Source organism: Rheinheimera salexigens, from assembly GCF_001752395.1.
Lineage (GTDB): Bacteria > Pseudomonadota > Gammaproteobacteria > Enterobacterales > Alteromonadaceae > Alishewanella > Alishewanella salexigens.
Genome location: NZ_MKEK01000001.1, coordinates 2,409,809 through 2,525,151, shown reverse-complemented (window position 1 = coordinate 2,525,151; position 115,343 = coordinate 2,409,809). Strand labels below are relative to the sequence as shown.

General features: G+C 42.5%; 93 protein-coding genes, 1 tRNA gene and 3 pseudogenes (2 of these 97 running past the window's edge). 52 read left to right on the top strand and 45 right to left on the bottom strand.

Annotated features, from left to right (window positions below; all coding sequences use genetic code 11):
- Window positions 1–1,275 carry the 5' portion of a heavy metal sensor histidine kinase gene (locus BI198_RS11435; protein ID WP_070049664.1) on the bottom strand. It extends 120 nt beyond the left edge of the window, so 1,275 of the gene's 1,395 nt are visible here — the first part of the coding sequence; its start codon is at window positions 1,273–1,275; its stop codon lies beyond the left edge, outside the window.
- On the bottom strand, window positions 1,265–1,954 hold the full coding sequence (locus tag BI198_RS11430) for a heavy metal response regulator transcription factor (RefSeq protein ID WP_070049663.1): 690 nt from the start codon (window positions 1,952–1,954) through the stop codon (window positions 1,265–1,267). Before BI198_RS11430 ends, BI198_RS11435 begins: the two co-directional genes overlap by 11 nt.
- Before the next feature lie 155 nt (window positions 1,955–2,109).
- Between BI198_RS11430 and BI198_RS11425 the strand changes: the two genes are divergently transcribed.
- The 5 genes from BI198_RS11425 to BI198_RS11400 all read left to right on the top strand — a co-directional run bounded on the left by BI198_RS11425 (window position 2,110) and on the right by BI198_RS11400 (window position 7,129).
- Window positions 2,110–3,894, top strand: a complete 1,785-nt coding sequence (locus BI198_RS11425; protein ID WP_070049662.1) for a copper resistance system multicopper oxidase — start codon at window positions 2,110–2,112, stop codon at window positions 3,892–3,894.
- Window positions 3,891–5,192, top strand: coding sequence for a copper resistance protein B (locus BI198_RS16430; protein WP_074467419.1), 1,302 nt, complete (start codon window positions 3,891–3,893; stop codon window positions 5,190–5,192). The genes BI198_RS11425 and BI198_RS16430 overlap by 4 nt, the downstream gene beginning before the upstream one ends.
- A gap of 17 nt (window positions 5,193–5,209) precedes the next feature.
- Window positions 5,210–5,638: a copper resistance CopC family protein gene (locus BI198_RS11410; RefSeq protein WP_070049660.1), complete on the top strand. Its 429-nt coding sequence runs from the start codon at window positions 5,210–5,212 to the stop codon at window positions 5,636–5,638.
- A gap of 38 nt (window positions 5,639–5,676) precedes the next feature.
- Window positions 5,677–6,555, top strand: coding sequence for a copper resistance D family protein (locus BI198_RS11405; RefSeq protein WP_158007092.1), 879 nt, complete (start codon window positions 5,677–5,679; stop codon window positions 6,553–6,555).
- Window positions 6,556–6,763: 208 nt separating this feature from the next.
- Window positions 6,764–7,129, top strand: coding sequence for a DUF411 domain-containing protein (locus tag BI198_RS11400; protein WP_235605319.1), 366 nt, complete (start codon window positions 6,764–6,766; stop codon window positions 7,127–7,129).
- A 101-nt stretch (window positions 7,130–7,230) separates the two neighbouring features.
- On the opposite strand, the gene BI198_RS11395 is transcribed toward BI198_RS11400, so the two are convergent.
- From BI198_RS11395 to BI198_RS11385, 4 genes are all read right to left on the bottom strand, one after another.
- The gene (locus BI198_RS11395) at window positions 7,231–14,862 is read right to left on the bottom strand and encodes an Ig-like domain-containing protein (RefSeq protein WP_083256605.1); all 7,632 of its coding nucleotides are present in this window, start codon (window positions 14,860–14,862) and stop codon (window positions 7,231–7,233) included.
- Window positions 14,863–14,879: 17 nt separating this feature from the next.
- Window positions 14,880–15,128 (bottom strand): hypothetical protein, encoded by a 249-nt coding sequence (locus tag BI198_RS15945; RefSeq protein WP_141728872.1) that lies wholly within the window; start codon window positions 15,126–15,128, stop codon window positions 14,880–14,882.
- A 594-nt stretch (window positions 15,129–15,722) separates the two neighbouring features.
- The gene (locus BI198_RS16255) at window positions 15,723–15,959 is read right to left on the bottom strand and encodes a type 1 glutamine amidotransferase family protein (protein WP_235605318.1); all 237 of its coding nucleotides are present in this window, start codon (window positions 15,957–15,959) and stop codon (window positions 15,723–15,725) included.
- Window positions 15,914–17,809, bottom strand: a complete 1,896-nt coding sequence (locus BI198_RS11385; protein WP_235605317.1) for a catalase — start codon at window positions 17,807–17,809, stop codon at window positions 15,914–15,916. The genes BI198_RS16255 and BI198_RS11385 overlap by 46 nt, the downstream gene beginning before the upstream one ends.
- A gap of 1,393 nt (window positions 17,810–19,202) precedes the next feature.
- On the opposite strand from BI198_RS11385, the gene BI198_RS11380 reads away from it, so the two are divergent.
- The 5 genes from BI198_RS11380 to BI198_RS11360 all read left to right on the top strand — a co-directional run bounded on the left by BI198_RS11380 (window position 19,203) and on the right by BI198_RS11360 (window position 32,968).
- Window positions 19,203–21,563 (top strand): type I restriction-modification system subunit M, encoded by a 2,361-nt coding sequence (locus tag BI198_RS11380; RefSeq protein ID WP_070049656.1) that lies wholly within the window; start codon window positions 19,203–19,205, stop codon window positions 21,561–21,563.
- A 177-nt stretch (window positions 21,564–21,740) separates the two neighbouring features.
- Window positions 21,741–23,072: a restriction endonuclease subunit S gene (locus BI198_RS11375; RefSeq protein WP_070049655.1), complete on the top strand. Its 1,332-nt coding sequence runs from the start codon at window positions 21,741–21,743 to the stop codon at window positions 23,070–23,072.
- A gap of 137 nt (window positions 23,073–23,209) precedes the next feature.
- Window positions 23,210–26,500: a type I restriction endonuclease subunit R gene (locus BI198_RS11370; protein ID WP_070049654.1), complete on the top strand. Its 3,291-nt coding sequence runs from the start codon at window positions 23,210–23,212 to the stop codon at window positions 26,498–26,500.
- Window positions 26,501–26,576: 76 nt separating this feature from the next.
- On the top strand, window positions 26,577–31,574 hold the full coding sequence (locus BI198_RS11365; RefSeq protein ID WP_070049653.1) for an AAA domain-containing protein: 4,998 nt from the start codon (window positions 26,577–26,579) through the stop codon (window positions 31,572–31,574).
- 5 nt (window positions 31,575–31,579) lie between these two features.
- Window positions 31,580–32,968 carry a hypothetical protein gene (locus BI198_RS11360; RefSeq protein WP_070049652.1) on the top strand — a complete coding sequence of 463 codons (1,389 nt, stop codon included), beginning with the start codon at window positions 31,580–31,582 and terminating at the stop codon, window positions 32,966–32,968.
- A 323-nt stretch (window positions 32,969–33,291) separates the two neighbouring features.
- Here BI198_RS11360 and tnpC (BI198_RS11355) read toward each other — a convergent pair whose 3' ends face one another.
- From tnpC (BI198_RS11355) to tnpA (BI198_RS11345), 3 genes are all read right to left on the bottom strand, one after another.
- Complete coding sequence (gene tnpC, locus BI198_RS11355; protein ID WP_070049651.1) at window positions 33,292–34,815, bottom strand: IS66 family transposase; 1,524 nt, start codon at window positions 34,813–34,815, stop codon at window positions 33,292–33,294.
- A gap of 92 nt (window positions 34,816–34,907) precedes the next feature.
- Window positions 34,908–35,297, bottom strand: a complete 390-nt coding sequence (gene tnpB / locus BI198_RS11350; RefSeq protein WP_083256604.1) for an IS66 family insertion sequence element accessory protein TnpB — start codon at window positions 35,295–35,297, stop codon at window positions 34,908–34,910.
- Window positions 35,267–35,557: an IS66 family insertion sequence element accessory protein TnpA gene (gene tnpA / locus BI198_RS11345; protein WP_235605230.1), complete on the bottom strand. Its 291-nt coding sequence runs from the start codon at window positions 35,555–35,557 to the stop codon at window positions 35,267–35,269. Before tnpA (BI198_RS11345) ends, tnpB (BI198_RS11350) begins: the two co-directional genes overlap by 31 nt.
- Window positions 35,558–36,045: 488 nt before the next feature.
- On the opposite strand from tnpA (BI198_RS11345), the gene BI198_RS11340 reads away from it, so the two are divergent.
- Genes BI198_RS11340 through BI198_RS11330 form a run of 3 tightly spaced genes read left to right on the top strand, consistent with a single transcriptional unit; the run spans window position 36,046 to window position 37,812 of the window.
- A complete protein-coding gene (locus BI198_RS11340; RefSeq protein WP_070049649.1) occupies window positions 36,046–37,194 on the top strand; it encodes a tyrosine-type recombinase/integrase in 1,149 nt (382 codons plus the stop codon).
- A 10-nt stretch (window positions 37,195–37,204) separates the two neighbouring features.
- Complete coding sequence (locus BI198_RS11335) at window positions 37,205–37,507, top strand: hypothetical protein (protein WP_070049648.1); 303 nt, start codon at window positions 37,205–37,207, stop codon at window positions 37,505–37,507.
- On the top strand, window positions 37,504–37,812 hold the full coding sequence (locus tag BI198_RS11330) for a hypothetical protein (RefSeq protein ID WP_070049647.1): 309 nt from the start codon (window positions 37,504–37,506) through the stop codon (window positions 37,810–37,812). Before BI198_RS11335 ends, BI198_RS11330 begins: the two co-directional genes overlap by 4 nt.
- Window positions 37,813–38,310: 498 nt before the next feature.
- Here BI198_RS11330 and BI198_RS11325 read toward each other — a convergent pair whose 3' ends face one another.
- The 6 genes from BI198_RS11325 to BI198_RS11300 all read right to left on the bottom strand — a co-directional run bounded on the left by BI198_RS11325 (window position 38,311) and on the right by BI198_RS11300 (window position 45,249).
- A complete protein-coding gene (locus BI198_RS11325; protein WP_070049646.1) occupies window positions 38,311–40,644 on the bottom strand; it encodes an AAA family ATPase in 2,334 nt (777 codons plus the stop codon).
- Window positions 40,619–41,284 (bottom strand): ABC-three component system middle component 1, encoded by a 666-nt coding sequence (locus BI198_RS11320; protein WP_070049645.1) that lies wholly within the window; start codon window positions 41,282–41,284, stop codon window positions 40,619–40,621. Before BI198_RS11320 ends, BI198_RS11325 begins: the two co-directional genes overlap by 26 nt.
- A complete protein-coding gene (locus tag BI198_RS11315; protein ID WP_070050835.1) occupies window positions 41,262–42,494 on the bottom strand; it encodes an ABC-three component system protein in 1,233 nt (410 codons plus the stop codon). Before BI198_RS11315 ends, BI198_RS11320 begins: the two co-directional genes overlap by 23 nt.
- Window positions 42,495–42,650: 156 nt before the next feature.
- Window positions 42,651–43,004, bottom strand: a complete 354-nt coding sequence (locus BI198_RS11310; RefSeq protein WP_070049644.1) for a hypothetical protein — start codon at window positions 43,002–43,004, stop codon at window positions 42,651–42,653.
- 320 nt (window positions 43,005–43,324) lie between these two features.
- Window positions 43,325–44,413, bottom strand: coding sequence for an IS91 family transposase (locus BI198_RS11305; protein WP_070049643.1), 1,089 nt, complete (start codon window positions 44,411–44,413; stop codon window positions 43,325–43,327).
- Entirely contained in the window at window positions 44,410–45,249 is an 840-nt protein-coding gene (locus tag BI198_RS11300) for a tyrosine-type recombinase/integrase (protein WP_070049642.1), read from the bottom strand. Before BI198_RS11300 ends, BI198_RS11305 begins: the two co-directional genes overlap by 4 nt.
- Before the next feature lie 684 nt (window positions 45,250–45,933).
- Between BI198_RS11300 and BI198_RS11295 the strand changes: the two genes are divergently transcribed.
- Genes BI198_RS11295 through BI198_RS11285 form a run of 3 tightly spaced genes read left to right on the top strand, consistent with a single transcriptional unit; the run spans window position 45,934 to window position 52,281 of the window.
- A complete protein-coding gene (locus BI198_RS11295) occupies window positions 45,934–46,497 on the top strand; it encodes a hypothetical protein (protein ID WP_070049641.1) in 564 nt (187 codons plus the stop codon).
- A gap of 4 nt (window positions 46,498–46,501) precedes the next feature.
- A complete protein-coding gene (locus tag BI198_RS11290) occupies window positions 46,502–49,012 on the top strand; it encodes a hypothetical protein (RefSeq protein WP_070049640.1) in 2,511 nt (836 codons plus the stop codon).
- The gene (locus BI198_RS11285; protein ID WP_070049639.1) at window positions 48,991–52,281 is read left to right on the top strand and encodes a site-specific integrase; all 3,291 of its coding nucleotides are present in this window, start codon (window positions 48,991–48,993) and stop codon (window positions 52,279–52,281) included. Before BI198_RS11290 ends, BI198_RS11285 begins: the two co-directional genes overlap by 22 nt.
- A gap of 369 nt (window positions 52,282–52,650) precedes the next feature.
- Here BI198_RS11285 and BI198_RS11280 read toward each other — a convergent pair whose 3' ends face one another.
- Complete coding sequence (locus BI198_RS11280) at window positions 52,651–53,835, bottom strand: MFS transporter (RefSeq protein WP_070049638.1); 1,185 nt, start codon at window positions 53,833–53,835, stop codon at window positions 52,651–52,653.
- A gap of 154 nt (window positions 53,836–53,989) precedes the next feature.
- Between BI198_RS11280 and BI198_RS11275 the strand changes: the two genes are divergently transcribed.
- The 5 genes from BI198_RS11275 (at window position 53,990) to BI198_RS11255 (ending at window position 58,401) form a co-directional block, all read left to right on the top strand.
- Window positions 53,990–54,874: a LysR family transcriptional regulator gene (locus BI198_RS11275; protein WP_070049637.1), complete on the top strand. Its 885-nt coding sequence runs from the start codon at window positions 53,990–53,992 to the stop codon at window positions 54,872–54,874.
- A gap of 395 nt (window positions 54,875–55,269) precedes the next feature.
- The gene (locus BI198_RS11270) at window positions 55,270–55,500 is read left to right on the top strand and encodes a hypothetical protein (RefSeq protein WP_070049636.1); all 231 of its coding nucleotides are present in this window, start codon (window positions 55,270–55,272) and stop codon (window positions 55,498–55,500) included.
- Between the two features lie 94 nt (window positions 55,501–55,594).
- Window positions 55,595–56,452 (top strand): DUF6236 family protein, encoded by an 858-nt coding sequence (locus tag BI198_RS11265; RefSeq protein ID WP_070049635.1) that lies wholly within the window; start codon window positions 55,595–55,597, stop codon window positions 56,450–56,452.
- Window positions 56,453–56,567: 115 nt separating this feature from the next.
- Window positions 56,568–57,305: a TIR domain-containing protein gene (locus BI198_RS15910; RefSeq protein WP_083256603.1), complete on the top strand. Its 738-nt coding sequence runs from the start codon at window positions 56,568–56,570 to the stop codon at window positions 57,303–57,305.
- Window positions 57,306–57,417: 112 nt separating this feature from the next.
- Window positions 57,418–58,401 carry a hypothetical protein gene (locus BI198_RS11255; RefSeq protein WP_070049634.1) on the top strand — a complete coding sequence of 328 codons (984 nt, stop codon included), beginning with the start codon at window positions 57,418–57,420 and terminating at the stop codon, window positions 58,399–58,401.
- A 436-nt stretch (window positions 58,402–58,837) separates the two neighbouring features.
- Here BI198_RS11255 and BI198_RS11250 read toward each other — a convergent pair whose 3' ends face one another.
- Window positions 58,838–59,881, bottom strand: coding sequence for an IS110 family RNA-guided transposase (locus tag BI198_RS11250; protein ID WP_070049607.1), 1,044 nt, complete (start codon window positions 59,879–59,881; stop codon window positions 58,838–58,840).
- A gap of 534 nt (window positions 59,882–60,415) precedes the next feature.
- Between BI198_RS11250 and tnpA (BI198_RS11245) the strand changes: the two genes are divergently transcribed.
- The 3 genes from tnpA (BI198_RS11245) to tnpC (BI198_RS11235) all read left to right on the top strand — a co-directional run bounded on the left by tnpA (BI198_RS11245) (window position 60,416) and on the right by tnpC (BI198_RS11235) (window position 62,688).
- On the top strand, window positions 60,416–60,715 hold the full coding sequence (gene tnpA / locus BI198_RS11245) for an IS66 family insertion sequence element accessory protein TnpA (RefSeq protein WP_070049633.1): 300 nt from the start codon (window positions 60,416–60,418) through the stop codon (window positions 60,713–60,715).
- Complete coding sequence (gene tnpB, locus BI198_RS11240) at window positions 60,712–61,071, top strand: IS66 family insertion sequence element accessory protein TnpB (RefSeq protein ID WP_070049632.1); 360 nt, start codon at window positions 60,712–60,714, stop codon at window positions 61,069–61,071. The genes tnpA (BI198_RS11245) and tnpB (BI198_RS11240) overlap by 4 nt, the downstream gene beginning before the upstream one ends.
- An 84-nt stretch (window positions 61,072–61,155) precedes the next feature.
- Window positions 61,156–62,688, top strand: coding sequence for an IS66 family transposase (tnpC, locus tag BI198_RS11235; RefSeq protein ID WP_070049631.1), 1,533 nt, complete (start codon window positions 61,156–61,158; stop codon window positions 62,686–62,688).
- Window positions 62,689–62,739: 51 nt separating this feature from the next.
- Here the strand turns inward: tnpC (BI198_RS11235) and BI198_RS11230 are convergent, their stop codons facing one another.
- Window positions 62,740–63,894, bottom strand: a complete 1,155-nt coding sequence (locus BI198_RS11230; RefSeq protein WP_070049630.1) for an IS110 family RNA-guided transposase — start codon at window positions 63,892–63,894, stop codon at window positions 62,740–62,742.
- 1,106 nt (window positions 63,895–65,000) lie between these two features.
- On the opposite strand from BI198_RS11230, the gene BI198_RS11220 reads away from it, so the two are divergent.
- The 8 genes from BI198_RS11220 to BI198_RS11195 are packed head-to-tail and all read left to right on the top strand — an operon-like array spanning window position 65,001 to window position 69,898.
- On the top strand, window positions 65,001–66,485 hold the full coding sequence (locus tag BI198_RS11220) for a SulP family inorganic anion transporter (RefSeq protein WP_070049628.1): 1,485 nt from the start codon (window positions 65,001–65,003) through the stop codon (window positions 66,483–66,485).
- A 10-nt stretch (window positions 66,486–66,495) separates the two neighbouring features.
- Window positions 66,496–67,350 (top strand): universal stress protein, encoded by an 855-nt coding sequence (locus tag BI198_RS11215; protein ID WP_070049627.1) that lies wholly within the window; start codon window positions 66,496–66,498, stop codon window positions 67,348–67,350.
- 13 nt (window positions 67,351–67,363) lie between these two features.
- Window positions 67,364–67,870, top strand: coding sequence for an MFS transporter (locus BI198_RS16115; RefSeq protein ID WP_201243483.1), 507 nt, complete (start codon window positions 67,364–67,366; stop codon window positions 67,868–67,870).
- 12 nt (window positions 67,871–67,882) lie between these two features.
- Window positions 67,883–68,281: a hypothetical protein gene (locus tag BI198_RS16110; protein ID WP_201243481.1), complete on the top strand. Its 399-nt coding sequence runs from the start codon at window positions 67,883–67,885 to the stop codon at window positions 68,279–68,281.
- On the top strand, window positions 68,274–68,582 hold the full coding sequence (locus BI198_RS16105; RefSeq protein ID WP_201243478.1) for a hypothetical protein: 309 nt from the start codon (window positions 68,274–68,276) through the stop codon (window positions 68,580–68,582). Before BI198_RS16110 ends, BI198_RS16105 begins: the two co-directional genes overlap by 8 nt.
- A 15-nt stretch (window positions 68,583–68,597) precedes the next feature.
- Window positions 68,598–69,128 (top strand): NUDIX hydrolase, encoded by a 531-nt coding sequence (locus tag BI198_RS11205; protein WP_070049626.1) that lies wholly within the window; start codon window positions 68,598–68,600, stop codon window positions 69,126–69,128.
- 16 nt (window positions 69,129–69,144) lie between these two features.
- Window positions 69,145–69,489: a TraR/DksA family transcriptional regulator gene (locus tag BI198_RS11200; RefSeq protein WP_070049625.1), complete on the top strand. Its 345-nt coding sequence runs from the start codon at window positions 69,145–69,147 to the stop codon at window positions 69,487–69,489.
- Window positions 69,490–69,523: 34 nt separating this feature from the next.
- Complete coding sequence (locus BI198_RS11195; RefSeq protein WP_070049624.1) at window positions 69,524–69,898, top strand: hypothetical protein; 375 nt, start codon at window positions 69,524–69,526, stop codon at window positions 69,896–69,898.
- 83 nt (window positions 69,899–69,981) lie between these two features.
- Here the strand turns inward: BI198_RS11195 and BI198_RS11190 are convergent, their stop codons facing one another.
- The 3 genes from BI198_RS11190 to BI198_RS16250 are packed head-to-tail and all read right to left on the bottom strand — an operon-like array spanning window position 69,982 to window position 72,559.
- Complete coding sequence (locus BI198_RS11190) at window positions 69,982–71,268, bottom strand: tyrosine-type recombinase/integrase (protein ID WP_070049623.1); 1,287 nt, start codon at window positions 71,266–71,268, stop codon at window positions 69,982–69,984.
- A gap of 13 nt (window positions 71,269–71,281) precedes the next feature.
- Window positions 71,282–72,280 (bottom strand): tyrosine-type recombinase/integrase, encoded by a 999-nt coding sequence (locus BI198_RS11185; RefSeq protein ID WP_235605316.1) that lies wholly within the window; start codon window positions 72,278–72,280, stop codon window positions 71,282–71,284.
- A gap of 15 nt (window positions 72,281–72,295) precedes the next feature.
- Window positions 72,296–72,559 (bottom strand): hypothetical protein, encoded by a 264-nt coding sequence (locus tag BI198_RS16250; protein WP_235605315.1) that lies wholly within the window; start codon window positions 72,557–72,559, stop codon window positions 72,296–72,298.
- Between the two features lie 87 nt (window positions 72,560–72,646).
- Here BI198_RS16250 and BI198_RS15995 point away from each other — a divergent pair.
- Window positions 72,647–72,723: transfer RNA gene (locus BI198_RS15995), tRNA-OTHER, on the top strand.
- Between the two features lie 19 nt (window positions 72,724–72,742).
- Here the strand turns inward: BI198_RS15995 and BI198_RS11180 are convergent.
- The 6 genes from BI198_RS11180 to merR form a co-directional block, all read right to left on the bottom strand.
- Window positions 72,743–73,066, bottom strand: a complete 324-nt coding sequence (locus tag BI198_RS11180) for a MerR family transcriptional regulator (protein WP_235605314.1) — start codon at window positions 73,064–73,066, stop codon at window positions 72,743–72,745.
- Window positions 73,067–73,179: 113 nt separating this feature from the next.
- A complete protein-coding gene (gene merA / locus BI198_RS11175) occupies window positions 73,180–74,619 on the bottom strand; it encodes a mercury(II) reductase (protein WP_070049622.1) in 1,440 nt (479 codons plus the stop codon).
- 20 nt (window positions 74,620–74,639) lie between these two features.
- A complete protein-coding gene (gene merC, locus BI198_RS11170; RefSeq protein WP_070049621.1) occupies window positions 74,640–75,059 on the bottom strand; it encodes an organomercurial transporter MerC in 420 nt (139 codons plus the stop codon).
- The gene (merP, locus tag BI198_RS11165) at window positions 75,059–75,343 is read right to left on the bottom strand and encodes a mercury resistance system periplasmic binding protein MerP (RefSeq protein ID WP_008110847.1); all 285 of its coding nucleotides are present in this window, start codon (window positions 75,341–75,343) and stop codon (window positions 75,059–75,061) included. Before merP ends, merC begins: the two co-directional genes overlap by 1 nt.
- Before the next feature lie 46 nt (window positions 75,344–75,389).
- Window positions 75,390–75,737: a mercuric transporter MerT family protein gene (locus BI198_RS11160; protein ID WP_016899520.1), complete on the bottom strand. Its 348-nt coding sequence runs from the start codon at window positions 75,735–75,737 to the stop codon at window positions 75,390–75,392.
- 190 nt (window positions 75,738–75,927) lie between these two features.
- Complete coding sequence (gene merR / locus BI198_RS11155) at window positions 75,928–76,320, bottom strand: Hg(II)-responsive transcriptional regulator (protein ID WP_286130766.1); 393 nt, start codon at window positions 76,318–76,320, stop codon at window positions 75,928–75,930.
- Between the two features lie 211 nt (window positions 76,321–76,531).
- On the opposite strand from merR, the gene BI198_RS11150 reads away from it, so the two are divergent.
- A complete protein-coding gene (locus BI198_RS11150; protein ID WP_010555471.1) occupies window positions 76,532–76,810 on the top strand; it encodes a helix-turn-helix domain-containing protein in 279 nt (92 codons plus the stop codon).
- A 32-nt stretch (window positions 76,811–76,842) separates the two neighbouring features.
- On the opposite strand, the pseudogene BI198_RS11145 reads toward BI198_RS11150, so the two are convergent.
- Window positions 76,843–77,253, bottom strand: a pseudogene (locus tag BI198_RS11145) (ISAs1 family transposase); the annotation flags it as partial.
- A gap of 169 nt (window positions 77,254–77,422) precedes the next feature.
- Here BI198_RS11145 and BI198_RS11140 point away from each other — a divergent pair.
- The 9 genes from BI198_RS11140 to BI198_RS11100 all read left to right on the top strand — a co-directional run bounded on the left by BI198_RS11140 (window position 77,423) and on the right by BI198_RS11100 (window position 87,881).
- Window positions 77,423–77,770, top strand: a complete 348-nt coding sequence (locus tag BI198_RS11140) for a hypothetical protein (protein WP_070049620.1) — start codon at window positions 77,423–77,425, stop codon at window positions 77,768–77,770.
- A gap of 104 nt (window positions 77,771–77,874) precedes the next feature.
- Entirely contained in the window at window positions 77,875–79,113 is a 1,239-nt protein-coding gene (locus BI198_RS11135; RefSeq protein WP_070049619.1) for a TolC family protein, read from the top strand.
- A gap of 62 nt (window positions 79,114–79,175) precedes the next feature.
- Window positions 79,176–80,522 carry an efflux RND transporter periplasmic adaptor subunit gene (locus tag BI198_RS11130; protein ID WP_024594653.1) on the top strand — a complete coding sequence of 449 codons (1,347 nt, stop codon included), beginning with the start codon at window positions 79,176–79,178 and terminating at the stop codon, window positions 80,520–80,522.
- Window positions 80,523–80,534: 12 nt separating this feature from the next.
- The gene (locus tag BI198_RS11125) at window positions 80,535–83,735 is read left to right on the top strand and encodes an efflux RND transporter permease subunit (RefSeq protein ID WP_070049618.1); all 3,201 of its coding nucleotides are present in this window, start codon (window positions 80,535–80,537) and stop codon (window positions 83,733–83,735) included.
- A gap of 199 nt (window positions 83,736–83,934) precedes the next feature.
- On the top strand, window positions 83,935–85,548 hold the full coding sequence (locus tag BI198_RS11120) for a phosphoethanolamine transferase (protein WP_016899515.1): 1,614 nt from the start codon (window positions 83,935–83,937) through the stop codon (window positions 85,546–85,548).
- The gene (locus BI198_RS11115; protein WP_002962881.1) at window positions 85,549–86,451 is read left to right on the top strand and encodes a cation diffusion facilitator family transporter; all 903 of its coding nucleotides are present in this window, start codon (window positions 85,549–85,551) and stop codon (window positions 86,449–86,451) included.
- Complete coding sequence (locus BI198_RS11110; protein ID WP_002962876.1) at window positions 86,438–87,169, top strand: phosphatase PAP2 family protein; 732 nt, start codon at window positions 86,438–86,440, stop codon at window positions 87,167–87,169. Before BI198_RS11115 ends, BI198_RS11110 begins: the two co-directional genes overlap by 14 nt.
- Window positions 87,159–87,536, top strand: a complete 378-nt coding sequence (locus BI198_RS11105; protein WP_008467350.1) for a diacylglycerol kinase — start codon at window positions 87,159–87,161, stop codon at window positions 87,534–87,536. The genes BI198_RS11110 and BI198_RS11105 overlap by 11 nt, the downstream gene beginning before the upstream one ends.
- A 42-nt stretch (window positions 87,537–87,578) precedes the next feature.
- Window positions 87,579–87,881 carry a hypothetical protein gene (locus tag BI198_RS11100; RefSeq protein ID WP_008467353.1) on the top strand — a complete coding sequence of 101 codons (303 nt, stop codon included), beginning with the start codon at window positions 87,579–87,581 and terminating at the stop codon, window positions 87,879–87,881.
- A gap of 261 nt (window positions 87,882–88,142) precedes the next feature.
- Here BI198_RS11100 and tnpC (BI198_RS11095) read toward each other — a convergent pair.
- Window positions 88,143–89,441: pseudogene (gene tnpC, locus BI198_RS11095) on the bottom strand (IS66 family transposase); the annotation flags it as partial.
- 390 nt (window positions 89,442–89,831) lie between these two features.
- Here tnpC (BI198_RS11095) and BI198_RS11085 point away from each other — a divergent pair.
- The 3 genes from BI198_RS11085 (at window position 89,832) to BI198_RS11075 (ending at window position 92,274) form a co-directional block, all read left to right on the top strand.
- Window positions 89,832–90,725, top strand: a complete 894-nt coding sequence (locus tag BI198_RS11085; protein ID WP_070049616.1) for a LysR family transcriptional regulator — start codon at window positions 89,832–89,834, stop codon at window positions 90,723–90,725.
- A gap of 111 nt (window positions 90,726–90,836) precedes the next feature.
- On the top strand, window positions 90,837–91,532 hold the full coding sequence (locus tag BI198_RS11080; protein ID WP_070049615.1) for a pirin family protein: 696 nt from the start codon (window positions 90,837–90,839) through the stop codon (window positions 91,530–91,532).
- A gap of 13 nt (window positions 91,533–91,545) precedes the next feature.
- Window positions 91,546–92,274 (top strand): sulfite exporter TauE/SafE family protein, encoded by a 729-nt coding sequence (locus tag BI198_RS11075; protein WP_070049614.1) that lies wholly within the window; start codon window positions 91,546–91,548, stop codon window positions 92,272–92,274.
- A 65-nt stretch (window positions 92,275–92,339) separates the two neighbouring features.
- Here BI198_RS11075 and cueR read toward each other — a convergent pair whose 3' ends face one another.
- From cueR to BI198_RS11040, 7 genes and pseudogenes are all read right to left on the bottom strand, one after another.
- Window positions 92,340–92,738, bottom strand: a complete 399-nt coding sequence (cueR, locus tag BI198_RS11070; protein WP_070049613.1) for a Cu(I)-responsive transcriptional regulator — start codon at window positions 92,736–92,738, stop codon at window positions 92,340–92,342.
- A 13-nt stretch (window positions 92,739–92,751) separates the two neighbouring features.
- A pseudogene (locus BI198_RS11065) lies at window positions 92,752–94,329 on the bottom strand (copper-translocating P-type ATPase); the annotation flags it as partial.
- Between the two features lie 67 nt (window positions 94,330–94,396).
- Window positions 94,397–95,170: an IS21-like element helper ATPase IstB gene (istB, locus tag BI198_RS11060; RefSeq protein ID WP_070049612.1), complete on the bottom strand. Its 774-nt coding sequence runs from the start codon at window positions 95,168–95,170 to the stop codon at window positions 94,397–94,399.
- The gene (gene istA / locus BI198_RS11055) at window positions 95,167–96,201 is read right to left on the bottom strand and encodes an IS21 family transposase (protein ID WP_070049611.1); all 1,035 of its coding nucleotides are present in this window, start codon (window positions 96,199–96,201) and stop codon (window positions 95,167–95,169) included. Before istA ends, istB begins: the two co-directional genes overlap by 4 nt.
- A 62-nt stretch (window positions 96,202–96,263) precedes the next feature.
- Window positions 96,264–96,884, bottom strand: coding sequence for a tyrosine-type recombinase/integrase (locus BI198_RS11050; RefSeq protein ID WP_235605313.1), 621 nt, complete (start codon window positions 96,882–96,884; stop codon window positions 96,264–96,266).
- A gap of 139 nt (window positions 96,885–97,023) precedes the next feature.
- Entirely contained in the window at window positions 97,024–98,343 is a 1,320-nt protein-coding gene (locus BI198_RS11045; RefSeq protein ID WP_070049610.1) for a hypothetical protein, read from the bottom strand.
- A 2-nt stretch (window positions 98,344–98,345) separates the two neighbouring features.
- Window positions 98,346–100,082 (bottom strand): DUF3987 domain-containing protein, encoded by a 1,737-nt coding sequence (locus tag BI198_RS11040; protein ID WP_070049609.1) that lies wholly within the window; start codon window positions 100,080–100,082, stop codon window positions 98,346–98,348.
- 543 nt (window positions 100,083–100,625) lie between these two features.
- Between BI198_RS11040 and BI198_RS11035 the strand changes: the two genes are divergently transcribed.
- Entirely contained in the window at window positions 100,626–101,384 is a 759-nt protein-coding gene (locus tag BI198_RS11035) for a hypothetical protein (RefSeq protein WP_070049608.1), read from the top strand.
- Window positions 101,385–101,519: 135 nt separating this feature from the next.
- Here the strand turns inward: BI198_RS11035 and BI198_RS11030 are convergent, their stop codons facing one another.
- Complete coding sequence (locus tag BI198_RS11030; RefSeq protein WP_201243630.1) at window positions 101,520–102,038, bottom strand: SOS response-associated peptidase family protein; 519 nt, start codon at window positions 102,036–102,038, stop codon at window positions 101,520–101,522.
- Between the two features lie 489 nt (window positions 102,039–102,527).
- Here BI198_RS11030 and BI198_RS11025 point away from each other — a divergent pair, with 489 nt between their 5' ends.
- Window positions 102,528–103,571 carry an IS110 family RNA-guided transposase gene (locus BI198_RS11025; RefSeq protein WP_070049607.1) on the top strand — a complete coding sequence of 348 codons (1,044 nt, stop codon included), beginning with the start codon at window positions 102,528–102,530 and terminating at the stop codon, window positions 103,569–103,571.
- Between the two features lie 485 nt (window positions 103,572–104,056).
- On the opposite strand, the gene BI198_RS16425 is transcribed toward BI198_RS11025, so the two are convergent.
- Both BI198_RS16425 and BI198_RS11015 read right to left on the bottom strand, forming a co-directional pair.
- Complete coding sequence (locus BI198_RS16425) at window positions 104,057–104,308, bottom strand: TFIIB-type zinc ribbon-containing protein (protein WP_070049606.1); 252 nt, start codon at window positions 104,306–104,308, stop codon at window positions 104,057–104,059.
- Between the two features lie 195 nt (window positions 104,309–104,503).
- A complete protein-coding gene (locus BI198_RS11015; RefSeq protein WP_070049605.1) occupies window positions 104,504–104,686 on the bottom strand; it encodes a hypothetical protein in 183 nt (60 codons plus the stop codon).
- Between the two features lie 325 nt (window positions 104,687–105,011).
- On the opposite strand from BI198_RS11015, the gene BI198_RS11010 reads away from it, so the two are divergent.
- A complete protein-coding gene (locus tag BI198_RS11010) occupies window positions 105,012–105,971 on the top strand; it encodes an integron integrase (RefSeq protein ID WP_070049604.1) in 960 nt (319 codons plus the stop codon).
- 109 nt (window positions 105,972–106,080) lie between these two features.
- Here BI198_RS11010 and umuC read toward each other — a convergent pair whose 3' ends face one another.
- From umuC to BI198_RS10995, 3 genes are all read right to left on the bottom strand, one after another.
- Window positions 106,081–107,358 carry a translesion error-prone DNA polymerase V subunit UmuC gene (gene umuC, locus BI198_RS11005; RefSeq protein WP_070049603.1) on the bottom strand — a complete coding sequence of 426 codons (1,278 nt, stop codon included), beginning with the start codon at window positions 107,356–107,358 and terminating at the stop codon, window positions 106,081–106,083.
- On the bottom strand, window positions 107,355–107,786 hold the full coding sequence (gene umuD, locus BI198_RS11000; RefSeq protein ID WP_070049602.1) for a translesion error-prone DNA polymerase V autoproteolytic subunit: 432 nt from the start codon (window positions 107,784–107,786) through the stop codon (window positions 107,355–107,357). The genes umuC and umuD overlap by 4 nt, the downstream gene beginning before the upstream one ends.
- Window positions 107,787–107,878: 92 nt before the next feature.
- Window positions 107,879–108,124: a hypothetical protein gene (locus BI198_RS10995; RefSeq protein WP_070049601.1), complete on the bottom strand. Its 246-nt coding sequence runs from the start codon at window positions 108,122–108,124 to the stop codon at window positions 107,879–107,881.
- A 117-nt stretch (window positions 108,125–108,241) separates the two neighbouring features.
- On the opposite strand from BI198_RS10995, the gene BI198_RS10990 reads away from it, so the two are divergent.
- The 3 genes from BI198_RS10990 to BI198_RS10980 all read left to right on the top strand — a co-directional run bounded on the left by BI198_RS10990 (window position 108,242) and on the right by BI198_RS10980 (window position 110,489).
- The gene (locus tag BI198_RS10990) at window positions 108,242–108,946 is read left to right on the top strand and encodes an AHH domain-containing protein (RefSeq protein WP_070049600.1); all 705 of its coding nucleotides are present in this window, start codon (window positions 108,242–108,244) and stop codon (window positions 108,944–108,946) included.
- 20 nt (window positions 108,947–108,966) lie between these two features.
- The gene (locus tag BI198_RS10985; protein WP_070049599.1) at window positions 108,967–109,539 is read left to right on the top strand and encodes an imm11 family protein; all 573 of its coding nucleotides are present in this window, start codon (window positions 108,967–108,969) and stop codon (window positions 109,537–109,539) included.
- 539 nt (window positions 109,540–110,078) lie between these two features.
- Window positions 110,079–110,489, top strand: coding sequence for a DUF3703 domain-containing protein (locus tag BI198_RS10980; RefSeq protein WP_008985542.1), 411 nt, complete (start codon window positions 110,079–110,081; stop codon window positions 110,487–110,489).
- Window positions 110,490–110,554: 65 nt separating this feature from the next.
- Here the strand turns inward: BI198_RS10980 and BI198_RS10975 are convergent, their stop codons facing one another.
- The 3 genes from BI198_RS10975 to BI198_RS10965 form a co-directional block, all read right to left on the bottom strand.
- Window positions 110,555–113,677 (bottom strand): efflux RND transporter permease subunit, encoded by a 3,123-nt coding sequence (locus BI198_RS10975; RefSeq protein WP_070049598.1) that lies wholly within the window; start codon window positions 113,675–113,677, stop codon window positions 110,555–110,557.
- 9 nt (window positions 113,678–113,686) lie between these two features.
- Window positions 113,687–114,724: an efflux RND transporter periplasmic adaptor subunit gene (locus BI198_RS10970; RefSeq protein ID WP_019677905.1), complete on the bottom strand. Its 1,038-nt coding sequence runs from the start codon at window positions 114,722–114,724 to the stop codon at window positions 113,687–113,689.
- 78 nt (window positions 114,725–114,802) lie between these two features.
- Window positions 114,803–115,343, bottom strand: the end of a protein-coding gene (locus BI198_RS10965; RefSeq protein ID WP_026349569.1) for a TolC family protein. The gene runs 704 nt beyond the window's last position; 541 of the gene's 1,245 nt are visible here — the last part of the coding sequence; the start codon falls outside the window, past its right edge — the gene reads right to left on this strand; its stop codon occupies window positions 114,803–114,805.

Below are 115,343 nucleotides of genomic sequence, written 5' to 3'. Positions count from 1 at the left end.
ACTATGGCGTTGTCTGGATTGATCGGCGCGATAAAAACGTTCAAACAAATAAGGTAAATGCTCGGCGGATATTGCTGGGCCAGGGTTTTCGACACTGATACAAAGCGTGTTAGCAACTTGCTGATAGCTGTTGACCGTAATGCTGTTGCCAGAAGCTGTGTGTCGTATCGCATTTGATAGCAAATTAGTTAAAGCATGCCTTAGTAAGGTGCGATCGGCATTGATGACGCTAGGCTGACCGGTAAACGCGAGTTTGACTCCGGCCTCGTCTGCTAACGCTTCAAAAAACTCGAATATGGCCGCGACTTCATCGGCAATATTTAAAGGCTGTTTATTTGGTGTGATTAAACCATTTTTACTTTTAGCCAACCACAGCATATCGCTAACCATCTTGCTAAGCCGCTCTTGCTCTTCCAAATTCGAAAATAACACGTTTTGGTATTCCTCAGCCGTTCGTTGCCGAGATAAACTGACTTGGGTTTGGGTAATAATATTGGTTAAAGGGGTGCGAATTTCGTGAGCAATGTCGGCACTAAAGTGCGATAACTTAATAAAGCCATCCTCTAAGCGGTTTAGCATGTGGTTGAATGACTGCACCATATGCGTTAACTCAGAAGGTACTTCGTTGGCGTTTAATCTAATGTCGAGTTTGCTGGTTTGAATGTCGCGCATATTGTCACTTAGTCCTCTAAGTGGCGCTAAACCTTGATGCACCGCAATCCAAGCTGCTAATAAAGTAAGGAGGCAGGAACCGAGTAGAATCACCCAAAGACTTTGACCGAGTTGCTGCAAAAAGTGGATGTGAAAATCCATATCAATTGCTGCAATTAACCGGTAGTTATCGTTTGCAGTGGCGATGTTCAGAGTAATCCCCCGATAGGCTTTATCTTGGTATTGCCAGTGTTGGATATTTTCAATTTTAAATGTATCTATGGATTCATCAATATCTGTAAGTTGGCTTAAATCAAAATTAGCATTGTTATAAATAATTTGCTGCTGAGAATTGTTTATTTGGTAATACACGCCATGATGTCCGGCAACAGCTTGCGATAATGATTGAGCTAAAGTTTTCGGAACTGTAGGTTCTTTAAGGAACACTTGCTGAACAGAGTGAACAATAACGCCAAGTTCATCGGCATCTTGCTCAATAAAATGGTGCTCTATAGAACTGATAAGCAGTTGCCTAACAACCAGTAAACAAACCGCAATAGTGACAACGACAGACAGTACCACTCTCAGGGTCAAGGACAGTGGCCGTTTAGTGTTATGCTTCATCCGCTTGCTCGTTTTCAAGTTTATAGCCCATGCCGCGCACGGTGTGGATTAATTTTGGCATAAAATCATCGTCTACTTTAGCCCGTAACCTTCTTATCGCGACATCAATAACATTGGTGTCACTATCAAAATTCATATCCCAAACCTGTGAGGCGATTAAAGATCGGGGTAAGACTTCACCGCTGCGGCGCATTAATAACTCTAATAAAGAAAACTCTTTATTACTCAAGGCAATTTTGACTCCGCTACGCATGACTCTTCTTTTGGGGACGTCTAATTGTAAATCGGCCACCTGAAGTAAATCTGGGGTGGTTATGGTTTGGCCGCGGCGTATTAGGCTGCGTACCCGCGCCAACACTTCTGAGAAAGCAAAGGGTTTAATTAAGTAATCATCCGCGCCTAATTCTAAGCCTTTAACTCTGTCATCAACGCTATCACGGGCGGATAAAAACAATACTGGCGTAAGGTTATTGCTTTCGCGAATAGATTGTACTATCCGCCAGCCATTAACATCAGGCAACATCACATCCAGCACAATCAGATCAAATACTTCGGTCATTGCAAGGTGATGGCCGTCTAAGCCGTTTCTGACTAGAGAAACTTGAAAACCCGCTTCAGTGAGGCCTTGTTTTAAATAATCACCCGTTTTGATTTCGTCTTCAACAATCAGTAATCGCATAACCTTTCCTGTAAATAGGGGGAACTGATAGCTTGCAATAAACAGGCTGTCAGCTAGATGACAACAAGATTACAACTTTGTCATGTCAGAGTCATGTTGCTGACAGTTATAAATAGCTAAGCTAGATGAAATAAATAAGTTCAGGGGTTATATAAATGAATGATAACAAGTTCAAGTTACCAGCTTCTATCTCACGGCGCCGATTTGTCCAAGGGCTTGCCATCGGAGGCGTAATAGCTAGTTTCCCGCATGTTGTTCATGCCGGTAGTTCTTTTAAAGATAATGCGGCGACAGGTTCAGCACCTGAATTAAGTGGCAAAGTTATCGAGTTAACCATTGCTGAATCTTTAGTCAACTTTACTGGTGTAGTGCGTACAGCAACTACCATAAATGGCTCTATTCCGGCACCAACGCTACGTTTACGCGAAGGCGATGAGGTGACGATTAAAGTGACCAATACCTTATCTGTGCCAAGCTCTATTCACTGGCATGGCATTATTTTACCTTATCAAATGGATGGGGTGCCAGGCTTAAGCTTTAAGGGCATTATGCCCGGTGAAACCTTTGTTTATAAGTTTACTTTGCAACAAAGCGGTACTTACTGGTATCACTCCCATAGTGGCTTTCAAGAAATGACCGGCATGTACGGTGCACTGATCATCGAGCCTAGAGAGCAAGATATCATCGTAGCGGATAGAGAGTATGTGGTACAGCTTTCAGACTGGACTGATGAAGATCCAATGCGGGTGTTTAGTAAGCTAAAAGTCCAAGGTGACATGTATAACTATAATCAGCCTACTGTTAAAGACTTTTTGAGTGATATGTCAGAGCAGGGCTTAGCGTCTGCATTATCTAAGCGAGAAATGTGGCAACAGATGAGAATGAGCCCTACCGATTTATCTGATTTATCGAGTGCGGCGCTTACCTATCTGTTTAATGGTAGTACGCCGTTGGCAAATTGGCGCGGCCTATTTAAAAAAGGCGAAAAAGTTCGTTTACGCTTTATTAATGGCGCCAGTAATACCTTCTTCGATGTCCGTATTCCAGAACTAAAAATGACCGTCGTGCAATCAGATGGTCAAAACGTGCATCCGGTAACCGTTGATGAATTCCGATTTGGCCCGGGTGAAACCTATGATGTTCTGGTCACACCGCAATCTGACGCTTATACCATTTTTGCTCAAAGCATAGAACGTAGCGGATATGCCCGTGGCACATTAGCCGTTGCCGATAATATTAATGCGCCGGTTCCTGCGCTAGATCCTGTGGAGTGGTTAGCCATGGCAGACATGATGGGCAGTATGTCTCATGGCGGTTCAATGGCAGAAGGAGCCATGGATCATAGTCAACACACGGCTAATAACGCAATGGACTTAAGCCAGCATGCTGGGCCTTCAACTGCCTTTGCAAAAGCAAGCACACAAGTAAGACATGCTAGTACTGAATACGGACCTTCAGTTGATATGCGCGTTGATACGCCAAGAACAAATTTAGACGACCCAGGTATAGGTTTGCGTAATAATGGCCGTAAAGTGCTGACTCTATCTGACCTTCGCTCGCTTGAAGGGGTAATGGAATATCGCCAACCTGAAGCTGAAATTGAATTGCATCTTACCGGCAATATGGAGCGGTATAGCTGGTCAATTGATGGTTTAGAGTTTGGTCAAAGTACGCCAGTGCATATGAACCTTAACCAACGCGTTAGAGTGATTTTGCAAAATGACACCATGATGACTCATCCTATGCATTTGCATGGAATGTGGAGTGATCTGGAAAATGAAAATGGTGAAGTCCAAGTCAGACGCCACACTATTCCAGTACAACCCGCTCAGCGAATTAGCTTTTTAACAACGCCGCATGATGTAGGTCGCTGGGCTTGGCATTGTCATCTGTTATTTCATATGGATGCAGGTATGTTTAGAGAAGTGGTGGTGTCATGAAAATAACAAAATTAGTAAGTACCACGCCGGTGATTGCGTTAACAGCTAGTTTATTGCTGGTAAGTGCTGGGGTGATGGCAGACAGCCAGATGGACCATAGCAAGATGAACCATGGCGATAAGGCAATGGACCACAGCCAGATGGATCATAGCAAGATGAACCATGGCGATAAGGTAATGGACCACAGCCAGATGGATCATAGCAAGATGAACCATGGCGATAAGGCGATGGACCACAGCGAAATGGATCATAGCAAGATGAACCATGGCGATAAGGCGATGGACCACAGCCAGATGGATCATAGCAAGATGAACCATGGTGATAAGGCGATGGACCACAGCCAGATGGATCATAGCAAGATGAACCATGGCGATAAGGCGATGGACCACAGTCAAATGGATCATAGCAAGATGAACCATGGCGATAAGGCGATGAGCCACAGCGAAATGGACCATAGCAAGATGAATCATGGCGATATGGCAATGGACCACAGTCAAATGGACCATGGCGATATGGCGATGGATCATAGCCAAATGGATCATGGCGATATGAAAATGCAGGGTGGCAAAGCGCCTGCAGATGCCCGAGATCCTCATGCTTATTCTGGCGGTTATACCTTAGCGGACGGGCCTTATGCCATAGGCGGCGGTCGCCAGTTAATATTGGCTGATGAGCACCGTTTTTACGCAATTAAAGCAGATAAGTTGGAGCACCAGTTTGCTACGGATAGCTTAGCATTTGAATTACAGGGTTGGTATGGCACCACCTTTGATCGATTAGCAATAAAGCTGGAAGGTGAAGTAAGCGATGGTAAGTTGGAAGAAAGCCAAACCGACTTGTTATGGAGCCGTGCGGTTTATACTTTTTGGGATGCCCAACTCGGAGCCCGATTTGATACCTATGCGGAAGGTGAAAGTCGGCAGTGGTTGGCATTGGGTATCCAAGGGTTAGCGCCTTATTGGTTTGAGGTAGATGTAACAGCCTATCTCGGTAACTCTGGCCGGACCGCTATAGCAGCAGAAGCCGAATATGAACTATTACTCACTCAACGTTTGATATTACAAAGCACAGTAGGATTAACAGCTTATGGTAAAGACGATGCCATTAATGGCATCGGTAAAGGTGTGTCGTCATTCAATGCAGGTATGCGTTTGCGCTATGAGTTCTCGCGTCAGTTTGCGCCTTATATCGGCGTTGAATGGATGGCTAAGTATGGTAATAGTGCTGACTTTGCCCGAGCGAATAATGAAGCGACTGATACTACGAGTGCGGTCGCGGGTGTGCGGTTCTGGTTTTAATAATTAAGGTGATAAAAATGAAAATATTAAAAACATTAAAAATAGTGAGTGCTATAGCTGTTTTATTAATGGCGACTACGGTGTCTGCACATGTTGATTTAACTGAGACAGTACCAGCAGATGAGGCGATGTTAATGCAAAGCCCTGCAACGTTAAAGCAGACATTCAGTGCCCCAGTACGGATGATGAAATTAAGCTTAATTGATGCAGAGAAAAAAGCGGTTAAATTTGGTTTTGCGGCTTCAGCTACAGCCGCCTCAGAATTTGAGTGGCCACTGCCAACCCTTAAAGAGGGCGAGTATCAGGTGAGTTGGATTGTTATGGGCCAAGATGGCCATAAAATGACCGGTGATTATGGTTTTATGCTCCATGGCGATATGAAGATGGAAGCAAAACAGCCTTCTAGTCAGTCACTTAATCACCAGTCGCATTCTCATCAGCATTAATAGTAGGTAACTTAGTGATGGTTGGCAATTGGGAGTTAATGCTATTACTAACAAAGTTTGCCACTTATGCTGCAGTCAGCAGTTGTGTCGGCAGCATATTAATGCAAACTTTACGATCAAAGCAGTTAAGGACTACTGATACTAAGCTGGAGGCTTTTGATGTTTGGCTTAGCCGTTGGTTTTTAAAATGGGCGGGCTTAGGCCTAGTAATATCACTGTTACAATTGCCAATTCAAGCCGGTGCTATGGCTGAAAATGGCATAGCAGGCATGTTTGACCCCTTAATGCTTAGTATCATGTGGCAATCAGCAGTGGGTAGCCAAGTCAGTTTCATTGTTGTCGGTTTTACGCTGTTGTTACTTAGTGAGTGGGGGATAAACAAGCTGGCAAGGTTTAAAACCATACTAAGAATAGTCACAGTGACTGGGTTTATTCTGCTAGCAATTAGCTTTACTTTTACAGGCCATACGGTAGAGCTAAATACGGTGTTTAAAGGCTTGTTAATGTTGCATATACTTGCCATGGCAGCTTGGGCTGGTTCTTTGTGGCCCTTACATCAAAGTTGTAAAGCCTTGCCAGCTGATAGTTTAGTGACATTAATGGAAAACTTTGGCAAGGTAGCGGTGTTTTTTGTATCCATATTAATCGCTTGTGGTGTGCTATTACTACTGCAACTTGTAGAGCCTATTAGCAATTTATTCACTACCGACTATGGTCAGTTATTGATGTTAAAACTGATATTTGTCAGTGGCATGTTGCTGTTAGCGGCTTGGCATAAACTTAAACTTGTTGCTGAGTTGGCGCAGCATAAAAATGCCCAACCGTTGCGGCTGTCAATTTTAATTGAAACGCTATTGGTGGTCTCAGTATTAGTGACGACTAGCGTGTTTACGACACTTGTTGGGCCACAAAGTTAATCTTAGCTTTATTTGTTATTAAGACTTATTTTTTAGGAGAACCCTGTGCCAAAAATTACAACTTTAACTGCCTTATTTGCAGCAGTGTTTTTGCTAACAGCATGCTCGGAACCCGCTGTAACTAATAATGATCCGAAAGTTACGGCAGAGCCTGTGGTGAGCCAACAACAGAGCGAGCCTTTATTAACTGTTTATAAAACAAGTAGCTGTGGCTGTTGTAAAAAAATGGATATCGCATATAGAGCAAAATGGCATAACAGCTATCGCAAAAGACTATGATGATTTAAGCTTTATTAAAAATCGTTATGGCATTCAGCCCAATCATATCTCATGCCATACAGCAGTATCTGAGAATGGCTATGTATTTGAGGGTCATATTCCAGCAAAATATATCCATATGTTTTTAGCAGAACCAGTGGCCAATGCTATTGGACTTACGGTACCAGCCATGCCATTAGGTTCACCAGGTATGGAAGTGGGCGACCGTTTTATGCCGTATGATATATTGGTATTACTTAAAGATGGTACTAGCAAGGTTTACGCTACAATTGATAGTTATAATATGCAGTTATAATATGTAGTCATAAGAAGCGCAGTAAGAAGATGTATCTGCATTAGTGGATGTATTGTTGAAGTAAAAAAACACAGGCGCCCAAGGGCGCCTGTGTGCTATCACTAGAAGCTGAAGCTCAGCCCAAGCATAAGATTATCTGCTTTATTTCCACTAAACGTGTAGCGGTTATAATTTAATTGCAGAGTTAATTGCTCTGTTAAGGTATACCCCGCAGCAGCTCCCCAATAACATTCAGTATCAGAGTCGCTAGTGTGGATAACCTTATCACCATACTGGCTGCTGCTGTTACTCCACCAGCTCAGCACACCCGCTTGCGCGGATGCAGTCCAACGGGTTGTTTGCCAAAAAGAGTAACTTAAGCCGCTGCGAATACCTTTTGCTAATAGCGGACCGGCTTTTGCAACTGTGTTATGCACTTGCTCAGGGGTAAGTGTATCGGCTTCAATACTAAGCGATGTTTCCCCTAAGTCGACATAATGGACTTGTAACGCTAAGCGCTCAGCAAGTGCATAGCTGCCACCGAGTGCGAAGCTAGTCGCCGTATCGTCATACTGGCGTAAGTGAGTTTGCGCCGGTAAACCCGCACTAATCTCGCTGGCCGACTGACGAGCTTTACTCTGGCCTATAAAGCCGTCTACCGTAAAGCCGCTAGTTTGAGCCGACACCATGCTACTGAGTACCAACAATGAACTGACTAAAACCGTGCGCAGTTTGCAACGGCGTACGACTAACAAACTTAATAACAACAGAGACCCTAGACCGGTAGTACCACCGGATGATTTATTAACGACAGTAATAACTTCATAAGCTGCAACAGTAATGGTGACTTCGCCATTAACGTTGCCCCCTACATTATCATTGACCGTAAAGCTAACCGTATCCATACCACTAAAACCAGGCTTAGGCGTATAACGCAAGGTTTGAGCCGCGGTAATGACAACGCTACCTTGTTGTGCTCGGGCGTTATTTAGCACTAAGGTATCGCCATCAGGATCTGAGGCATTTGCTAACACATCTATCTCGATAGTGGTTTTATCATTAGTGCTAGCTGTGCTATTAGTGACAATTGGTGCTCTATTGTAATACACAACAACTGTTACCGAGGCGCTGGCACTGCCACCTTTGCCATCAGCAAGACTGTAACTTAGCGTATCTGTACCGACAAAATCTAACGCAGGTGTGTATAACAAGGTCTGGCCGTCTTCACTGATGCTCACATTGCCAAAGGCGGCTGACGTTTGATTAATTATTAAGTCGTCCCCGTCGGCATCCGTATCGTTTTCTAATACATTAAGCGTATGGGTTTGATTCCATTGTACCGAGTACTCATCGTGAGTCGCCACTGGGAGCGAATTACCATTTAACACAACGGCTACACCGCCTGGATCAACAATAGTTCCGTTAGCCATACCATCAGCATCATTCGGGCCACCATCTTCTATTAGTAACTGCACACACCAATGACCTGCCGTTAAGCCTTCTTGCCAGATAGCGTCACCTGGAGGAGGGCAAAAACCGGGCTCACCCGCGGCAGTAAATAGTTGATTGTTATCGTTTAGGACAAAGTTACTCCACCCTTTTTCTGGGCTGAATTTACGATAAACCGCATTTTCTGGCACCGGTTGCAGCTGTGGTAATACCATACGATAATTCGCACCGGCTGTAGGTAAGTCACGTAAGATAAAGTCAAAGCTGCCGCCAATGTTAGTGGCCTGCATATCGGGCTCTATCCATTGCAGATCGACACGGCTTAATAAAAGGCCACCGGTATTACTCAGGGCTGCAGCTGCACCTTTACGTAAACAGGTACCTGGTTCACCTTCAGCGACAAATTGAGTAATGTTGATAAGCTGCTCGGCCATGACATGACACGCAAAACCAGGATCTAGATAATTAGGGATACCGTTGCCATTACTGTCAGCGAAACCTTCTATATTATCTGGGATCAAGTTGTTATTACTGTCGCTATCATCCAAAGTAGGCAATACATCTTGTACCAGTAGATAAATTTCGTCAGTCCGGGTTAATGGCTCTGCTGCATTATCTGTAGCCGTTAGGGTAATTTTATACACGCCACTCGCTAAACCGATAGGGTCAAACACAAATTGGCTGCTATCGCTTGAACTATTGGTTAAGGCCGTATCAGCCAACCATTGCAGACTAATGGTGTCTGCATGGTTAGGATCTTCAACCTGTGCCGACACCGTAACCGGACCAGAAGCTTTACCTAGCGTTAGCCGGTTTTCACCTTGCTGGCTAGCACTTAATCTCACCGTTGGGGCTAAGTTTGCTTCCGTTACCGTGATAATACTACTGGCATTGGCGCCAAGATTAAGCGTGTTATCAAGGGTGATCACAATATCTTTTTCTAACAGCGTAGATAAGTCGGCAAAGACATCAAAGCTGATAGTTGCACTAAGACCTGAATTGATAAGCACAGAGCCTGAGGCGAGATTATGCTCGGTCACGGCATTAGTCGTGCCTGTAACATGGTAAGTCACATCCACCGGGTAGCTAGGTGGTTGGCCATTTAACATGACACTTACCGTCACTTGGCTGTTATTACTAACCGTTTGCGGTTTACTAATAGCTACCTGAGGCTGTATCTGTAGCATTTGAGTCGTTGTGCTACTCACACCGTTAGCATCCGTAGCTTGCCAGTTTAATTGATGTTTGCCGGCAGGGAACATCGGTAAGCCATTAGTTAGAGTGACGGCTAAGCGATTGCCTTTAGTATCAATTGCAGTAGCCACCCCAACATTAACCTTGGTAAACATGCCGGTGGCATTAACCAATAGATCGTCAGGAACCGTAATGACGGGAGCATCAGGATTGGTGCCCTCAATCAGTAAGGTAACCTGTGCCATATCCGTTAATTCGCCATCAGTAATGGTATAGCTAAACGTTGCCGTCCCACTAAAGTTGTCAGGCGCGGTAAACTGCAACTTATTGGCTTGAATGCTAATGCTGCCAATTTGGTTTTTTGCTGCAGTAATACTTAGGCTATCTTGATCCAGATCGGTATCGTTTACGAGTACATCTAAGTTGTAGATATTGCTAGCAGAGAAAGGCAACGTGAAGCTGTCATCCACAGCCATAGGTGCCTCGTTGACGTTAATAACCGTAAGCGAAAAGGGTGCTAAGCTAGAGGATAGCTCACCATCCGAGACGGTAATAATAATCCCCGTTGTCACCCCAACGTCGGTTTTAGTCGGGGTGCCACTTAATACACCTGTTGCAGTATCAAAGGTTGTCCAGCTTGGCTGGTTGGTTATACTGAACGTTAAGGTGCTATCTGCATCAATATCACTGGCTACGGGTTCAAAACGGTAAGGATTGCCTTCATCAATCGATGTAAGTGGCGAGCCAGTAATAGTGGGTGCATCGTTTGTGTTAGTCACCGTTAAGTTAAAGGCGGCCAACGATGCGGTTAAACTACCATCAGATACGGTGATAACAATACCCGTTGTCACGCCAATATCGGCATTATTAGGGGTACCGGTTAATGCGCCGGTAGTACTAATAAAGTTTGCCCAGCTGGGTTTGTTGGTAATACTAAAATGTAAACTATCACTTGGGGAATCTAGGGCTGTAGGGGTAAAAGAATACAGAACACCTTGATTAACACTGGTATTAGGCGTACCGCTAATGGTTGGCGCGCCATTTGGTGTTACAGCGATAGACGTAGCAGAAGAAGCACTGGTACCAGCAGAGTTATTCGCAGTAACGCTAAAGGTATAGGCCGTACCATTCGTTAGGCCAGTTACCGTTAAGGGTGAAGCTGCGCCGCTGGTAGTCAAGCCGCCGGGGCTTGAAGTCACGGTATAGCTAGTAATGGCGGCGCCACCATTGCTGGCAGGGGCCGTGAAACTAACCGTAGCTTGGGCATCACCTGCGGTGGCAGTGCCGATTATTGGCGCACTAGAAACGACTGCATTAACCGAGAAACTTTGGCTTACCTGCGGTGCTGGCAAGTAAGCAATGTTACCCGCTTGATCAGCGTTAATGGTACAAGTGCCCGCGGTGATAAAGCTTAATGCGCCGCCACTTGTAATGGTACACACGCCGGTGGTGGATGAAGTAAACACTGGTGTTAACCCAGAATTTGCCGTCGCCGTTAACGTTGGCGAACTGCCAAAGCTTTGAGCGCCGGGGTTAGCAAAAGTAATGACTTGTGCTGCCTTAGGGATAACCGTATTTGATGCAGCAGAAGCAGAGCTGGTGCCGATAGAATTTGTTGCGGTAACAGTAAAACTGTAATTTGTGCCATTAGTTAAGCTTGTTACAGTAAGTGGTGAAGATGCTCCCGTCGCCGTGAGCCCTCCTGGGCTAGACGTGACAGTGTAACCAGTAATTGCAACGCCGCCGGTATTTGCAGGAGCAGTAAAACTGACACTAGCTTGAGTATCACCGGAAGTTGCACTGCCGATAACTGGTGCATCTGGTACTGTATAGTCATTAACTAAGACTAAACTGGTACTTCCTACACTGTTAAGCGTAGTCACTAAGTTATTGCCAGCAGCGTCTTTTATGCTACCGCCGTTAATAGACAACGTACTAGATAGCACAATACCGTTATTATCACTATCAACAGCGTTTACAGTATATCTAAAAAGTAGAGATGACGTACCCGAACCGGCCTGATAAACGGCATCGCGTGTGGTGGAGCCGATCACTAACGCTAATTGTGGCGATCCTCCGCTTGTGTTGACGTAAACAACTTCTGAAACGTTAACGGTAAAGTCAAGATTTTGTCCAGTAACGTAGGTTGCATTAGCTGGTACATTGACTGAAGATACTGTTGGTGCAACATTATCTACTGGCGCAACGAGCATAAACTCATTACCACCACTGTAACCACCACCATCAGTTGCAGCATAATAAGCTGTCAGTAATGTAGAGTTACCACTCGCCGCTACGGTTCCACCCTGAGACAAACCGGTAAAGCTTCCTGTTATACTATCTATGCCATCGTTTACTAGTAGGCGGTAGCTATCACCTAATCCCGGGGTATAACTGTGGCTGACATTTAAGCTAGCCGATGACACATCGATAGCGCCGTTCACTGTAACAGAGTCATAACCTGAACCTAGCACCGTCCCTGCTATTTGTGCCGTCAGGACACCGCCCGATGCTATGGTTAGATTGCCGTTAATTGTGACTATGCCAGATCCTGAGCCCCCTGGTGACAAAGTACCGCCACTTTGCACAGTCAAGGTATTCGTTGAGCTGGTCGCAAAGATACTTCCCGTACCTTCTAGCACTCCACCTGAGCCAATTGTAGCGCCGGTAGTACCGTTTAAAGCGCCGGTTATGTTCAAGCTACCGCCGCTGATACTGGTGATACCTGTGTAAGTGCTAGTGCCAGAAAGGGTTAACTTACTCGAACCAGACTTGGTTAAATTGCTGCCGCTACCGGTGATATTGCCAGAAAAACTGCTATCACTGGTTTGGTTAACAGTCAAATGAGCACTATTCATGGACAGCGTTCCTGCACCAGAAAGCGCCCCTATGGTTTCACTGGCATCAAGTCGCAAAGTCGCCCCCGACGCTATGCTTACCTCAGTCCCGTCTGCCATGGCAGCACCATTATCCAACACTAAGGTGCCTGCAGAGGCAAATGTGCTACCTGTGTAAGTGTTGATACTCGTTAACGTTACGCTCCCAGCGTCGGTTTTAGTTAGCGTACCTGTGCCACTGACGATGCCGCTTAAGATCAAATTACTGCCGCCGATGGCGCTAATATTCGTACCGGTAGATAACTCTATATTGCCGGACATTGTGCTGGTACCCAGGCTGTAAGCATCTGCTCCCAGAGCCCCGTACTCGGTACTGTCAATATTTCTACCGGTACCATTGAGAAACAGTGGTTCAGGGCTGACCACACCTGCGGTTACCCGTAGTGCCGAACCCGCGTTAACGGTAGTGCTGCCAGATGTTGCTCCTAAACCATTATTGTGGGCTAAAAGCAAACCCCCAGTGGTGATTAGGGTCTGACCTGAATAGCTATTATTGCCGCTAAGTTGCAGCACTGAGGCGCCAATTTTAGTCAGGCTACCGCTACCGGAAATCACTCCGGACATATTAATAATGTTACGACCACCCCCGCCCGTTGGATTGAATGACCCGCCTGCGGCGCCAAGAGTGATGGGATTATTAATGGTCTGAATAATAGGATTACCAGTAGAACCGCCAGCCACAAACATCGCCAAGGTGCCGCCATCTAAAATCAAGGCGCCGGTATTGGCACCATCTAGATTAGTGTCAGTGGCAATATCCAGTGTGCCACCCAACACAGAGGTGCTGCCGGTGCGGCTGCTGTTGGTTCCGGTCAAGAGCAAGCTGCCCGCACCAGACTTGCTCAAATTGCCGCCACCATTGATAGTACTGGAAATCTGCAATTGGTTAGCATGGGTTAAGGACAGCGTAAAACCTGAACCTAAAGTTAAGGTGTTGCCCGCAATAACAAAACTTGAACCCGCAGCACTGGCGTCAATTGCTAAATTTTCTGAGATAGTTAAATTTCCAGCCAGTACCATGCTACTGGTAAATGCATCAGACAAAATTAGCGTTTGGCTGCCACTGGTGTCTGCTAAGGCTATTGCTACCGCCTCGCTGAAACTCACTCCATTATTGATGTTAATCGTTGCGGTATCGGTAGTATTGGTGACATAGATACTGTCACTGGTGACTGTCACATCTACCGTAGTGCTGTCTGTGCCGTCACTTATGCTAAAACGCAACACAGCATCCGCTGCGGGGGTATTATTACTGTATTGAATCCGTTGCAACACATCCTGCACCAGTGATTTGGTGGCAGTGGTCTCGCTACTGTTAACATTGATGCTCAGTACGCCAGTAGTATTAGTAAAGGTCGCAAAAGTCTGGCCGCCACTCTGCAGATTGGAACCGCTGACGCTGAAAAGCGCGCCGCTGGTATTAAAACCGAACACATCTGTGGTAATCGCAGCGCCAACGCGTTGCAGGGTTAAAGAGGCGCCGGCATAGTTACCGCTACCACCGTTAAGCGCATCAAGCTCAACATCGCTCACGCCGAGACTGGTGCCAGCATCTAAGGACACATAATTACCCACGCCAGCCCAGGCGACACTGTCACCGTTTAGGTTTGTCAACACAGGGGCGTTGTTGGTAATAGCAGGGCTAAAGTCCAAATCATCTATGTCTATATCGAGATCTACACCACTAATCCGCACTTCATCAATATTTTCCCAGCCTGCATTCGCTGAAACATTAAAAGTACCAAAATAAATACCGGAAAGATTATAACTGGTGCTCACTTGCTCTACATTATCTTTATATCCTTTAATGGTAAGGTCAGTAGTGTTACCAATACCCGTAGAAACTGCAAAACTGTTCAGTTTGAATTCATCACCATCACTCGTTTTGAAACTGACTAAAGTCGATGTATTGGTTCCTAAACTGCGATATACCAAGGCATGATCTGCTCCAGATGCGAGATAGCCATCATTAGCTATCATAATATTATTGGCCGCATTATTGGTGTAGGTAATGCCGTTGATGGTCACGGAGTTACTTCCCTGATTGGCAACTGGCAATGCGTCAAAATTTTCATCGGCGGGGGTCGCCGCCCAAGCGGTTTGCATCAATGTCAAAAACACAATGCTTAAAAATATTCTAAGTCTAGTAACACCATATTTTTTAGTATAGGTACCAAGTGTGTCAAAGGTAATAGCCAGCATATTCTTAAGCATAATATTTCTCTTTTGTATTAGTTAGCGGCATTTTGCATAGATGAACAAGTCATTTGATGACACAACAAAGCGGCCCAATAAAATTCAGTATCAGAATCGCTATTGCGGATAAATTTATCGCCATACTGGCTGCTGTTACTCCACCAGTTCAATACACCTGATTGCGCTGGTAAGTCGTAAATAAGTAATTGATTACTATTGTTTAGTATAGAGTTCTCCCACCCATTCCCTTGGCTAAACTTACGATAAACGGCAGTCAATGGCACCGTTTGCAACTGTGGTAATATCGAGCAAAAACCGCTTATTAATGTTTTGAATTGTTCTAGGTGTAGTTTGAACAGTAGTGTAAAAAACTTAAAAAACAGTCCTAATTGGGGGCAGAGATCTTTAATGTGGCTAAGCAATATTAATTCCTTTAAAGCTTTCGAATTCTGTTTCCAATTTACTTAGGCAAATTGTTTATTTGCGAAGTAATTAGCGGTGTTTTATATTTTTTTTAAAAAAAAAGCGGGCCACTATATATTAATTTTTAACTAATGCGTTAGTGAATTGACGAAATAAACAACAAATAAGTTAATGAACCTAATATGAATGAGGCCCGGTTAATTAAAAAATAGTTGAGTAAGTGAGCTAAAAAGGCTGTTAAATAAAACAGAGCTTTAACTCTAGTTATATGTGAAAGCGAAAGTTGAAATTAAAGTGAAGTTTTTTGGATGGATGTTGAAGGAGTGTAAACTTTAGGGTGAGGGGGATTTTAAGCCCAAAACGTCAGTAGTTATGCTGCGTTTTGGGCTTACTTACTTTACGCTTAACAATATAGGCTTTAATCTTAAGCATAATTTTTATGCTGTCATTTAGCTTTATGCTAAGTCACGCACTTTAGGTTCACGCTGCCATAGTCGTGTTTTAGCATTTTCTATAAAGGTATCTACTTCAGAAAGTGGCGTGATAAAGTCATCTTTTTTAATCGGCAGTTTACTTAAGATAAATTCATCTGTCGCACCGCAATAAGCAATGGCTTTGCAATGTACGTAAGCGTCAGTAAACCAATCTAGTGTTGAACTATCTTTAGCCAGTTGTTTGGCTTGATCAGGCATAATGATGCTGACGACGGCATCAAAAAAACTGACGGGGCACCAGCGATACGTTCTGCAGATTGAATGCGAGTACCATCATCAAGCTGAACTTCACGGCCTGGTGCTACAATTTTCACGCTTGCGCCTTGTGCTTTAGCGGCAGTTTGATATTTTTCAATCTCACTACGCTTCGAGCCTTTGGCAACTAGGATACCCACTAAACGACCTTTTAAGCTATTAGGTGAAAGTCCAATAGTCTGTAAAGCAGCTGAGGTTGCCATATCTTGTATGGCTGCAGCGGGAGCGGTAGCTTCTGGTAAGGTCATACCTAGCGCACTTGCAACGCGCTTAGCTAAGTCTTCATCAATATTACGTATGTGCGTAAGTGTGCGCATGCGCACATGTGGTGTATCTACTTTACCAAGTTCAAACGCATAAGCTGAAGCAATATGTGCTTGTTCGTAGGGGGTTTGACTACGGTAGAACATACGAGGCTGACTGTAGTGATCCGCAAAGCTATCTGCTCTAACCCGGCCTTTTACATTATCGTCAAGTTGCTCTTGATATGATACAAAACCCTGCTTAGCACTTTCACGCGGCATCTCTGGGTCTAAGCTTTGCGGCTCATAGGCAACCCGACCTTTAGGTACGTGCATCTGCATGTGGCCATCACGTTGCATATTAGCAAATGGACATTTAGGTGCATTAATAGGTATTTGGGCAAAGTTAGGTGAGCCTAACCGGGATAGCTGGGTGTCTAAATAACTAAATAGCCGGCCTTGCAGCAAAGGATCATTACTAAAATCTATGCCGGGAACTACATGCGATGGACAAAATGCGACTTGCTCGGTTTCAGCAAAAAAATTATCAGGGTAGCGATTGAGCACCATTTTACCGACAATTTTTACTGGAACGAGCTCTTCAGGAATAAGTTTTGTGGCGTCTAAATGGTCAAAAGGAAATTGTTCTGCATCTTCCTCAGTAAATAATTGCACACCAAATTCCCACTCTGGGTAGTCTTCATTATTAATTGCTTCGAATAAATCACGACGATGATAGTCAGGATCTGCACCAGAGATTTTTACGGCTTCATCCCAAGTAGTTGACTGTACTCCAAGCACGGGTTTCCAATGAAAGCGTACAAAGGTACTTATGCCTTCTTTATTTATTAAACGATAACTATGAATGCCAAAGCCTTCCATCATACGCAAGCTGCGCGGTAGGGCACGATCACTCATAAGCCATATTAAGTTATGCATGGTTTCTGGACTTAATGAAACAAAATCCCAAAAAGTATCGTGGGCAGAAGCAGCCTGAGGAAACCCACGGTCTGGTTCGGGTTTCACAGCATGTATCAGATCAGGAAATTTCATTGCATCTTGAATAAAGAAAATAGGCATATTATTGCCGACAATGTCCCAATTACCTTGTTCGGTATAAATTTTGACAGCAAAACCGCGTACATCACGAGGTGTGTCTTTAGAACCTTTACTTCCGGCAACAGTAGAAAATCGAGTAAATAAAGGTGTTTGTTTATTTGTTTCACAGAGTATTTTAGCGGTTGTATAGTCTGCTAAAGATTCATTTAGTTCAAAGTAACCATGTGCCGCACTGCCTCTTGCATGCACAATACGCTCTGGAATACGCTCATGGTCAAAATGATTAATTTTTTCACGTAATACAAAGTCTTCTAAAAGTGTAGGGCCGCGACTTCCTGATGTTAACGAGTTTTGATTATCACTAATCACTACTCCTTGTTGAGTAGTTAATGTTTGAGATTTCTTGTCTGCATCTTGATGAGTCTCACCTCCATTACCACGTTTTGGATTCATCGTTTTAGCGGGGTCGGTATGATCAATATTCTTTTTCATAATCCATCCTAGCAAGTTATTTGGTTAATTTGATCCTGTTTAAATTTTGCTTTATTTGTAATTAACATTGAGACACGCTTAGCGATAACGGATTAATTACTGTTTTTAATCCATCAAGCTTGGCAATACATACTAAGTTTTCTTTAGCAGCTAAAGCTTCAATCTTTTAACACTTAGTTAGATTAGATGCTTGACTGTGTACTCAATATAATAGTAGTCGAACGATTAAAATATGTTTAAAAATTAACCAGTGACTAAAGTAACCAAAAATTTGGAAGGTTAATACATAACCTGTGAGATCTTGAATCACACAGTCGTAATCAGGGCGATTGTTTAAATCAGCATTACTATGCATTAAAGACTTAATTCGGTTGATTTTTTAGCCTATTGTTTAGTCTAGTGTTTAATATCTTTAAGCATTATTTTTACAAATAAAATTTTTAGTTGTTACTAGTAGATTATAAATAGCTTATTTTTAGACTTGTTTACGCAACCAGAACAAAGTTTTGCAAGGAGTAAACACATTGGGTATGGGACTAGATATTTAGGGCGGAGAATAAAGTGAAATACAAAAAAACCGCTTTAAAAGCGGCTTTTTTGTTTGAATTTGTTGGTGCGTCCTAGTGGACTCGAACCACCGACCCCTACCATGTCAAGGTGGTGTTATAAATACACACTAAAGCAGTCTAAAACATTTTATAACAGTTTAAATCATATTAAACAAGCAGTTACAGGATATTTAGAGCTTTTGCTCTAGGTGCTTACAGGTGGTTTATAGATAGGTCTGACTAATTAACGGCCACAAAACGGCCACAACTTGAAAGTTTCCATTTTGACCACTATTAATTTGTGGTTACCTTAAATGGGGACTTGCTTTGTTGTCAGTCACAAAATCATCTTAGCAATAGGTGGCAAAATAAGCAAATACCTTGACACACACAAAATACGAATCAGCTGAAAATATCTTTTACCATGAGTTTGCCAAGCTCAAAATTTAGTTCGTTTAGCTAAATCCCTCCACTTGTTAGGTGCAGTTTGGCCGATAACAACCGATAATTTAATGGTGTTTCACACTCAATATAGGTGCAGTAACGGCTTTGAAAGCAGAGTTAAGTTTAACTCTATTACCTAGTCTTTAGAGACTGGTTTATAACCAGAGAATTTAAACTAGTATGCCAGTAAGAAAACACTTTAACCTGAGTATCCTACCTAATGAACTCACTCGCAGTATAAACGCTTTGTGTGCGGCGTTATGCTGTTTTCAACCTACTGAAACTTCTGTAAATGTTGTGGTATCATCGAAATGTGTATTCATGGATGATTCACAATTTATAGTAGTCATTCATCGCAACATTTTCGTTAATATAACGACTCATCATTTATGGATATTAAAATGGCAGATAGTACGTCTTCTACACCTAACGCTAAACCAAACAATTTGGCTGCATTTTGCTGGTCTATCGCCGACTTGTTACGTGGTGACTTTAAGCAAAGCCAGTATGGCCGCATTATATTACCCTTTACCTTACTGCGCCGTTTAGAAGGCGTGCTAGGACAAAGCAAACAGCAGGTATTAGCCGAGTACGACAGAATTCAAGCCATGAACCTGCCAGAAGAAGCGCAAGAAAAACTGCTATTAAGGGCAACCCAAGTTAATGGCCAAACCCTAAGCTTTTATAACACCTCTAAAATGGACTTAGCCAAGCTTGGCCAAGACGACATTAAAGCTAACTTGGAAAACTATATTCAAAGCTTTTCTAAAGATGCCCGAGAGATATTTGAATACTTTAACTTTGCTGAGTTTTTAGGTCAGCTTAACGATGCCGACTTACTGTTTAAAGTAGTACAAAGAGTACGCCAAACCGACCTTAGCCCTAAGGCGATTTCTAACCACGATATGGGCTTAGTGTTTGAAGAATTAATTCGCCGCTTTGCTGAAGGCTCTAATGAAACTGCCGGTGAGCACTTTACCCCGCGTGACATAGTGCGCCTAACCACAGCATTAGTGTTTATGGAAGACGACGATGCGCTAACCAAGCCCGGTATTATCCGTACCATATATGACCCAACAGCAGGTACGGGCGGTTTTTTGTCTTCGGGTATGGAATACGTACACGAACTGAACCCTCACGCTGTTATGCGTGCCTTTGGTCAAGAGCTCAACCCTGAGAGCTACGCCATTTGTAAAGCCGACATGCTGATAAAAGGGCAAGACGTTTCTAATATTAAACTCGGCAACACGCTTTCCAACGACCAGCTGTACGCCGACAAATTTGACTACATGCTTTCTAACCCACCGTTTGGTGTGGACTGGAAAAAGATTGAATCCAGCATTAAAGACGAACATACCCTTAAAGGTTTTGATGGTCGTTTTGGCCCCGGCTTGCCACGCGTCTCCGATGGTTCGTTATTGTTCTTAATGCATTTAATCGACAAGCTGCGTGATACAAACGAAGGCGGCGGTCGTATCGGTATTATCCTTAATGGCTCGCCGCTCTTTACTGGTGGCGCGGGCTCGGGTGAATCCGAGATTCGCCGTTACCTGCTAGAAGCCGATTTGGTGGAAGCCATTATTGGCCTGCCCACCGATATGTTCTACAACACCGGCATCGCCACCTATGTTTGGGTGCTGTCGAATAAAAAGCGCGACGAACGCAAAGGCAAAGTGCAGCTGATCAATGGCGTCAATCTGTACAGCAAAATGCGCAAATCCCTCGGCAGCAAACGCAATGAGATGAGCGAGTCAGATATCGCCACCATCATTCGCAGCTTTGGTGCCTTTACCGAAGAAGAAGCACGAGATTTAGATAAGCCTGCTGATGTTAAAAGCAATCGTGGCCGCCAGTCAGCTAACCCCAAAGCTGAAACCGCGAAAACCTTTGCCAGCAAGATTTTCGACAACCATGAATTTGGTTACCGCCGCATCAGCATTGAGCGCCCATTGCGCGAAAGCTACCAGTTCAGTGATGAGCGCATTGCCGAACTGCGTTTTGATGACAAACAACTGAATGCCCCGATGAAGTGGGTGTATGCCAGCTACGGGCAGAACTGGAGCGACAGCACTGATTGTGCAAACTATGGCGTTTTTAATGACGATCAAATCGTTGAGATTCGCGTGCATTGCAAAGCCAATTTCAGCGAGCTCAAAGAAGCGAAAATCAAAGAACTACTCGATAGCAAAACTTGGCTTGAGCAAAAACTGATCATGTTCAAAGCTCAGCAACTGCAAGCGGTGATTGGCAGTGAGCAGCACGATGATATGAATCGCTACGATGCTGCGGTAAAAGCTGCGATCAAAGCGCAAAGCCTCAAGCTCGATACGAAAGAGTTGAAACAAATCACCGCCGCTGTCAGCTGGAAAAACCCAGCGGCCGAGAAAGTGATTAAGAAAGTCCACAAAGTTTCACCTAATCCAATCTATGGCCTGTTTGATGTCAACGGCAAAACCATTGAATACCAGCCCGACAGCGAGCTGCGCGATAATGAAAACGTCGCACTGGACCCAAGTCAAAGCGTTAATGCCCTCAACGAAGCCTACTTTATAAAAGAAGTGCAGCCCCATGTGCCGGATGCCTGGATCGACGCCAGTAAGAAAGATGCGAAAGACGAGCAGATTGGCATTGTCGGTTACGAGATTCCGTTTAACCGCCACTTCTACGAGTACCAGCCACCAAGGGACTTAGCCGAGATTGATGCGGATTTAGATGCGGTGTCGGCGGAGATTATGGCGCTGCTGCAAGAGGTGCACTCCTGATGGTCTTTTTACGCGATTGCTGCGTTGTGGCTGTGCTTATGTTCAGGACGAACGGTATGCCGCGTTTGCATGGATGCAAAAGAGCGGCCGCTCAGTCACATACGATCTGTATGCTCCTTCGCTGCGCGCAGGCACGCCTTGCTCTCACGCAAAAACCCTCAACAAGAGGATTAGTTCATGGGTAAGTATCAGGCGTATCCGAAATATAAGGATTCTGGGGTTGAGTGGCTGGGTAAGTTGCCCGAACATTGGGAAGCAAAAAGGCTGGGGCAGTTTTTTGTAGAGCGACGTGAAAAAGTTAGTGATAAAGATTATTCAGCGCTTTCCGTGACGATGAGTGGGATTGTTCCACAGCTTGAGAATGCAGCCAAAACAGATGCTGGTGACAATCGAAAGCTGGTGAAGAAAAATGATTTTGTTATTAATAGCAGGTCAGACCGTAAAGGTTCTTCTGGCATTTCACCTTTGGAAGGCTCTGTATCTTTAATTAGCATAGTTATGGAGCCAAAACGTATCAGTCCAAGCTATGCACATCATCTTTTAAGAAGCCAACCCTTTCAGGAAGAATTTTATCGTTACGGTAAGGGGATAGTTGCAGACTTATGGAGCACAAACTCTTCGGAGATGAAAAACATTGTAATCCCTGAAGTTCCTGATGACGAAGCTGAAAAAATCGCCAATTTCCTTGATCACGAAACCGCCAAAATCGATACCCTTATCGACAAACAACAACAGCTTATCCAACTGCTAAAAGAAAAACGCCAAGCCGTTATTAGTCATGCCGTCACCAAAGGCCTAAACCCCAACGCCCCGATGCGTGATTCAGGTGTTGAGTGGCTAGGGGAAGTGCCGGAGCATTGGCGCTCCCCAAAGATAAAGTGGTTTTATAAGACTGAAAGTGGAGGTACACCAAGCACCTCTAAATATGAGGAATATTATCAGGATGGTAATATTCCTTGGATAAGATCAACAGACTTGAATAATGATCAGCTTTTTGAAACTCCCATATCTATTACAAGCAAAGCTATTCGAGAGTCAGCATGCACAATTATACCTATCAATTCCGTATTGATAGCAATGTATGGTGGAGCAGGAACTATTGGCAAACACTCTTTATTAAAATTTGAATCGTCAATAAATCAGGCGGTCTGTGCAATCCTTCCAAATGAAAAAATACACCCTGACTTTTTACATTTATATGTAGAGTTCTATCGACCTTATTGGATGGTAGGTGCAGAGGGTGCGCGAAAAGACCCTAATATCAATCAAGAAACCATCAGAGAGTTAGTGGTTTCGTGCCCACCTGCTGATGAACAAATCGAAATTGTTAGAGAGACACTGCATAAGCTAACTGTGATCGATCAAACTGTTTCTAAATGCGAAAAGAATATTCAACTAATGCAAGAGCGCCGCACTGCACTAATCTCCGCAGCCGTAACTGGTAAAATTGATGTTCGACATCATGTCTCACACCCTGCGGGTAATGACACAAGTGGGATTAGTGCATAGTGTCGAATATTGAGAGTTTGTGTCATTGTCCAAATCAGCTATCCCTGCCGATTTGTGATATACGTAATTGGCAAGCTGAGTAAGCGTAAGATTGAATATAACAAAAATATTAAAAGAACATAAAAGGACTTAACCCTATGCAAGCTGTATTTGGTGGTGATAAATCAACTGAGTTTATATTTCAAAACGATATGATTAATCAGTTGCTTGCTAATGGTTGGTTGCTGGGTAATCCCGCTGGTTATAACCGCGAATTGGCCTTGTATGAAGAAGATGTGTTGGGTTTTATTAAAGACACTCAAGATGAGCAATGGCAAAAATTCTGTGCACTTTACCCCCCATCTGTTGGCAATGAAAAGCATCCAGAGAAAAAGTTTATAGAGCGTGTTGCTTCGCAATTAAACAAAGCCGACCCTAATGCAGCTAATAAAGAATTACGTAGCTTCGGTACTTTAGGCGTGTTACGTAATGAATTGCGTGACCGTGGTACTCGCTTTAGTTTATGCCAATTTAAGCCCGAGCATGACTTAAACCCTGATACTTTAGCCCGTTACGCTAAGAACCGATTACGCCTTGTGCCAGAGTTAACTTATTCACCGTGGACAAGTATTGAGCATGAATTAGAAACGGGTGCAAAAGCCAAAAAATGGCGCATTGATCTGGTTTTGTTTTTAAATGGTTTGCCGGTTGCCACCTTAGAGCTTAAGTCTGAGTTTAAACAGGCTATTCAAAATGCCATTAAGCAGTATAAAACCACGCGCTTGCCTATTGACCCCGCCACTAAAAAACCAGAGCCATTGCTTACCTTTAAGCGTGGCGCTTTAGTGCACTTTGCTGTTAGCCAATATGAAGTGTATATGGCCACGCGTTTAGAAGGTGATAACACTTTTTTCTTACCTTTTAATAAAGGTACGGCTGAAGGCGGTGCAGGCAACGATGTTCCAGCCGATATAAACCAATTCGCAACCGATTATTTGTGGAACGAGGTATTACTACCCGATAACTTGTTGAATATTCTGGCTCGTTTTATTCATTTAGAAATTGAAGACAAAGAAGATTGGGAAGGGCGCCGGTACAAGAAAGAAACCTTAATATTTCCGCGTTACCATCAGTGGGATGTGGTTAGCAAGTTAGTTAATGCCGCCCGCAGTGAAGGCCCAGGCCAAAAGTATCTTATTCAACACAGTGCGGGATCGGGTAAATCTAATTCTATTGCTTGGTCTGCTCACCAGTTGTCGGCACTGCATACCGCCGAAGGTAATAAGCTGTTTGACTCTATTATTGTTGTAACAGACCGAACGGTACTTGATGATCAATTACAAGAAACTATCTCGCAATTTACGGCTACCGAAGGTGTGGTTGGCCGTATTAATCGCACTGAAGGTGATGGCTCTAAATCAGAAAAATTAGCCGCGGCGCTAGAAAGCTCACAGCCCATTATTATTGTGACTATTCAAACTTTCCCTTATGTATTAAAAGCCATTGAAAACAGCGTTAGCTTAAAAGAGCGTAACTATGTGGTTATTGCTGATGAAGCCCATAGCTCGCAAACCGGCAGCACTGCTCGGCAGCTAAAAGAAGTGTTAATGATAGATAGCAAAGGCGAAGATGAAGAGCTAAGCGCAGATGATATTCTTGACGCCGCTGTAGCCTCGCGCAAAGCTTCTAAGAACCTTAGTTATTTAGCCTTTACCGCTACACCTAAGACTAAAACCTTAGAGCTATTTGGCCGCTTGCCAGACCCAAGCCAACCTGCTTCTAAAACCAATAAGCCAGAAGCTTACCATGTGTACAGCATGCGCCAAGCTATTGAAGAAGGCTTTATTTTAGATGTGTTAAAAAACTACACTAACTATAAAGTGGCTTATAACCTTGCTATGAAAGTGCAAAGCGAGGATCAAGAAGTTGAAAGCAAAAAAGCCAAGGTAAAACTTAACCAATGGGTGCGCCTACACGACTACAATATAAGCCAGAAAGTACAGGTGATAGTTGAGCACTTTAAAGACAACATCATGGGTTTATTAGGTGGTCAGGCTAAAGCCATGATAGTAACTAGCTCGCGTAAAGAAGCAGTACGCTACAAGCTGTCTTTTGATAAATATTTAGCCGATAAAAAAGCAGAAAAAGGCTATCAAGCCATTGAAGCCATGATCGCTTTTTCAGGTGAAGTAGAATTCACCGACAAAGATCCTAACTCAGCAGCGTTAATTGGTGACAAATTTACCGAAGCTAATATGAACCCTGGCCTAAAAGGGCGTGATATGCGTAAAGCCTTCGACAGCGATGATTATCAAGTGATGATAGTGGCCAATAAATTTCAAACCGGTTTTGATCAACCTAAATTATGCGCTATGTATGTGGATAAAAAGCTCGGTGGTGTTGAATGTGTGCAAACGCTTTCTCGCTTAAACCGTACCTATCCAGGTAAGGCAGAAACGGGCACCTTTGTTTTAGACTTCTTTAACGAGCCGCAAGATATTCTGGATGCCTTTCAGCCTTATTATCAAACCGCTGAATTGGCCGATGTTTCTGATCCTAACTTAATCTGGGATTTGCATGACAAGCTACGTGCTGCGGGGATATTCCAATGGTATGAAGTAGAGCAGTTCGCTCAAGCCTTCTTTGTTAAAAGTAAAAGTAACGCCGCTATTGGCAATATCTGTAAACCTGCGGTACAGCGTTGGACTAGCCGTTATAAGTCGGCTGTGGCAGCGTATAAGCAATCCAAAGAGATGTTTGAGCGCACAAAGAAGACAAATGATGCCGTGTTAATTGCTAACGCTGAAAACAGCTTTAAAGACTGTAAAAAAGAAAAAGATGCATTGGAGATATTCAAGAAAGATTTAGGCACCTTTGTTCGTTTTTATGAGTTTATGTCGCAAATTGTCGATTACGAAAATAAAGACTTAGAAATGCTTAGCCTTTATGCACGTAACCTAAGGCCAATGCTGCGTGAAGCTGAAACAGACGAAGAAGATATCGATCTAAGCAATGTGGTGATGAGCCATTACCGCTTATCTAAAATTCGCCAGCAAGACATTAAGCTAAAAGAAGACGCCGCAGACTGTAAACTAGAACCAGGCGATGCCTTAGGTTCAGCATCACCTAAAGATAAAAAAGAAATCTTCCTTTCAGAGTTGGTGGCAAAACTAAATGAACTGTTTATTACCGACGAGCTTACCAACGCCGATATGATTAACTATGCCTACACCATTTTGGGTAAGGTAAAAGAAAACACAACGGTAATGCACCAAGTGGCCAACAACACACCAGAGCAAGCCATGCTAGGTGACTTCCCTAAAGCCGTAGACGATGCAATTTTAAGCAGCAGCGATGCCCATCAAAACCAGATGATGCAATTGCTAAGCGACCCAAGAAAAGCGGATCTGTTTACAAAGTTGATCTTCAATATGATGAGTAGTATTTAGAATGTTAGGTACAAAATGTACGATGCATAAATAGCTAACAGTAATTTATAATTATAAAAAATAATAAGAAGTAAATATGGATATTAAATATTGGCAAGGCGGCCTTGAACGTCACGAAATCGATGCAATTGAAAAAATTAAAAATGTTTTAAGTTCGCCAAAAGGTCAAAAGAACAAAAATCTAAAGCCAAGCCAAGGTTCTGATGTGCTTAACTCGATACAAGCTTCGTTTAATGCAGGTTGGAAAGGTTATGCAGGTTTTCGTTTTATTAATAGAAACCAACAAGGCGAAATAGATTTATTGATTGTGACTCATTGCAATATTTTAATTATTGAATTGAAACATTGGAATGGACAACCAATCACCTCAAATAACGGTAAATGGTTTTTTGGCAATGACGACAGAGGCAAGTCTCCTGTTGAAATTACTCGCACTAAAAAATTCTTATTAGATAACTTACTAAAACCTTTTAAAGGCCAATTCAGTAATGGTAATCACTTGCCGCGTGTATATTTTTTAGTGGTGATGACAGGGAACAGTGACTTTTCTAAACTGCAGGAAAATGAGCTTGCTGAAACCGTAAGCTTGAGTGATTTTTGTAAGTTATGTGCTAACGAATACGCTTTTAATAAACGCTTTACGCCTCATCCTGAATCTAGAGTATTACTTAACGACATTTCTTTATTAGAGAAACGCTTGTTAAATGGAAGTAAAGTTGAATCCAAGCCATTAACGGTTGATGGATGGATTGGCCAAGATAAAATATTTGAGCATCCTAAAGGTAGTTACTCAGAATTTTATGCTCAGAGTGAATCAGATAAAAATGATCGCGCAATAATTCGTAGCTGGGACTTTGATAAGCTTATAAATATTGAGGCTAAAACGCCTGATGGACGATTTAAAATTGTATCGCGTGAGCGAGAAATATTAACGAAAATAAAGCGTGAAAACCACGATTTATATGCTCATTGCGTTTCATCATTAACCATTCCATCAAAAGATAAAATAACCTCGCAATACAACGAAGTTGTCGAGCTGCCTCAAGGTCAAGAGCGGCTTAATGATTTTATTATTACTTATGGAGAAAACTTGTCACTTGATGAACGGCTGAACTTAGTGAAGGTGCTAATAGCTCGCTTTGCTGATTTACATCAGTTGCATTTAGCCCATCGCGATATAGGTAGTCATAGTGTTTGGTTAAGTACAGGACAACGTGTCGCACTATCTAATTTTATTTCTGCTTTTGAGCGTAAAAAAGAAAGCGTTGGTGAAATACGTGATGAACTATCGGTTTATGAGCAAAAAGATAGTTTTACAAGCCCTTATCATTACGATGTTTCTAGGCTAGCAATTATAGCTTGGGCAATAATTAAAGCCGAGCGCTTAACCCCTAAGTTTGAACAAAATATTACAGAACAGTTTAGTGATTGTAATGATTGGTTTGGCTCTGTATTACTCAAAGCTTTTACTGGAAAAAGCTATGCAAATGCAGGTGAGTTACTTGATGCTTTAGTTGATAATTCCCCATGCCAAGAAGAAGCTTTTTCGTTTTCAACTAATAAACTTGAAAGATTTATTCAACATAGCAAGGTAAACAGATTACACCCCGAAATTGAGTTTGTCTCAGAGAGTGATAGCAAAGAAGTCTACAAGAGTGAAACTGGTTTAGTTAAAGTATGGAACAATATAAATCCAACAGAGCTTAGCTCAGGGCTGGGTCAACGAACCTTATTCTTTTTAGAGCGCGTTGAAAAATTACAAAGCCTTAATTTGAGTTTTGTGCCCCCAATAATAGACGTTGGTATAACTTCACGTGACAGCGCCTTGTATTTGGTGACGGAATGGATTGCAGGCAATACGCTTGATGTAACGGTTAATGTTAGAGACCCAGAGAGTATCGTTAAATCTTTAGTTTCGCATGTAATGCACATGCACTCACTTGGCTTTTCGCATGGTGATTTAAAACCTGAAAACATTATTTTAGCTGACAGTGGCGATGTTTATATTATTGATGTATTAGATTTTCATCATGATGCGCAAGAAATATTTAACTCTGAATATAGCCCGTCAAATGTTGAAAATAGCTCTGCATTTGAGCGTGATAACTTTGCAGTAATGAAGATATGTGCAGAATTATTAAGAATTGATTGGGGTAAGGAAAGTTCGCTACATCCAGCAATTAGTAATGCAATAATTAAAGAGTTACAAGACGTTGATTATGGCTTTAAAGAATTAACCCGGTTTAAAGATGCTGTTTTTAATCCTGCGCAATGTCTGCAAGTGGCGGTTGAAACGATAAACATTGAAATTGGCAGTCGAGATAGCTTTGAGCCAATCACTATTTATCCTGACAACGGTAAATTGTATGTATTTATAGAAGAAAGTCGAAATAGCCCTTCAAACTTAGTCCTAAGCTTTTGTGGATTGGGTGGTATTCAAAAGTTATTCTTTGATAAGGCGCGTTTTGAATTTGAGCATGGTATGCCACCTCTAAAAAGAGAAAGTATTTCAAGAAGAGATATTGACAATGCTAATTTTGAAGTGCCATTTGCTATTTGTGTAAGACAAGGAAGAGCAAGTCTATTAGATAGCTTAAACCATAGAGTAAAGCAGTTATACAGCTTTGAAAATGCAATTAAGCAATTTGAACTTAACCGCAAAGCAGCTAGCTTAGCTGCTAACATGATTAGCAATATTAGCAATATTAGCAATATTAGCAATATTAGCAATATTAGCAATATTAGCGATGAGCGCGTGAGTGAAGTTAATCAGCCAACTGAAGAAAGTGCTGTTAAGCCTATTTCTACACGGGAGCTTTGGCAAGCGATTATTCAAACTGAATCAGAGTCACATCCTTATGTTGAGCTGACAGGTGAGCCACTGCAACATAAAGATAATAAGGATATTATCGTATTACCTTATGAAGCTGAGAAAGATCCGCTTGATGCTTTTACCGCCAAAGATGAGGTTGAGGCCATTATTATTGAAGGAGAGAACGAGTTTTTTATTGGCCAAGTTAACTTAGCAAAGACTGAGTTGAATAAAGTATTTCTTTCACGTTGTAGCCCTCGCGTTAATAGGCTTAAGGAAGAGGATGTTATTTTCTTTAGAAGTAAGGCTGATAAGTCCTCTTTTACTAAGCGAAAAAATGCGCTAACACGAATCATTGAAAATGATTCTGTAATTGAAAACCTAGTTGATTACTTTGATCCTGACTGCCAACACGATCCTATTGATTACGAACATAATGTTACTCCCGAAGACTTTGCTCGTTACGATAGAACTGATGACAATGGCAATACAATAAAGCTAAACGACAAACAGCGTATCGCGTTTCAAAAGTTATTACGGTATGGCCCACTCTCAATGCTGCAAGGGCCACCAGGAACGGGTAAAACAGAGTTTATTGCTGCTTTTGTGCATTATTTAGTGGAAAAACATGGTACGCAGCGAATTTTATTGGTCAGTCAGTCACATGAAGCCGTAAATACCGCAGCAGAACGTATTCGTAAGCACTGTAATCGTATTGATACCCCCTTAGATGTAGTAAGGTTTAGTAGTCGTGAAGCTGCTGTTTCTAGCTCATTACTTGATGTGTTTTCAGCGAATATAGTTAGCAAAAAAGCGGAGCAATTCTCCTCTCAACTAAAATACCGGGTTATGGCTTTAGCTAAATCATTAAAAGCGCCTAAAGAGTATTTAGAAGCATTTTTAGAGCTTGATAAGAGATTACTATCTGTTATTAGTGAACAGATTAAAACATTAACTGAGCTTGATAACAAAGGGTTAGAAGCGAAGCAAATAAAAGAACTTAAAAAGCAAATTGGTGAGCGAAAATCTTTAATTAATAGCCGTTTATCAAATGAAATTAGAACCAATAAAGATTGGCATGACAACTTAATTGCTACCAGTGATTCTTTAATTAAAGCTTTAAATAATGAGTATGCAGTTGAGCCTCACATTGCTAACAGTGTAAAACGTTTAATTGAACTTTCTAAAGATATGCTAAGAGTAATGAGCTCCGGAAATGCAAATCTTGATGAATTTTTTGCTCGCTCCCGTCAACTAGTTGCGGGGACTTGTGTTGGTATTGGTAATTGGCATATTGATATAGCTAGTAATCAATATGACTGGGTCATTATTGATGAGGCTGCACGTTCAATAGCTAGTGAATTAGCGATAGCCATGCAAGCAGGTAAAAGAGTGCTGTTAGTTGGCGATCATCAACAACTTCCACCTTTGTATTCAGAACTACACAAAAGGGCACTTGCTAGAAAGTTAGGTATTAAATCGAGTGGTGATATTGATGAGCTTATTGAAAGTGATTTTGCTCGTGCCTTTAACTCACATTACGGTAAACAAATAGGTGCTAAGTTATTAGTTCAATACCGTATGGCTCCTGCTATAGGCACTCTGGTGTCTCAATGTTTTTATAGAGGTGAACTTGAGAACGGTGAGCGAAAAATACCTAATATTTATACTCATGTTCCGCCACAATTAACATCACCTGCAACGTGGTTAGATACTTCATTACTAGGCAAAAAAGCACATCATCAAGAGGGTTCCGGTACAAGTATTTATAATGATGCTGAAGCTGCTGCGATTATCGATTTACTAATAGAAGTTGATGAAGATGAAGAGCTGGTTAACAACCTTCGTGAGCAAGTAAAAGAAGGAGAAGCAGCTATTGGTATTATTTGTATGTATGGTGAGCAAAAAAAACGGATACGTCAAAAACTTAAAAAAATTAGCCTTTCTGAGTCACTCACTTCAATATTGAAAATTGATACAGTTGATAGTTATCAAGGTAAAGAAAATCGTATTATTATTTTATCTGTTACCCGTTCTGAACAACAAAAGACTCCTGGTTTTTTACGATCGTCAAATCGAATAAATGTTGCTTTGTCTCGCGCAATGGATCGACTCGTTATTGTTGGTGATAAAAGAATGTGGCAAGGAAAAAATAGCGGCTTACCTTTTGGTAGTGTAATTAAATTTATGGAAGATAATAACAATAATGACCAATATGCTTTCGTAAATGTACTCCCTAATAAGCATAAAAAGGCGGTTTAATTATTATGGAAAATAATTATATTGAATTTAATGAAGTTGATTATATTGTGCCAGCTGAAACTTATAGCATTGAATACTCTTATTTAAGTAAGCAGGGTTTCCCTTTTACTAAAGACTTTTTACTTCGTGTCTTATACATATCACCTTTATCTAAATTAGAGCTAGCCTCATTTTTTGGTTTCAACCAGCGTGAACTTGATGTTGCTTTAGAAGAGCCTATCAATAAAAGTGAGGTGTCATACTTAGAAGACGGTAGGTTGTGCCTAACTACTGTGGCAAAAGGTTATTTCTCTCCTTTGCAAGATAAACCAATGGTTGAGAAGCCTGAGTCACGTACATCAGATGCTACGTTCGAATTAGTAGGGTTTAACAAAGTTAATAAGAGCAATGGTGGCTGGCATATGGGGCTTAAGCTAGCGGTTAACTATGAAGTTCAAAGTATGAGCGAGCAACATGCTAAAAATATGTTTAGTAAGCACTTTCATCGTTTCTTCGAAGCAGGTGAATTAGGTAAAATAAAGACAGCTGATAACTCGCTTCCTAGCCTGTATTCCGTTGATAAAGTGACTAAAAAGAGATCTGTTTCACATAGAATAAAACGAAAATTTGAAATGAACTTTGATAATAAAATTAAACCTTTTTATATCGATAAAATTTATGAAAACGACGAAGCAATAAGCCTAGCAATTGCAAAAGACACGGATAATTTAAGACTAGGTAGCAATATTGATAGTGTTCAACAAGCATGGGATGCTTTTGAGGATATGTCGGTTTCTCGCTTTATAAAACCTGACGAAATTGATTTTCGCGCGATGATTGCTGAAATGGCAGATAGTCCAAGCAAAAAGCCTTATGAATTATTGATAGGCTCGCTTTATAGTAAACTACCGTGGACAAAAATAGAGCAGCACTTGAAGCAGCTTAAACCTGCAAAAAAACAAGAACCGTTAAAAACATTAAGTTGGATAGGCGCAAACACTCGCTATTGGGGGGTAAGCGAAAGTTTCAATAACGCAAAAGAATGCTTATTGGCACATCAAAAGAAAAACAATGATAATTGTTATGATTTTACAGTGTATTTACCAAGTGATGATAGCGATAAGTCTAAAGAAAAAGCGACTAAAGAATGGAAGAGAAAGCTGGGTAACCTGTCTTCATGTGCTGGTATTTTGAACGGTTTATTTGATGGTAGTGTTGAAGTGATTTTCATGGATAATGAGTTTGCAGCGGTTTGCTATCATCTATTAATGCCAGATCTAAGCCCTGTACATATTCCTTTAGGATATTTCACTAAGGATAAGCAATTGATTAAACGTATTTCTAAGGTAGTAAATAACTATCTGGAAGGGTCAATTGCACACAATAAGCCAAACTTATTAGGCTCGCTATTCTAACGAATAATAACATGGTGATTGTGAATTGAAGCTCTTTTTAGCTAAAGAGTAATTGATGGTGTTGATCTGATGCGGGATAGTTTTTAATAGTATTATTTATATCAGTTAGCCTTAAGCCTCAGCATTTTTTGTAAATGCTGTGGCTAGGCAGCTGCTAAGTTCCAAGTCACACACACGAAAATAGTTAATGAGCATTTTGAAACACTCAATAAGCTAAATCGTCAGTTTAACTTTGATGAGCCAACCTAGCGAGGTGATGCCATTTGCACTTGGACAGTAAGCGTTGCAGCAACCACACCGTCCCGGTGTGATTGCCTTGTAAGTCAGAATGGCAACAGCTTTGTCAGCTTGTCTGGTGTATCAGCGGTGGGCAGCGCTTTAAATAATGTGGTCAGATAATCATATGGCTCCAGACCGTTGATTTTGGCGGTTTCGACCAGGCTGTAAAGTGCCGCACTGGCTTTAGCCCCTGAGGTGGTATTAGCAAACAGCCAGGCTTTTCGGCCGATGACGAAGGGCTTAATAGCACGCTCGGCGCGATTGTTGTCGATGTTCAGCCTGCCATCTTCCAGATAACCTATCAGCTTCGGCCATTGATTAAGGCTGTAGGTAATAGCTTTACCCAGCGCACTTTCTTTGGGGATGGCATCTTTGGATTTCTCCAGCCAGTCCCGCAGTTGTTGTAACAAGGGCTTGGCAACATCGTGTCTTTGCTGGTATTTCACCTCTGCTGCCTTAGTTTTTAATTTGCTCTCCAGAGCGTACAATTTTTGGATATGATTGATGGCCCAGTCGGCTTTACCGGTTTTGCCTTTACCCTGGGCTTTTTGCGCTTCGACGAACTTGCGTCTGGCATGCGCCCAACAACCGACTAAGGTCGCATCCGTTTGCTCATAACCGGCATAGCCATCAACCTGCAGATAGCCGGTGTAACCGTTAAAATAGGCTTTAGGGTGTTTACCACCACGCCCATCCTGGTAATCAAACAGTACCAGCTTGGGGCCTGTTGACGACTCAATACCGCAGCCATACACCCACATGTAACAGATGCTTTTTTCTACATCCAGCACGTTGACGGGCGTTTCATCGGCCCACAGCACCGGTTGTTGCAACAGCGTGTCTTTCATCAGGGCTAGCAGCGGTTCCAGTTTATCAGCACAGGCGATTAACCAGCGGCTCATGGTTTGTCGGCTCAGTTCAATACCGGCTTGGGCAAACATTTTTTCTTGCCGGTACAGCGGCAGGCCGTAGTGCATTTTGCTGCTGATGATTTGGGCCAGCAGGCTGGGTGTTGCCATGCTTTTGGGAATAATGGCCGGCGGCACATCGGCAATTTGTATCGCTACTGTCGTACCCTTATTTTCACACGAACGGCAGCTATATTTGGGCCGGATGTTTTTAATCACCTGGATTTGGGCAGGGATAAACTCAATCTGCTCGCTGACTTCTTCACCCATCCGGTGCAGCGCATTGCCGCAGCAGGCACAGGTTTTATCGGTAATATCATGGACAACTTCCACCCGTGGCAACTCGGCAGCGATACGTGGACGTCGCGGTGTGGCGGGCTTTTCTGCTTCAGCTTCGGGCTGAACCACTGTAGTCTCGGCTTGCTCTTCGTCAGCCAGCTGCTCCGCTTCATTGAGCACCTCGCCATCGCCCTGATAGCTTTCGCTGCTGGGGCTGTATTTTTTATACTGGGCAAGGTTGTACTGCTCCAGCAATTGCTGCAGCTTATCAGAGAGCTTCTGGTTTACTTGCTCTAATTTGGCGATGCGTTTATCGCGCTCAAGCAACATTTTCTTGAGCGTTTCAATATCATCAGGCAGTGTTGGAGGTGTCTTTTTCATGACCGTTATTGTAACGGCCAATGCGGCTAAGTGCCTGTACTTATTTAGATTGTTTAAGCTGCGATCAAAAAGATTTATAGCCGATCGGCATATCAGCCCACGCTTTGGTATTGCAACGGCTGATGCGGTGTTAGTTTTTGGATATCAATACCCTGCAATAACCAGTGCCACTGCTGCTCACTGATGCAGAGCACCTTACCGGGCATCAGGCGTGGCCAGCGAAATTTGTCTTTTTCTAACCGTTTGTACCATAAACAAAAACCGGTGCTGTCCCAGTACAGCACTTTTAATCGGGTACGCTGACGGTTACAGAATACAAACAGGGCACCGCTAAACGGTGATTGCTGCATGTCCTGTTCAACCAATAGTGACAAGCCATTGATGGATTTTCTAAAATCCACCGGCTGTTTATGCAGGTAGATTTTGGGTGTATTGATAAACATCTTCATGGTTACAGGGCCCGGAGTAACGCTGCTAACCATAGGGCATCCGTGCCGGGCGGCAAGTGCAGCTCGACATCGCGCTTTTTAAGCAGGATTGGCTGACTAAGCAACACGCCTTGCGGCGTCAGTTCAACAAAACTGGCTTCGTCTTCCTGTTGCCAGGCGAGAAGTTGCCGCTTACGATAGCTGAAATAGGTCGGGTCAATGCCTTGCTGTTTTGCAAATTCAGTTTGCGTTAGCCCACTAGATTTATGCTGGTCAAACAGCGTCAGCCACTGCTCGGTTGTTCTGCGGATCATGTGAAACCCCTGTCTGGTAGTAGATTCAAAACAGGGTAAGAAGATTTAGCTAAGTTGGGAATGTGTGGTTGGGGTTACGCTCACCTTGGACAGGTCATCGCAGGGTTTATTTAGCTGTTGTTATGGATTTGTATGTAAGCTGTTTTATATCGACGCATTTACCGATGTCGATCTGATTAACTACGCCAACACTGTTACTTATAAGATATAAGACCTTACTCATGCATCTGGTAGCCAAGGACAGAACAGAATTGGCAATGCTATGTGCTCACCCTAATCAGCCATCAAAAACTCATCCCCTTCATTGCTAACTAGCGAACTTAATCTATCAAACCTGAAAAATACAACTAACCCTCTATCCGGTTAAATTAAAAATAACTATAAATGTTCCTTGAAAGAACAAAGATATGGTGTATAGTGTTCTTTGCAAGAACAAGTTGTGAGTGTTCTTACTAGCCAATAATAGCTAAGCTCAAGGAGATAGTTTGATGATAACCATTAAGCGATGCACAGAGACAGGGTTTCTAACGTTAAACTTTAACTACCTCGGTTTGAAGTGTGTTGAGAATACTCAACTGCAAGATACACATCAAAATCGTAAAGTTTTATCTGAAAAGATAAAAGTGATTTCGTTTGAAATGATTACAGGGATATTCAGTTATTCGGCACATTTCCCATTTAGTAACCTGCAATATGTTACTGCCGCTATCCGCTATTCCGATGCTGTTAAGTTGCCTACTTTTGCACAGTATGCCGATAGTTGGTTGCATGCAAACACCAGTGACTTAGCCCCTTTTGTTAAACGTAAAGTTGAGCAAATAATTACCCACTATCTAATACCCGCACTGGGTGAACGTTGTGTAGAAGCTATTACCGCCAGTTGTTTGCTGAATTTACGAATGCAGCTAAGTGATAAAGTGGCTGAATTTAATTTTGTTAATTCAGCACGTAACCTCAACTTTATTGTTCGTGTTGCGACACATATCCTGCAAGACGCAGCCAAAACCTATTCTTTTAACCCTATAGATGGCGTTTCAGCACTATCGGGCGGGAAGAAAGATTTTGATCCATTTTCGCGTAACGAGATGGAGGCAATATTAAGAAGTGTGCCTGTAATTTTGTACGAGTTTTTTACCGTACTGTTTTACACGGGAATGAGTTGTGCAGAGCTTTATAGCCTGCAATGGCAAGATATTGATTTTAAGTACGGTTTTATTCGAGTTCGCTCTGTTCTAGAACAGAACTCTGTTAGCCAGTTTATAAGTACTCCAGCAGCAAGAGACGTTGTAATAACTCCGCAAATACATGAGGTATTACGCCGGCAACAGGTAAAAACGGGTAATGCTAAGTTTGTTTTTACTTCGGGCAAAAATCTGCCGTTTAAACACAAAACAATTGCATCGCGCATGTGGTTTAAGGCGCTTAAAAATGCAGATGTTCGCCACCGTAATATACACCAATGCAGATTAACTGCTGCAAGGGTATGGATAGAGCAGGGCTTCTCTATCCAGAGTGTTGCTGTGCAACTTGGAGGTTTAAAAATACAGCATTTATTTGCTTTACAGCAGCCTGAACACAGCGCATTAACTGATCAAAAGCAGCTTTCACTTTTCACCTCATCTAACAGCAATCGCTAAGGATATAGCCATGATTTCAATCGAACAGACGGTTATGCACAAGAACTTTATTGTTCAGAAGCAATTTCATCGTCAGGTACGTGAGCTGACTACATTTTTAATCACAGCGCTAAAAATAAATCCTTATGACAGGAATTTAGTATCTGCCTGTGGCGAAGGAACTGAGCATGATAATTGTGAGGCGGTATATCACTGGCTGAAACAGGAAGCTTGTTGTGTAAGCTGTATAAAAGCGATTGATATGTATGAGATCCAGCGTCGCTTTGTACGCTTCTTACTAGAGAACACAAGTCAGACGGAGTATTACGAATGATTGATCAATTTAGCCCGACGTTGTCGTATTACATAGTGCAAAATGCACCAGGTACAGACACAAAATACGCCTTTGGTATCAAAACGGCTGGTTATAGGTGTTCTTATTTTATAAGGACTGGAAAGGTATTAATTTATGACCCGGCCACTAACTTTTTAAATACATTGTTTGAGAGCTATAAGCTGCAGACCGAATGTAACACAGAGGAATACAAGCGGTTTGTATTATCGATTTTTAAAGAAAGGGCGTTTATTATGCCAGCAGAAGAAATATTTCATCTGCCACTTTGCTTCACACTCCAATAGCCAGATATGAGTGATATATAAAACCCTCTAGTTTGTTTAGAGGGTTTTTATTTATGTGAACTATGTGACCTATTACCGTGCATAAATTGGCAATATTTAGCCTTGTGCATCAGTTTTCGCTTGAGGAACAATTAATTAGTTAATTGCATTTAGAACACAACCAATTTGCAAGCGCTTATTACCACTCGTTGTAAGTTTACTGCACCATTAATTTCACTAAAAGTACCACTTCGACGGCTCGTATCTTAATGCCACTAGCAGGCATGCACTCCACTAAAAAACAAAGACCGGTTAGTGCCAATTGCAGACATTATAACCAACTCGCTTATCTCCCAAAACCATCCAGATCCAGCTTCTTTACTTCTTTTTCTTGTCAATCCTTGACCTACTTTCCTTAATCTGACGGAAGCGTACTGATAGCAGACACCTCAACGGGGCTCAACTCATCAACATTACCATCACGAAAGCCCAACTCTACCAGGTAGCTATAAGCGGCTTTTAGCAAGCATCTTTCGCCAAGAGCTGCATGTTGAGAGAGCTTGTTGTCAAACCTGCCCTTTCAAATCGATAACGCATATAGGCCGAGATATCATCCTCGTGTGAAGAGACAACCAACTGACAATGTTTAAGTTCGCAACGGAGTAGATCTGTCAAAGAAGCAACGTTAATTTCATCCAGGGATTGCGACGGATCATCAATCAAGATGAGAGGTACGGTAGCATAGACCTTGTTTAGGGAAAGAAAGAAGGCAAGACTAAGAGCGGACACCTGACCAGAACTCATAGACATGACTGCGTCGTGTTCAGACTTCTCGGCAGTCAGAAATCTCAACTGTGTACCTTCTCGGCTCTCGATAAATAGGCCCAGACCACGCTGGTAGTTTTGGATCAGTCGGCCACTGTAGATATGGAATATGAGCTCAATAGCCGAAATTGTCTGGTCGGTATACCTTTGCTCTGTTTCCTTCAGTGTGTCGCGGAGCTTTTTGATTTTACCTTGTGCTTTTTGGGCCGCTAGGGTTTCTTTTTCGATAAGTTTAAGATCGGAAATACAGGTTTGGAGTCTTGCATTTTGAGCCTCGTTAGCTTTAATCGATATGTACTGCTCTTTATCTCTCAAGTCTTCAGGCGTGATTATGTAGAAGTCCTGTAGGTCTTTGAAGGCGCTGTTTGTTGTTTCTCGCCAGTCCTCCGGCAGCGCTAAACCATCAGCTTCAATCTGTTTTTTATTCCTTAGAATCATTTTGAGCTTTTCAAGTCGCTCGTTTACTACGTCATTACTGTCCGTAAATGAGTCAGTAAACTGAATATTGTCGCTTTTCAGCTTCTCCATTAAGAGGGTTATTGCTGGGAGCCGAAGCTTAATTTTGGTCAGCTCTGCATGAAGATTTGGCTCAAATGTAGGCTTGAGAACTTTCAAGTTATCTTGAATATGGGTGTCGATAAGCGTCAGCTCAGCATCCATAGCAGCAATAAGGTTAACTAAGTTCTTTCCGTCCTTACTTAGTGATTCAGAGATCTGCTTGGTTCTTGCTTCAATGGCATCCACCATTGATTTGTGATCTTCCCAGTTCGTGCCACAGAGAGGGCACAACTGATCATCGGGATAGGACTTCTTATGTTCATCAATCAGCTGCCCTTTCAGGCGTTCTAATTCGGCTATGGTGCTCGCATTGGCGCTGCTTTTTTCGCGTAGGTTGTTTCGAGATTCAATTTGTAACCCAAACCACTCATGGCGCCCATTTGCCCAGTTTGGTAGTGATTGGGCTTCTTCGATCTTGATCATCGAGGCCCCACGCTTGATGATGGCCGCTGAACGCTCCAGTTCATCAATCTCCTTCTTGATTGCTTCAAGTCCATCAAGCTTCTCAAGGTCTTTACCAAATTGAGCTAAGCTTCTCAGAGATTCTTCGTTACGTTCGATGTCATCATCGATTGTCTCGTTGTGAACCCTAGTTTTTATTGTGGCTTTGAGCGGTAGAAGGGCAATAATTTTGCGAACTGATTCTTGGTAGGCAGCATGATCTACCGCTGAGTACGTTGAGAATAGGATCTCCTTGTCCCATATTGGTTGGACATCAGTCGTGGAGAGTTTTTTGTACTCAACATTACTTGTCTCTGCCTGCAATTTGCTTTTTAAGCTGGCTATCTCTTCTTGTAGTAATAAAGCTTTTTCCTTGCGTTCAGAATTATTGATGTACCTTGTGAACTTACTGTATATGGTGTTGCAGTTTTCAATCTCAGCTTCGATATCGCTGATGTTAAAGAGGTTTCCTAGTTTATCCTTACGTTGGTCTACCCGAGTGTGTAATAGCCGGTTTTGTCCTTGTTCCAAATAGTTAAGGAAGGAGAAGTTTTCCCTGAAATTTTTACCAAAAACGTCGTCAAGGAAGTTGTTGTCGCGCAGATTGCTCTTCGTAAAGTCAGATGATTCAAATTCCGGCAGCTCGTAAAGGTTAAAGTTCTCATAATTGTCTGCACGATTGTTTGCTGGCTTCTTGAATATCGAAGCTGGGCAATGTCTTGCTAAAATAAGTTTACGTTCACCATTAATGAATTCAATTTTAATGCAAAGATCGTTCTCGCCGGAGCGATTGTTCCAGAAGAGATTGTCCGCGTAGTTCTTTGTGCGATTACTTAGTAGAGTAGAGAATAAGTTTTGTATTCGACCGATCTGGCCGGTAAGTAGCAGCTCGATGGCGTCGAATATGCTGGTTTTACCATAACCGTTCGGGCCATCGAGAGTTAGCAAGGAAGACTCGCCAAGATCCAAGTAGATATGCTTGAATGCTTTGAAGCTAGAAACTTCAATCTTGGATATTTGCCAATTCATTTTTAATCATTTCCTTAATCATTTCGTCAGTGTTTGCGTTTGTGACTTGCTGAATAGTCGAGTACGTATCGCTCAGGCCTGCTTCTGCAACGGCCTCAGTTGCTTGCTGTCTCAAGGACACGAGATTTCCTTTATGACTAGGTAGCTCCAAGAAAGGAAGCTTGATAAAAATCTTGGCAGCGAAGCTGTATTGTGAAGCTTCAAGAGGGTTTTCTTTGTAATTAAGAAACTCCTTTTTTTCAGCAATCACAGATACCAGTTTGCTGTATGTGAAATTAGTGAGCGCACTTTCTTCCGCAGTACTGTAATAAAGGACATATTTTTTATAAAAGTGCGGATCTTCTTCGATTGCGAAGATCTCTTCTTCTTGATCCTTGAATTCGGCCAGAACGTTAAGGCGATGAATACAAATTAAATCGCAGTTTTTCTTGAAGCTTGGGTTTCTGAGAAATTCCTCAGGAGCAAGGTGATTGATTCGGTTATTCAGTTCGGCAGGGGCAGTTAGGTCGTCTAAGTTATGTACGACTGCGAACCTAATGGCAGATCCAGACTCGCGAATATAAAAGCTTGTGGTTTCCAGTTCATGTTTGTTCACAAAGCCATGGGCAACAAGTGCTTCATCCATGAGTTGTTTTATCATTTAGTCGCCCCTCCGCGTCATCTATTGTAATTACGCTAATGCATAGTGATTTGGTGATGTTACTTTCAAGCTTCTCAGTCGCCGGTTTGTTGTCGAAATCATCTGAGTTTGTGAATTTTGTATTAAAGGTGAATGAGGCTTCTGATTTACTAGCAATTAGATGATTGTACTCAAAAAGTAGTCTCAGCAGATCGCCGTTGTTTTTCATTTCACGGATCATGTCAGACTCACACTCTTCGCTTTCATCTACGTCAAGCGCTGTAGGTACGTAGAACCTATTTTCGCTATCTAGGTAGTGCGGGAGATGCTTGAATATGGGCTCCACCGAAATAGCCTGGATGAGCTTGGTATATCGCCTAATGTCGTTCGTCTGAACGTCTTGGAACCGCTCGGATGGCTTCATCATCTGGCATAGTTTTTTTAATTCGTTGATGGGCGTTTCGCGAATGTGCTCACACAAACGTCTAGCTCTCTCATAAGTGGCATCACTCATGCGTGGAAGTGTCTGATCCAGTATTTCTTCCAAGTATGTTAGGAGTTCAGTCTTCAACTCAACTGCATAGTAACCCCTATCCTGGTAGGGGTTTTGGTTCAGAAGGTCCTCTAAGATTTCTTTGCCCTCGATACGGCCCACGTAAGCAGCTTTGTTTTCTGAAAAGCCGTCCACTTGATTTAATTTGTGATTGTGTATCGCCTTGGTACTTATTTTTTCTGAAAGTAAGCAATAGTTAAAATTTATGAGATTATCACTGACAGTGATGGACTCGTTCTCAAATATTTTTTTTATTAGTGCTTTGGTTAGTCCTTCAATTTCACCCAGTCCACAGTGAAAGTTGTCTCCGTAGCGGTAGAATTTTACTATTTCTCCGCTAGCGCCTTTGTGATCATCGGTATTGTCTAGCTGTACGGATACGTGAAAGTAACGGGGCGTCCCTTTTATTTTGTCGTATTCGATTAAAGTGCACTGCTCTAGTGCCTTGGCGTAGCCACTGCGATAACGACTAATCTTGGCTTTAACTTGATGAGCAGAATGTAGCTTTCCGGCCTTATAAATAGCGAAGTCGTCGCTACTATCTAGCTGAAGCTCGAAGTCCAAGTCACCATCATGAATAAGTTTAAGTGAGTGATATAGCGCAATTTTCCCTTGATAAACGAAGCCGCTCCACGAGGATATGGCGCTAGCTGGGTACTTCTCTTCTTGTTGGCTCACATGAACTCCTTTCACTGGGATCAACATGATCGTTCCTAATGACCGCTTTGGGTCGCAAGCGGACTTTTTACGGCCATCGTATAACGCTGCCAGCATGCGCGGCTACGAAATGGAGGCGAAGCCGCAATGTAGTAGGCGTCGCCGTGCCTGGCCTTGTTATGGTTTGATGAGTTTAGATTCTTCGAACCCACAGCCAGAACATTTATACTCTCTTTCCTTAGCGCCCATGTCACCAAACGTCGGATGGGCGCGAGTAGATACAATTTGAAATGTCCTATTATTGCACTTGGGACATGGTTCGCCAGTGGCGCTCGTAAGGGAGTCCAGTTTCGCTTTCATTTCCGCGTTTTCAGATATCAGAACAGCCATCTTCATCTTGGCATCTGCTAGCTCAAGGTTCAGGTCTGCAAGAAGATTCTTGAACTCAGCATCTTCAATATTCTTGCTTATTTCTCTGAGTCTAGTCGCCAAGCTTATAGCGGTGGAGACGGTTGTTACCAGATCTGCCATTTTAGATATCCTCTATCGATTACAGCCATAACCCTTTAGCGTTTTATCCGGCACGTTGTGCAGTGGCGGGTAAACGCCTGTTGGACGGGCCGACTCGCTTTATTATTGGTATACTTGATGCTAATGGAATTTGTTACTTTAGGGAACAACTGATTTACATCATGTTGAAGCGTAAATAACTATTAAGCATGTACTTATGTCGATTCTGGGTTGTCATCATACTCGCTGCTTTCTAATTTTTTTGTAAGGTTTCTGTTATTAGGCAATAGCAATCCTAGATCTTATCGACCTACTCTTTATCATCCTGATGCTTTAACAGGTCAGCTATCAGGCTTTCGGTGCAAATCTTGTGCTAATACAGACACTAAGTGAAGTAAACCCGTTCGGCAGTGCGGGCAATGCCAGCAAGGCGTTTCCTGTTCAGAGGTTGTCTGTTTTTCCTCTGGATTCGCTGCCACCTCCTGTTTTCTAATAATCGCCAGTTTCTGCTTGCGACATCGATTCGCCAATATTCCATAATGTCGAATGCGCATAAAGCCTTTTGGTAATACATGGCTTAAGTAACGGCGGATAAACTCAGTCCCCTTTAAGATCATCACTTTGTGTTTGTTGCCGTCTTTATAGTCACGGTATCTAAAGCTAACATTGTCAGTATCAATATGCTGCAACCGACTTTCATGCAATACGCCTTTGCGGGTATAACGACCAAGATAACTCAGTACCGTTTGTGGTTTACACAAACAAGCTTTGCTAAACACCGTCCAAGGTTTCGCCATCAATGCATCGGCGTTGGGGATGCTGAGCTGCTCACTGCGTAACTGCTGCAACATCTTCGCTCTGAACACTGTGGATAATGCCTTCACTGGAAACAAATAACCTTTGCTTATCAATTGCCAACGCTCAGCTTTATTTAACATACCGCCAGGAATTAAGCAGTGTAGGTGAATATGCTGCGACAGGGTTTGCCCCCACGTATGCAGGATAGCTGTCATGCCTAATTCACCTGCCACTTTACGATGTCTCTGAGCAAAGGTGCTTAACGTTTGCCACACCGCATTAAACAGGCTTTTATAGAGTTTCTCTGGTGCATACTGGCTCAGTACATTGAGCTCATGCGGCAAGGTAAACACGAGGTGGAAGTATTTCGCCTGCACCAAGTTGGCACTCTGTGCTTGCAGCCAATCACGGGTGCGTTGCCCTTGACAGCGCGGGCAATGTCTATCTCGGCACGAGCAGTACACCACTTGCTGTTGGTGGCAACTATCGCATTGCCACAATTGTTGGCCTAGAGCAGCGGTGCGACACTGCATGATATGTTTACATACAGCCTGTTGTTGCCAACTCATCGTTTGGCTCTGCTGATAGTCAGGTAGAAATTGATCTAGTACCTCTGACAAATGTAAGCTCATGAGATAGCCCAATCAGCAAGTAAATCTCTCGCACCGTTGCCCATTTCCGGCAACCAATGCAAGTAGTGCTGTGTCGTTTTAATATTGCTATGGCCTAACTGGTTTTGCAGTTCATGCAAGGGCATTCCTGCTACTAGCTGATGCGTTGCATAAGCATGACGCAAGCTATGAATACTGCATCCAGTCGGTAAGCCTGCCGCCTTAACAGCCGTTCTAAAGACCTTACTGATACTGCTACTGGACATAGCGAGCTCCATACCTCGACTAGAGTAAAACAACCAATCGCGTGGCCGATATTGCCGCCAATACTCGCGGAGTAACTGCAATACCGCTGGGGTTAATAGTACGTAGCGATCTTTATTTCCTTTACCAGAGCACACCTTCAATGTCTTTCTTTGACCATCAATATCGGCAACTTTAAGATTAATTAACTCCATTAATCTTAAACCAGTGCCATAGTATGTCATCAACATAAAGCGATGCTTTTGGTTTGGACACAGAGCAATAACACGCTGTATCTCTTCTTGTTTTAACATTAAGGGTGACGTAACCGTGCGCTTAGTAAGCGGCTTGGTTATCGTAAACCCTCGGTGTAAAACCGTTTTAAAAAAGAAGTAGATACCATTTAATTGCACATGAATTGAATTGCGAGATAGGTGTTTCTCTAACGTGAGATACCTAAAATACTGTTCAAGCTGGGCTTCTGAAATCGTATCTGGGCTTTGATGATAATGTCGACTAAGTTGCTCAACCGCATATAAGTACGTTTCTTCGGTTTTGCGGGCAAGACCACGCAACCGACATTCATCTATCATCGTTTTGCGTAAAGGGGTCATGATGTGTCTCCGGTTGTAATGGGAATAGTCCCGGAGTAAGTGTGGCTCAGATGGTGTTTTTTACGACAAGCTCCGCGTAGCGGCTTAGTTCAACAACTTTATCAGAGGAAACTTTCCTTTTATTCTGACAAAAGGGCTTCCTGTTAGTAATTCCCCATATTATTAACAAAATCTGCCACACTTTGCTATCTCTATGTTGTGATTAAATTGTTTATTTTAGTTGTCTGTGAAAATCAGGAAAGTACTTAATAATGGATATAAATACAGCTGAAACGTTTCTTGCTTTAAGTTATTGCAATGCATAATTACGAGACAGCAATGACTGCAATTGGCTCTTAGCAGTCTTTGATATTAATGGATGATTTCTGCAATCGATGGTCCTTGAGTTTTATAATTGTGGCTTACTGAAATTACTACCGGTGGACCATTTAAAATGCAACAGGTGCTGATGTAGGGAGTTCTTTTACAATGATCTACGATTTAGCAGGTGATAAGTAAAACTACTTTTTCAGACACTCTATATATGATATTCGAACTTAAGACCCTGCGAACCGGAGATTCTTTTTAATTATCAATATGATGAAAACTAGTCTTATTTGTAAATAATTGAAAAATAAAGGCGAATCGAGAAAATAATGAGCTATCATCAGTTACGCCTAAAATGGACTTAAGCGGAGCTAGCAGATGGAAACTATTACTCATAAGCAGATTACAAACCTATTAAGCCAAGCTGAGCTTCAAAATTTAGCTGATGTAAAATTGGAGTTAGACGGCGATTTAAAAATATTATGCACAAATATCAACCTAAATGCTCATTTACTGGTAAAAGGAGCAACTGAGGTTGAGTCACATCGCATTCCAGTAATAGATATGCTCCAACAGCCTGTATGGGGTTATTTTGATTCTAAGAAAGTATTCCGAGTGTTTTGTGGTTTAAATAGCTTTAGCCTTTATTGCAAAAGTCGACCTGATGTAGTGCCTGCTTTCGTTTTTAATAAAAAGCCCAGTAAAGCATTCAGAGATATGGCTATTTTAAATGAATTAACCAATGTGCTATTAGAGCAAAGGGTTTTTACAGAACCTTATAAAATTCATGAGTTGCTGTGTAAATGGTTTAACACAGATACCCGAGGCATTTTTAATGAGCCCAAATGGAGCCTGCTTTATCCGGGATTAACAAATAAAAATGCTTTGTGTGACCATTTAGGCATAAGTAGGAAATCTTTCAGAAGTGAAAGGAGAGGTTAGCGCTATGAAAAGCACTAATACTATTAGGCATAGTTTGTTAACTCACGCTGTGAAACAGGCTAAAAACCGCTATGAACAAGATAAGCTTGAAAGTATAGAAAATAATATTAATGCTTTTTTAACGGCAATTGATGCTCCTGAAGATTTAGCTGGTTTTTATTACGTGTCAGCATCACTAGCAGACTTAACAATGAGTGATGATGATAATTTACAACAACACTTGCAGTTACCTGATTATTTACGTGAAACGTTACAGCTTGATATCTGCGCCGATTCTGACAAGTCGGATGTTAATCTTTATCGAAAAAGACACAGGTCCTTAAATTGGGCAAAAGCTAATCCGTTATATTTAATTCTGTTTTATGCCTCAGTGCTCAAAAACTCGCCGGTGGATAAGAAATTCTTTCAGGCATTTGTTAGGCATTACATAACCAATAAAACAATACTGCAAGCTGAAGATATCCAACCCTTAACTAGCACACGCTGTGAGGAAGTTTGTTTAGCATTTCGGATGTTACAACATGCAGACAGCAACATGTTTTATGTCCAGTTGTTTTCAGATGAATTAGGCTCGTGGGGAGCTACTGAAATTGCTGCAAAACTAGATAAGTTGCTTAATGACAGTGAGAGCATTTTAAATAAAAAAGATCGACCTTATGTTTCTTCATTAAAACGATTTTTTTCAAACGATTGGCAGCCACCAAGACCAAGACGTGCAGTAGAGCCACAGAGCAACAAGCGTAAAAGTTCCAAACCTAGATTTAGTGGTATTGCGCTTAATCCTTCTGAGAGGAGTGACTACTCTAAGTTAGAAGCCTTACCTGTATTAGATGAAGATGGTGTAGATAGCCAAGATATTGAAATTTTACGCACCCACTTTATAAACTCAGTTGAGGATGAACCAGAGAGACTAATAGAAGATAGAAACTCAATAGGTGCAATTTTTGATTCTGATTTACAATTCGAAAAATCGATAAATATCACAAATAGTTTAAGGCGGAGTAATAACCTTAATTTAACCAGTAATTTAATTTTATCTAAAGCCAGTATTAGGGTTGTTAGAAAAATTTGTGAGCGTATTTTAATTGCAAACAGAGAGTCAGAATCAGAATTTATGTTGTTCTGTATGTTTACAACTGGATTATCTTTAGAGCGACTGTCAAAGCTAAAAGTTATTAAAAACTTAAAGTCGGATGATGAAGGAATTTATCTTGATAAAAATAACTTCTGTTTTTGGCGCTTCAAACATCGAGCTAGTGCAAATAGAGCCGTAATTAACCCTGAAGACTTTTATCCATCATCACCATGGGTATTAACACCTTGCCCTAATGTTATCTCTGTATATATAGGAGGAATGGAACCAAATAATGGCCAGATGATTTTTAACTCTGATAGCAACAAATTACAAACCAAGCTAGATAAAGTTTTACAGCGTGAAAGTGAAACATTTATGAGCTCAAATATCTCGACCAGTATGATTGAAAATTTTTTGGTGCGATTTATAGATGCCGACGGTAAAGTTGATCCCATAGTGATTGATTTTAGCTACCAAGTTGCGTGTTATGCCACAAGAGTTAGCCGAAGCTATGTGAACCTTTCAGACGGTGAAAGAATTCAGATGCTTAAGGATTTATGGAATTCCATATCCGATTATGCTGCAGAGTACAGTCTGCCTACGCTTTTTGCCCCAGAATTACCGGCAAAAAAACTTAACAATAGGGTAGGGTCGCCATATGTACCTAAAGCAGATTATTGCAAACAATTAGTTGCACAGCTAAAACAACAATTAAAAGCTAGTAAGCCAAAGTTTTATAAACCACTGAATGAAATTATTAATTATCATAATAATTTCATTCGTTATACGGCGTGGATGATTAATTTCGCTACAGGGTATCGAGCAGTCCACAACCCACTTCCAACACTAGCCCTTTATATTCCTTCATTAAAATTGCTAACGTTAAGCGATAAAGATGACGGAAGCTTTTCCCATACCCGAATAGTAGTTGTTGCAGAAGTGCTTGCAGAGCAACTAAAAAACTTAGTTGTACACCTTAGAGTATTAAGAGATTTACTGTCGCTATTTGATCCTGATTTAACTATGCAAATTTCAAATGTTATTAATAATGAAAAAATATTAGCGGAAAAGAATGAAAGTCAGATCATAGATTGGTTTGTAGATAATAGGAACTCTAGGCAACAGCATGGCCCATTGTTTTATATAGATAAAGCAATGAATTTAAAACCCGTTTCACCATCGTGGTTAGTTAATTCTGCTGAAGAAGGGATAACCGGTCCAGCAAATATGGGTAGGCACTGGTTAAAAACCACTTTATTAACTTCAGGGCTGCCTCCTGAACCCATAAACTTACAAATGGGCCACTGGCAGGAGGGGCAGTCTCCTTTGTATCTAAGTTCTACCTATGTGTTTGCTGATAGTTCAAATCAAATGGCTTCTGTAATAAGCGGTTTACTTATTTCACAGGGATGGCAAGCATGCAAATCAGATCTTTTATAAACTCACTTAACGAAAAAGGTAATCAGCACCCATGCTTAACGGAAATACTATTACACGTTACAAAGGTGGAAGCAGATAATTATCGTGATGCTTTTTATGAGATCGCGTTAACTTTAAATCGATTGATTAAAGCTTCAAAAGAAACCGAGACATTTGATAAGCATTTTTTACAAAAAGTTATAGGGACAATTTCAACAGCAGCGGATAAACAGCAATATCAAAGAAAAACCTTAGAAGCAATATTGCGATATGCTCAAAATACATTTGGTTTATCTACGGCTAAAGTACCACAAATAACAGAAATACGCCGTGATCCTCTAAGTCTTACTCTTAACCATCAAGTGAACGCGAATAAAGCTATAAAATTATTTGAGGCGATTAAGAAAGACACGGAATATCCTGTAAAACTTCAGTCTTGGCAGCAAGAATTTGGCAGGCTGGCGGTTATACTTTATTTATACGAAGGTGTTAGTCAACTCAGTAATGTTGCAGACGTAATGCGTAATTACAAAGTGTTCTACGTTGGAAACATTATTTATTTACAAGCTCCTATTACGAACAATACAAATACTGGGGTAAAAAAGGCAAGTAGTAACGAGCAACGCTATATTATTGGTCAGTATACCGCACTATTATTTCAACTTTTTCTACAGAAACTTAAAAATGACTTAAATGTCATAAAGCCTTTAAATTTAGAATCGACTGTAAAAAGCTTATCTTCTCGTATCTTATTAAGTTTTATAAAAAAATACTTATCTGCCCTTAATGAAAACATAAGCGATAGCGTAACAATTACAGCATTAAAAAGTTATAGACTCACCTATTGGTTGCTTCATAAAGGCGCATTCCAAACGCGATTGCTACTTAAAATGCAAGGTGCTACATCACTTTCTGAAGCTGGTTTTATTAGATTAATAACTAATAAAGCTGTATTGCAATTAGATAATGACATGCAAGGTGAACCTGCTAACGGCTTAGAGAAAGATAGTGCTTTTTTAAATGGATTGTTAATTAATGATGGTCTTAAAAAAGAAGCTTATTTAGATATAAAACACTCTGTAAAGTTAATTAAAGAGCTTATAGCCTTAATTCAAAAACCATCAAATTGGACAAATAAGAAAATAGCTGATGTAAATAAAGCTTATGAGGCCGAACAACAAAAAATACCCAAGAAGTATGTCGTTGCTGACTCAGTTGAAATAAAGTTAAAAACAGAAAGTTTTAAAAATAACTTTTATGTTTCACTTTATGGTAAATGGGTGTTGCATTTACTGAAGTACGGTGGTGTAAAAAAGGCAACATTAACGTTTAGGACTATTAAGGGCTATGCATCTACGCTGTTAAAACCATTTTTTATCATTTTTAATGATGTAGATTTTTCACGTTTAGATGATGAAACTTTACTAGAAAAGTTAAACTTAGTTGCAGAAATAATTCCTGATACGAAACAAAGATACGTTTATTATCTAGCAAATTATATTCAAAACATTGAAGTAATACCTGGTTTTTACGCAGGAAAACTGGATGTTATTTCTACTACATCATTAGTAGATGCGAACATTTTAAGTGTATCGCAAATGGAGACATTACTAACTAAGTTGCATAGCGCAGGAGAAGCGCACTATGACGCTATATTACTGCTTTGTTTAGGTTTTTATACCGGGATGCGACGTGGTGAGGTTTGTTACATTCGACTCAGTGATTTTGAGATAACGCAAACCAATAATGCGTATGATATTTCTATAAAAATTGTTCCTACAATGAACCGTTCTTTAAAAAGTCGAGCAGGAACTAGAAGTTTACAATTAGGCGCATTTTGGCCAAAACGCTGGCTTGCTCTGCTTAAGCATAAACTTGAACTTAAAATGTCTGGTGGGTTTACAAAATCAACTTTGTTATTTGATAAAAATGTTAATATGGAGCTTTCTTTAATTAGCACTCAACTTCGAGACTACCTAGTTGATAAAAGTTTTCGTTATCATAATTTACGCCATTCATTTGTATGTTGGCAATTTTATAGAATTATTTTACAGCAACAGTTACAAAAGCATAAACCAACATTACCACCATTTTTACTTGATGATTATTTCTCAGAGCATTCTTGCCAAGATGCTAGAGTAGCATTAGGTTTGCAAGATAACTCACGAAAATCTGTATATGCCTTATGTGCCATAGTAGGGCACAGCGAGCCTCAAATAACTTTTAGTAGTTACTTCCATCTTAACGAATTTTTTTCGTATTTAATTTCAAGCAGTCAGCTAATTTTAAAACAAGTTGCATTAAGTCGTTTAGTCCGTAGAGCTAAAATTGATGAGACACTGTCTGATGATAGCTTTGTTGATGCAATAAAATTTAACTTTAGTGATGAAGCAGACTTTAATTGGCAATTAAGCGATTTAGTTTTAAATTCTGAGTTGCTCAATATACAAAATGTACAATTAAAAAATCATTTAACTATACCCTGCTTAACACAAATGGAGCGAGGTTTTAGTTTTATAGGAAAACTTGATATAGCTGAATCAGGATTAGCTATTGATAAAGGGAATAAATATACGATTGAAGAGAGTTGGCTGCGAATTTTGGAGCAGGCAAGTTTAGAAACACAACGAGAATACCCTAAACACGGCAAAAAACGTATTACTAAGTATCCTGATTTACCGCATAGTAAACAACAATTACGAAGTGATAAGAAAATATCATACAAAAGAGATATCTATGAAAAATTAAAAAATAAAGCTCAATTTCTTTTAGATAATAATGAGATAGATGAATCTGAAATACTGAGTTCACTTACCGGATTTAAAGGGTTATTAGTTGCTCAAGCCTGGTTAATACAGTTTAAAGAGCCTGAAGAGTATTTAAAATTTCTAGAAATAACTGAAATGCTATTTATTAAAGAAGTACGTGTTAATAGTAATCTGTATCTGCCTAAAAGTTCCAAATATAAAGTTGCTGCCATTAAAAAAATCTGGGGTTGTGAGCCAACACTATGGCAACCTGAACCTCCAAAAGTGAAAAACAAGCTCATAAAGCAACCCAAGTATTGGCCGAAAGAGGCAGAGAAAGGCCTTATGTGGTTATGGTTTGAAACTGAGAGAGAAAATGGAAAAGTCCAAAAGCAGACAGTAGTGATGAACTTTATTCACTTTCTAATCATCGCTTGTAAAACAAGATTAATGATAAAAAAATTAAATGCACAAGCAGATATGCCAGCTGAAGCGTCTGAAAAGTTAATTACTTTTGAAGATGAGATGGATATTGAGTTTTGAATTTTATTTAGTAAAAGCTGCACTAAAATTGCTATTAAAATGTGAAAGCTTTCGAGAGTAAGTTTATATTTATCAATTGAGCGAATAGTTTGTTTGGTGATCCCCCCAACAACTAATGCTGATGTTGGTCGGTATTCGTTGTACTAGCTAATACTTGATCTATCCCTTTTTAGGGTAATGTTTAATGCATTTAGTGGTTCACTAATTGCAACGTATTTACGAGTAAAATTTAATGTCTCTTTAGTGCCAATTGAAGACATTTACAGCACTTTTAGTAAACGATCCTAGTAAGCGAAAAATGGATCTTCGATTAAGCTATCAGAAGATCCGTGTTTCTCGAAAACAGACGTTAGCAAATTTTTTGAAGAGTTAAGCAACTTTACAGGATAACGCCATTTCTCTGTTATCTAAGGCACCACTAACTCGGGTAAGTGCCAACGCAATTAGTACCACAACAGCACCAACCCAAGGTGTATTCATTAATCCAGACAGTTCAACAATGAGTCCACCTCCCCAGGCTCCAAGTGCAATGCCGACATTGAAAGCTGCTATGTTCAAACCTGAAGCAACATCGACGGCGTCTGGGGTATGCTGCTCTGCTAATTTTACAACATAGACTTGTAAGCCTGGCACGTTACCAAAGGCAAAAGCTCCCCATACTAAAATGGTAATTATTGCGGCGATAGGATTTACAGCAGTAAAGTTAAATACAAATAATATTGCAGCAAGGCCAGCAAAAATAATGGTTAGTGCCTTAATAGGCCCCATTTTATCAGCCATTTTCCCGCCCCAAATATTACCGATAGCAACAGATACGCCATAAACCAACATAACCAAGCCAATAACACTAGGATCTAACCCTGTAATTTGATTGAGAATAGGAGCTAAATAAGTAAACGCGACAAAAGTGCCTCCATATCCGACAGCTGTAATGGCGTAAACTAATAGCAATCTTGGTTGGGTTAAGACTTTTAATTGGGCTGAAATTCTTGTGGGTTTAGCTTGAGTTAAATTATTAGGGACGAGTATTGCACTGCCTAGCATCGCAATTAATCCTAGTGCTGAAACGGTTAAAAATGTTGCTTCCCAGCCAAATTGTTGTCCTATATAAGTCCCTAGTGGCACGCCAGTAACCAAAGCAACAGTCAATCCAGTAAACATTATTGCTATGGCGCTAGCTGCTTTCTCTTTGGATACTAAACCTGTTGCAATAGTAGAGCCGATTGAGAAAAAGACACCATGTGCTAGCCCCGTTAGGATTCGGGCTACAATAAGCGCTTCAAAACTTGGTGCTTGCCACGCCACTAGATTACCAAAAACAAATAAGCCCATAACAAATAATAGAACGTGTTTCCTGTTCCATTTACCAGTTAACGCAGTAAGTACAGGGGCACCAATTGCAACACCAAGTGCATACAAACTCACTAGTAAGCCAGCGGAAGGAATCGAAACATTTAGGTCTTGAGCCATAGTAGGGAGTAAACCTACGATAACAAATTCTGTCGTGCCTATTGCAAAGGCGCTGAGTGCTAATGCAAGTAATGCTAATGGCATAATCATCTCCAAGTATTTTTAAAAAGTGAATGGTTGAAAGTGATAACAATAAAATTGAGCATCACTTTGTAGTCGCTATTATTAATCGCTATAATGTTGCGATAAATGGTATTATTAACAAATTACTTTTGCAGAAAATGATGGGAATGCTCAATTGAAAACACGTTCAGATGATTTGGAACTTTTGCTTTGTGTTGTCGACTCGGGAGGATTTTCTGCGGCTGCCGATGTGCTAAATATTCAAGTCGCTCGTGTATCTAGAGCTGTAAGCAAAGTAGAGCGGCAACTAGGCGTTAATATTTTAACCAGAACAACAAGACGCACAGAACTCACAGACGAAGGTAGAAAATTCGTAAACACGGTACGAACCGCTTTGCAGTCTATTCAAGTGGCAGAAGATGACATTATTACGCGAGGGGCATTACCTGCTGGTAGGTTACGGATTAATGCTGCTAGCCCGTTTATATTTCATCAACTTATTCCTTTGATCCAACCTTTTAAATTAGCCTATCCAGACATAGAGCTTGAACTTAGATCCAATGAAGGGTTTATTGATTTAATAGAAAATAGGACCGATGTTGCCATTCGCATCGGTAAGCTCGAAGATTCAACTTTACACGCAAAAGTACTCGGCAGAAGTCCTCTCCATATTGTTGCGTCACCTGAGTATATTGCTAGACGAGGGATGGTTAAACTCCCTCAAGACCTAAAACATCATGATATTATTGGATTTTCGGACATTAAATCACTGAATAAATGGCCTATTAAAGGAGGGGAGCTTGTTGTTCCTACTTTAACGGCAAGTAATGGAGAGACAATACGACAACTAGCGTTATCAGGAAATGGTATCGCCTGTTTATCAGGGTTTATGGTAGATGCAGATATTGCATCAGGCGCTTTGATAACATTATTAAATTCATATCGCTTAATCAATACAGAAAGAGAAAAAATAAATGCTGTTTACTATAAATCCTCTCCTGTGGCTAAACGGATATCTGCATTTCTAGACTTTATTAAACCCCTATTACAACTTGAATAGTTGAAAATAGCATACCAACTTTTGTTTACGTTAGAGCGTCAATTATCTCAATGTATTTTCCGTTCGACCTAATACGTTTATAGTCTGCTTTGAGTTGTGAGTAGCAGACATTGATATCTCGCTTATTTAGTATTTAAGGAACATAAAATAAGTATCGTTTTAGCTGTACTTATAACCAGTGTTGAATGTTTTCCTGCCAAGTCACGAAATCAGGAAACTTTCCTGATTTGCACAAATGTCTCCTTGAAACAGTTTAATAATAAGATAGTGATAGCAAAGTGTTACTGCTTTTGTTAATAATATGGGGAGTTACTAATAAGAAGCTCCTTTGTCAGAATAAAAGGAAAGTTTCCTCTGATAATAGTTGTTATGTGTTACTCAAAGTAAGGTTCAATATGTCAAATGTAATGGATACAATTAAAATTAGAGATAATAAAATCGACTTTAAATTAGCTATGATTTTGGCATTTGTTTTAGTGGCTATTTCATTTTTTGCTGTAGGTTTTTTATATGCTCAGGCACCGCATACTCTAGTTGCAATAAAGTTATTGGCCATCTTCGGAGCTATAAACGCTTTTGTAGTTTATTACTTATGTAAAAAGCTTAGTAATATATTAAACACATAACAAAACATTATGGTGGGAATTTTACTCGCTGGGCTTCGCCCCAAAGCGATCCTAAAATCCCCATATGTTAAGCGTTATACGAGCAGGAGGCTAAATGGAACGCGGTATAATAATTACTCCAAATTATTCAATCTTGAATAATGGGCATGGATTACAAATGAATGGTTCTGTTGAACCTATAAATATCAGAAATTACCTTCTTTTTTGGGACAAGATAGATTATCCAACAAACAATATGATTCATATTGGTGGTGGTCAGGATGTTGACTTCTTAATTCAGGAAGGGATTGCTAAGTCTACAGCAGTACGATTTCGTGAGTTACGAGGTGATCAAAATGGATTTTTACCACTAGCAACTCAAATGGCTGCTTACGAAGAAAATAACAAAGTTAAAAATGAAGAGTGGAGTATTGCCCAGCCAACGGATCAATTAATTATTCCTCAGCAATATGCAAAGACACAAGGGTGTTTAGAATTTGAATTGTACAATGCTATTCAAATTCCAACAGGTGATGTCCCCCTTTCAGAAGTTATTGATTTTAAAAGTAAAAGGTTGCCAGAGCTTTTAGCATTACGTGATGCTATGGATTCAATTGTAGATGCTGTAGTTACAAGCCAAGATATACCTAAGCGAAAGAATAAAGCAATCAATAAACTTCATCGTGATTTAAACGATTTCAATCGCGTGATGAAAGAAACTGGATTTCAAAGAGTTAAACGTTCTTTAACGGCAATAGCGACTGACCCGTGGTTTGGTGTAAGTAATGCAATGATGCTGGGCAATGGTTATTTGCCAGAAAATTATCAACCATATATGCAGGGGCTCAATGTGGCAGCTTTAGGGGCTTGTGCGCTGAAATTTAGCTATCGCGAATTGGGCGTCGGACGTAACATACCCGCTGAGTACAAACATTTTGCATATCTTTCGAGTATCCAAAGAGAACTCGTATAACAAAGCGTTTAAGAGTGATTCCTTACGCTTGGCATTTTCGCTTTGCTCAAGTGTAGCCAAACGTGCGTCACACCTTAACGCGGGGTTATGTGATCAAACCAATCAAGGAGTAGATATGCCATTTAAAGACATGCTCAATGATAGAGTAAGAGTGATGCGCTCTAGTGGCGAAGAGCATGCGGACATCCCTGCCAGTGTTCAAAAGAATAAAATATTCATTCAGCAATCCGATATTCTGATTGAGTCAGGTGATTTTGTTGAGCGAAAAATGTCCAATGGTGGCATTGAGCTGTACGAAGTTATAGACCCTGGATTTCATGAAGGTCTGGGATCTATACCGGCAGGCTATCAAATGATCGTCAAAAAGTCAGATGGAAAAAAGGAACCTAAGCTGGTCGCATCTCAGAGCGGCAATAATCCAAAGGTTTTTATTGTTCACGGACACGACGATCTAGCTAAATTAACTTTGGCTCGGTTTATTGAGCAGATTGGTCTAAATCCAATAATTCTTCATGAGCAGGCAAGCTCAAGTAAAACCATAATTGAAAAAATCGAGTCTTACGGTGACGTTGGGTACGCTATTGTTTTATACACGCCATGTGATGTTGGTTCAAAAGCAGGGGAAGAAAATAAGCCGAGGGCGCGTCAGAATGTAGTGTTTGAGCATGGATATTTCATTGGGCGACTGGGGCGCTCTAAAGTTACAGCTCTCGTCAAGGGTGGCGTTGAAACCCCGAATGATATTAGCGGAGTTGTGTATATTGATTTAGATGATCGTGGTGCGTGGAAAATGGATATAGCAAAAGAGCTACAGCATGCAGGCTATACGGTTGATTTAAGTCGTGCACTATAAATCACATAACAAACCGCTCAAATTCGTTCCGGCCACAAAAGGCGTGGCCTCCACCGGACTCGCTAACGCTCGATGTTTAGCGGGGCGTTAGATTCTTAAATATGGATATGTCATGAATTGGAAATCTATTATTGCAACGGCCCTTGTTACAGGGCTTGTTACCATAGTAACCGGAATGTCATTATTTTGGTGGCAAACGGAAAAGGCCGAGCTCACCTATAACTCTATACAGAGCATACCTTTTGATGAGCCCAGCAATTCTTTATTTATCCAGCAGGTTGAGATAAAGAATTCTGGTGACAAAATAATTGAAGATGTCGTTCTCGTAGTCAGCTTTTCCGATGAAGTGATCGAGCGCTCCCGAATAGCTATTGATACCGCAATTTCGCATACGAAAGAAGTAAAAGACAACTCAATTACTCTGAGAATTGATGGGCTCAATCCAAGTGAGGGTGCCAATGTTTCCGTTATGTATAGAGCTACTTCGCCACAGTCAGGCGGTGCTGCAATTTCTCTTAGGGGAAAAGGGGTGGTTGGGAAAATAATTGGTTACAACAAAGGCGATAAAAAGGAGCCAATATTCATTTCGTTAATTGCAGCATATGCAGGAATTTTCGCCTTTTTAATGTCAACGAAACGTGGCAGGAAAGCGCTCCCTTTGATGTTTAAAAGGTTTGTTCTTGGTCGCTCTATTGGCGGGGAACAGAGACACGAAATTGCATCAGCGCTTTCAATGTATGGCTATCCCGAAAAAGCGAAAGAGTATCTGAATTCAAATGCAAGCAGACGGTATTGGGTTGAAGCAGACCTTCTGGCTGCTGAAGCTTTGAAATGCGAAGATTCAGTAAAGATCGATACCATTTCTATTTTAAAGGTTATCAGTGATATTGAAGCTATTCACGAAGGGTCTAAAGCTATTGCATTCTATAATATTGCAAGACTTCACAAATCTATGGGTTCGGAGAGTGAAGCAGATTCGTATTTAAAGCTAGCAAAAGGTCTAGATGCTACTGAAATTGAAAATAGGCTTTCAAAAGATCCAGTATTCTTGGATACCCATGAATCTAACACATATGAGCCTTCTCGGAGTCAATAGGTAAAGCCGCTCTTCTGGCCGCGCTAGCGGCCAGTTTGTTGTCCATCAGCAAGATACTCTGCTTCATCTGTCATCATGGTTGCCAGGCGATAGCCTGCAACAAACACATATAGGGGCTCTCTTATCTCACTCTCAGTGAGTGCCTGCTGATTTCAGCATCCTTGCTGACAGCAGGGGCACCAGACATTCATCGGTTAACCTGTTGCTGGCACTATTCAAGGCGACGGGCTTAAAGCCAGTTAGTTTCAGGCTCAGTACAGGTGCAAACCATCTTGCTGATGGTAATGCGCGGCGACAAGGTGTCTAATCAAGCGCGCTGGCTACGGCAGTGTGCCAGAAGGCCGGTGGTTCAGCATGTTGCTATTGGCTACCAGCCTTCATTTGAGCATCAGCCATGGTGTTCCAGTTAGACGTTCAGCTCACCTTGTCCCGCGACTTAACACGTTAAGAAACGTTCTTCATTGAACACCTTCTGATTTTTTAGCATGTAGTAAACACAACGGCCAATTTTATGCGCGAGCGCGGAGAGTGCTTTGGCTTTGCTCATGCGCTTTTGTAGCTTGAGTAAGTAAGATTTGGCTTTGTCGTTACCGCGCAGATAAAGCACAGCAATCTCACCGAAGGCCCACTTCAAATGCGCATTGCCAATTTTATTACCCTGAGTGCCATAGCTTTTACCCGCAGATTCTGCTTTACACTTAATCAACCGACTATATGAAGCAAAGTCTTGAACGGTATTAAAGCGTTCAATATGGCCAACTTCGTACAGGATAGTCAGTGCCAGAATGCGGCCAATACCGGGAAAACTGGTCAGGATATGGTAATCGTTGCCGTTATGATGCTTAGCATGTTTTTCAATAAAGCATTCAATAGAACTAAGTTCTTGGTTGTAAAAAGCAATGATGTTTAAGTCCAGATCAACATTGCGCTGTACGAACTGATCATCAAAGCGATCTCGCATAGCTTCGCGGGCGTTAGGGTAGCGTAAATTTAGGTTGTTAGGGGGTAAATTGTACTGGCTAGTGGTGTTTTTTACATGTGCTTTTAAGTCGGCGCCATGGCGAACAATACGAGTGCGGCGGCGCAATAAATCACGGGCAGAGCGCATTTCTGGCGGATACACATAGGCCTGCGGGAAATTGCCACCGCGAATAAGGTGAGCAATTTTATAGGAATCTATGCGATCATTTTTTGCTTTGCCGCCATGAATGGCCTTCATATACAAAGCATGACCAAGAATAAAATCGATACCATGTTCAGCACATAAGTCGCTTACCCAGTACCAGCAGTGCATGCACTCAACGCCAACGACAACATTACCGATATAAGGTGCTAAGATATCTAGTAATGGTTCTGGCAATGCTTTGATTTCACGGTGTAAGATGGTTTCACCGGCAGCATCCAGAATGCAAACGTATAAAGAGCGAGCATGCAAATCAATTCCACAATAGTACGGATGTTGTGTAGTATAAAATTTCATTGGGTCTTCTCCTTTTGGGTTTCGTCGCCTTTCAGCTTAGCCAATCTGGCAAAGCTGAGGGAGAAGGCTCAATGATTATCAATAAGCTCCACGCGGACGCTCCTGACGTCGCGCCGGTGAGCTAAGCGTCTGGTATGACTCCCCACGTCAAGCAGATTGAGTAATTTTCTGCTCAATAAAGAACCATTATTTTTGCTAGTAAAGTGAGTTAATGCACTAGATGAAGCTGGTAATGTTCGTCGGTTGTCATGCTGGTATACGTGGATTATTAGCTTTCGCTAACAGAGCCTACCTTACTTGTTCCGCCGTGGCACCTGTCTTCAGTCTAGGTTCGAGGTTCAACAGGCGTGAGACTGTTGCCATCCTAAAGCTTCCGCTCCTGCTCACGCCCCTTACCTACATCCCTATAGGCAACGCCGTCGGTGGTTGTGCCACACCCGCTGCTTGATCCAATGTAAGCGTCTAGCAAAGTGCACCTGCCAATAACTCGTTAAATCCTTTAGGCTATTTCCACGTTTCAATGAGGAGATAATCATGAGGAAATCACGTAGCCTTGAGCAGTGGCGCAACATTATCGAAGAGCAACAAACTAGCGATTTAACTATTGCTGAGTATTGCCAACAACATGCTTTATCAAAAAACACGTTTTATGCCACAAGAAACAAGCTTAGTGCGTCATCTGGTCATTTTATTCGTGCCAAAATCACCAAACAAATCGACGTTATCGAGCAGCAACAGCCGTTCACTCTTGCGATTGGCAATGTAACACTCAGCTTGCCGACAACAACCTCCGCCACCTTCCTAAGTCAATTATTACGCGAGCTTGCCGAATGAAAATGTTCGTTAAACCCGACAGTATTTACTTGCACCGCGATGTTGTGGACTTTCGAAAGTCTATTGATGGACTTGTTGCTATCGTTGAAAGCGAGTTAAAACGCGATGTCTATACTGGCGCATTATTTTTATTTTGTAATAAAGCCAAAGACAAGCTCAAGTTAGTGTACTGGGATAAAACAGGTTTTGCTTTGTGGTACAAACGATTAGAAAAGCATAAGTTTAAATGGCCCAGTCAATTAGATGAGCTGGAGTTTGAGCTCACCGAGCAACAACTTATTGGGTTATTATCGGGTTATGATGTGCTTGGTCATCAAGCATTGCGCTATCAGTCTGATCTAGAAGAGATCGAATGACGAGTCAACGATCATTGCCACCACGCCAGTAATTATCTGCTCTGCCAGCAAGAAAATACGAGTAAATTCTGCTAGATTGTGGCCATGAAAATTGATGCCCACTCATTACCTGACGACCCAGAGCAACTCAAGCGTATGCTGCTTGAGTTGCACCTTGTTGTGGCAAAAAAAGACGAAGAATTGGCTAAGAAAGACGCACAAATTCATGAGTTACTTGCAGCCTACAACGCCAAGCTTGCCAAAGAGTACGCCAAGAAATCAGAAAAAATGCCAGGCGCAGATGAGGTCTTCAATGAAGCGGAAGAAACGCTTGATGAACATGATAACGCGCTATTAGCGGCGTCTCCCTTAGTAAAGAAAGACAAAACCAAGCCTAAACGCACACCACTGCCAAAGCAGTTGCCCAGAGTTAACGTAGTTGTTGACTTAGATGACAGTGACAAAGTGTGTGATGGCTGTCAAAGCCCCTTGCACAAAATGGGTGAAAGCAGCAGTGAAGCCTTAGAATTTGTACCGGCGCATATCAAAGTGATTAAAACTATTCGCCCTAAATATACCTGCCGCCACTGTGAGCGTGAAGGTATTGAAAGTGTGATAAAAACCGCCCCTATGCCCGCAACGGCCATTGCAAAAAGTATCGCCACGCCCAGTTTGCTAAGTCAAATAATTACCTGTAAATACCAGTTTGGCTTACCGCTTTATCGCCAAGAAACACTGTTTGCTAACATCGAAATTGAATTGAGCAGACAAACCATGTCCAGCTGGATGATACGTTGTGCTGAACTGATGTCACCACTGTATCAACGCTTAAAAGAGGTGTTGTTATCTCAAGCGGTTATTCATGGCGATGAAACCCCGTTAAAGGTGATTAACGCGGATAAAGCAACAAGCTATATGTGGGTGTATTGTTGTGGTGATGATAAGGCCGGTAAAGGCCGCAATATTGTATTATTTGACTATAACAATAGCCGAGCAGGCCAATGTACTGTTGATTTTCTTGCAGGTTATCAAGGGTATCTGCAGGTTGATGGTTATAAAGCTTACGAGCAAACGCAGGCAACACTGGTTGCGTGTCTTGCGCATATACGCCGGAAATTCATCGAAGCCAAAGGAGATAATAAGAAAACGGGTAAAGCAGACGTGGTACTGAACCTCATTGGTAAGCTGTACGGCATAGAGCAAGCCATTAAAGATAAAACGGCTGAAGAAAAATTCAACATTAGGCAGCAAAAAGCCAAGCCGATAGTGGATGAATTGTATCAGTGGCTGATAAAGCATCAAGACAAAATGCCACCGAAAATACCGCTGGGTAAAGCCATTAGCTATGGGATAAATCAGTTTGAAAAGTTCCGGCGTTACCTAGAAGATGGCAGACTCAGTATTGATAACAACCGCGCCGAGCGAGCAATAAAGCCATTCGTAATAGGTCGAAAAAACTGGCTGTTCTCAAACACCAGCAAGGGCGCCCATGCCAGTGCCATACTGTATAGTCTTGTTGAAACGGCAAAGGCCAACGATATTATGGTGCATGACTATATTTCTACTTGCTTACAGCACCTAGCTGAGCAGCCTGATAATCTAGAACCACTGTTACCTTGGAACATAAAGCAAGGATAGGTGTCGTTAGCTAGACGCTTACGATCCAATGCATTAACTCTAACCTGTTACTCATGCTGGCACCCTGGATAACCGTTTGGCCGGATTAACCGGTGTCAGCACGACTTCTCTTGAGATGGCCCAGATATAGGCAATCATCTCTCGAGCGATGGCCGTGACCACTAAGTTGTAGTGTTTGCCGCGCTTCATTAACCGCTGATAACGCCGGCACAATCTAAGCTGCGCTTGCCAGGCGATGTCGACGATTTCTTTGCTCAGGCTTTCCTGTCGCTTTTGCAACTCCGTCGAGACATTGGCGGCATAACGATAGGTATGAGCACCTTCAACCAGTAAGCGCCTGGCACGGGTGTTACCCGTTCGCGTAATGCCACCTTGCCTGCGTTTACCGCCACTGGAATGCTCAGAGGGGACTAAGCCGAGGTAGCTCATTAGTTTTCTGGGGTGGTCGAAGCGGGATAAATCACCCAGCTCGGCAATGACGCCAACAGCCACTAATAAACGCACACCGCGCATGGCCTGAATGGCTTTCACTACAGGATAGTAACGCCAGTTTTTCACATGGTAACTGAGTTCGTTATCCAGCGGCTCCAGGCGACGAATACGCTCGGTAATGGTTTGAATAGCTTCCTGTAAAACAATCTGTTGTGAAGGGTGCGGTAATATTAGTTCAGTGAGCCAGCGCAGATGTTTAGCTGACCAATTATCTTGTATCTCACAGCGGATGTTGTTGCGAAGCAGCATGGCTTTAAGCTGATACTTGGCGTCTTTTAAATCCTTCATCGCCGTTTCACGGGCACGTGATAAATCACGCATCGCTTCATCTTCTGGCTCGGGCACATAGATAGGGGCCATATCGCCTGAACGTAGCAACAACGCCAGTTTTACCGCATCACGTTTATCGGTTTTCACCCGCTCACCGGCTTTTTTAGGAATTAACGACGGTGCTACGACATAACAACAATGACCTAAACTGGTTAAAAAGCGATAAATCCAGTAACCACAAGGGCCTGCTTCATAGACGAAATGCAGGGTAGAGCTAGGATGTTTTGATTCAAACTGTCGCACTAGTTTTTGCAGTGCCGGTTTAGTGCCGTTAATCCGGCCCAGGCTGATGGGTTTTGCCTCACGATTGTCTTCAATATAAGCCACTTCAAAGAACTCTTTGTGAGTATCTAAGCCTATAAAAGTTATGCTATTGTTAACCATGCTGACCTCCGATATTGTATGTTCAACAAATACAGTATGGCTCTGGTTGCGAAACTAACCCACGAACTCGGAGGTCAGCACCTCGTGGGGAGTCATTATGTCTAGTTTGCAATCAAGCTTTGTCACACTAGGATAGTATGAATTACACAAAAGTAGTTGAAGTCAGTGGGATATCAGGGGCAGGGAAAACCATAATTGTAAAACAATTAGCCAATGAGTTTAATTGTCCATTCCTATTTTTTGATGAACACACTAATAAACATACCGATCCTCAAGACATGAAACACTGGCTAAAACTGAACTTCCCAGACTTTGCTAGACACACAATATAACTTCAGCTATCTGAAGTAATAGAGTAATGATTTGTGTTGCAAATATGTTGTTTTTATCTAAAGTAGTGACAGCTTTTGATAAATTCACTAAATTAGTAACAGATAGTACTGTTTGTCACTAAGCTAGTGAAAATAGTGCACTTTAATAAGTGTTAAAGTGCAAAACAACATTATCAGATTGTCGTTATAAAAAATCTCTGAAGATTGTGTGCTTATACATTCTGATGCTACTTAACTCACAATCTAAGAAGATTAGTAACCTCAGCGAGGTCGGTGCATGTCTATGATATCGTTGATAGTCCAAATTAACGTATTTGTCGGCATAATAGGTTGCTACTCGTATACTCCTTGGCGATGCTTATGCTGAACTAGGAATGCCCCTCAGCCTACAAAATCTAGGGATCAATTTTTATTTTGATGCAGCGCGCAATAATGGCTTTCAGAAGCGTTTCATTATCGCCTATATCATCGTAGTCAGCTGTGCCCAGCAGTTATTGGCTGCTGACGCAACAACGCAAAAGTAGCGTAAATCGGCAATTTAGTGGATGTTTTTGCTTTAAGTGGTATTTTCACTGGCTTTATCTAGCCAAAAGTACTAAAATATTGCGCTTAAAACTTAACCAAGTTTAGTTTAAATTCAGTGAGGATAAGCCGGTGTAATTAGATAACACATTGAAAATTGCCAGTAAAGTTGGAAACGTAGTGCAACTTTTTAGTGCAATTTATGCTGTGTTTCCCTGTTGTTACCGTTTTATTTAACTCATTGGATATTGTATGTTGAAATCAATTCAGCAGAGCTGGTTCTCTAATATTAAAGGGGACTTTCTCGCTGCCATCGTTGTGGCCTTAGCGCTAATACCTGAAGCCATTGCCTTTTCCATTATTGCTGGTGTTGACCCTAAAGTGGGTTTATATGCCTCGTTCGCTATTTGTTTAATTATCTCTTTTACCGGCGCTCGCTCCGGCATGATATCGGCTGCTACTGGCGCTATGGCGCTGTTAATGATCTTGCTGGTAAAAGAGCATGGCTTACAGTATCTGTTAGCCGCGACCTTGCTTACAGGTATTCTTCAAATTGTGTTTGGCCTGTTTAAACTGGGCGATTTAATGCGCTTTGTCTCGCGCTCTGTGGTTACCGGTTTTGTAAACGCCTTAGCTATCCTGATTTTTATGGCGCAACTGCCCGAGCTTAGCGGCACCTATGGCACCGTTACCGTGTACGGTATGACTGCGTTAGGTCTGGCGATCATTTACCTGTTTCCTTATATCACTAAAACCATTCCCTCACCCCTGGTGTGTATTGTGGTGTTAACCGCACTGGCGTTTTATTTTGGTCTTGATATCCGCACTGTGGCCGATATGGGCGAGCTGCCGGACAGCCTGCCGATTTTCTTATGGCCTGAAGTACCACTGAACTTTGAAACCTTGCAAATTATCTTCCCGTACGCTTTAGCGCTGGCAGTAGTAGGTATTCTGGAATCGTTAATGACCGCCACTATAGTGGATGATTTAACCGATACCAGCAGCGATAAAAACCGCGAATGTGTTGGCCAGGGTGTCGCCAATATTGGCTCCGGCTTAATTGGTGGTATGGCCGGTTGCGCCATGATTGGCCAGTCGATTATTAACGTGAAATCTGGTGGCCGAACACGGTTATCTACCCTGCTGGCTGGTGTTATCCTGCTGATTATGGTGGTTTTTTTAGACAAATGGGTAGGCATGATCCCAATGGCAGCACTGGTGGCAGTGATGATCATGGTTGCGATTGGTACTTTTAGCTGGGGCTCGGTAAAAGATTTAACGAAAAACCCGAAGAGTTCGTCAGTGGTAATGATAATGACGGTGATTGTGGTTGTAGCAACTCACAACCTGGCATATGGGGTATTAGTCGGTGTGCTGCTAAGTGCACTATTTTTTGCTAATAAGGTTGGCCAAATCCTGTATGTCGGCTCTACCCTGGCAAAAGATGGCCACCAGCGGACTTACAGTGTTATCGGTCAGGTGTTTTTCAGCTCCAGCGAGCAGTTTGTTGCTGCCTTTGACTTTAAAGACGCGGTGGAAAAAGTGACTATCGATTTAAGCAAAGCGCATTTTTGGGATATTACCGCTATCAGCTCGCTTGATAAAGTAGTTATTAAATTCCGTCGTGAGGGTACACAAGTAGAAATCATTGGCTTAAACGAAGCCAGCGCCACCCTGGTAGACAAATTTGCTGTACATAACCAGCCTGACGCAGTTGAAAAACTGATGGGCCACTAGGAGATACATTATGAGCAGAAAAGTACTGGCGTGTATTGACGCCTCACCTTATGCACAAGCGGTATGTGACTATGCGGCCTGGGCGGCAAAAAAACTGAATGTCGCGATGTCGGTTATTCATGTTCTGGACAAATCAGCCAAACCAACTACTACCGATCTTAGCGGTAGTATTGGCCTGGGCAGCCAGGAAACATTATTAGCGCAACTGGCTGAGCTGGATGAAAAACATGGGAAGTTAGCTATGGAAAGCGGCCGCATTATTTTAGATGCTGCCAAGGAATGTGCTGAAGCAGCAGGTGTCAGTGAAGTAGACGAGCGCCTGCGCCACGGCCAGTTAGTAGAAACTTTAACTGAGCTTGAAGAAGAGACCCGACTGCTGGTATTAGGCAAGCGAGGCATGAGCAGCGCCGATGCGCACGGCCATATAGGACTGCACGTCGAGCGGGTTATTCGCACACTTCACAAGCCAATACTGCTAACCCAGCAAAACTACACCGAGCCAAAAAGTATTATGCTGGCGTTTGATGGCAGTGTCACTGCACTTAAAGGCCTGGAAATGCTGGCCGCCAGCCCGCTGGGCAAAGGCTTACCTGTGCATGTAGTGATGGCCGGCGCTACCACTGCCGCCACAGAAGCACAAATGGCTACTGCCGCCGCAATTTTACGTAGCGCCGGTTTTGACACAACAATTAGCATCGTTGGCGGCGAGCCGGAAGAAGTACTGCACCAGTATCAACAGCAGCACAATATCGACTTGTTGGTAATGGGGGCATACGGCCACTCGCGCATCAGGCAGTTTATTGTTGGCAGTACCACCACAGCAATGATTAGCAAAGCTAAGTGCTCTTTACTTATTTTGCGTTAATCATCAGCGCAAAATGAAAAGCTATCTGCAGTTTATTACCCGGCAATGGCCATTGCTGGGTTTTGGTTTCGTTACCGTGTTCTGGGGAAATCTTGGCCAGTCGTTTTTTATCAGCTGGTTTGGTGCCGGTATTCAGCACAGCTTCGGCCTGTCAGCTGCCGACTATGGTCTGCTTTATGCTGTGGCAACACTGTTCAGCGGTTTGTTGATCATGGCACTTGGCGGCTTGATAGACCGCTTACCATTAGCCGTTTTTACTGTACTAGTGGCCAGCGGCCTGATGGCGGCCTGCTTGCTGTTATCGCAGGCCGATAGCGCATTGCTGTTTGGTATCGCGCTGTTTTTACTGCGGCTGTGTGGCCAGGGTTTAATGCCGCATACCGCCCAAACCACTATGGCCAGATACTTTCAGTATAATCGTGGCAAAGCGCTTAGCGTGTCGGCCAGCGGCGTGCCAGTAGGCGAGATATTACTGCCAGCGCTTGCTGTGGCACTTATTACTACTGTTGGCTGGCAGTAGAGCTGGTTTTGGTTGGCATTGAGCATCCCGCTGCTATATGGCCCATTAAGCCTGACATTGCTGCGAAAATCAGTGGTGCAACGCGTGTTACCGGTTACGCCAGTTGCTGGTACTCAAATCCAGTATAGCCGCCGCCATGTATTAGCCGATAAACGTTTTTGGCTGATTCTACCCGCCTTGCTGGCTGGCCCTTTTATCCTGACCGGTCTGTTTATTCAGCAGCAGTATTTACTTGAAGAAAAAAGCTGGACGACAACCTTACTGGCATCCAGCTTTGTGCTGTATGGCATTATGCACTGGTTAAGCGCCATGTGGGCCGGCGCCCTGGTAGACCGTTACAGCGCACGACGCTTAGTGCGCTTTGTTATGCTTCCACTATTTTTTTGCCCTGCTTTCGCTGGCCATGCTTGAAGGTAGTTGGCTGGCACTGCTGTTTATGGCGCTTCTGGGGCTTGCTATTGGCAGCGCGCATCCGGTGTTCAGCGCGCTGTGGGCTGAAATATATGGTGTTACTCATATTGGTGCTATCCGCTCTCTGGCTACTGCTATTATGATGCTGGCCACTGCTGCCGCGCCCTGGGTGTTTGGTTTGTTTATCGACCATGGCATGTCAGGCGGGCAATTCTTCTCGATACTTGCGATCAGTGTAATGTTTGCAACTCTTTGTGCCTGGCTGGCTTTTGACAATACAACAGTGTCAACTGGCACCTAACTGATTAAGGAAAATATGCGGTTATTAAGTTGTTTGACACATATTCAGCCACAAGCTGAGCATACTATCGCAGAGCGAATTGCCACCCGCGCAATCGTGCTAAGGGATGAGCAGATATTGCTGCTGTATACCCGCCGTTATAACGACTACAGCCTGCCGGGTGGTGGCGTAGACGATGGTGAAACACTTCAGGGGGCGTTAGTGCGTGAACTGGCAGAAGAAACCGGGGCGCAACACATCAGTGTGCTGGCTGAATTTGGTATGGTCGACGAGTACCGGCCCTGGCATCGCAATAATATCGATGTGATGTTTATGCGCTCATACTGCTACCTATGCCAGGTAGACGGCGAGCTCGGCACACCGCAACTGGAAGATTACGAGCACGCCAACGGCATGCAGGTGCAATGGGTTAATATTTTTGATGCTATCGCGCACAACAAAGCCGTGATAGCTAGCGAATCGGACTCGACCGGTTTATCGATAGTGCGTGAAACCCTGCTGCTTGAAACCATCGCTGCAGAGTGTTTAACTGATTGCACAGCATAGTTTTGGCAGGTTACCGATGTTAACGACCCAACAACTGGCAGAGTTTCACACCAAACTACTGGCTGAACAGCAAAAGCTGCAGCAGGAAGCAGTGCAGGCGCAGCAAAGCAGTGCCCCGGTTGCGCTGGATCAACAGAGCGTTGGACGGCTTTCAAGAATGGATGCCATGCAAGCACAGGCCATGGCACAGGAGCTGGCACGGCGTCGTGCCCGCCAGCTGGTGGAAATAGCTGCTGCGTTAAAACGGTTAGAAACCGGCGATTACGGTTACTGTCAGGCTTGTGATGAAGTGATAGGTGCAGCCAGACTAGGTATCAACCCTGCCTGCCGTTACTGCCTTAGCTGCGCCGATAACCACTAGCGCAGGACAAAATACGCTTTACTAGGAGCACAAAATGATAGACTTGAGCAATTTACCTGCTAACACCTTATTTATTGAAGTAAGCGGTTCTGGCCTACCGGAAGTCGATGGCCTGTATGTACCGTCAGCAGCACCGCCGACAGTATCAGAGGCTATCATCAGTTCCAGCCCCGGCTATTGGAACGGCAAGATGGCCTGGGACCGTGCCGATGGCAATGCAGCCAGAAGTCCGGCAATCTCTTATTCGATAGGTTTTAAATGTTGGCGCATTTGCCGCCTAGACGGCCACTTAGCATACGAAATTGGCGGTGATGATGTGTTACCACCTACAGACAGGCCTTGGAATGTGTACAAAATGGGCGTAGCGCCAGCACCCAAGGTGGTAATTTATCAAAAAGACAAGCAATGATTTAGCCGTGCTTTTTTGAGGTGAAGTGGTCTACTAATTTCGGACGGTAAATTAGATAAACCAAAGATAGTCACCGGTAAATGTTAAACAAAGCCCCGTTCTAAAAAACGTTTCTCAAATTGTCCATAGTTTTTAATATTTCCAGCTCTGACTTTCTGACTTGGCTCACGCCGCGTTAAAGAATCAGGCTCTTTTTGTTCATACGCCACGCCGCTAAATTCTTGCCGGAACATAGTCGGTAATAGGTGGCTGTAAGTGCGGTCAATCATTTCAATACTGGTGCCACATTGCTTAGCCAGTGATGCAATATCAGCTTTGGTTTTCAGGTTCCAGGTAATGTATGAGTGGCGCAGGGAGTAAAGTGTACGTTCGCCGTAAGGGCTTTTCTTCAGGTTAAGTTTAGCCAATATGTCAGAGAACTTGCGGCTCAAGCTCTTTGGGTCTTTTCCGTTTGCCAATAGGAAGACTTTCTCATTGGCTTGTCTGTTAGGGAATCGTGTTACCAAATCCTCAAGGTTTGCTATAAAATCACTGCGCACCACTACTTGCCGGACACCGGTGAATTCGGTTGTCTTACCCTTGCGCACAGCTACGGTGATTTCTGGTACGCCGTCATTTAACCTGAAGCTGATATCACGCCATTCCACATGCTCAACCTCTGTGCCTGGCCTCATACCAGTTGCTACCACAAAGTCGATATAGTCGTACAATAGCTCAAGCAGCATTTTGCTGGTCTTGTTCTTGGTACGATGCATGTCATCAAAAATGTAGTCAGATATTTTCCTGAACTCTTCCCAGCTGAAAGCTGCACGGCGTTGCTGGCGCTTACCTTTTGTATCGAAGGCAGGAATATGGTACTTAGTAATTTGGCCTGATTTAAGTGCCTTTTCGAATACTCTGCCAAGCACTGCATTATGGTTTTGCAAAGAAGAACTCGACATCTCACTACCAAACTTCTCTGTTCGCCATACTGAGAATGCGTCCATAGCAGCTTGATTAATCGCATTGATTCGTTTGCCTGTGAAAAAGGGGATGTGGTACTTATTCAGAATACCAATGTAATTGCTTTTAGTTTTAATTGATTGGCCAGTTTTTTTTGCGTTGGCTATGTCTTTGTTCAGGTCTTCTATTACTTCATTGGCAATGTCTTCAAATTTTTGCGCACCTGCCCGAATGCCGAGCTCATGTTCGGCCCGGCGTTTGTAATATTCATCGGTTGCTTTGATTTTGGCAGTTTCTTGGTCGGATTCGCCAGTGGAGTAGGTGATATGCTTCTTGTCGATCTTAAAGCGTGCATACCACCGTTTGGAGTTCTGCTGGGTGAAAATGTAGAGGCCATCAATGATGGTTATTTTCTGCAGATACGCCACCAATTACTCCTTATTAGATGAAACCTCGCTGCTTATAGTTTTGCGCCCAGCGAGCAATTTGATTTTGCAGCAGCTCGTCGTAGTGTACTTCTGAGAACTGCTTATTCACCAGCTTCTTGGTTTCAAGCTCCACCCCAGAGAGTTGCCGACCGAACATTCTCGGAATGACATGGCTGTAATGCTGCTCAATCATCTGGATGCCTGTGCCACATTGTCGCGCTAACACATCAATACTGACATTTTGGGCCATAAGCTCCCAAGTGATATAGCTGTGACGTAATGAATATAAACTTCTTTCCCCCTGTTGGGAATTCTTTAGTTTAGTTAATTCAAGTGCTTTTTCGAAATGCCGTGGCATTTCTTTGGCCGAAGCACCATCGGGTAATACAAAGATTCTATTGTCCTTTTGCCTGTTCGGAAAGCGGTGGCTCAGGCGTTGGAGTACTTTCACTATGGCTTCTTTACAGACAATTTCTCTGGTGCCAGTGTACTTAGTTGTTTTGCCTTTGCGAACCGTAACATAAAAGCGGCAACGCTCAGTATCACGTTCAATGTGCATATCAGCCCAAGTCAGGTTATCCATTTCAGAGCCTGGCCTCATGCCCGTTAGGATAGCGAAGTCCATATAATCCAATAAAAGCTCTCTGATCTGCCGGGTCTTCTCTTTGCGGCTTTCATGCTGGATTTCTTCTATTTTCTCACGGACCTTAAGATATTCGTCAATGTTGAAAGCAGCACGGCGTTGGCCGCCCACACCTTTGTTTTCCAGCGAAGGAACTTGGCTAACCAGCATCCACTTCTTTTTTACCGCATAGTCAAACACCATTTGCAGGGCTGCGTTGTGATTCTGAACTGTTGACTTGGCAGGGACGCGACCAAGCTGAGTAACCCGCCATTGGTCGAACTCGGTGAGAAGGTCATCGTCAATTCTGGTCACATGCGTACTACCAAAAAATGCTATATGGTATTTACGCAGTGCGCCTATATAATCGTCATAGATGACTTTGCCCATACCAGCAGTTAAGGCTTACTTCATTTGCTGGATAACCTTATCTGCTACAAATGCGAAGCGTTTGGTCTCTACGACAAAGTTGTTGGTTTCGTAACGGATTTCATATTCGATAAAAATTCGATGAGCCTTAGCTATAGCCTCGCTCAGATCACGGGTTTTGGTAGTGCGGGAAAAGTGGGTTTTGTTTATTTTTAGGCGGGCAATCCAGTTATAACAGTTACTTTGCTTGTAGATTTGCAGGTCTGGTGTAAGGCGATGTTTTTCGATGACTTTTGACATTGTTGAGCTCCATGTTCGGCGCTCTCATTTTGCAAAGTTTTTGCAAAGTTTGCCTTGTTGAGAGCGTAAGCTGCTGATTTTGCAGCAACATGAAGGTATATGAAGTTCATTCAAAATCCACCGTTAGAAATAACGTGCCGGTTCGAGTCCGGCCCTAGGCACCAAGCTTTATCTCTTTAAGTTTTATCTGTTAGATATCCTATTTCTTTGGTAATGTTTCGAAGATTCAGACGTATTGCGAAGGAACAGCATGAAATTTAATCTCTTTAATGCACATAAGCCGTAAAGTGAATGGCCTGACTTAGTTTTTTCTTCGCAGTGTACTAAGTTCTCAAGAACATAATTTCTTACCGTATGGACAGATGTTTGTGCAGCTAGTGCCAGTTGAGAAATACTCAAAGGAAAATCCAACGCATCATCACTACTAATGAACTTATTGATGTCAGGTATCTCTGTCAAAAAACTGACTTCACCAACAGGAATGTTTTCAACCTTAGATTTAATCATGATTTAGCATGCTTCCAATTTGTGTTGTTAATGGAATGCCTTAAGATATCTTGATTACATTCAATCAATTGGCACTCCATTAACATTTCTGTAAGTACATTACCGTTAAATGATTACCCTGCGCAGCAAGATAGCTCTTTAACGTCTTTGCTAAAGGTTTGAGCGCATAACTTCAATCCTTCAACCATCGTCAAATACGGAAATAGTTGACCTGCCAATTCTTCGACTGTCATTTTATTATGAATAGCAAGAGCCGCACTTTGAATCAGTTCTCCGCCTTCATGGGCTAAAATTTGTGCGCCTATCAGTTTTCCCGTGGATTCTTCAGCTACCAACTTGATAAAACCATCCGTTTCAAAATTTGCTAAAGCTCTTGGTACGTTTTCCATATCAAGTACACGACTTATCGTATTTATTCCTACCGCTGAAGCTTGTACTTCGGTTAGACCTACCGTAGCAACTTGTGGGTCGGTGAATATAACAGCAGGCATGGTAGATAAGTCGAGTTGCGCATTTCCACCTGTCATATTAATTCCAGCCCTACTTCCGGCAGCAGCAGCAACATAAACAAATTGTGGCATATTGGAGCAATCTCCAGCGGCATAAATGTTAGCTGTTGATGTTTCCATCATACTATTAACAACAATGGCACCACTTTTATCTGTTTCAACACCAACATTTTCTAAACCAAGCTTTCCAGTATTTGCATGGCGACCCGTAGAGATAAGCAATTTTTCAGCGATTAATGTTCCTTCGTTAGTTTCCAATGAAAAACCATTGCTATCATAAGAAACATGACTTGCTTGCGTATTATTAAGTACCCTAATACCTTCTTTTTCAAAGCACTCTGCCAGTTTTTCACCTAATAACGGATCTTCAGCATATAAAAGGGTATGTCTGGCTAGAATTGTCACACGGCTACCTAAACGGGCATAAGCTTGCGCAATTTCCAGAGCAACAACGGAGGAGCCGATGACAACTAGACTACTCGGTAACTCTTCTGCAAATAAGGCTTCTGTTGATGTCCAATAAGGTGTATCAACTAAACCCTTAATTGGCGGAATGCTTGGTGTAGAGCCTGTTGCAATTAAAATGCGATCTGCAACCAGCTCTTCTTCACAACCATCAGACTTGTGAACTAGCAAGGTATTTTGATTTTTAAAACGTGCATAACCTTTAAGTAAAGATAGCGCGGGATTACTCTCTAAAATACGTTGATATTTAGCATCGCGTAGTTCTTCGACGCGAGCGTTTTGCTGATGTGCTAATAAGGAGCGGCTAAGTTGTGGCTGAATATTTTCTAAACCATCAAACGGGTTAGTACGTTGCTGATGCGCTAATTGCGCAGCACGGATCAATATTTTTGAAGGAACACAGCCGACATTTACACAGCAACCTCCGATTACATCGGCTCCTTCAATGATAGTAACTCTTGCTCCGCCTTCTGCTGCTTTAATCGCACAGGCAAAGGCCCCTGAACCACTACCAATAATGGCTACATGTAATTGTTCTGGCTGGATGTCATTTGACGAGCAACAACTATTCGTTGACATATTTTATTCCTCTTAAAAAGTTAAGCGGTACAAGTTTCATCATCACAGTGTTTATTCGCAGGAGAAACCATGTCCCAAATTGATACAGCAACCATTAGTCCTAGCCCCGTATAAGTAACGTATGAACTCCACCCGTACTGGAACCAAGGGTATAAAGAGAGTAAAACCAAAATGGGGCCAATTGAACCGATAAAACTACGGTGCCATTGACGATGGCTAAACCAGCCTAAGATATTCATTGCCAGCGCTAATACTGCAAACAGTGGTAACAACGTATTGATAAATACCCCTTCCCACTGACTAAGAAATCCCATCCCAATTGCCGCACCAAGACTAGCTATCGCGGGAAAACACATGGCGCATCCCATTGCCGAAACAAGTGCACCTATAGAGCCTGCTTTATCTCCGATACGCGTAACTAGTTCTAAGGGGCTAAACATTACTTATTTTCACTTTTTAAATTTGAAGGGTAGCCAGCGTTGGTAGTCGCTGCAATTAATGCATTGATGTTGGTTTTAGTGTCATCAAAAGAAACAACAGCTAGCTTAGGCTTGTAGGTAACTTTCGCATTTTCAACGCCATCAACATTTTCTAATGACTTTTTAACTGTGATTGGACATGTCGCACAGTTCATCGTTGGCACTTCCAGTGTAACTGTTTTTACTTCAGCAAAAGCACCAAAACTAGAAAGTGAAAGCAGTGCGGTTAATAATAATTTTTTCATAATTAGCTCCAAATTTTAAAATGTTATAAATTTCTTGATCTGTATATTAAGCAAACAAAAGTATCCAATAATTACTGGTCACTAAAATTGTCGCAACTATAGCGCTCAGCCAGAAAATGACTTTTCGTTGTTGCTGTTTCTTAGGAATTGCACAGGCCGTTCCCGGCTCACACTCTTCTACAGGACGGTAAATTTTCCAACCTGAGTAACCAAACAACAACACTACAAATGCGATAAATAATGGCCTATAGGGTTCAAATGCAGTTAAATTACCAATCCATGAGCCACTTACCCCAAGTAATAACAGGAGCAAAGGACCTACACAGCATACGCCTGCGCCTAATGCTGCTATGATGCCTCCTATCATTGGAAGGTTTGATTCTTTTTGATTCATATAGATACCTCATTAAGTGATAATGCAAGTGTATTGCATGTACCTAAGTACGGAGTCAAGGGTGATTTATAAAAAATTTATCTTTGATAATCTGCTACGACAGATACGGGGAATAAGCTAACTTGAATTAAGGCGCAGAAGTAAAATTGGATATGCTGTTTTAGTGGGAAATGGTAGTTAAGTAAATCATTTACTTCGGTTGCAACGAATCAATTATTGGGCAGTGGCTATCGTCATCATTATTTTGGCATTGTCCTAAATGTTCTTCCAAAGCGTGTTCTAACAACAACAAGTCAGCCATCTTTTTTTGTACTGCGATCAGTTTTTTATTAGCTAATTCTTGTACTTTACTACATGGACTATCGTTTAACGCAAGTAACCCTTCAATCTCATTTAGCGTAAAACCTAATTCTTGAGAACGCTTGATAAAATGTATTCTATTTACCGTTTCTTTCGGGTAATGTCTATAGCCCTGCATAGGCTTTGGTGGTTGTTTAATTAAGCCTTTGCGTTCATAAAAGCGAATTGTTTCGACATTTACACTCAGTTCTTTAGCCAACATACTTATGGTTCGTTTAGACACGTTATCAATTACCTTACTGACTTTTTGTTTACTTACTTTATATCTAATTAAAGTGACCATCAATGAATACCAGTTTAAACATCGCTAATTGATTTTGTTTTTTCTTCTATTAAATAAGTAAAGTTACCGTTGTTACAACAATATTAAACCACAACATTTAGATCTACCAACCAGTCATTTAACATTTGGCAGTTTTCCAAGTGATGATTTTATGAGATCAATACTTAGTGCTATTAATAATATGCTGTTAGAAATATTAGCGGCCAGTGCATATAAAGAATATCGAGAACGTGAACGTAAGCAAAAAGAAGGTATTGTAAAAGCACAGCAAAAGGGACTTTATCACGGTCGTCAGCCTGATTTAGAGGCTCATGATAGGATTGCCTCGTTTACTGAAGCTGGATTTAGTATTAATAAAACGGCTGAAGCAGTTGGAGTTAGTCGAAGTACGGTAATTAGAGTTAGAAAAAAGCTTAAAAATTTAGACTAAGGTTAATTTCGAGGGGATGGGCGCAAAACCCCTAATTGGTGTTGGCAGCTCCATGCGCTGACGGTATGTAAGGCACTTTTTCTATCTTTGGTTGTAAATGAACGACGTGCTGTTTTTCCATCAATGGCAATGATATCAGCACCAGTGGTTTCAATAAGTGATGATATCCAAGATTGAAATGAATGCTCTATTTCATCTGATTTTAACCGACAAATGACACGGGCAATGGTGTCGTGTCTTGGGATACCCTCTTTGAAAGCGCCATATTTTTTTAACCAATCAAGTTTTAGATGCCCAAAATCTTCAATATCCTCCCATCCTTCTGCGCCGGAGAGTACAGCACTAATGGCTAAGAGGAGAATATCGATAAGTTCATGCTTTTTACAGCGTTCAATGCGAGGATCGGTAATTGAATCAAAGTGTTTCAGAAAAGTAGCGCTCATATTAAGTGACCAAGGTGATTATAATGCCTTGATCTGATCGCTACTTGTTCTAGAAGTTCAATTTATAATGATCTTGCCGTGGATTGTCCTGTATAAACTACTTAATTTGATTGACTTGAGTGGGTTTCTTGACTACCATGTTTTTTAAAATTTTGATGTTAGAGTAAAAATGAAAAATACTTGGATTAGTTTGTTAGTAGTACTATCGATTGCATTGCAGTCGTTTGCTTCTGTGGCTAATTCAAATGAAAGTCACCAGTTTGACTCTCTACATATTCAAACAGAACATTCCCATGATAGTGATGATATTGAACTTTTCGATGAATCATCTGACACTGAACATAATATTAAAGATTGCCATCATTGTGGTCACTGTCAAGGCACTCACACACAGTGGGTTGCCAGTAATAAATCTACACTACAGACCCCTAAACTTATTATTACAAATCAATATTTTTATGCTGATCATGTAGATAAAATATTCACTGAAGAACCTATACGCCCCCCAATCGTTTAATTTAGTTTTAAAGCTATATTCGTAACAAATTTATTCTTAACTAGCGCTTAATGTAGCCTAGTTGGTTTAGTTGCGGCATTTTATTATTAAATTAAGAGATTATTATGAAATTTTTCTCAGCAAAATCTGCTGGAATCGCATTATTTATCGGCTTTTCAGCAAGTTTATCTGTTAGTAGCTTCGCTTTTGCTAAGCCAACGCTATCGAGTGACTGGCTCGATCGGCAAATCAATAAACACCCTGATATTGTCTCAGCACGTGAACTCATGAATGCTGAATTTTCCAAAGCACAGGGCAGTAAGTTACCACTTTACAACCCAGAACTATCGACAGGTTACGAGCGTGAAGGTGACGGAAATAATTACAATATTGGTATTAGCCAAACGATTGACTTGTGGGATAAGCAGGCTGTTAATGCTGCTATCGGCGATAAAATATTAACGGCGGCCAGTAAACAATTCACTTATGCGATAGAGCAGAAAAAAGCACAAGCCTTAAAAGCACTTATTAATTGGCAACTTGCCATGGATAAGTCGTCACTTGCTTTTGAACAAGAGCAACAGTTAGAAACCTTGCTTAAAATTGTAACTAAAAGGCAGAAAGCTGGCGATCTTGGTCAGGTTGATGCTGAGTTAACTTTCTTGAATTTGTCGCAAATGCTTAATAAAACGGCCCAAATACAAGCACAGTTAACACAAGCTCAAGCCAAGGTTAATGAGTTGTTGCCTGATTGGCGTCCTGATACACAAGCATATCCAGAGCAGGGCTTAGGCGTTACAAACTTTCAAGTAGCTGAGCAGTGGTTAACGCAGCACCCGCAAGTATTAGCCTCTCAAGCACTGTGGCAAATGCAAAAAAGTAAAGCTCAATATGCCATGCTTGAAACCAAAGCCGATCCTACCATTGGAATTAGTGCCGGAAAAAAGGATGTCGATAATGTTGTCGGAGTTACTTTTTCTATGCCGTTAAATATTCGTAATGATTACCAAGCTAATGCCAAAGCACAAAACCAACAAGCTATCGCCGCAGAAGCAAATTTTCGTTCAGTAATGCGTAAGCAAAAGTATTTGATACAGGCAAGTACTGCCTCACTAATCTCTAATAAAAAATACCTTGGCCGTTGGCAACAGTTAATGCAAGGACGCGGCGAACACAGCGCGCAGTTATTGCAAAAACAATGGCAAGTAGGTGATTTAAATACCTCGGATTATTTATTGGCATTACAACAAAGAGCGGAAGGTTTATACGCGGGCATTGAATTACAAGCCCAGTTCAAAATAAGCGAAGTGCAATGGCTACTCGATGTAGGCCAATTAAATGCGGCAACTAAGCTATTAAACTAAACCTATTATATCACTTTACGCGGCTTGATGAGCGTGAATTGTTACAGAATTTGGAATTAAAAATGAAAAATAAAATAACTGATAAAACATCTCATAAAATAGTGAAAAAAATAAAACTCATTACCCTAAGTAGTTTATTTACTGGCTTAGCTGTCGTGTCAACTACGGCATTATCATATAACGATGCCGCTCTAGAAAAAACGCCAGCAGTAGAGCAATCCATCGTATTAAAAACTGACCATGATCATGACTCTGAAAGTGAAGAAGTGCATGACGAAAGTGGTCATGAACATGGTAGTGATGAAAGCAAAGACGACCATGCTGCGGAGGAGAAATCTGATGACGGTCATGACCATGGTAGTGAAACAGCGAGTAAAGAAACAGCTGAAGAAGAACATGAAGAAGGCATAAGTTTTAGTCCAGAAAAAATGGCACTCGCCAATATCAAAGTGACTAACTTAAAGCCGGCAATTTTTGCTAAAAGTATCTATGCACCAGGAGAAATAAAAGCGAACGGTTATACCAGTTACATTGTCTCTTCACGTACTGAATCGGTAGTGATCAGTCGTCATGCTATTTTAGGTGAACATGTGACTAAGGGTCAGTCTTTAGTTACCTTATTTAGTGAATCAATGGCCGAAGCACAAGCACAATATCGTGTTGCTTACAGTGAGTGGCAACGAACTAAAAAATTGGGCCTTGGCACCGTCAGTGAAAGCCGCCTAATAGCCAGTGAAACAGATTACATTTCAGCTTATGGTCGATTAACTGCCTTTGGTTTAACCAAAGCAGCCATTAAAGATATTGTAAAAAACAACTCATCAAATCTTGGTGAATATACCTTAGTCGCTCAGCGCTCTGGTGTGGTTTTAAGTGATGATTTCTCTCAAGGACAACGTGTGCCTGCCGGTGAAAAAATCATGGTATTGGCTGATGAAAAAGACTTATGGGTTGAAGCGCGTGTTTCGCCAAATAAAAAATTAAGTCTTCCTATTGGCACCATTGCAAAAGTTGAGTTTGCCGGGCAAGTGCATGTTGCCAAGGTCATTCAAGAAGCACATACCATTGATCCAAGTACGCGTACCCGAATCGTTAGACTGTCGGTTGAAAATACTGATGACAGTTTGCATTCAGGCATGTTTGTTAATGTAAATTTTCAGTTTGATACGCAAAGCCCTGTAATGGCAGTACCAGAAACAGCATTAATGCGTGGTGCCGATGGTGATTGGACGGTATTTGTTGAAGACCATTCTGGTGAATTTAAAGCCGTTGAAGTTGAATTAGGTCAGCCATTAGGCAATTACCGTCAAATTATCGGTATTGAGCCTAATACCCGTTTGGTAACAAAAGGTGCCTTTTTTGTTGCGTCAGAAATAGCAAAAGGCGGATTTGATCCGCACGGCCACTAGGGGAATAAGATTATGTTTAATAAAATGATTGATTGGTCGATCAATAATCGACTCTTAGTAATTATCGCCCTAATTGCTACTATGGCAGGCTCTGTTATGGTGATCCCAAAACTAAATTTAGATGCTTTTCCTGATGTAACCAATGTTCAGGTAGCGGTTAATACTGAAGCACCGGGCTTAGCCGCTGAAGAAGTAGAGCAGTTAATAACCTATCCCATTGAAGCAGTAATGTATGCGTTGCCTGATGTAGAGCAAGTACGCTCTATTTCAAAAACGGGTTTATCGGGTGTTACTGTTGTCTTTAAAGAAGGCACAGACATCTACTTTGCTCGCCAGTTAGTATTTGAGCGTTTACAAGCGGCAAAAGAGTTAATTCCGCAAGGCGTGGGCACACCAGCAATGGGACCTAACACCTCAGGTTTGGGTCAAGTTTTTCAGTATTTGTTAATTGCAGATAAAGATTCTGGTTATGATTCTATGACCTTAAGGAGCTTGAACGATTGGATAGTAAAGTTATTGGTTATGCCGGTAGATGGTGTTACCGACGTCTTATCTTTTGGCGGCAACGTCAGACAGTATCAAGTCAACATTGAGCCAAGTAAATTATTATCATATGAGTTAACGCAAGACGATATTGTTACTGCACTCGATAACAACAATGCCAATGTTGGCGGTTGGTACATGAACCGTGGACAAGAGCAATTAGTTATTCGTGGCACAGGTTGGTTTAATAGTGGCGAAGCAGGTTTAGCTGATATTAGACAAGTACCGGTTAAAACGGTTGATGGTACTGTGGTGACTATCGAAGATGTAGCCAAGGTTTCGCTGGGTAGTGAAATACGCCAAGGCGCAGTTACTATGACGCGCAGAGATGCACAGGGTAACATTGAAAACTTAGGTGAAGTGGTTTCAGGTATCGTATTGAAACGTATGGGCGCAAATACTAAAGCGACAATCGACGGTATAAGTGCACGTATTCCAATGATCAACCAAGCACTACCTGAAGGCGTACGTTTTGAACCTTTCTACGATCAGGCAGATTTAATTACTAAAGCAGTTGATACTGTAGTGCAAGCATTAGCGCTGGCATTTATATTTATCGCTATCGTACTTGCTCTGTTTTTAATGAACTTACGCGCAACCTTTTTAGTGTTAATTTCAATTCCTATTTCAATCGCTATCGCCTTAATGGTGATGTCTTGGATAGGTTTATCGGCAAACTTAATGTCGTTAGGTGGTATCGCTGTTGCTATTGGTATGTTGGTTGATGGCTCTGTTGTGATGGTTGAAAACATGTTCAAACACCTTAATAGACCTGATTCAACACATTACAAAAATGCGCAAGCGAGAACGTTAGGCACAGATGCTGATCCCCACGATGTAGAACATGATAAAGAAGGCATTCCTCTACGATTAAAAGAAGCAGGAAAAGAAGTTGCACGCCCGGTATTTTTTGCTGCCTCTATTATTTTAGTGGTATTTACACCGTTATTTAGCTTTGAAGGAGTGGAAGCTAAATTGTTCCAGCCGATGGCTATCAGTATTATTTTAGCGGTTATTTCGGCTATTTTAGTGGCACTGTTTGTGGTTCCAGCCTTAGCAACCTTTATGTTTAATAAAGGCGTTAAAGAAAGAGAAAGTTTTGTCTTAAAACCATTAGATAAGCTTTATCGAAAAGGCCTCAAAGCCGCGATGAAACACACGAAAGTAGTTATTATTGCTTCATTATTGTTACTTGTGGGTGCAGCATCTTTAATACCTCAAATAGGGACTGAATTTGTACCAGAATTAGAAGAGGGTACCATTAACCTAAGAGCAACATTAGCGCCATCAGCAAGTTTAGAAACAGCCTTGTCGGTTGCTCCAATTCTTGAAGAAAAGTTAATGGAGTTCCCCGAAGTTGAATATACCCTAAGTCGAATTGGACGTGCTGAAATCGGCGGTGATCCTGAACCAGTTAATAACATCGAAATTTACATTGGCTTAAAACCTGTTTCAGAATGGACAAGTGCCAAAAATCGCGTTGAATTACAAGGTTTAATGGAAGAGAAACTTGAGCAATTCCCAGGGTTATTACTTAACTTTTCACAGCCCATAGCGACTCGTGTAGATGAATTACTGTCAGGAGTTAAAGCGCAACTTGCCATTAAATTGTTTGGACCAGAATTAGATATGTTGGCGAGCAAAGGTCAAGAAATTGAAGCGGCAATCAAACAAATTGATGGCGCAAGAGATGTAGCCTTAGAGCAAATCGCTGGTGAAGCACAGTTAGTGATTAAACCGAAAAGACAGCAATTGTCACGTTTTAGTTTGTCAGTTGGCGATGTCATGGAAGTGGTTAAAAACGGTATCGGTGGCGTTAGCGCTGGCCAAATAATCAATGGTAATGAACGTTATGATATTTATGTTCGCATTGAAGAAAAATACCGTGATAACCAAGAAGCTATTGCAGATCTGAGAATACAATCACCTACGGGTGCTTGGGTACGTTTAGGCGATATTGCTACCGTCAGTTTTGAATCTGGCCCACCACAAGTGCGACGTGATGATGTACAGCGACGCGTGGTAATTCAAGCCAATGTTCAAGGTCGAGACATGGGAAGTGTTGTTAGCGACATTCGTGCAGTTATTGATAGCAAAGTAGATTTACCTGCAGGTTATTCTGTAGTGATTGGTGGTCAATTTGAAAACCAACAACGTGCGCAGCAGCGACTATCAGTGGTAGTGCCTCTATCATTGGCACTAATTGCCTTGCTACTTTATTTCGCCTTTGGCTCTGTTGGTCAAGCGATGCTTATTTTAGTGAATGTACCCTTGGCCGTTATAGGTGGTATTTTCTCACTGTATATTTCAGGTCAATACTTGTCAGTGCCAAGTTCAGTCGGCTTTATCACTTTGTTTGGTGTCGCCGTGCTTAATGGTGTAGTCATGGTAGAAAGCATTAACCAGCTGGTAAAAGATGGTATAGACACCTCAAAAGCTGTTTTTGATGGGGCAGTATCTCGTTTACGTCCAGTATTAATGACCGCCATTACTTCTGCGTTAGGTTTAATTCCAATGCTGATGTCCAATGGAGTTGGCGCTGAAATTCAACGACCACTGGCGAGTGTTATTGTTGGCGGTTTGGTTACTGCAACGTTACTCACCTTGTTTGTGTTACCGGTTTTATATGCTTGGTTCTCAAAAGCCAAAATCAAAGATCTTAGAGACTAACGCGCTAGATAACTTAGTGACTTACTCATTAACTTACAAATTAATAAAGTAAGTAACTAATTTGATAGCACTATAAATCGCTACTAGCTAAGCTCTTGTCAAAAGCAGGGCTTAGCCAGTCATTTTCACTCGATGCAGAGATTCAATAGTAGGCTTTTATTAGCTTCGAATTTTTGCATCCTAAATTTAGGGAATAATGATGAAAAAGCTGTCGTTTTTCAATTATTCGCCAAACCTCCTTATTATCGCCACCGTGCTATTTATTATAGTGACGGGCAATTCTACATTTTTTGAACAAGTTAATTCGGTATACCCGTGGCAAGATAATCAAGGTTTTATTATCGCGCTGACTCTTGTGGTAATGAGTGTATTAACCATTATTGTGTCATTTTTCAGTATTATCATTCCCGTTCGAATAGTACTGAGCAGTCTTTTACTCTTATCTGCCATGGCTGGTTATTATACCGATAGCTTTGGCACCATCATTGATAATGTAATGATTCAAAACATTGCTGAAACGAATATCGATGAAGCAACTGACTTACTGTCATTTGAGTATTTTTTAACTGTTTTGTTGTTAGCCATAGTACCTATAGCTTGCCTTTTTATGGTCAAAATAGATAAATCGTCATGGACAAAAAACTGTTGGCTACAAATAAGTAATACCATCATGGCACTTGGTGTAATTACTGTTTCACTTTATATTTTTAGTGCTCAATTCACTAATTTCTTTAGAGAACACAAGCCATTAAGATTTTACTTAAATCCTATCTATCCCATTTACTCTACGGGATTTTTCCTCAAGGACGTGCTTGAACAGCAAGAAAATAACGAATTTTTAATGGTAGTAAACTCTGCCAATGATATTGATAAAGAGTCGCATAAAAAACTCTACATTGTCATTGTCGGTGAAACTGTCCATGCGGGTAATCTTTCTATAAATGGCTATAAACGAGAAACTACACCATTATTAGCTCAAAGAGATGATTTAATTAGTTTTGATAAATTCTATGCTTGTGGCACATCAACCGCGATTTCGGTCCCTTGTATGTTTTCATTCGATAACCGAGAGTCATTTGATAATAAAAAAGCACGGCGAACACAAAACGTATTAGATGTTATTTCCAAAGCCGGGGTAAGTGTCCTTTGGCGAGACAATAACTCTAGTTCAAAAGGCGTCGCAGATCGTGTCGAATACCAAAATTTCAAATCACCTGAGCTAAATTCAGTGTGCGATATAGAGTGTCGTGACATTGGTATGTTAGACGGTTTACAGGGGTATATTGATGATCAAGAAGGTAGTGTACTCATAGTGCTTCATCAAATGGGCAACCACGGCCCGGCATATTACAAACGATACCCCAAAGACTTTGAGAAGTTCACTCCTGCCTGTCAAACAAGCGAACTCTCCGCCTGTGAAACTAGCGAAATTGTTAATGCGTATGATAATGCCATTCTCTATACCGATTACTTTATCAATGAAACCATTAATTTATTAGAAGAGAACAATACCAACTTTGAAACTGCCATGTTTTATATTGGCGATCATGGTGAATCGTTAGGTAAGAACGGACTCTACTTACATGGTATGCCTTACATGCTGGCGCCTGAAGAACAGACTCATGTACCTTTAATTGCTTGGTTCGGCTCTTCATCACACGTTGATATGGAAAGTACGGTCAAACAAAGTAAAAAAGAAAGTTCTCACGATGCTTTTTCTTTTTCTTTACTACATGCGTTAAATATCAGCACAGATATGTCATTGCCTGAAAAAGCGCCATCACCACTATTTGTTATGCAAGAGGAAGAGTAAATGTCAAATAATAACCATACGCACAGCCATGCACATAACCATGACGGAAAATTAAGCATGGCAGTATTTATCAATATTTTACTTACTGTGGCCCAAGTTATCGGCGGGGTTTTATCAGGTAGTTTATCCTTGATTGCTGATGCGCTTCATAACCTCAGTGATGCAGGCGCTATCGTTATTGCGATTGTTGCGAGAAAAATTGCAAGAAAACCCGCTAATAGCCAAATGACTTTTGGTTTTAAACGGGCTGAAATTATCGGGGCATTAATCAACAGTACTACCCTTATTATTCTTGGTATATATCTCATTTATGCCGCAGTTGAGAAGTACTTTAACCCTCAACCTATTGATGGTTGGATTGTTGTTTGGATTGCGACAATAGCCTTAGTGATTGATTCCATAACCGCGTGGTTGACTTATCAAGCAGGCGCGAAGAATAACTTGAATCTCAGAGCGGCATTTATTCATAATTTATCTGATGCCTTTGCTTCTGTCGTTGTCATTGTTGCGGGTAGTTTGATCATTTTATATCAATGGTATGTTGTCGATTTATTGGCAACCATACTTATCTCGGTTTATGTGGTGTACCACGGTATTATTTTAGCTAAGCAAAGTATTCGTATTTTAATGCAAGCGGTCCCCGTTGATATCGATATCGATAAGATTTGTAAGGATATCGAATCAATGGAGAATGTTGAAAAAGTAAGACACATTCATGTGTGGCAATTAGATGATAGCGAAGTGTATTTAGAAACCAGTGTTAACTTAAAAACGATGGAACAATTCCAAGATCTTAAGCCAATTAAAGATTTGCTCGCAGCTCAATACGGTATTCACCACTCGACCATAGAAGTGGTAGTAGGGAACACCTTGCAAATGGAGAATTGTTTTGAACTTGAGTAAACACCTGCTTTATTCAATGTATGCATTAACGCTTATTGCTTTTTTATTTGAAACAACAAATAGCGATATTTGGCTTCAAAATTTGTTATTCAATGCATCCAACCAAACGTGGTTAATTGATAAATATGAAGAGCCTTATCGTTTTATTTTTTACTTGTTGCCTAAATACAGCATTATTTTGTTGGCACTGTCGCTCATTGCTTTTTACGTTATCGCTTGTAGACGCAAGTACTCTAAGCACTTTCAAAAGCGATTATTAGTGGTTATTTTCTCTTTGATGTTAGTGCCGTCAGTCATCGGCGGTTTAAAAGCAACAACCAATGGTGCTTGTCCTGCGCAGCTTGAACTATATGGCGGCGATGTCCCTTATGTTAAGGCGTTTGAATTAATGCCTGAATCGTTTGAGTCAACTAAAAAGTACAAGTGCTTTCCTGCGGGTCATGCCAGCGGTGGTTTTGCCTTAATGTCATTATTCTTTTTGTTTTATCGTCCGAAATACCAATGTATTGCGATAGCGTTTGCTGTTTCTACTGGCTGGATTATGGGGAGTTATAAGATGGCGATAGGTGACCATTTTTTAAGTCACACACTAACAACGATGACGTTGTCATGGTTAATCATTTGTTTGATAGCCGCGGTAGTGTTTCGTACCTTACACTTTCCTAATTCCAAACCTAATGCTAAGAATAGCCAACAGGAGCCAATCAATGGGTACTAAGCAAAAGCCGACGGGAATAAAACGAATATACCTAGCAGCGGGGCATTCACTCAGAGCGTTTAAATGGCTGATAGCAAATGAAGCAGCGTTTAAACAAGAATTCTGGCTGTCAGTTCTTCTCGTTGTGGGCTGTTTATTCTTTCCATTTTCACTTTTTGAGTACGTGTTTCTTTGGTGCGCTTTATTATTCGTATTGTTGGCAGAAATCTTCAATACCGCTATTGAGGCAGTAGTCGATAGAATTGGCGCGGAAATTCATCCGCTGTCAGGTTTAGCGAAAGACTTAGGCTCTTTGGCTGTGATGGTGAGCGTTATCATCGCAACTTTAATATGGGCTGGTGTATTTATTCAGCACTTGAGCTTATGAAGTGTAAATGTTATTAGAATGTATATAGCTATCAAATTCCTTATGAGTTGGATAACAAAAGGCAATATTGAGGAATTTAATGAACGCGATGCTATTACAACTATTAAAAAGCTAGAGCTTAAAAGGCAGCAATTAAAGTCTGAAGGCAATGGTAAAAAATTATCAACTGCAGAACTTAAACTGTTACTTTCTGCATACAATTACACTGGTAATGAGAAGCTATCTAATAAAATAGCTACAACCTTGATTGAAAGGCGTAATAACCGCGCAGAACAAGCATCCAGCAAAGAAGAAATAGATATTGCGAATAAACTGACTATAGATAATTTAGATATTCCATATTAAAAAGCATATTACATATTTTTGGTATGTGCTCTCAATAACACCAAAAATATGTAATGTAGACCTATTTTTAATAACTTCCCATAAAATACGACGAATATAGCCCTACAAATAAATAAAACACCAAGAATATGTTATGTACATACAAAGGTACAAGCTCTCAACACCAAAAATATGTTGCGTACATGCAAAGATATAACCCCTAACACCAAAAATATGTTGCGTACATGCAAAGATATAACGTGAGCGTCTAGCGAACTACACCTATGTTTTAAAATTCCAGGGTAACAAGCTGTCGATATCGGGCTCAGGCTGGCACAGTTCATCAAGGCAAGCACAGATGTAATTAAATGGGATTAGACCATTTATCTTGGCGGTTTCCACAATGCTGTAAAGGGTGGCACTAGCATGGGCACCGTTAGCCGTTTGGCTAAATAACCAATTCTTTCGGCCTATCACAAACGGTTTTACCGCGCGTTCTGCTCTATTATTATCGATGCTAAGTCGGCCTTCATCAACATAGCGTATGAGCTTGTGCCATTGATTTGCCAGGTAATTAGCTGCCTCTATCAGTTTGCTGTTCCCCACTAAATTTGGCTGATCCTGCTCAAGCCATATTTTTAGCTTGCTAAGAATAGGCAGGCTAACCTCTTGTCTTGCCGTATATTTGTCATCCACACTTTTATCTTTGATGCGTGACTCAACGCCGTACAGTTTTTGGATAAGGCTCAATACCACATCCGCTTTGCCGGTTTTGTTTTTACCTTGTAGCTTTTTCGCGTCGATAAATTTACGACGAGCATGCGCCCAGCAGCCAATTAAGGTTGCCTCTGTTCTGGCATAGGCTTGATAGCCATCCACGTGCAAGTACCCTTGATATCCATCAAGATAATTGACCACGCAGGCGGCCGCGCGACTATTGTGGAAGTCGTAAAGTACGATATTAGGGATGGGATTATTCGGGTCTGGTGAATCTCGACCCGAGCAATACACCCACATGTAACTGTTTACTTTGTCCGATTTCACCACCTTTAATGGCGTTTCATCGGCAAACAGCGTGGGTTGCCTTAACAGCTCGGCTTTAAGCCGTTCAACTAATGGCGCGAAGAGTGAGGCTGATTTGTCTATCCAGCTGCTCATGGTCTGTCGACTGAGTTCAATACCGTATTGCTTAAACATCGCTTCCTGGCGATACAGCGGTAACCCGTATTGGTATTTACTGGTGATAAGCTGACTGAGCAAACTGCTGGTTGCAATGCCTTTGTTGATGGGCATGGCAGGCATTGAGGCTTGTTTAATCTGTGTCTGAGTTGAGGATTTATCACAGTGACGGCAGGCGTATTTAGGCCTAATATGCTCAATCACTTTGATTTTAGCGGGTATGAACTCAAGCTTTTCTGACTTATCTTCACCCATTTTATGTAGCTCACCGCCACAGCAATCACAGGTTTTGTCGATGATGTCGTGAATAACCTGCTCACGAGGTAAGTCTTTTGGCAGTGGCTTACGCACCGGCTTTTTACGGGTATAGCTAATGGATTGTTGCTCTGCCTCCACACCTTCGGGGTCAGATCCAATTGTTACAATTGTTACCAACCCACAGCTGGCCATTTACGCTTTAGTATGGCGTAATTGCCAACAGCTGATTTCAATGCTTTAATAACGTTCTGTTCATATTTTATATACCTCAAGGACGATATCTTAGGTCGGCTACACAAATGCGACATGAAGCGTTAGACGCGGCTTTTAAACAAAACCAGCATGATATTTATGCATTGAATACACAGAAAATGGTGCAGCTCTGGGGCGTAGAACAGAAAAGTAAGGCCAAAAATCAGCAGCAGGTAGAAGCAAATTTCCTACAACTTACCGCAATACCAAGTGCTCACGCTTCGGGGTCATCACGCTTCGGGGTCAGATCCAATTGTTAATTAACCAGACAAAGAGGTCTAAATGCTTAGAGTAACACTAGAGCAATGGCGGGTGTTTCGCTCCGTGGTGCAATTTGGCGGTTTTAACCAAGCCGCTCAAGGCATCCATAAAAGTCAGTCTAGTATCCATAATGCGGTTGGCAAAATAGAAAGCACGTTAAACGTCAAGTTATTTGCAATCGAAGGCCGCAAAACAGTATTAACCGAAGCCGGTACTCTAATGTTAAGAAGAGCTAACTTTCTGCTGAATGAAGCAGCTAAATTAGAAATTGTCGGCCAAACCCTGGGCCAAGGTACAGAATCACACTTACGCATTGCGGTGGATGAAATGTTTCCCCATGCTATTTTGTATCAAGTGTTAGAGAGCGTTTCGGCTCAATACCCGATGTTGCAAATTGAACTGGTGGAATCTGTCCTCAGCGGCGCCAGCGAGTTAATAAAAAATGCTGATGTCGATATTGCTATTTCGCCAGTGGCCTTAATAGATGGCTTTAGTGAGCAACTATGCCAGATAGATTTTATGGCGGTGGCCAACCCTGAACATGCTTTACATGCCTTTAACCGAGATCTGTCAGAGCAAGACTTAAAAAGCCATCGCCAAGTGGTGGTTAGAGACTCAGCCTTGCTTAATAAAAGCGATGCCGGCTGGCTAGGCGCCAATCAACGTTGGACGGTCAGCCATTTACGCACTTCTATAGATATGATTTGTAATGGTCTGGGCTTTGCCTGGCTACCCAGCAGCGCTATTGAGCAACAGCTTGCTAGTGGCCAATTACTGCCGCTGCCGTTACGTAACAATAGTCGCCGTTCTATGCAGTTGCACCTCATTTTTAAAGATGGTGACAGCTTAGGCCCGGCAGCGAGAGCGTTTTTAGGCGAGTTAAGATACCGTTGTCAATCACTGCAAGTTTCATAGATCTTAGTGAGCATTCGTATAATTAGAATGATAGGCGCTAGATTAACTAATTTTAATCGTTTCAGGTAAACGTTAAACTAGCCTCATTGTCATTAGAGAAGGAATTAAACCATGAAATACATTAGACGAGCTGCAGATAGAGGCGCGGTCAATTTAGGCTGGTTAGTGAGTAAGCACAGTTTTTCTTTTGGCAGCTACCAAGATCCTAAACATATGGGCGTTTCGGCTCTGCGGGTGATTAACGACGATATGGTTATGCCCGGCCAAGGTTTTGGCACTCACGGTCACCGTGACATGGAAATTATCTCTTATGTGACTGAAGGTGCGTTAAAGCATGAAGACAGTGAGGGCAATAAGCACATTGTTCCCGCTGGTGATGTGCAGCGCATGAGTGCTGGTAGTGGCGTGATGCATTCAGAATTTAACCCGTCAGAAACGGAAAAGGTCAAGTTTTTACAAATTTGGATCCAGCCCAATAAAATGGGTATTAAGCCAAGTTATGAGCAAAACACCATTCCACAAAGTGGACCGCTAACACCACTTGTTACTGCCAGCGGAGAAAACGGTACTTTATCGTTGAACCAAGACGCACGTTTATCGCGATTGGTATTAAGCGATAAAGAAAGCTTTAACTTAACACCGGGTGATCGCATTGGCTATTTACACTTAATTAAAGGCGAATTTAAGGTAGATGGCGAGTCTTTTGCTGCCGGTGATGCTTTTGCCATGGAACCAAAACAACAACTTGTGCTTACAGCCACATCAGCGCTTGAAGCCCTGTGGTTTGAATTACCGCCAAAGCAATAAGTAGTGCTTTAATATGGACGTAACAACTCTGGCATTAATAGCATTCGTTGTGGTACTAATTGGTATTTCAAAATCAGCCTTTGCGGGGGCGCTAGGTGTATTTGCCGTGCCCCTATTAATGCTTAAGTTGCCCGCTAGCCAAGCCATTGCTTTAATGCTGCCGTTATTAATTATTGGTGACATATTAAGTGTAAAAAGCTTTTGGCGAAAATGGGACAATCGGCTGCTACTGCCGCTTATCCCTGGGGCAATAATGGGTGTTATTGTCGCTTACTTAATTATCGACGTGATAAACCCTCACTATCTGCGTCTAATCATTGCTACTATCTGTATTGTTTTTGCCTTAAAAAACATCTTGTTTAAACAAACTCGTCTCACTTTTCTTAGCAATAAAGTGGGTGCGGTAATAATGTCGATGTTTTCTGGTATTACCAGTAGTTTAGTGCACGCTGGTGGCCCGCCTATTATTATTTATTTTACAGCTATTGGCCTAAGCCCCAGTAAGTTTGTGGCTACAGCAGCCATATTTTTTGCCATGATGAACATGCTTAAACTAATAGCCGCAATCTCGTTTGGCTTACTACCTAGTGCGACTATATTAACCGCACTGCTGTTTTTTCCACTAGCCATTATAGGCAACTGTGTTGGCGTAAAAATAAATACCACTATAGACAAACAGGTATTTTTAAAGCTAATGAATTACTTACTTCTGCTATTAGGGTGTTGGTTGCTCATACGATAAGCTTGCTTGTTACGCTCGGCAACATTAACCTGTCCATAAATGCTAGGCGTCGCACCTTGAGGTTCCTACCTATCTCTTGGGTTTTCGAGGTCGGCTAGAATTGGGCAGTCTGGCCGGTCATTGCCAGAGCAGCATTCAATCAATGTCTGTAACGTATTGGCCATTTGTTCCAGACCATCGATCTTCTCGCGCAGCTCTGCTACATGAGTCATAGCAATACGTTTTACGTCAGCACTCTGGCGTGATTTATCGCGCCAGAGGCTTAAAAGCTCATGGATCTGGGTCATAGTAAAACCCAGATCACGCCCTCGACGGATAAATTGCAGCATGTGTACATCAGACGCGGAATAATAACGATAACCCGACTCCCTGCGACTGGCTGGGGGAATCAGTTTGATCTGCTCATAATAGCGGATCATCTTGGCCGAGACGCCTGAGGCTTTCGCTGCTTGTCCGATGTTCATGTCTATGCTTCCTTTACATTGATGCCGACTGCGTCAGTTGCGCAGGTTCCGCTGTGTTTTGTGGTGCACGAAAACCGCGCAAGCGCAGCGCATTCACTAGAACAAAGATGCTCGACAATGCCATCGCGCCCGCAGCGAAAATCGGTGATAAAAGAATCCCAAAACTCGGATAAAGCACACCGGCGGCCACTGGAATCAACGCTGTATTATAAGCAAAGGCCCAGAACAGGTTTTGACGAATATTGCCAATGGTGGCTCGTGATAATGCAATAGCGGTGGGTACACCCATCAGGCTGCCGGACATCAGCACCACGTCGGCGGCTTCGATGGCGATATCGGTGCCAGTGCCAACGGCGAGGCCAACATCGGCTTCAGCCAACGCAGGCGCATCGTTGATACCATCACCAATAAATGCCAGCTGACCATACTGAACTTTGAGTTTGCGCACCGCATCAACTTTATCGGCTGGCAGCACCTCGGCAATCACTTCATCAATGCCTAGCTGGCGCGCAATCGCTTCTGCGGTGCGGCGGTTATCGCCGGTAATCATCACCACTTTTAGGCCAAGCTGATGCAGTGCAGCAATGGCTGCTGGGGTGCTTGCTTTGATCGGATCAGCCACTGCCACAATCGCTGCAAGCTTACCGTCAATCGCCGCATAAAGTGGAGATCTGCCTTCATGCCCCATGCGTTCAGCACTGGACGCGAACACTTCAACACTCAGGCCAAGTTCACGCATGTAGCGGTCTGCTCCAATTTCCACCCGTTTGCCGTTGACCAGTGCTTGCACACCAAAGCCGGTGATTGATTGGAAATCGCTGATATCTGGAATACTAATACCTTCGCTTTCGGCAGCCTCAACGATAGCCCGAGCGATAGGGTGCTCAGACTTGGCTTCAACCGCAGCTATCAGAGCAAGCACCTGCTGGCGCTCGAAACCTGCGCTGATTTCCAAATCCGTTAATGTCGGGCGGCCTTCGGTTAAAGTACCGGTTTTATCCACGGCAACCACCTTGGCATCCTTTAGCGATTGCAATGCTTCGCCTTTACGGAACAGCACACCCAGCTCTGCACCAGCACCTGTGCCAACCATAATTGAAGTGGGCGTGGCCAAACCCATAGCACAAGGGCAGGCAATAATGAGTACTGCGACGGCATTAACAAGAGCAAAGCTCAGCGCAGGCGATGGGCCAAAAATCAGCCAAACCAGAAAGGTGAATAGCGCCACCGCCATCACCGCTGGCACAAACCACATGGTGACTTTATCTACCAGTGCTTGAATGGGCAGCTTCGAGCCTTGTGCCTGTTCGACCATGCGAATGATTTGTGAGAGCACGGTGGCACCGCCCACCGCTGTTGCGCGGAAGGTCAATGCACCTTTCTGATTCACCGTACCGCCGACCAGCCTACTGTTCAGCGTTTTTGCTACCGGCACCGGTTCGCCAGTGATCATAGACTCATCAACATAGCTGTTGCCTTCGGTCACTTCACCGTCCACTGGAATGCGCTCACCTGGGCGCACTTCGATGATGTCACCAGCGATAACCTCAGTAATGGGGATTTCGATCAGGCTGCCGTTACGTTGCACGCACGCGGTTTTAGCTTGCTGTCAACAACAATCCAATAGTGATCCACCCCAACAATTTAAAAGTGATCCACTACTCCTTGGGTTTATCCATTAATCCGGCTTGTTTCTTTTCCTTAATTCGGTAACTATCTCCTTTAATTTGTAAGATATGAGAATGGTGTAAAACCCTGTCTAACATGGCAGAGGTTAATGCTGTGTCATTTGCAAATACTTGCCCCCACTGACCAAAGGGTAAGTTACTGGTTAATATCACTGAGCCTTTTTCATAGCGTTTTGCTATCACATCAAACAGCAATTTAGCTTCATGTGCATTGAACGGCAGATAACCGATTTCATCGATAATAAGCAATCTTGGCGCAATGACTGAGCGCTGCATAACCTGTTTATAGTTTTCTTGCCGCTGTGCTGTGGCGAGTTGCAGGATTAAATCTGATGCACTGATAAAGCGCGTTTTGATACCGGCCTGTACGGCTTTGTAACCCAAGGCAATGGCGATATGCGTTTTGCCAACCCCTGATGGCCCCAGCATGACAACGTTCTCTTGCCGTTCAATAAAGGAGAGCGAGGCTAATTCTGTTACCTGCTTTTTAGGTACGCCGGTGGCGAAGCTAAAATCAAAGCCCTCTAATGTTTTGTTTCCAGGAAAACCGGCCATTCGAGTAAACATATGTTGTTTACGTTGGTGACGTGAGCGCTTTTCACATAATAGTGCTTGCTCTAAAAAGCTCAGGTAATCCCATTCTTCTTTAGCTGCTTGCTGGGCTAAATCACAGGCATTAGTATCAATGCCGGCGAGTTGTAACTCTGCGCTAAGCGCACTAATTCGCGATAATTGTAGGTTCATATGGCCTCCATCAGCTGGTCATAAACACTAAGGTCATGATGAAGTGGTTGCTGATTGAATACCTTTAGTGATGGCAAGGGTACGCTCGTATCCAGTGACGCAACAAGGGGTAATATTATCGGCGGTAATCCTTGTAATACCTTGCGCTCTTCAATGAGTCGCTCAGCTGGTTTTTGTTTAGTGGTGTCATGAATACGCTGATGCGCCACCGTTTCAAGCCATATCAAAACCTCTTCATTCGCACTCTGCACATCTAATGTTTGCCCTAATGCCATTAACTTTGTATTGAGGGGCCTAAAGAAGTTATCACGGACATAACGCACCATTCGCTCAACTTTGCCTTTGGTTTGTGGTCGGTAGGTGTGGCACAGTTTGGGAATAAACCCCATGCTTTTAGCAAACTGATAAAATGCCTGATTAAGCTTGTGCTGGCCTTCACCATAGGCATTGCGCTCAACGACAACCGTTTTCATATTGTCGTACCATACTTCGCGGGGAATGCCTTGAAAGTAGTCAAATGTCAGGCGATGGCAATGCTCAAGTGTGTCGTAGCGCATGTTATCGGTGAAGATCACCATCATCGCACGACTAAAGCCTAAGACAGCGATAAACGCATGAATGGGCTGTTTGCCACCACGCATTTGCCCCCAATCAACCTGCATTTGTTTACCCGCTTCGGTTTCAAACCGCACAACCGGCTCTGGCATAGGTTTACCGCGATATTGATATAAATATTGTCTCAATAAAGACAAACTACCGGTATAACCGAGTTCTTTGACTTCACGGAATAATACTTCACCAGAAAGGTGTACCGGTTTAGCTTGCTTAATGCGTGAGTGCAAGAATGATGTATAGGGTTCAAGCTTTGAGCGGCCTTTAGCACGTGCTGTATAAACGGGCGTATCTAATGCTGCTCGAAGGTAGCGCTTAACCGTGTTACGCGATATGCCAAGTTGTTTAGCAATAGCACGTTGGGACAGGCCTTGTTGGTGTAAAATCTGAATTTTCATGAGCTCTTCTTTTGTGATCAAGGTGCCTCCGAAAAAGCACCATAGTGAAAACAAGTGGATCAGATTTCAATTGTTATAGTGGATCAGTTTTGCATTGTTGGTAACAGCTTGGAGCGCAGTACTAACCACCGCTGCAGATAGTTCAGGCACCAATCGGGCAAGAACACGGTGCGGGACTTATTGCCTTTACCGTGACGTACTAAAAGAGTCTGTTTGTTGATATCCACATCTTTAAGCTGAAGCGCCACCAGCTCGCTACGCCTAAGTCCTGTACCCAGCAGTACGGCGAATAGCGCAACATTGCGAATACCGGTAGGGGTAATAGAGCGTTCAAGCAGCGCAAAGAGCGCCTGAACCTGCTGTTTGGTCAGCGCTGTACCGGGATATTCGGCATGCTTTAGCTTACTTAAGCTACTGAGCTGGTTAAGCTGTTCGCTATCGGCAAGCTTCATCATAACCGCGACTTTGACGATACTGCGAATAGCCACCTGTGCCCGGTTAATTGAACGAGCTGACCAGCCAGCATGCTGAAGCAAAGCGCGTATCTGCAGCATGTCCTGATAGTTGATGCAATGAAACCGGCAGACATCATCTTCCGGCCAGTCCATGATTTTAGCGATACTGCGAAGCTGTGACGCAATAGACGTTTTGCTATTAGCCGATAGCCTGCTCAGGTAAAGCGAATACGGCGAAGCTGTACTCATAGAGCACCTCGTTAGATAGTGATAATCAGATTGAAATAGAGTGAGAAAGGGAGCGCAAAAAAGAGCGCTACACTATGGTAGCGCTGGTCTGGTTGGAATGTCGAGTGGTATTTTTGACACGGCTATTTGGTGTGCTCGCTTAGTTTTTGCTGAAGTGGATCATGCACTCATAAAGCTCAGTAAGTGTGCGGTTTTGCTGTGCTTTAAACCAATCGTGGTCGATGTGAAGCTTATATTTCTCAAGCATTTTCAGCATGATATTTATCTGATCCATACGATACCGTTGTTTTTTCTGGGCAGAATCACGTTTTAGTGGCCGAGGTTTATTGGGCACTGTTATGAGTTTTGACTGTTTCGCTAGAGTGTTTATAACCCCATCTTCAAGAAATGTTTGTTTATCCTCGTCAAACTCCCGATAAAGTAATGGGCTGAAAAACTTTTTGCCGCGAAACATATACGTAATCGTGTTTAAATCCTTAAGCTTAATCTTGCGGCCGTTATTACCCTGCGGTTTATAACACCATTCATAGCGAGACAGAACAAAAGGGTTACCTTCAGGACTTAAAAGTACTGTGATATGTTTCTGTTTTTTCACCAACTGCTTCAGAACTTTGTCGTAAACTAAAATGTGAGTCTTATCAAGGCCACCAATGTATTGCGTTGCGGCATTTATGTCGCCGTAATCAATGTGGGCGTGGTTTGTGTATGTTTTGTAATTACATACATTCGCCTGTCCGACGATTAACATCGGCACTGGGATGCCAACCGTATCTATGGCCAAATCAACCCGAGTAATAACCGCTTTCTGTAGTGTTTTTAGTAGGCAATCGAATAGTTTTAAATCGCTTAACGCCTCAAATATCTTTTCTAAGGTTTCTGGTTCAAACCTTGCCGGGTTGAACGAAAAACGCAATGGCTTAAGCGATAAGTCATTATCCTTAGTTTTTAGGCCGAAAGAAAAATAGATTGGCTCCGAGAGTCCGCGTTCAGTTCGATAACGGATACCTACCGTTTTTTTGTAGTAGTTCCTAATCATGTTCTCTTCGGCATATTCCTTACTACACTTTTTCCGAGGTCGAATATTTAAACGGTCGGTGATGAGCTTGGTTTCAAGGGTCTTAGTTAACCTTTTTAACTCCGCCTTTGAAGAACGTGCTGTGAAACTTAAGGAATCAACGATTGGAATATGTAGCCACTGTGCCGGATTAGCGAGTTGGCTAGCGACCAAGTTATGATAGTGAAACAGTGATTTATTCGTCGCGCTCACTGTAAAAGGCTTTTCCTTACATACACTGGCTAGCGACTTAAGATCTGACGGTAACATCGGATTGCCTATTGACTGTTGTGCCAGAAACTCTTTAGGTACACGGCGGTCCATTAAGCGCCGGAAGGCGCTTAATTCAGTAATAAATCCACTGTAGTCGTTAACGGCGATGAAACGTGGTTGAAATGTTCCCATGATTAAACCTCCACTAATTCGCTTACGACTGCCCATTTGCGAGTAGGACGACCGCCCTTGTTGCTCGATGACGAATTACTTACGATACGAACCAACGCATATTCGCGCAGCACTAACAGTAGTGATTCGACAAACTTAGGGTCTTTAAAACCAGACCATTCATTCTTAGCGATCTGGCTAGCCGTAAAGACTTCAGTAGCAAAACGTGATTCGGTGATGCGATTCAGTAACTCGAGCGCCTGTTGCTCTTCGATATTGCTATGTACACCAAAAGCGACGGCAAAATGTGATTCAGTGACTTCAGCGTATTTTGATGCTAAATCAATATCCTGCTGCATAACTTTGCCTTTGGTAAGCTTCTCAAGGTCAAATTCATAACGGGCAAACGCATTCACCAGCGCTATGGATGCAACAAAGGATGGCCGTTTCCCCAAAAGGCTTTTAATCTTCTGAACAGTATTGTCGCTCGCGATGCGTTGTTCGTATACGTCGTTAATTGAATCAAGTTTTTCTTCTGCTTTTGCGGACAGCTTAATAGTGGTCAACTCTGAGGGAATTTGAGTAACCAAGTTGCCGATCAATTGGTTCCAGCCTGAAAGTCCAGAATTTATAACCGTGTTTTGAATTTCCTTTGACTTAATAGCCTTCTGGTCAGGCAATGCCACCAACGTGAAGCGCATAATAAAGCCGTCATTTACAGCATGCTTGAATGCGTTTAACGTTTCTGTTGGGGTGGCGCCAATGATCGAAACCTTTTTATTACGAGTCTCATAAACGCGGTTGGCATTCACGTAATTCTCAGGTGACATACCATCCATTAAACCGATTAATAGCTCTTTGGTTTTGTTCCCTGCCGAGAGAGTTTCTTTTAGCAGATTGCCTAATTCATCTTGAACGACTAATAGTGGCATTTCAGAGTCATCAACTACAGTAGCCAGACCCATTGCTGTGCAATTGCTGACGACTAGATGTTTATGCTTGTCATACTCCGAGATAGGATCAGCGAGACGAATTAATTCCTTAGCTTCATTTTCCAGTTTTTCTGAGGCAATTGGGTTTTCTTCGCGTAAATCTAAAGCTTCCTGCAACTTTTTATCTGCTTTCTTCAAGTAGTAGCTTTTTTTACGATTCTGAAGCTTTATGTCTACAGCGCTTGGCCTGTGCATTGTTGCCATCCTCTCTAGGAACTCATAGACAGGCTTTAAGATACTGTTAAGCACTGGTGACTTTTTAATACTTGGGGGGCCAATTAGGATGCCGGATTGGTTAGGGGAGACAATGTAATTTGGGTTGCCGGAATCCGGTTGTATGGTAAAGAAGCGAGATAGTAAGTTGCTAAGCAACATATAAACGCATACAGCAGAATAACTGGTATATGAATTAGAAAGAGCTGCAAGAGCCATAACTAGGTTATATAACTGCGGCGGAAAGCAATCTGGCGTTGGATTTTTAGGGCTCGGATTAGCCGTACTTTCGAGTTGTTTCTTGCGCATCTGTACTTCTTTAACCTCGTCTACCTCCTTAGGTAAATGCTTCGGTAAGTTAATAGATAAAAAGCCTTTATTGGGACGTTGCAATTGCTTATCGGTTGAACTGCTTAACGATTTATTTTTATTGCCTGGCCTTTTAGCAAGTTGCTTTTTTACAACCTCTATAGAAAGTGGAAGGACGTCATTTGCGGCTTTGGACACAGGCTTAGTGGCTTTGTTTGATTTCTGGTTACGGTTATTAGATGTCATGTCGTTCTCCTATATGTTGTCGACAAGGGGTATTTAATACTGATAGGAGTGAATTACATAGCCACAAGTACATCAGAGGGAGTGTGTGTAACTAACTGATTTTAATGTTAAAAATTGAGTTGTTTCTTTGTGGGATTAATCTGAAGTAGGTACTTATGGTGAGGGCAGCATTTTTAAAGGGTGTTACGCTGTTCCTTTAATAGGTAGGAAAGCAGTTAGTGTCACTATTTTAAAAGTAAAAATTTTTACACTGAAATAATCAATAAAAACAATATCTTATAGTAATAAATTTTTAAGATCAACACGGCCTAACTTATCTGGTTTTTCCTTCGTTAATTATCCTATTGAAATTAAACAGATATTTATGCTTTTTGGCACTGGTTTTTGCATTGGAATAACATAAAGGAAATGCAGATTTTTGAAAAAAGTAGAAAATAACCAGAAAAAATTTGATAAGGTTTTAAAAAATACACCTGCAATACGGTCAAAACCTGAAAACATGCTTTGAATCAGATTGGCAATTCTCGCCGAGGTAGCGTTGAAGTGAAGAAAAAATCTAGAGTTGGCACTTTTGATGACCCTATTTGGGTTCTTCCGGATAGCTGCGAAAGGCCGAGCTTGTGGCTTTATCTTAAAAAAGGATTTTTCGCAAAAAAGACTCAGGATTCTGAGGATAAAGACAATGATGAAGAGCCTAGTAATACTAGCGAACCTATAGGGCGTCGTGCAAAGAAAAAAGCAGAGGTCAAAAATCGGGGAGCTAACCTAAACCACTGGGCTAGTGCTGACAGAGACTACTACATTAAAAACGTTCTACATAACCAGCAACTAACGCTAGCAGAGACTAAGATAGCACTTTATCTGTATGACCTAATGGCGGCTGAATTTGTTGATCCTGAGTTTCGCGGTTTGGTATGTATAGTTAGAGCCACTAGTACAGGTATTGATTTAGAGCGGCGATATGGCGATATCGACGGCATTTATATTATGGATAAGTACCATGGTAAAGAGACCTACCAGTACTTTGATGAAAAATATTCCAATCTTTATGATGTTTGCCAAAGCCTGATACCGAATGCGAGCACTAAGGTGATCTCTGAAGCACTAGCAAACCTTCATAACTTCGGATACCTAACTGTGACTGATATTATTGAGGAAAACCAGCGTTCGTATAGGTTGAAAAGTGGCGAAAACTATATCGAAGATGAAAATAAGCCAAGCAGAAGGCCTAGATTAAAACATGTAAGATTATGCAGATGGATGATCCATACGAAGATTTGGGATAAATTTATCTGGAGTTAATACTTAGTATTTCACTGTCAAAACTTACATTAATTAATAATGCTTCTCATTACCATTGTACTATTACATGATATTTTGATAGGTACTTAATGATGGTTTTGATAGTTTTGACAGTGCTTACAAAGCTTTAGAGCATCATAAGTCTTTCGGAATGAAGATTGTCTCGTTTATGGCTTTAAAACTGCTAGGTTTATCTATCTGCTGGGCTATCAGGCCATAAGGTATATGTGGCTGCAGCAATGGCTCAAACTCGTTTGGGTCAGTAATGCTTTCATCGAGCCAGCGGTTTACCAAATTCATGTCTGGCGGCAGTAATAGTGGTGATGCCTTGCTATGAATGTGTATCAGTTTGGGGTGGGGCGGTAGTGTTATTACAGAGCAAGATAATGCTGTTTCACCGGTATCTTTGTTAACCCATTCCCGGCACAGACCACCGAGTAATATCGCACCATCTTTAGCAACAAGGTCATGATAATGAAGAGGCTTGTTGTTCAGGTACTCAGTTTCACCAAAGCCCTTAGCTGGAATAACACACCGACTATGGCGGTATGCCTGGTAGCCAGCAGAGCCCTTAACATTTAGTTTGTCATAACGGGTGTTAAAAGAGGTGTATTTAGAAGGCTTAAAGCCGGTATCGCATGGTTCAAGTAACAGTCACCAAGTAGCATTGTCCATTCTACGGACGCCATCTTTCTGCCTGACAATACTGACCTGATTTGAAGCCCTGATAAACCTGCTAAATATTTGGCTCTCAGGGGACAGCTGTATCTGTAGCCCTTCACACAGTTTTCGAACGCCGGGATCGTCAATTACGTTAAGTCTGCCGCACATTGCTTAAACTCAATTTACCGTTCAGATAGTAGTATGAGCTATTTGATGAATTTGGTGACGCAAGTGATACTTCTGCTGTGTGCCAATTGCAGACATTCCAACTTTAAGGCTGTAAAGTCCGCTTTTAGGTGTTAGCAGAACGCCCGGCTCACCGCGCAAATTTTTGATGGCGGCTTTTGTGCGTGTTTTTGCACAAAAGGTGACAGCAGAAATTTGTCCGGTGCAGCCGTTTGATAATCATTGAGCCTTCTCCCTCAGCTTTGCCAGATTGGCTAAGCTGAAAGGCGACGAAACCCAAAAGGAGAAGACCCAATGAAATTTTATACTACACAACATCCGTACTATTGTGGAATTGATTTGCATGCTCGCTCTTTATACGTTTGCATTCTGGATGCTGCCGGTGAAACCATCTTACACCGTGAAATCAAAGCATTGCCAGAACCATTACTAGATATCTTAGCACCTTATATCGGTAATGTTGTCGTTGGCGTTGAGTGCATGCACTGCTGGTACTGGGTAAGCGACTTATGTGCTGAACATGGTATCGATTTTATTCTTGGTCATGCTTTGTATATGAAGGCCATTCATGGCGGCAAAGCAAAAAATGATCGCATAGATTCCTATAAAATTGCTCACCTTATTCGCGGTGGCAATTTCCCGCAGGCCTATGTGTATCCGCCAGAAATGCGCTCTGCCCGTGATTTATTGCGCCGCCGCACTCGTATTGTTCGCCATGGCGCCGACTTAAAAGCACATGTAAAAAACACCACTAGCCAGTACAATTTACCCCCTAACAACCTAAATTTACGCTACCCTAACGCCCGCGAAGCTATGCGAGATCGCTTTGATGATCAGTTCGTACAGCGCAATGTTGATCTGGACTTAAACATCATTGCTTTTTACAACCAAGAACTTAGTTCTATTGAATGCTTTATTGAAAAACATGCTAAGCATCATAACGGCAACGATTACCATATCCTGACCAGTTTTCCCGGTATTGGCCGCATTCTGGCACTGACTATCCTGTACGAAGTTGGCCATATTGAACGCTTTAATACCGTTCAAGACTTTGCTTCATATAGTCGGTTGATTAAGTGTAAAGCAGAATCTGCGGGTAAAAGCTATGGCACTCAGGGTAATAAAATTGGCAATGCGCATTTGAAGTGGGCCTTCGGTGAGATTGCTGTGCTTTATCTGCGCGGTAACGACAAAGCCAAATCTTACTTACTCAAGCTACAAAAGCGCATGAGCAAAGCCAAAGCACTCTCCGCGCTCGCGCATAAAATTGGCCGTTGTGTTTACTACATGCTAAAAAATCAGAAGGTGTTCAATGAAGAACGTTTCTTAACGTGTTAAGTCGCGGGACAAGGTGAGCTGAACGTCTAACTGGAACACCATGGCTGATGCTCAAATGAAGGCTGGTAGCCAATAGCAACATGCTGAACCACCGGCCTTCTGGCACACTGCCGTAGCCAGCGCGCTTGATTAGACACCTTGTCGCCGCGCATTACCATCAGCAAGATGGTTTGCACCTGTACTGAGCCTGAAACTAACTGGCTTTAAGCCCGTCGCCTTGAATAGTGCCAGCAACAGGTTAACCGATGAATGTCTGGTGCCCCTGCTGTCAGCAAGGATGCTGAAATCAGCAGGCACTCACTGAGAGTGAGATAAGAGAGCCCCTATATGTGTTTGTTGCAGGCTATCGCCTGGCAACCATGATGACAGATGAAGCAGAGTATCTTGCTGATGGACAACAAACTGGCCGCTAGCGCGGCCAGAAGAGCGGCTTTACCTATTGACTCCGAGAAGGCTCATATGTGTTAGGTTTTACTGTGCTCATGCTAGAAATCAAAAAGCTCACCCAACAGACCACCCTTCTTTTTCTTATGGTAGCCATGACTGCTAGAGTGTCTGGATGTCTCGCGATAGTCTCCCCTAGACTGAGGTTGTGGCGTAGATACACTGCGCTCAATAATTTTGTCTAGCTCCCCGCGATCCAACCAAACACCTCGACACTTTGAACAATAATCTATTTCTATACCTTGACGATCGGCCATCACTAGATTCTCATCAACACATATAGGACATTTCATTTTTTTCTCCTCAGGTATATTTGTATTTTTTCAAACTCACTTGATGGTTGTACACATTCGCAATCGAAAACCTAACGCCTTGCTAAGCGGATAAAAATGGTTGGCTATAATCGCGAAGCGATGGCCAACTGTTATTTTTCCGTTTAAGCAACTTGTTATGCGTATTGCACAACACTACGGTTGTTAAGAGTAGGCTTAATTAGATAGAGGACAGTTTTGATTGCCATAGATAACTTTTACTTCGCCATCACCATACTTGCAAAAAATCTTATCTGCATCCGCGCCAGTACCAGCCCATTGCTCCATTAAAGGAGATGCAAAGCTTGCAGTCGACCAAGAAAGTAGTGATGCCGCGAATAACCATGTTAATTTTTTCATTTGATATCTCCATGTGTCAGATGTTAAAAGCTATGCGGTAGACACATATTACGCATAACAGTTATTATGTAGACCTCTCAGTAACATCCGAAAGGCAAAACAAATTTATACCTATGAGTTTACTGAAAATCAATAACTTAAGAAGCTAGTTAAGGACTTAATTTACTTTTAATTTACGACATTACTGAGACTTCTCAGTAATGCCTCCACCCCAAAACGGGGTAATATTATTAATATCAATGCCTTATCTTGATTTAGCATCCTTATCATCAGGTGTTACTGAGAAGTCTCAGTAACACACTCGATAATCAACAAAGGAGCTTACATGACTCGTTCACCTTTCCTTGAAAGCATCAGACAGGTTATGCGAACCAAGCATTACTCAATTCAGACTGAAAAAACCTATTTACTTTGGATAAAACGCTTCATTTTGTTTAACAAAAAACAGCATCCTAAGAACATGGGGGAACAAGAGGTAACTAATTTTTTGACATATTTAGCCGTAAACCGACAAGTTACGGCGTCTACTCAAAACTTGGCGCTTTGCGCTATCGTCTTCATGTATAAACATATACTTCAGAGAGAACTTACTTTACTACCTGATACGATAAAAGCACGCGCACCTAAACGGGTTCCATCCGTCTTATCTCATAACGAAGCAATGAGTATCATCAATCAGCTATCCGGTAGCTATAAACTGATGTTTTCGCTTTTATATGGTTGTGGGCTAAGGAAAGCAGAACTATTAATGCTAAGAGTTAAAGATATCGATTTTGAGTCAAGGAATGTCTATGTATTTCGTGGCAAAGGCGGTAAAGATCGAGTCACGATGTTACCTGAAAAGCTTGCTGAACCCCTTAAATTGCATATTGAAAAGGTTCGTGATCTTCATGAAAAGGATCTTTGCGAAGGTGAGGGTAAAACAAGTCTCCCGCCAGGGCTCGCTCGAAAATACCCTTACGCAATTTCTGATTTTAAGTGGCAATTTATATTCCCATCATCTGTCAGGTGTAAGCATCCAGTGGATGGATATGTTTGCCGCCATCACTTGCATTGGACGTCCCTAACAAAGAAATTAAGGAGCGCTGTTATACGGTCAGGTGTTCAGAAACACGTTACCGCACACACATTCAGGCACTCTTTCGCAACGCAGCTTTTAAAAGCGGGAACAGACATTCGTACAGTTCAAGAGCTGTTAGGGCATACGGATTTGAAGACAACTCAAATATATACACATGTCATCGGTCAACATTCATCAGGGACAATTAGCCCTATAGACCGATAATTTCGTTTTAAATAAACCGGGCTTCATGTCCGGTTTTGCGGTAAAAGCGGTCATTCGCATGCGGATTGTGTTGAGGTGCTGAATCTCTGCTTTTCGCTCAAAGCGGAAATTATCTAGCTATCGGAAGTTCTCGCCAGTTTGTTGTGTAAGCCGGCGAGAGCAGCTCGCGTTTCATACCCCATTCTTGCTTTGTACCCTGGCTGGCGAACCAAAGTGTCTTGCTATGTTTGCTATTAAGGGTATCCATTAGCTGCATCAGTTTTTGGTCAGTTTCTTTTTGTACCATGGGTTCATCAAACAGGCCAGGTTGACACACGCCGGGATCATAGAAGTCGGCCAGCATTACTCCTGCTTTGGCATAGCGGTAACCGTTTAGCCATAGACCATCAAGCAGCTGCATTGCATGTATAAGAAAGATTCGTGTATCGCTACTTGGTCTATCAAGTTCAACACTTTTGCTGGCACTATAAGGAGCATCTTTGTCACTAAACGGGCTGGTACGTAAGAATACCGTTAAGTGTTTTGCGGTTTGCTGCTCTTGGCGCAGCTTCTTGCAAGCACGGCTGATGTATTCGCTTATTGCCTCACGCATTTGTTGTTTATCAGTGATGCGTTCACCAAAGGCGCGGCTGCTGACAATCTGTTTTTTAGTCGGTGCCATCTCTTCCAGTGCAATACAGCTTTCGCCGTTAAGTTCTCGTACAGTGCGCTCAACCACTACAGAAAATTGCTGACGAATATACTCTGGGTCAGCGTCGGCAAGTTGCAGTGCAGTATTAATACCAAGTTGCTGTAACCGCTTAGTCAGCTTGCCGCCGATACCCCAAACCTCATTTACCGGCAACAAGGCCAATAACTTGCGCTGGCGCACTTTGTCAGTTAAATCCACCACACCACCGGTTTTGGGCCAGGTTTTGGCAGCATGGTTAGCCAGTTTAGCCAATGTTTTGGTTGGCGCTATACCCACACAAACGGTAATCCCTGTGTACTTTTGTACGACTTTTCGTACCTGCATGCCAAAGTCTGTAAGGCTCTGGCTAAAATCAACGCCGGTTAAATCCAGAAAAGATTCGTCGATAGAATACACTTCCACCCGAGGAGCCAGACTTTCAAGGGTGTTCATAACGCGCTGTGACATATCGGCATACAGCGCATAATTGGAAGAGAATGCCACTACACCATGTTTCTGGATTAACTCACGAATCTGAAATACCGGAACACCCATTTTAATGCCGAGTTTCTTCGCTTCTTTAGACCGGGCGACCACACAGCCATCATTGTTAGATAACACAACGACCGGCTTGTCTGTTAGGTCAGGTCGGAATAACTTTTCGCAGCTGGCGTAAAAGTTATTGCAGTCTACCAGTGCAAATACCGGTGTTATCATTTGCGTTTCATTTGCCTAATAACGTTGGTCACTACGCCAAAGATGTTCAGCTCTTCACCGTTACGTGGTCGTATCGGTTTGTAAGCCGGATTGCGCGGTAACAACATAAGCGATGGCCGGGTACATAGCTCTTTAACCGTAAACTCGTTGCCTACTGCTGCTACCACGATATCACCATGTTCGGCATCTACGGAGCGGTCTACTACCAATACATCACCATCATAAATACCTGTCTCTATCATCGAATCACCCTCAACCCGAACAAAAAACGTAGCATTAGGGTGGCGAATACACAGCTCATTCAAGTCTAGCGTTCGCTCAACATAATCTTGTGCCGGTGAGGGAAAGCCCGCCTTGACCGGATCGCTATAGAAGGGAATTTGTTGTTTCGGCCAGAAATCGGCATTACCAATAAATACTGCTGACATACCCACCTCATATATGTATATATATACAGTATATCAGGCAAGCCAGAATTGGCAATTCTGATACCGGTGACTGTAATTCGCGCTCAGTTCGGTTATTGCATTGCCGTTCGACTTCTATCTATCAGAGTGCCTAAGCAGGTTAATGCCTCTGTATAGCAGCTATAGGTTTCACCTACCTGATACCACTGGTTACACAAATAGCCGGGTAGTAATAGCAGTATTGACTGTTCATCGCTGGCCGGTTTGATTTTTGCCAGAGACGGCAAATCATGACCAACACCATTCCATTGCTGTAGAAGTTGCACTGCCTGTTGTTCAGTAACACGCTGATTATCCATAACCAAATCCTAAAAGTGAATTATTGGTTAAAAATAGATTTACAAATGATTGATGTCAAATGGCTCAGATAATAGAATGCGGTCAACTGTTGAGAGAAATAGGGAGTAAACTTCAGGATGAAACCGACTACTGCACATAACTTTCCTGCTATGCCAATGCCGCAACGCCCGTTGAACCCAAGCCCACTCGAAATGGTTATCTATAACTATGAGGTTAAGGCCCGAGCGTTTCATCTTGAGCGAAATAAAGCTGCACCCAAAAACGAGTGTCCACAAGCCAAACTACAGCGAATTGCTAAGTGTGAGCGTGACCAAAAGCATTTACGGATGGAGCGGCGAAAGATCGCCGCCCATGTCAGATTGCAAACACAGCTGACCGATTACCGTGCAGCTAATAAGTTAAAATCCACTACTGAATTGCAGACTGAGGAACACCACCCAACAAAGCGTCTTGTAAGAAATTTGCGAGCCGTTGGCGAAGTGAAGCCGACATCATTTCATGAAGCCCACCATATTATTCCAGGCAAAGGCCGATATTTGAAAGTGGATATGTTGACTTGTCGGCTTAATTTGCATCAGTACGGCATTGGTATTAACGATCCTGTAAACGGTGTGTGGTTGAGAAACTTTACCCGAAATACCCCTGATGATTGGGCTACTCCTGAAGCCCCTGCTCACCGCAAGCTGCATACCTATCAGTATGAAGAGTGGATTAGTGATTTGCTGTCTAATGACAATCTGCCTGAAGCACTTTATTTAAATCGGCTTCATGCTGTTAAAGTGCAGCTTAAAACTGGCACGCATCCGGTTAAAATCCTTTAAGAAAAAAGAAGTAGTTAATTATGAGCACGAAAGTTTATCGCTTAAAACGAGAGATTAATTCGTACGAAGTGCCGGATTTGGATCTGATACAAGTGGCCAAGTTGATTGGTGATACAGATTTAAAGTTGGTTCGCCGGTTTTCCAGATTGCACGAGAGCATTAAAGAACGCTGGGTGCAGCCAGAATGTCCTTTAAGCGAACCGTTTCAAAATGGAACACCGCTACCTGACGTATCGTTTTGGGGGGGCTTCTTACTGCTGAACAGTAAAGCGAAAGAGTGCCTGATGCCGTTAATTGCGAAAGACGGTGAGTTATTGCCGCTGATAATTGATGGTGTTTACTATGACTTTTTCAACTGTCTGTCTGCAGGAAAAGAGCAGGCAGAGTTATGCTTAAAAAAATACCTGGACGGGTTTGAGTGCGGATTAGAAACACTTGTCTTTGATGAAGATAGCCTGCAGGACTTAAACATTTTTAAGTCTGAGCTTGAGGGCTATAAAGCATTATTCGTATCTGAAGCATTTAAACAATGCTGTGAAAATCACCATCTCACAGGCGTAAGATTTGATGAAGATTTATTAAACATTTTTTAAATGAAGTCGGACTTCCTCTGATAAGAACTCTGATAACCTAAACAAAAGAACTTTAAGCAGGAAGTTCAGCTAGGCTGATCGCAAGGTAGTAGAGCAATTTTAGTCCCCAGCATTCCTCGCTGGGGATTTTTCTTTTTACCAGTGATGATTTTCAAAACACACCTGAAACAGGCCTCGGAGAATACGCCGCTATTCGCTTGAACTCACATTACTAAGCATCAGCGTTCTATACGCTCATGCAGCTTATCTGTGTTGCATAATTGTAAATTTTAGCTAAGGTAGTGACAGCTGTATCAGAATTCACTATGTTAGTGACAAGGTATACACTTTGTTGCTGATCTAGTTAAAAATCTGCACTTTAATGCACATTAAAGTGCAGAATAGAATCTATGTCTTATCATTATCTAATGTATGTAGTCTCTAAAGAGTACACTTAAGTTAAGCTTTAATTTAATAATCAGTGATATGCTTCGCGTCTCTTATTTAGCGATCGAGGATAGCTCTTTTCTTTCGCAGACTCATTATCTTAGTGATAGTAAATGAATAAAAAAATTAAACATGAGTACCAAATCAGTATGCGCTCAGCCATGGAGGCTGAACAAGTCAATGATTTAGACAATGCGTTTAAGTCTCTTGAAAGAGCGCATATTTTAGGGCAGAGATATTTTATACCGCACATAGCGACGCACTGGCAGATGTTACGAATTGGGCTTAAACGCAATGATAATCGCGAGGTTATTGGTCAGATCGTCCGTTTGATAGCAACGGTTCCGGGTTTTATATTTGGTTGGGTTCCAAGGGGAAATCCTGGAGGCGCGAATATCTCTGCTTTAAAGCCAGTGCCCTTGCCAGCTGACTTGCAACCCTTGCTAGCTGACAGCCCCATTTGGCGGGACGTCTTAATACGCCTGACTATTTACGCGGTTATCGTTTTAATCGTATTAGCATAAACACCCATACTATTGCCAAAACGTTCTTCGCTGCAGCCCAATGCTGCAGCGAAGCAGGTTAATGATTATTCCGTTTGCTGTTTGCGGTTATCGTTTTTGTGCACCCAATGATATAACACGGGCAATACCAACAATGTCAGCAAGGTTGACGAAATAATACCGCCAATCACCACTGTCGCCAGCGGGCGCTGCACTTCAGCACCGGTGCCAATATTAATCGCCATCGGCACAAAACCGAGGCTCGCGACCAAAGCGGTCATTAGCACAGGGCGCAACCGGGTAAGCGCGCCTTCCGTTATCGCAAGCAGCAAGTCACCTTTTTCACGCCAGAGATCGCGAATAAAGCTCAGCATGACCAGGCCGTTCAGCACCGCCACACCTGATAAGGCGATAAAGCCAATGCCGGCAGAGATTGATAAAGGCATACCGCGCAAATACAAGGCCAGCACGCCACCGGTAAGCGCCAACGGCACACCGCTGAAGATAATCAACGCATCTTTTAATGACGCAAAAGCCATCACCAGAATACCTAAAATCAGCAGCAACGTAACAGGCACCACGATGCTAAGGCGCTGACTGGCTGACTCCAGCTGCTCAAAAGTACCGCCATAATCCAGCCAGTAACCGGCTGGTAATGCAACGTCGCGGTTGATTTGGGCCTTTACCTCTTCTACAAAACTGCCAAGGTCTCGCCCGCGCACATTCGCGGTTACCACTACCCGGCGTTTGCCGTTTTCACGACTAATTTGCGCCGGCGCAGGCGACAAATCTAAGGTAGCCACTTCTTGTAACGGCACAAAGTCCCCATTTGGCAATGGCACCGGCAACACTGCCAGTTTGTCCAGATCGCGACGCAGGGTTTCCGGCAGGCGCACTATCAGCTCAAAGCGTCTGTCACCTTCATACAGAATACCGGCCGACGTACCACCAATTGCTGCTGATACCCAGTCCTGTAGTTCAACCACGTTTAAGCCGTAACGGGCAAGCGCGGTTCGGTTGGGGATCACCGACAAGGTTGGCAAGCCAGTGACTTGTTCGACTTTAATATCCGCAGCACCTTGCACCTTGTTGACTGCTTGCAGAATTTGATTAGCGCTTGTAACCAGCTGATCTAAATCATCACCAAATACCTTAATACCCAGATCTGCCCGTACACCGGAAATCAGTTCATTAAAACGCATCTGAATAGGTTGGGTAAATTCATAGTTATTGCCAGGCAATGTCGCCAAAGCAGCTTCCATTTCAGTGACCAATTGGGCTTTGGTTTTATCCGGATTGGGCCATTCACTGCGCGGCTTTAATATCACAAAGTTGTCAGCCACATTGGGTGGCATCGGATCGGTCGCCACTTCTGCCGTACCAATTCTGGCAAACACTTTATCAACCTCAGCAAAGGTTTTGATCTTCTGCTCCAGAATTTCCTGCATTGCAACGGCTTGTTCTAAGCCGGTGCCCGGAATACGCATGGCATGTAAAGCGATATCGCCCTCATCAAGCTGAGGCACAAACTCTGCCCCCAACGTGGTCGCCAACCACAGACACACACCAACCAGAGCACTGGCCAAACCAATCACCAGCCAGCGAAATTTGAGTGCCAGCGCTAATAGCGGTGCGTACAGGGTTTTAGCGCCTCTTATGACCGCACTTTCTTTTTCACTGATTTTACCATTTAAGAACACCGCCACAGCGGCAGGCACAATGGTCACCGACAACACCATAGCGGATAACAGGGCCATCACCACAGTCGCTGCCATAGGATGAAACATTTTACCTTCGACACCGGTCAGTGAAAAAATAGGGATATACACTATGGTAATGATGGCCACACCGAACAAACTAGGCCGGATAACCTCTGCTGTTGCCAGATACACTGTATTTAAGCGCTCTTTTAGCGGTTGGATACTGCCGTTGTGTTGTGCCTGCGCCAAGCGTCGAACCGCATTTTCGACAATAATCACCGTACCATCAACAATTAAGCCAAAATCCAGCGCACCCAGGCTCATCAGGTTGGCAGAAACGCCGGCTTGTACCATGCCGGTAATGGTCATCAGCATTGATAGCGGGATCACCGCCGCAGTGATTAACGCCGCCCGCAGGTTGCCCAGCAGGATAAACAACACTACGATCACCAGTAATGCGCCTTCCAGCAGGTTTTTACTGACGGTTGCAATGGCTTTATCCACTAAGGTGGTGCGATCATATACTGCTTCAGCAATAACACCCTCTGGCAGAGAACTTTTGATCTGCTCCAGCTTTTGCGCGACATCGCGTGCCACTGTGCGTGAGTTTTCACCAATTAACATCATGGCTGTACCCAGCACCGCTTCTTTACCATCCTGGGTTGCCGCACCGGTTCGCAGCTCTTTGCCAATGGCAACATCGGCAACGTCACTCAGCTTTACCGGTATGGTGTCGTATTGCGTAATAATGACATTAGCAATGTCATCCAGAGAGGTTAACTGACCGGGCGAGCGTACCAGCAGTTGCATGCCCTCACGTTCAATATAACCGGCACCCCGGTTGTCATTGTTGGCTTGCAGGGCCAGTTCAACATCCTTAATACTCAGGCCATAATTAAGCAGTTTCAGTGGGTCGGGTAACACATGGTATTGCTTGTTGTAGCCACCAATGCTGTTTACTTCCACCACACCTTTAACTTGTGCCAGCTGAGGTTTTATTATCCAGTCCTGGATTTCCCGCAGTGCCATGGCATCGTAAGGTGAACCATTTTGTTGCAGTGCACCCGGTTTGGCCTGCACGGTATACATAAAGATTTCACCAAGCCCGGTTGAAATAGGGCCCATTTCAGGCTCTATGCCCTCAGGCAACATATCCTTGATAGCGCCCAACCGGGTGTTGATTAAATTGCGGGCAAAGTAGATGTCCGTGCCTTCTTCAAACACCACCGTTACCTGTGACAAGCCATAGCGTGACAATGAGCGGGTATAACTTAAATTGGGTAAGCCATACAGGGCAGTTTCTACCGGATAGGTAATACGCTGCTCTGCTTCAAGTGGCGAATAACCTGGCGCCGCCGTGTTTATTTGCACCTGAACGTTAGTAATATCCGGCACTGCATCAATCGGTAACTGTTGGTAGCTCCAGCTACCAATGGCAATAATCAACAGTGTCAGCGTTAAAAATAGATACCGCCTCGCAATAGCCAGGCGCAACATGGATTCAATCATAGTGCCCCCTTAATGCGCGTGCTCGGCTTCAGATTTCTCAATATCCGCTTTTAACAGATAGCTATTTGTCGTGACATACCACTGGCCGGGCTTTAAACCGGCAATCACTTCGACATAATCCATGTCGCTACGGCCAAGCTGCAATGGGGTAAAGACATATTCGGTATTGTTTTTCACGAAGACACCGCTTTGATTGTCCAGTATTTGAATGGCCGATTTTTTAACGGCAAGCTCAACGTTGAATTCACCGCTTATTACAGCACCCTCGATTAATTGCCCGGACGACAGTTTACCGTCACGGTTATCCAGCTTAACTCTGGCCAGTTGATAGGGCTGGGTTAATGACGGGATGATATGTGCAATTACGCCGTTAATCTCAGTGTCAGCGGCCAGAATGACCACGTTTTGTCCTGTCGCGACAGCAACTTGTTGTGACGGGTACAGGCGAAAATCTGCCCACAGGCTGCCAAAATCAGCAATGCTGAATAGCGTCTGCTGCTGTGCGACCTCACCAACATTGGCGCTGCGCTGAATAATAACGCCGTCAATTGGTGCTTTAATGGCATAGGTATTTAAGCTCTCATTTGACTCAACAACGGCCAGTACATCGCCTGCTTTTACGCTGTCACCCAGCGAGAATTTCACCGAGGTAAGAATACCGGGAAAACGGGCATTAACATGGCTGATGCGGTTTGGATCAGCGCTAAGCTTGCCATAAACAACCTGATGTTGGCGTAATCGCTGGCTGTCAGCACGGTCTGTGACAATATTTACCGCCGTAGCCATATCATCACTAATGCGGCTGCTCAGGGTTTCATTGTGTTCATGCTCGTCGTTTTCGTCGTGCCCTTCATGCTCATTGTGTTCTTCATGTTCTTCGTTCTCGCCGTGTTTTTCGTGCTCTTCATTTTTCTTAGCGTCAGATTGCGGTTTTACCGCTTGCTCTTTGGCATGGACATGCGCATGTTCTTGCTCATTGGCGGCCATTACTTGCATCGGCATCAGCCAGGCTGCAATAAACATTGCCAGTGTTACATGTGACTTCATAATGCTATCTTCCTGTATATTCTGTTTGCCACGTCGCACAGTTAATGAAGTGCGGCACCGGGGCAATAATCTTGTCAGTTACTGCGTTACCGGCTCGGCGGTAAGCTGTTCAATCGTCGCCTGGCTCAATAGCACCGCAGTGGCGGTTTCCAGTATTTGTCTTTTTGCCTGCAACAATTCTTGCTGGGCATTAAGCCAATCTTGATAATTTGAGCGCCCGCGCTGGTATGCATCACGCGTAAGATCCAGCGCTTGTTCCAGGTTGGGGATCACGTACTGCGCCAACTGTTGGTGACTGGTAATAAATTGCTGTCGTTGCGAGTAGGCATCAAACAAGCGTTCATGCAGGATCAGTAAGCTATCCTGCTGCCGATACTCGACATTGTTTCGCTCTGCCAGCGCAGCTTCGATGGCTGCACTATTGCGACGTTCAGCAAATAATGGCACTGAGATACCAAAGGTAAGGCCTGTATCGTCACTGGCCTGATAGCGTCTTACCCCTACTTGCCAACTCAGATCTGCGCGGTTTTGGCTTTGCGCCAGTCGCACTTCAGCGTCTTTTAACCGACGTTCAGAGGCAAAAATGGTTAACGCCGGCGATTGTTGCAGCCGCTGATAC

Coding starts and splice junctions, on each gene's coding strand:
- merC (WP_070049621.1), bottom strand. CDS start 75,059: ATGTTTAGCCCCTTAGAACTAGTTACGCGTATCGGAGATAAAGCAGGC.
- BI198_RS11290 (WP_070049640.1), top strand. CDS start 46,502: ATGAAAAGCACTAATACTATTAGGCATAGTTTGTTAACTCACGCTGTG.
- BI198_RS11375 (WP_070049655.1), top strand. CDS start 21,741: ATGGGTAAGTATCAGGCGTATCCGAAATATAAGGATTCTGGGGTTGAG.
- BI198_RS11295 (WP_070049641.1), top strand. CDS start 45,934: ATGGAAACTATTACTCATAAGCAGATTACAAACCTATTAAGCCAAGCT.
- BI198_RS11395 (WP_083256605.1), bottom strand. CDS start 14,862: ATGCTTAAGAATATGCTGGCTATTACCTTTGACACACTTGGTACCTAT.
- BI198_RS10990 (WP_070049600.1), top strand. CDS start 108,242: ATGAAACCGACTACTGCACATAACTTTCCTGCTATGCCAATGCCGCAA.
- BI198_RS11430 (WP_070049663.1), bottom strand. CDS start 1,954: ATGCGATTACTGATTGTTGAAGACGAAATCAAAACGGGTGATTATTTA.
- merA (WP_070049622.1), bottom strand. CDS start 74,619: ATGTCAACGAATAGTTGTTGCTCGTCAAATGACATCCAGCCAGAACAA.
- BI198_RS11300 (WP_070049642.1), bottom strand. CDS start 45,249: ATGACCCCTTTACGCAAAACGATGATAGATGAATGTCGGTTGCGTGGT.
- BI198_RS11265 (WP_070049635.1), top strand. CDS start 55,595: ATGGAACGCGGTATAATAATTACTCCAAATTATTCAATCTTGAATAAT.
- tnpC (WP_070049651.1), bottom strand. CDS start 34,815: ATGAAAAAGACACCTCCAACACTGCCTGATGATATTGAAACGCTCAAG.
- BI198_RS11025 (WP_070049607.1), top strand. CDS start 102,528: ATGAAATTTTATACTACACAACATCCGTACTATTGTGGAATTGATTTG.
- BI198_RS11360 (WP_070049652.1), top strand. CDS start 31,580: ATGGAAAATAATTATATTGAATTTAATGAAGTTGATTATATTGTGCCA.
- istB (WP_070049612.1), bottom strand. CDS start 95,170: ATGAACCTACAATTATCGCGAATTAGTGCGCTTAGCGCAGAGTTACAA.
- BI198_RS11125 (WP_070049618.1), top strand. CDS start 80,535: ATGTTTAATAAAATGATTGATTGGTCGATCAATAATCGACTCTTAGTA.
- BI198_RS11310 (WP_070049644.1), bottom strand. CDS start 43,004: ATGGCAGATCTGGTAACAACCGTCTCCACCGCTATAAGCTTGGCGACT.
- BI198_RS11185 (WP_235605316.1), bottom strand. CDS start 72,280: ATGGGCAAAGTCATCTATGACGATTATATAGGCGCACTGCGTAAATAC.
- tnpA (WP_235605230.1), bottom strand. CDS start 35,557: ATGATCCGCAGAACAACCGAGCAGTGGCTGACGCTGTTTGACCAGCAT.
- BI198_RS11370 (WP_070049654.1), top strand. CDS start 23,210: ATGCAAGCTGTATTTGGTGGTGATAAATCAACTGAGTTTATATTTCAA.
- BI198_RS11015 (WP_070049605.1), bottom strand. CDS start 104,686: ATGAAAAAATTAACATGGTTATTCGCGGCATCACTACTTTCTTGGTCG.
- BI198_RS11385 (WP_235605317.1), bottom strand. CDS start 17,809: ATGAAAAAGAATATTGATCATACCGACCCCGCTAAAACGATGAATCCA.
- BI198_RS11115 (WP_002962881.1), top strand. CDS start 85,549: ATGTCAAATAATAACCATACGCACAGCCATGCACATAACCATGACGGA.
- merP (WP_008110847.1), bottom strand. CDS start 75,343: ATGAAAAAATTATTATTAACCGCACTGCTTTCACTTTCTAGTTTTGGT.
- cueR (WP_070049613.1), bottom strand. CDS start 92,738: ATGAACATCGGACAAGCAGCGAAAGCCTCAGGCGTCTCGGCCAAGATG.
- BI198_RS11130 (WP_024594653.1), top strand. CDS start 79,176: ATGAAAAATAAAATAACTGATAAAACATCTCATAAAATAGTGAAAAAA.
- tnpA (WP_070049633.1), top strand. CDS start 60,416: ATGAGGAAATCACGTAGCCTTGAGCAGTGGCGCAACATTATCGAAGAG.
- BI198_RS15910 (WP_083256603.1), top strand. CDS start 56,568: ATGCCATTTAAAGACATGCTCAATGATAGAGTAAGAGTGATGCGCTCT.
- BI198_RS11160 (WP_016899520.1), bottom strand. CDS start 75,737: ATGAATCAAAAAGAATCAAACCTTCCAATGATAGGAGGCATCATAGCA.
- umuD (WP_070049602.1), bottom strand. CDS start 107,786: ATGTCAGCAGTATTTATTGGTAATGCCGATTTCTGGCCGAAACAACAA.
- BI198_RS11330 (WP_070049647.1), top strand. CDS start 37,504: ATGATTGATCAATTTAGCCCGACGTTGTCGTATTACATAGTGCAAAAT.
- BI198_RS11010 (WP_070049604.1), top strand. CDS start 105,012: ATGACTCGTTCACCTTTCCTTGAAAGCATCAGACAGGTTATGCGAACC.
- BI198_RS11365 (WP_070049653.1), top strand. CDS start 26,577: ATGGATATTAAATATTGGCAAGGCGGCCTTGAACGTCACGAAATCGAT.
- BI198_RS11280 (WP_070049638.1), bottom strand. CDS start 53,835: ATGCCATTAGCATTACTTGCATTAGCACTCAGCGCCTTTGCAATAGGC.
- BI198_RS10970 (WP_019677905.1), bottom strand. CDS start 114,724: ATGAAGTCACATGTAACACTGGCAATGTTTATTGCAGCCTGGCTGATG.
- BI198_RS16250 (WP_235605315.1), bottom strand. CDS start 72,559: ATGTCAAAAGTCATCGAAAAACATCGCCTTACACCAGACCTGCAAATC.
- umuC (WP_070049603.1), bottom strand. CDS start 107,358: ATGATAACACCGGTATTTGCACTGGTAGACTGCAATAACTTTTACGCC.
- tnpB (WP_070049632.1), top strand. CDS start 60,712: ATGAAAATGTTCGTTAAACCCGACAGTATTTACTTGCACCGCGATGTT.
- BI198_RS10975 (WP_070049598.1), bottom strand. CDS start 113,677: ATGATTGAATCCATGTTGCGCCTGGCTATTGCGAGGCGGTATCTATTT.
- BI198_RS11120 (WP_016899515.1), top strand. CDS start 83,935: ATGAAAAAGCTGTCGTTTTTCAATTATTCGCCAAACCTCCTTATTATC.
- BI198_RS11215 (WP_070049627.1), top strand. CDS start 66,496: ATGAGCAGAAAAGTACTGGCGTGTATTGACGCCTCACCTTATGCACAA.
- BI198_RS11255 (WP_070049634.1), top strand. CDS start 57,418: ATGAATTGGAAATCTATTATTGCAACGGCCCTTGTTACAGGGCTTGTT.
- BI198_RS11335 (WP_070049648.1), top strand. CDS start 37,205: ATGATTTCAATCGAACAGACGGTTATGCACAAGAACTTTATTGTTCAG.
- BI198_RS10995 (WP_070049601.1), bottom strand. CDS start 108,124: ATGGATAATCAGCGTGTTACTGAACAACAGGCAGTGCAACTTCTACAG.
- BI198_RS11205 (WP_070049626.1), top strand. CDS start 68,598: ATGCGGTTATTAAGTTGTTTGACACATATTCAGCCACAAGCTGAGCAT.
- BI198_RS11220 (WP_070049628.1), top strand. CDS start 65,001: ATGTTGAAATCAATTCAGCAGAGCTGGTTCTCTAATATTAAAGGGGAC.
- BI198_RS11100 (WP_008467353.1), top strand. CDS start 87,579: ATGAGTTGGATAACAAAAGGCAATATTGAGGAATTTAATGAACGCGAT.
- BI198_RS11150 (WP_010555471.1), top strand. CDS start 76,532: ATGAGATCAATACTTAGTGCTATTAATAATATGCTGTTAGAAATATTA.
- BI198_RS11180 (WP_235605314.1), bottom strand. CDS start 73,066: ATGATTAAATCTAAGGTTGAAAACATTCCTGTTGGTGAAGTCAGTTTT.
- BI198_RS11040 (WP_070049609.1), bottom strand. CDS start 100,082: ATGACATCTAATAACCGTAACCAGAAATCAAACAAAGCCACTAAGCCT.
- BI198_RS11080 (WP_070049615.1), top strand. CDS start 90,837: ATGAAATACATTAGACGAGCTGCAGATAGAGGCGCGGTCAATTTAGGC.
- BI198_RS11340 (WP_070049649.1), top strand. CDS start 36,046: ATGATAACCATTAAGCGATGCACAGAGACAGGGTTTCTAACGTTAAAC.
- BI198_RS11230 (WP_070049630.1), bottom strand. CDS start 63,894: ATGGTTAACAATAGCATAACTTTTATAGGCTTAGATACTCACAAAGAG.
- BI198_RS11050 (WP_235605313.1), bottom strand. CDS start 96,884: ATGAGTACAGCTTCGCCGTATTCGCTTTACCTGAGCAGGCTATCGGCT.
- BI198_RS11285 (WP_070049639.1), top strand. CDS start 48,991: ATGCAAATCAGATCTTTTATAAACTCACTTAACGAAAAAGGTAATCAG.
- BI198_RS11105 (WP_008467350.1), top strand. CDS start 87,159: ATGGGTACTAAGCAAAAGCCGACGGGAATAAAACGAATATACCTAGCA.
- BI198_RS11200 (WP_070049625.1), top strand. CDS start 69,145: ATGTTAACGACCCAACAACTGGCAGAGTTTCACACCAAACTACTGGCT.
- BI198_RS16115 (WP_201243483.1), top strand. CDS start 67,364: ATGAAAAGCTATCTGCAGTTTATTACCCGGCAATGGCCATTGCTGGGT.
- BI198_RS11325 (WP_070049646.1), bottom strand. CDS start 40,644: ATGAATTGGCAAATATCCAAGATTGAAGTTTCTAGCTTCAAAGCATTC.
- BI198_RS11075 (WP_070049614.1), top strand. CDS start 91,546: ATGGACGTAACAACTCTGGCATTAATAGCATTCGTTGTGGTACTAATT.
- BI198_RS11320 (WP_070049645.1), bottom strand. CDS start 41,284: ATGATAAAACAACTCATGGATGAAGCACTTGTTGCCCATGGCTTTGTG.
- BI198_RS11250 (WP_070049607.1), bottom strand. CDS start 59,881: ATGAAATTTTATACTACACAACATCCGTACTATTGTGGAATTGATTTG.
- BI198_RS16105 (WP_201243478.1), top strand. CDS start 68,274: ATGCTTGAAGGTAGTTGGCTGGCACTGCTGTTTATGGCGCTTCTGGGG.
- BI198_RS11195 (WP_070049624.1), top strand. CDS start 69,524: ATGATAGACTTGAGCAATTTACCTGCTAACACCTTATTTATTGAAGTA.
- BI198_RS11045 (WP_070049610.1), bottom strand. CDS start 98,343: ATGGGAACATTTCAACCACGTTTCATCGCCGTTAACGACTACAGTGGA.
- BI198_RS10980 (WP_008985542.1), top strand. CDS start 110,079: ATGAATAAAAAAATTAAACATGAGTACCAAATCAGTATGCGCTCAGCC.
- BI198_RS11410 (WP_070049660.1), top strand. CDS start 5,210: ATGAAAATATTAAAAACATTAAAAATAGTGAGTGCTATAGCTGTTTTA.
- BI198_RS10985 (WP_070049599.1), top strand. CDS start 108,967: ATGAGCACGAAAGTTTATCGCTTAAAACGAGAGATTAATTCGTACGAA.
- BI198_RS11135 (WP_070049619.1), top strand. CDS start 77,875: ATGAAATTTTTCTCAGCAAAATCTGCTGGAATCGCATTATTTATCGGC.
- BI198_RS11270 (WP_070049636.1), top strand. CDS start 55,270: ATGTCAAATGTAATGGATACAATTAAAATTAGAGATAATAAAATCGAC.
- tnpC (WP_070049631.1), top strand. CDS start 61,156: ATGAAAATTGATGCCCACTCATTACCTGACGACCCAGAGCAACTCAAG.
- BI198_RS11380 (WP_070049656.1), top strand. CDS start 19,203: ATGGCAGATAGTACGTCTTCTACACCTAACGCTAAACCAAACAATTTG.
- BI198_RS11405 (WP_158007092.1), top strand. CDS start 5,677: ATGCTATTACTAACAAAGTTTGCCACTTATGCTGCAGTCAGCAGTTGT.
- BI198_RS16255 (WP_235605318.1), bottom strand. CDS start 15,959: ATGCCTGATCAAGCCAAACAACTGGCTAAAGATAGTTCAACACTAGAT.
- tnpB (WP_083256604.1), bottom strand. CDS start 35,297: ATGGTTAGCAGCGTTACTCCGGGCCCTGTAACCATGAAGATGTTTATC.
- BI198_RS11305 (WP_070049643.1), bottom strand. CDS start 44,413: ATGAGCTTACATTTGTCAGAGGTACTAGATCAATTTCTACCTGACTAT.
- BI198_RS11140 (WP_070049620.1), top strand. CDS start 77,423: ATGAAAAATACTTGGATTAGTTTGTTAGTAGTACTATCGATTGCATTG.
- BI198_RS16430 (WP_074467419.1), top strand. CDS start 3,891: ATGAAAATAACAAAATTAGTAAGTACCACGCCGGTGATTGCGTTAACA.
- BI198_RS11085 (WP_070049616.1), top strand. CDS start 89,832: ATGCTTAGAGTAACACTAGAGCAATGGCGGGTGTTTCGCTCCGTGGTG.
- BI198_RS11425 (WP_070049662.1), top strand. CDS start 2,110: ATGAATGATAACAAGTTCAAGTTACCAGCTTCTATCTCACGGCGCCGA.
- BI198_RS16425 (WP_070049606.1), bottom strand. CDS start 104,308: ATGAAATGTCCTATATGTGTTGATGAGAATCTAGTGATGGCCGATCGT.